Below are 114,300 nucleotides of genomic sequence, written 5' to 3' on the forward strand. Positions count from 1 at the left end.
GCCGTGGTGCATTTTCTCTTTGTTGGCGGCGCTGTGAAACGCGTCGCCGTCGGTGAATGCGCAGTGCAGGCGTTCGGCCAGCATTTCGCCAATCCTCGTTTTGCCGGCGCCCGACACGCCCATTGCGATCAGAATCATCAAATACTCCTTACACGACCGTCGCGAGCGCGAAGGTCAACAGCAAACCCATCAGCGAGATGATGGTCTCGAGGAGCGACCATGTCTTGAATGTCTGCCCCACCGTCATACCGAAATATTCCTTGATCAGCCAGAAACCGCCGTCGTTGACGTGCGAGAAAATCAGCGAGCCCGAACCCGTGGCAAGCACCAGCAATTCCGGCGTAACCTGCACGCCGCTGGCGGCTGTGATCGGCGCGACGATGCCGCACGCGGTGGTCATTGCGACCGTCGCCGAACCCGTGGCCAGACGAATCAGCGCGGCCACCAGCCAGCCGAACAGCAGCGGCGACAGATGCATGGCCGTCGCGACGGCGACGATTTCCTTCGAAATGCCGCTATCCATCAGCACGCGCCCGAAACCACCGCCCGCGCCGACGATCAGCGTGATGCCCGCGATCGGCGCAAGACATTCGCCGCAGAACTTCTGGATCTGCTCGCGATTGAAGCCGCGGCTCGCGCCGAAGGTCCAGAAGCTGACCAGCACGGCGAACAACAGCGCGACATCCGAATTGCCGACAAAATGCAGCAGATCGTTCGGCAAGGTCTTCGGCGTGAAGACGAGGTCGGCCCAGCTGCCGACCAGCATCAGGATCACCGGCAGCAGGATCGTGAACAGCGTCACGCCGAAGCTCGGCAGTTCGCGCTTCGGCGCCGCGCTCGTCGCACTCGTCGCACTCGCGACGCTCGTCGCGTTATTTTGCGCGTCGTCAGGGTGGCCGAGGAATTGCGCGGCGAGCGGGTTGTTGTTCGGCAGCTTGATATAGCGGCTGATGAGCAACGCGAACAGCGGACCGGCGACGATCGCCGTCGGCACGCCCACGATCAGACCGTAGGCAATCGTCTTGCCGATATCGGCGTGATATTGCTGCACCGCGAGCATCGCAGCCGGGTGCGGCGGAATCAGGCCGTGCACGACCGAAAGGCCCGCGACCATCGGCAAGCCGACCAGCAGCAGTGATTTATTGGTGCGTTTGGCGACGTTGAATGCGATCGGAATCAGCAGCACGAAACCGACTTCGAAGAACACCGGCAAGCCGACGATGATCGCCACGACCATCATCGCCCAATGAATGTTCTTCTCACCGAACCACTCGATCAGCGTAGTGGCAATGCGCTCCGCGCCGCCGGATTCGGCCATCAATTTGCCGAGCATCGTGCCGAGGCCGACCACGACCGCGATGTGGCCGAGCGTATTGCCGTTGCCGGTTTCGAAAGATTTGACGATCGTGCCGATCGGCATGCCGGATACGAGACCCAGCAGCAGCGATACGATGATCAGGACGAGAAACGGATAGACCTTGAAGCGCGTGATCATCAAGATCAGCAGTGCGATGGCGATCACCGCGAAGACCAGCAGCATGCTGCCGTGGACAGCTTCCATGAAGCTCCTCCTTGTGCGTTATTGATTCTGAGTGCGGAACGCGGCTGACACCTTGTCTCGCAGCGGCCTGAGGCGGCGCCCGAAAACCCGGCTTGCCGCGCGGACGCTGAATTTTACTTGCTGTCGAGTCTTAAGGCGCGCAAAAGTGGCGCGCATATCGAAAGAAGCCTCGCCGCAACAGCCTGAGAGGCCGTATCGACGAGGCTTCTTTGCGTCAACCTTGATCGCGGACTAAAGCACGTGCCGTTTCGTTCTAGTGATGGGCAGGCGCGGCCAGCTGGCTGGCGGCGCGCGCGAGGCGCGTGACTTCGTCCCAGTTTTGCGCGGCGAGCGCCGCTTTCGGCGTCAGCCATGAACCGCCGACGCACACCACGTTCGGCTGCGACAGGAAATGCGTGGCGGTTTCAGCCGTAATGCCGCCGGTCGGGCAGAACTTCAGCGTCGGGAACGGGCCGTAGAAAGCTTGCAGCATCGGCAAGCCGCCGGCCTGCTGCGCCGGGAAAAACTTGACGATTTCGTAGCCGAGTTCCAGCGCCGCGATGATGTCGGTCGGCGTCATCACGCCCGGCAGCAGCGGCAAGCCCGCATCTTGCGCGGCCTTGTGCATGTCTTTTGTCAGGCCCGGCGACACGCCGAACTGCGCGCCCGCTTTCTTCGCCTGAGCGCAATGCTCGGGCTTCGTGATCGTGCCGACGCCGACCACGATGTCCTCCGCCAACTGGCTCGCGCGCTCGATCGCTTCCAGACCGGCCGCGGTGCGCAGCGTGATTTCGAGCACCTTCACGCCACCCGCGTGCAGCGCGCGCGACACATGTTCACCCTGTTCGACCGAATCGAACGCGAGCACCGGAATCACCGGGCCGAGGCGCACGATATCGCTAACTGTTTTCGCCGTCATAGTCAGACTCCTTATTTCTGCAGCACGTGGCTGGCTTGAGTGGTGCTCGAGTGTTCGCTGGCTTGTCCGCCGTGGTGCGCGTGGCGTTCGCCGACCATCGGACCGAACACCGAGGCGCCCTGCTCCGCGGGCGCCGCCGCCGCACGGAACACACCGAACAATTCGCGGCCGAAGCCGACTTCGTTTTCCGCCTGATGCTGCGGCATCGCCTCCGGCCGCGCCGCCCATTTGGCTGCATCGATTTCGATGTCGAGCACACCGGCTTCCGCGTCGATCACCAGCATGTCGCCGGTGCGGACCTTGCCGATCGGGCCTTGCAGCAACGCTTCCGGCGACAGGTGGATCACCGCCGGCACCTTGCCCGAAGCGCCCGACATGCGGCCGTCCGTGACCAATGCGACGTGGAAACCTTGATCCTGCAACACACCGAGCAGCGGCGTCAAACGGTGCAACTCGGGCATGCCGTTTGCGCGCGCGCCCTGGAAGCGCACCACTGCGATGAAATCGCGCTTCAGCTCGCCGTTGTCGAAAGCTTCCTGCACGGCTTCCTGCGAATCGAACACGATGGCCGGCGCCTTCACCTTGCGATGCTGCGCCGCGACCGCCGAGATCTTGATCACGCCGCGGCCGAGCTTGCCCTGCATCAGACGCAAGCCGCCGTCGGGCTGGAACGGCTCCTTGATGCCGCGCAGCACCGCGGTGTCTTCGCTGGCCTGCGCGCCCGGCACCCATTGCAGCTTGCCGTCGAGCAGCTTCGGCTCTTCCGTATAGTGCTTGAGGCCCTTGCCCGCGACGGTGTTCACGTCTTCATGCAGCAAGCCGCCTTCCAGCAGATTGCGGACCAGGAACGCGACGCCGCCGGCCGCGTGGAAGTGATTCACGTCGGCCTTGCCGTTCGGGTAAATCTTCGCGAGCAGCGGCACGGCTTGCGACAACGTGTCGAAGTCGTCCCAGTCGATCACGATGCCGGCCGCCCGTGCGATTGCGACCAGGTGCAGCGTATGGTTGGTCGAACCGCCCGTCGCCAGCAACGCGACGATGCCGTTGACGATCGCTTTCTCGTCGATCACGCGGCCGATCGGCATGTAGTTGCCGCGCTCCACCGTCAGATCGAGCACGCGGCGCGCGGCCTGCGCGGTCAGCGCGTCGCGCAGCGGCGTATGCGGATGCACGAAGGCGGAACCCGGCAGATGCAGGCCCATCACTTCCATCAGCATCTGATTGCTGTTCGCGGTGCCGTAGAAGGTGCAGGTGCCATGGCTGTGATACGCGGCGGCTTCCGCTTCGAGCAGCGCGTCACGGCCGCACTGGCCGGTGGCGAAGAGCTGGCGGGTCTTGGCTTTGTCGTCGTTCGAGAGGCCGCTGCCCATCGGGCCGGCCGGCACGAAAATCGTCGGCAGATGGCCGAATTGCAGCGCGCCGATCAGCAGACCCGGCACGATCTTGTCGCAGATGCCGAGGCACAGCGCCGCGTCGAACATGTTGTGCGTGAGGGCGACGGCCGTGCTCATCGCGATCACTTCGCGCGAGAACAACGACAGTTCCATGCCCGCATTGCCTTGCGTGACGCCGTCGCACATCGCCGGCACGCCGCCCGCGAATTGCGCGACGCCGCCGTTTTCACGCGCGGCGTCCTTGATGATGTCCGGGTAGTTTTTGTACGGCGCGTGCGCGGACAGCATTTCGTTATACGCCGACACGATGCCGATGTTCGGCTGGCGAATCTGCTTGATGACGAGCTTGTCGTTACCCTCGAGGCCGGCAAAACCGTGGGCCAGATTGGCGCACGAGAGCGCGCCGCGCGCCGGGAATTTGCCTTGAGCGTGTTCGATGCGGGCCAGATACGCCTCGCGAGTGGGCTTGCTGCGCTCAATCACGCGTTGCGTGACCTTCAACAATTGCGAATGCGGGGAAACCATCGGAGCTCCTTCGTCGCTGGCCTCGGGTGCGCGCGCACTATGCCAGGCAGGTGTCGCGGGGATGTCGGATCAACCGACGACGCAATCTTAGTAGAAAAACTACACGATCGCAATGACGACCCCTGCTGCACTGCCGCATCTTCGAATTGCCTGCATCGCCTTACTGGCGGCCAATCAGCGATGAGCACGCAAAACCCAGGGATTACACCTAGAGCGTTAAATGTAGTTTTTGTACCTTCCTGGGCAATCAGATATAGTCCACGCATTCTTCAGCATAGTGCGAGTTTTCCAATGATGCTGTCTCAGGTGGAAGAGATGCGCGAGCAGCTGCGCCCGTCCGAGCGCAAGCTGGCCGATTACGTGATCGAAGCGCCACGCGAGGTGCTGGATCTGTCAATGACCGAGGTGGCCGCGCGTGCCGGCGTCAGCCAGCCGACCATTGCGCGGTTCTGTCATGCGCTCGGTTTTTCGGGCTTCCGCGAGTTCAAGATCCGGCTGGCGCAAGGCATCGCGGCGGAAGTGCCCGCCGTCTACCGCGACGTGCGACCCGACGAGCCGACGCCGGGCGTCGCCGCGAAGGTGCTCGACCGGACCATCGGCGCGCTGATCCAGGTGCGCAACAACCTGTCGTCGGACAGCGTGGCGGCGGCGATCGCGCTGCTGGCGCAGGCGCGGCGCATCGAGTTCTACGGCGCGGGCGGCTCGGGCATTGCCGCGCTCGACGTGCAGCACAAGTTCTTTCGCCTCGGCATGCCGAGCGTCGCGTATTCGGACCCGCATACGTTTCTGATGTCGGCGGCGCTGCTGGGCGTTGGCGACGTAGTGGTGGCAATCTCGAATACGGGCCGCACGCGCGATATCGTCGACGCGGCAAAGTTGGCGCTCGCCGCGGGCGCCAAAGTGATCGCGATCACGCACGGCAACTCGCCGCTCGCGCGGCTCGCGACGGTCGGCTTGTTCGCCAACGTCGATGAAGATACGGACATCTTTTCGCCGATGACCTCGCGCGTCTCGCATCTGGCGATTGGCGACATTCTGGCGGTGGGCGTGGCGTTGAGCCGTGGACCGGAACTGGTCGGCAAGCTGGCTCAGGCGAAGGAAGTGATTAATCGACGCCGGATTGACCCTGGCGGCTGACGCGCCGCACGCAAGTCCGGCGCGTGCTGCCTCAAAACGGCTTCAAAACAACCAAAGCCACCGCCGCCAGCATCCCCAGCACCGGCAGTTCATTGAACATCCGATACCACTTATGCGAGCGCGTATTCTCACCGCGCTCGAAGGTCCGCAGCAACACGCCGCAGTACGCGTGATAGACGATCAGCAGCACGACCACGCCCACCTTCGCGTGAATCCAGCCTTGCCCGCGGCCGATCCCCACCACGAGCCACAGCCACACGCCGCACAACAGCGCCGGCACCGCGATGAACGACATAAAGCGGAACAGCTTGCGCGCCATGAGCAGCAAGCGCCGCACCGCGGCGGGTTCCGTTTCCATCGCCAGATTGACGAAGATGCGCGGCAGATAGAACAGGCCGGCGAACCAGGAAGCAATCAGAACGATGTGAAACGTCTTTACCCAGAGCATCTGGCGGTCCTTGTACCTTGTACCTTGTACCTTGTACCTTGTACCTTGTACCTTGTACCTTGTACCTGTGCGATTGTTTGGCGTGTTTCGAGCGAGTTGGCGCGGCTGCGTTGCACAGCCGCGCTATTGCCGCGGTCCTGGTGGTGCTGGCCGCCCTGCGTGGTTACTGCCGGCCTTCGCCGTGCCCCAGCACCACGTATTTCAGCGACGTCAGCCCTTCCAGCCCTACCGGTCCGCGCGCGTGCAGCTTGTCGTTCGAGATGCCGATTTCCGCGCCCAAGCCGAATTCAAAGCCGTCCGCGAAACGCGTCGACGCGTTGACCATCACGCTCGCCGAATCGACTTCACGCAGGAAACGCATCGCGCGGTCGTGGTCTTCGGTGACGATCGCGTCGGTGTGCCGCGAACTGTACGTGTTGATGTGTTCGATCGCCGCGTCGAGACCGTCGACCACCTTGATCGCCAGCACCGGCGCGAGATACTCGGTGCGCCAGTCTTCTTCGGTGGCATCGACGAGCGGACCCACGCCCGCCTCCGACAATACCGCCCGCGCCGCGGCATCCACCCGCAGTTCGACTTCCTTGCTGCGGTACAGCTTGCCCAAAGGCGGCAGCACTTCAGCCGCGATACCGCGCGCGACCAGCAGCGTTTCCATTGTGTTGCAGGTGCCGTAGCGGTGCGTCTTGGCGTTGTCGCAGACGGTCAGCGCCTTGGCCAGATCGGCGCGATCGTCGACATACACGTGGCAGATGCCGTCGAGGTGCTTGATCATCGGCACACGCGCTTCGTTCATCAGGCGCTCGATCAGGCTCTTGCCGCCGCGCGGCACGATCACGTCGACGTATTCGGTCATCGTGATCAGCTTGCCCACCGCGGCGCGATCCGACGTGGCCACCACTTGCACGGCGTCCTGCGGCAAACCGGCAGCTTCCAGCCCTTCGCCGATCAGCTTCGCGAGCGCCGTGTTGCATTCGAGCGCTTCGGAGCCGCCGCGCAGAATCGTCGCGTTGCCGGACTTCAGGCACAGCGCGGCGGCATCGATCGTCACGTTCGGACGCGATTCGTAGATGATGCCGATCACGCCGAGCGGCACGCGCATCTGACCGACCTGAATGCCGCTCGGCCGGTACTTCAGATTGCTGATTTCGCCTATCGGATCGGCCAGCGCGGCGACTTGCCGCAAACCTTCGACCATCGTCTTCAGCGCCTTGTCCGACAGCGTCAGACGGTCGATGAACGCAGCGTCCAGACCTTTGTCGCGGGCCCGCGCGACGTCGCGCGCGTTGGCTTCCTTGAGCAACTCGGACTCGCGTTCGATCGCCTTGGCAACGGCCGCGAGCGCGGCATTCTTCGCCGCCGTCGACGCCCGCGCCATCGCACGCGAAGCGTGGCGGGCGCGGCGGCCGAGGTCGGTCATGTACTGGTCGATATCCATGGTGATTCTCGTGATGCCGCGCACGTTCACGTGCAGCGGACAGGCAGAATGAGCGAAAGATGAAACGATTGTAAGTCGGGCGGCGGCGCTTTGCTCGGCGCGGCGGCGGTGATTCCAAGGGCTAGACTCTCTGCATCCTGGACGTCGGCGTTAAGAGACGCCTTCGAAACCACCGGCGGTGCAACTCACGCCTTACCGCTCTTGCGCATCGAGCCGCGCCAAACCGCCGCGGCAGTCCAGGCAGATCAGACTGGCCTTCGTGCCGGAGCCGACGCAGTTGCCGCCGGGCGAGGTCGCGGGGGCGGCACTGACGCCGCTTTTTTCGGCGAAGCCACAGTCATGGCCAGTTCGAACAGGCCGTCCCAAGGGTCGGGCGGCGGATCGTTACGATGATTGCCCGGCGTGCTGCCGGAAAGACCCTTCACCTGGCGATCCAGCCGCGCGGCCAAAGCAAGCGCCTTCTCCAGCGCGCCCTCAGTGACGCGCGACAGCGCCGGTCCGATCAGCCGCTCGCGCGGACCCCACACGCGGTTCTCGCGCACCAGCATCGCAAGCGGCTTGCCCGCCGCGACGCCGCGCTTGATCCGCAACAGCGTGCGCACTTCTTCGACAACCGCCCACAGCACCAGCACGGCAGCCTCGCCTTCGCCGCGCAAACCGTCGAGCATGCGCGACAAACGGCCGACGTCGCCCGCCAGCATCGCTTCGTTCAGCTTGAAGACGTCGTAACGGGCGACATTCAGCACGGCGTCCTGAATCTGTTCGAAGCTCAACGTACCGGCCGGATAGAGCAGCCCGAGTTTCTGAATTTCCTGATGCGCGGCGAGCAGATTGCCTTCCACGCGCTCGGCGATGAACGCCAACGCGCGCCGCCCTTCTTCGCCGGCGGCGACTCGCTGGCCTTGGGCTGCGAGACGCTGGCCGACCCAGTTCGGCAACTGCGCGCGCTCGACCGGATCGATTTTCAGCGCGACGCCCGCATCGGCCAGCGCGGTAAACCATGCGGACTTTTGCGTGGCCGCATCGAGCCGCGGCAGCGTGATCATGGTCAGCACGTCGTCATTGACAGCGCCGGCGAGCGCCTTCAGCGCATCCGCGCCTTCCTTGCCGGGCTTGCCCGACGGAATGCGCAATTCGACCAGTTGGCGGTCGCCGAACAGCGACATCGACTGACTCGCGCCAAGCAGCGAACTCCAGTCGAAGCCGCGCTCGACAGTAAACACCGAGCGGTCGGTGAAACCGGCCGCCCGCGCCGTCGCGCGAATCCGGTCGCATGCTTCCTGCGCGAGCAGGTGCTCGTCGCCGTACACGACGTACAGTCCGGCGAGTCCCCTGGCGAGATGCGCTTCAAGCGCGTCAAGTCGCAATTGCATGGCTACCGATCGGCGAGATTGAACAAATAAGACAACGAAGACAAAGCGGCGACGCTCACAGCGGCGGCGGCGGCAGCGGCGCACGCGGCGCGACCCCCGGCACTTCCTGGCCCGGCGCCGGATGCAGCGACTTCACGATCGCCAGACGGCGCGTGAGCTGGTCGATCGCGTCGTTTTCCATGTCGGCGAACAGAATGTCCGATTCCGCGGCCTTGGCCTGCGAGTACTGGTCGCTATAGGTCATCGCGCGGTTCAACGCGATCACGCTCGGCGGAATCAGCACGGTGCCGTCCTTGCCGACCAGCGTGTAGTTCATCGAAAGATTCATCTGATACTCCTCGACCACGCCGAGCGAGTTCAAGGTCAGCGTACTGGTGCCGCGGCCTTCGGTAATCTGCAGCGTCGCGTCGGCATTCGAGACCGAATTGACCACCACCGTATCGCTGCCGCCCTGCACGATGCGCGTGAGCCGCGCGCCGGCCGCGGCCGAACCGCCGGAGACATAGAGGCGTTTGAATGCGTAGTCCTGCTGGCCGCGCAGCTGGAAGCCGCAAGCGGTCAACATCAGCACGCTGCAAGCCAGCGTCAAAAACGATCTGCGAGTCACATTGGCTCCTGGTTCGCAGTAGATTCCGCAGCGCAGACAAGCGCCGCCGCGCGCGGCGGCGTCCTGTCCGAAGTCATGTTTGCGTGCGCCGTCAAACGACCACGTTCACGAGGCGGCCCGGCACCACGACGATCTTCTTCGGCGCCTTGCCTTCGCTGAACTTCGCGACCATTTCGTGCGCGGCCGCGATCTGTTCAATCGCGTCACGCGAGGCGTCCTTTGCCACCGTCAGCGCGCCACGCACCTTGCCGTTCACCTGCAGCACGAGTTCGATCTCGGCCTGCTCCAGCGCCTGTTCGTCGACCTTCGGCCACGGCGCGTCGAGCAGCGAGCCGAATTCGTCGGCATAACCGAGTTCCTGCCACAGCTGGAACGTCTGATGCGGCACGACCGGGTACAGCACGCGCAGCATCACGCTATACGTTTCACGCAGCACGGCCGGTTGTGCGCCCTTCGCGCTGTCGAGCGCGTTGAGCATCTTCATTGCCGCCGACACCACCGTGTTGTACTGCAACCGCTGATAGTCGAAGTCGGCCTGCTTCAGCACGCTGTAGATCTCGCGGCGCAGCGCCTTGTCGGCCTCGCCGAACGTCGCGGCCTCCAGCTTGCCGTCCGCGCGCAGCGCGGCTTCGTTCGCGTGGCCGAAGCTCCACACGCGGCGCAGGAAGCGGCTCGCGCCTTCCACGCCCGAACCGGACCATTCGAGCTGTTGCTCGGGCGGTGCGGCGAACATCACGAACAGACGCGCGGTATCCGCACCGTACTGGTCGATCAGCAATTGCGGATCGACACCGTTGTTCTTCGACTTCGACATCTTCTCGACGCCGCCGAGCACCACCGGCTGGCCGTCCGCATTCAGCACGGCGCCGACCGGGCGGCCCTTGTCGTCGAACGTGACGGTGACCTCGGCCGGGTTGTACCAGGTCTTCTTGCCCGCTTCGTTTTCGCGGTAGTAGGTTTCGTTGAGCACCATGCCCTGCGTGAGCAGGTTCCTGGCCGGCTCGCCGAACTTGACGAGACCCAGGTCGCGCATCACCTTCGCCCAGAAGCGCGAGTACAACAGGTGCAGGATCGCGTGCTCGATGCCGCCGATGTACTGGTCCATCGGCGCCCAATACTCGGTGCGCTCGTCGACCATGGTCTTCGCATCCGGCGCCGCGTAGCGGTAGAAGTACCACGACGAATCGACGAACGTGTCCATCGTGTCGGTTTCGCGCCTGGCCGCGCCGCCGCACGTCGGGCAGGTGCAGTTCACGAACGCTTCGGACTTCGCGAGCGGGTTGCCCGTGCCGTCCGGCACGAGGTCTTCCGGCAGCACGACCGGCAGATCCTTTTCCGGCACCGGCACGTCGCCGCACTTCGGACAGTGGATGATCGGAATCGGCGTGCCCCAGTAACGCTGGCGCGACACGCCCCAGTCACGCAGACGCCACGTGACCTGCTTGTCGCCAAGGCCGAGTTCTTTCAGATCGGCGGCGATCGCGTCGACCGCCTGCTCGTAGTTAAGGCCGTCGTACTTGCCGCTGTTGACGCAAACGCCGCCCTCCTTGTCGCCGTACCATTCTGCCCAAGCTTCGGTCGAGAATTCCTTGCCCTCGACGGCGACCACCTGCCTGATCGGCAGACCGTATTTCTTCACGAACGCGAAGTCGCGCTCGTCGTGCGCCGGCACGCCCATCACCGCGCCTTCGCCGTAGCTCATCAGCACGTAGTTGCCGATCCACACTTCGACCTGTTCCTGCGTCAGCGGATGCGTGACGTAGAAGCCGGTGCCCATGCCCTTCTTTTCCATCGTCGCGACGTCGGCTTCGGCGACGCCGCCGCGCTTGCATTCTTCGATGAAGGCTTGCAATTCCGGCTTGTCTTGCGCGAGACGCGTGGCGAGCGGATGCTCTGCGGCGATTGCGCAGAAGGTCACGCCCATGATCGTGTCGGCGCGCGTGGTGAACACGCGCAGCAGCTTCTGCTCGCCGTCGATCTCATACGGGAAACCGAAGTTCACGCCGAAGCTCTTGCCGATCCAGTTCTGCTGCATGATCTTGACGCGCTCGGGCCAGCCGAGGCCTTCGAGATCGTTCAGCAGTTCGTCCGCGTACTGCGTGATGCGCATGTAGTACATCGGGATTTCGCGCTTTTCGACCAGCGCGCCCGAGCGCCAGCCGCGGCCGTCGATCACCTGCTCGTTGGCGAGCACGGTCTGGTCGACCGGGTCCCAGTTGACGGTGCCGGTTTTCTTGTACGCGATGCCCTTTTCGAGCATCTTCAGGAACAGCCACTGGTTCCACTTGTAGTAATCGGGGCTGCAGGTCGCGACTTCACGCGACCAGTCGATCGCGAGGCCCATCGACTGCATCTGCTTCTTCATGTACGCGATGTTGTCGTAGGTCCACTTGGCCGGCGGCACGTTGTTGGCCATCGCGGCGTTTTCCGCCGGCATGCCGAACGCGTCCCAACCCATCGGCATCAGCACGTTGTAGCCGTTCATCCGCAGATAGCGGTACATCACGTCGTTGATCGTGTAGTTGCGCACGTGCCCCATGTGCAGCTTGCCCGACGGGTACGGCAGCATCGAGACGCAATAGAATTTGGGCTTGTCGGTGGTTTCCGTCGTCTTGTACGCGTCGATGGCGCGCCATTGCCCTTGCGCGGCGGATTCGACGTCGGAGGGAACGTATTTTTCGTGCATGGTGTGATGGGATCGCTGGGTTCGGTGCTTTCGCACCGGCCGCTTTGGTGCTCTGCTGGATGAAATGGCGTCGTTTCCCCTTCTGCGGGGGAAAGGGCTGATTATACCGTCCGCGGACGGGTGCGCCGCGTGGCATGGTGCGCGGGCCCGACACGGCTCGGCCGGAGCAAAGCCGGATTGGCGCTACTTCTGGCTCGCCCCCGGCGGCGGCGGGTCGGTCACGAAGCCGATCCGCTCGAGCCCCGCCTGCTGCGCCGCGCCCATCACCTGTGCGATCACCTCGTAGCGCGTCGAGCGCTCGGCGCGCAGGTGAATCTCGGGCTGGTCGGCCTCTTTGCCCGCTTGCACGAACCGCGCGCGCATCTGCTCAAGCGTGATGACGTTGCCGTTCCAGTACAGCTTGCCGAAGGCATCGATTGAAAGGGAAATGGTTTGCGGTGTTTGCCGCGCGGACGCAGCGGCGACTTTGGGCAGATCGAGCCGGATCGCGTGCGTGAATAAAGGCGCGGTAATGATAAAAATCACCAGCAGCACCAGCATCACGTCGATCAGCGGCGTCATATTGATCTCGGCCATCGGCGCGGCCGTCTGCCTTTTTTCGAGTCCGCCGAATGCCATGTCGACTCCTCCTGCCTGAGCGGGCGCGCCTAGCGGGCCGGAGCCCGGGCCGGGACTTGCTGGGGTTGGGACTGGGGCTGGATCTGATCCGCCGGCGCGCACACGTAGGCGTGCAGATCGTGCGCGAAGCCGTCGAGTTCCTCCGACAACTGCCGCACCAGACGCCCGAGCACGTTATAGGCGAGCACCGCCGGAATCGCGACCACGAGGCCGAAGGCCGTCATGATGAGCGACTCGCCGACCGGGCCTGCGACGTTCTCGATCATGGCCTGACCGCTCGCCGCGATGCTGCCGAGTGCATGATAGATGCCCCAGACGGTGCCGAGCAAGCCGACGAACGGCGCCGTGCTGCCCACCGAGGCCAGCAGCACCTGACCGAACTCGAGCCGCCGCTGCGACGCGCTGAGCGCCTGACGCAACGCCCGCAGCACCCGCTCGCTGCGCTCCACGCGGGCGAGCAGCGCGCCCGGAATGTCCACTTCGACCGCATGCAGCGCGGCTTCGGCAAGCGGCGTGAAAACGCGCTCGCGGTCCACGCGCCTGAGCGCCGCGACGCCCTCGGAAAGCGTGGGCGCCTTCCAGAACTGCGTGATCGCGCGCGTCGCCTGACGTTTCGCGCGCCCCAAAATCCAGCTTTTGACGATCAGAAAGCACCAGCTCGCAATCGACATAGCCAGCAGCACATACGCGACGGCATGCGTGATCGCGTCGCTGGTTTGCAGGTAATGAGTAATGCCGCTGCCTGCCATCTGACCTCGCCTTCGGAAAGTGATTACCGGGGCACAAACGGGGCCGCAACGGCCCCGTGAGATGCTCAACGCAGGCCGAGCACGTCCTGCATGTCGAACAGGCCGTTTGCGTGCCCTTCGAGGAAACGTACTGCGCGCAGCGCGCCTTGCGCGTACGACAGGCGGCTCGCCGATTTGTGCGTGATTTCGATACGCTCGCCGATGCCCGCGAACAGCACCGTATGGTCGCCGACGATATCGCCGCCGCGAATCGCCGAGAAACCGATGGTGGACGGATCGCGTTCGCCGGTCACACCTTCGCGGCTGTAGACGGCGCAGTCGTCGAGATTACGGCCGAGCGCGTGGGCGATCACTTCGCCCATAGTCAGCGCGGTGCCGGACGGCGCGTCGACCTTGTGACGGTGATGCGCCTCGATGATTTCGATGTCATAGCCGGTCGCGAAATGCTTCGCGGCGTATTCGAGCAGCTTCAGCGTCACGTTGACGCCGACGCTCATGTTCGACGCGAACATGATGGCGATCTTGTCCGCGGCCGCGCGCAGCAGCGCTTTCTGCTCGTTGTCGAAACCGGTCGTGCCGATCACCATTTTCACGTTGTGACGCCGCGCGGCTTCCAGATGCATCAGCGTGCCCTCGGGGCGCGTGAAGTCGATCAGGTAGTCCGATTCGGCGAACACGCGCTCGATGTCGTCGGTAAGCGCGACGCCCGTCTGCTTGCCGAGAAATGCACCGGCGTCCTGACCGAGTTGCGGGGAGCCTGCACGGCCGAGCGCGCCGGACAGCGTGGCGCCGGAATCGTTAAGGACGGTTTCGATCAGCATCCGGCCCATACGGCCCGATGCGCCGGCAATGGCAATTTTCATGGCTACGACGCTTGGAAATGACAAAAAACGGACAGCTCGATCAGCCGCCCGTTCCCGAGGTTGCGGGCGAAGAGGTCAGCGGCGCGTTATACGTCGTGCCGCCAGTGCTGCTTTGCGGGCCCGTCGGTCCCACCGGATTGTCCTGCGAGCCCGGCACCTGCGGCGGCGGCGGACGATGGAACTGGAACTGCGGCTGGCCTGCGGCCGTGGGGCCCTGCGGCGGCACACCGCCGCCGTTGGCGGTCGGCGCGCTCGAGCGCACTGATGACTGTGTTCTGCCCGACGGCGCCGGCACCGCATTGGTCGCACGATTGGCGGCCTGTGCGGCTTCGGCGTTGGCGTCCGTGGACGGCGCACCCGCTGCGGCGGCCTCGGCGGACGGCGAGCGCGTGGTGTCCACCGTCATCGGCGCTGCGGCCACCGGCGCGCTGGCGGCGCTTGCGGCACTGGCGCCGCTCGCTGCGGCCGGCACGGCGGCAGCCTTCTTGCCGCGCTTGTCGCCGTCGATTTCGGCGAGCAGTTCGAGGTTGGACGGCAGATCTTCGCCGCCCGACCAGCTGGCGACACGGTCGCCCGCGAAGGTAATCACGAAGTCGCGCTGTTGCACGACATTAGCCGAGCCGCGCTTGAAATAGAACACGTAGTCCCAGCGATCCGCGTGGAACATGTCGGTGAGCAGCGGCGTGCCGAGCAACTGGCGCACCTGCGCGCGCGACATGCCGACCTGCATCTGCGAAGCCGCTTCTTTCGAGACGAAATTGCCTTGCACGACCGTAATCCGATACGGCGTGATGCTTTGTGCAACGCGCTGCGTCAGGCTGTCGTAGGTGGAACATCCGGCAAGAACCGCGACAGTCACAGCAGCGATCAAGGTACCCCGCATGCGGCTCCCCCGGTAGATCAATTGAGATTTTGAAATCATTTCACTCACCGTGCGGGCCCAAGGACGAGCCGCGCGAGTTTCATTCCATCGAAGATGACCAGAACGGCAAAAACACATTACTATGAGAGCCCAGCATTGTACTCTAGGGATCCCTTGTCATGACCAATCCAACCGATCTCAAGAATATCGGGCTCAAGGCGACCCTACCGCGCCTCAAAATCCTTGAGATTTTCCAGCATAGCCCGGTACGCCACCTGACCGCAGAAGACGTCTACCGCAACCTGCTGCATGAAGAACTCGATATCGGCCTGGCAACCGTGTATCGCGTGCTGACGCAGTTCGAGCAGGCCGGCCTTCTGTCGCGCAGCAACTTCGAATCAGGCAAGGCGGTATTCGAGCTGAACGAAGGGTCGCATCACGATCACCTCGTGTGCCTCGATTGCGGACTCGTCGAAGAGTTTTTCGACTCCGAAATCGAAAGCCGCCAACAGTCCATCGCGAAGGAACGTGGCTTCAAGCTGCAGGAACACGCGTTGGCGCTGTACGGCGCCTGCACGAAGGAGAATTGCCCGCATCGCAAGCATTGACGCGATGTTGCAGGCCGCGTCGGGGTACGCGGTCCAGCAGGCAAACGCACAAAGACCCGGCCGATGAAAATCGGCCGGGTCTTTTTTTACCTACGATTACGACGTGCGCGGCGTCGCAGCCGTGCTGCGCATTCGGCCTCGAATCCGGCCTCGAATCCGGCTTTACTGCCGACCCCGCTTCAGGCCCTATTCCGCCATTTCGAGGCTGGCTTCGAACACGAGCCGGCGCGGCTCGGCCAACGGCAATTCGTCGCAGTTGGGTTGTTCGCCGCCACGATCCATCACAACGAAGTCGCACACCTGCCCGAGCGCGAGCAGCGGATGGTGCCAGACGCCTTTCGCATAGTTCACGCCCTGCCAGCCGTCGGTCCAGAAAGCCCGCATCTGCGCCGGATCGAACTCGCCCGCCGGCGCGACGACCACCAGATATCGGCGCGCCGTTAAGGGAATGAAAGCCTGGCTGCCCAGCGGGTGCCGCTCCATCATCGCGATTTCGACCGGCAGAGCGCGGGGTTGCGCGCGAAACACGCTGATCAGCGGCCGCCCGCCGTTTTCCGTGACGTCGACCTTGGCAAGGTCGTGATAGCGCTCCGTCGTACCGCCGTTGATCGGGAAATGGCGCGCGCCGTCCAGCTCGATGACGTCGCCGAACGGCGCGAAAGCCGCGCGCGTCAGACGCTCCGTCTGCAATGTCTTCATCGACACGACTCCTGTCAGGCGATCTCGCCCCACAACCGCAGGCGCGACACGCCGCCGTCCGGAAAGATATTGAAACGCACATGGGTCACCGGCCCGAGCGACGCGAGTTCCGCGGCGAACGTGTGCACGTGGTCCATTTGCAGCTTCTGTTCGTCGAGCAGCACCGGCCAGAACATCGCCTGGGTGACGAGCGAATCGTCAGTGCCGCCCGTGACCGACGCCGCCTGCAGCGAACAGCGGTCGGGGAAATTGCCCTTGAAGTGCGCCGTATCGACTTCGATCTTACGAATCACGCCCGGTCGCGCGAGCGCGACGATCGCCCAATCATTGCCTGGCTCGCGACGGCGCCGGGTCTCCCAGCCGTCGCCCATGTCGACGCCGCGCCCCGGCATCAGCATCTGCGAGGCCGGGCCGAAATGCTGGTTGTTCGCGGCGACGAGGTACGCACCGTTTTCGATCGCGGCGAGATCCAGCAGCGTGCCGCGTTCGACCCGAGCCCAGTCGCGCTGCGGCTGACCGTACACGCGCAGGCGCGCAAGACCGCCGTCCGGATACAGATTCACGCGCAGATGCGTGAAGGCGCGCGCGTCGTTCACTTCGACGTAATGGTGCTGGTTGCCCTGCAGCGTGGTTGCCGGCACGAGCGTTTGCCAATCGGCGTTGTCCGGCGGGACCTCGCCGTCCACCTGACACGCGTCGATCGACGCGGCCGGCGGGAAGTTGCCGGTGAAGTGGCTCGTGTCCAGATCGACGCCGTGCACGACGCCCGGCCGCGCAAGCCTGATCACGCAATAGTCGTGGCCGGTGGTGCGCTTGCGGCGGGTTTCCCAGCCGTCCATCCACTTGCCGTGGTCGTCGTACTTGCCCGGAATGAACACCGCCGGCTGCGGCTCGAGCATGCGTTCTTTCGGCGCGAAGAATTCATCGCTGGCGTAAAGCGCCTTCGCTCCCAGACGCGGGTCGGCGAGGTTCATATAGCGACGGGTGAAAGCAGGAGCGTTGAGGTCGAGGATCGGATTAGCCATAGTCTCGGTCAGGCGACAGTGAGTGATGGAGGTAACAACCAGGCAACAACCAGGCAACAACCGGCAGATTCACCGCATCCGCCGGCCGGCAAGCGCGCAGCATCGGCTCGCGCGAAATCGGATGAATCAGACCGCGGGGGCGTGATCGCCGGCGGCAGACTCGACGCCCGGGTCTTCACCGGCGGACACAAAGCGCAGCGCGGCGTCGCGGTTCAGCACGCGATGGGCGCGGCTCCGGTCGATATCGTTTTCCCACACGGCGACGACCACCGTGGCGACGCAGTTGCCGATCAGGTTAGTGAGCGCGCGGGCGATGCCGACGAACCAGTCGACCGGGAGGATCAGCACGAGACCGAGCACGGGAATCGCCGGAATCGCGGACAGGGTGGCGGCCAGAATCACGATCGCCGAGCCGGGAATGCCGTGCGCGCCCTTCGACGTCACCAGCGAAACCAGCACCACCACGATCAGATCGTGCATCGACAGCGGCGTGTTGGTGGCTTGCGCGATGAAGATCACCGCGAGCGTCAGATAGATCGAGAAGCCGTCGAGATTGAAGGAGTAGCCGGTCGGAATCACCAGCCCGACTGTCGAATCCTTGACGCCCATCCATTCGAGCTTGCGCATGATCTGCGGCAGCACCGCATCCGACGAAGCCGTGCCGAGCACGATCGACAGCTCTTCGCGCAGATAGCGGATCAGCTTGAAGATGCTGAAGCCGGCCAGACGCATCACGATGCCGAGCACGACCACCACGAACACGATGCAGCTCGCGTAGAACACCAGCACCAGCATGCCGAGTTGCTTGAGCGATTCGACGCCATAGGCGCCGGTGGTGAAAGCGATCGCGCCGAGCACCCCGAGCGGCGCGAGCTTGATGATGAAACTCATCACGCGGAAGAACACCTGCGCCAGCTCGTCGATCAGGCTGCTGACACGCTGCGCCTTAGTGCCGAGCAAGGACAGCGCCGAGCCGAACAGCACCGAAAACACGAGAATCTGCAGGATGTCGCCGGTCGCGAACGCGTTGATCGCCGTGTCGGGAATGATCTTCAGAAGAAAACCGGCCGTGTCCTTCAGGCTCTTCGCGTGCTCGGTGTAGGTGGACAGCGAAGCGGGATCGAGCGAATGCAGGTCGATATTCATGCCGACGCCCGGCCGCGTCACGTAGGCCAGCACCGCGCCGATCACGAGCGCAATCGTCGTCATGATTTCGAAGTAGACCACCGCCTTCAGGCCGACCCGCCCCACTTTGCGCAGATCGCCGGCATGCGCCATGCCGCTCACGACGACGCAAAAGACGATCGGGCCGATCACCATCTTGATCAGCTTGAGAAAGCCGTCGCCGAGCGGGCGCAGCGATTGGGCGAAATGCGGGAACGCGGCGCCGAGCACAATGCCCGCCACCAGCGCTATGACGACCCGGCCAAACAGTGAATTGAAAAATTTCAACACGGCTTCCTCCTGGTTACGATTCTCATCTGTTCAGACTGGTCCGACCAGTGCTGTTATTTCGAATAGTAGGAAGCCGATATACTGGCGTCAAGGATTCAAAGCACGGTGTTTACCCGTTCATTTTGCCGGATTTCGGGGCCGGGTTGCTCAGTACGGGCGGCTGTCCGTACGCGCGTTCAGAACGCGTATTACAATACTGGTCAGACCGCACCACAAGTGAGCCAGGATGAAAAACGTTCCGCATACCGTTACTGATGCCGCCATCGCGACCATCCGCGACCGGATCGAAGCGGGCGCCTATCCGGTGGGCAGTTTGCTGCCGGCGCAGCGCCAGCTCTCCGAAGAACTGGCGATCAGCCGCGCGTCGCTGCGTGAAGCGCTGTCCACCCTCGAAGCGCTCGGTTTGCTGGTGATACGCCCCGGTAAGGGCGTGTATGTGGAAAGCGCGCAGGCTACGGCTGCGCGATCGTGGCGCTTCGCGGAGCAATCGTCGCTGCCGGATACTTACCAGATGCGTTTCGCGCTTGAAGGCTTTGCCGCGCGAATGGCGGCGCTGGCCGTCAGCGACGCCGATCTCGCATGGTTCGAAGACAATATCGCGGCGATGCACGAAGCGCTCACCTGCGAAGAACTCGACGAAGCCGCCCAGCTCGACTACGACTTCCACATGCGAATCGTGAGCATTGCCGGCAATGCGGCCATCGAATCGATTTTGCGCAGCAGCGCTGACGTCATGAAGGAGAGCCAACGGCTGCCGTTCTATCGGCGCGAGCTTGTGCTGTCCACTTACCACGAGCATCGCGCGATTCTCGACGCGCTCAAGGCGCGCGATTCCGCGGCGGCCGGCAAAGCGATCGAAACCCATATCGCCAACGCCGCGCAGCGCGCCGGCGTTTACTTCCCGACCCCGCAGGCGCGGGCGTAAAAAAGCCGCTCCGAAGAGCGGCTCTTTTGTCCCTGCGGCCAGAGCTGCAGGGCATACGAAACAGACTCGCCTTATTTCGCGTTGGCGAGCGCCACAGCCGTGTCCAGCATGCGGTTCGAGAAGCCCCACTCGTTGTCGTACCAGCTCGACACCTTCACCAGACGGCCCGACACCTTGGTCAGCGTTGCGTCGAACGTCGACGAAGCTGGGTTGTGGTTGAAGTCGATCGAGACCAGCGGTGCGTCGTTGTAGCCGAGGATGCCCTTCAACGCGCCTTGCGATGCTTCCTTCATGATCGCGTTGACTTCTTCGACCGTCGTGTCGCGCGCGGCGATGAACGACAGGTCGACGACCGACACGTTGATCGTCGGGACGCGAATCGCGTAGCCGTCCAGCTTGCCATTCAGTTCCGGCAACACCAGCCCGACAGCCGATGCGGCGCCGGTCTTGGTCGGGATCTGGCTGTGCGTGGCCGAACGCGCGCGGCGCAGGTCTTCGTGGTACACGTCCGTCAGAACCTGGTCGTTCGTGTACGCGTGAATCGTCGTCATCAGACCGTTCACGAGGCCGATCTTGTCGTTCAGCGGCTTGACGAGGGGTGCCAGGCAGTTGGTCGTGCACGATGCGTTCGAGATCACCGTGTCCGATGCCTTCAGCACGTTGTGGTTCACGCCGTAGACGATCGTTGCGTCGACGTCCTTACCGCCCGGCGCCGAAATGATGACCTTCTTCGCGCCGCCCTTGATGTGCGCGCTGGCCTTTTCCTTGGTCGTGAAAAAGCCCGTGCATTCCATCACGACGTCGACGTTCAGCTCGCCCCACGGCAGTTCCGCCGGGTTGCGATTGGCCAGCACGCGGATCCTGTCGCCGTTGACAACGAGGTAGTCGCCGTCCACCGACACTTCGCCCGGGAACTTGCCGTGCGCCGTGTCGTATTGCGTCAGGTGAGCGTTCGTCCTGGCATCGCCTAGATCGTTGATGGCGACGATTTCGATATCGTGCTTCTTGCCGTTTTCATAGAAGGCGCGCAGCGTGTTGCGGCCGATCCGGCCGTAGCCGTTGATTGCGACGCGAATCGTCATGGTCTATCTCCTGATGGCTGAAAAAAATACGTCCATTCCGTCTGACTGGCTGCGTTGCCGCACGTTCGCACGCGTGCGGCAACGCTTGCCGAAGATCAGCCGAGTGCGGCTTTAGCCGTCTCTACGACGTGCTCGACGGTGAAGCCGAAATGCTTGAACAGCACGCCCGCCGGGGCCGATTCGCCGAACGTGTCGATCCCGACCACGCCGCCTTCCAGACCCACATACTTGCGCCAGAAATCCGTGACGCCCGCTTCGATCGCGACGCGGCGCACACCGTGCGGCAAGACGCGTTCCCGGTAGGCGGCGTCCTGCTTGTCGAACACGGTGGTCGACGGCATCGACACAACACGTGCCGCAATGCCTTCGCGCGCCAGCGGCTCGACGGCCTTCAACGCCAGTTCGATTTCCGAACCCGTTGCGATCAGGATGATCTTGCGCGCGACGATCTCGTCGTTCCAGTCGCGCAACACGTAGCCGCCCTTTTCGATGTTGGCGATCTGCGCGTCCGTGCGCTCCGAGAACGGCAGGTTCTGACGGCTGAAGATCAGGCACGACGGGCCTTGATGCTCGACCGCGTGGGTCCAGGCCACCGCCGTTTCGACCGTATCGGCCGGGCGCCACACTTGCAGATTCGGAATCAGACGCAGGCTCGCGACATGTTCGATCGACTGGTGAGTCGGACCGTCTTCGCCGAGGCCGATCGAGTCGTGCGTGAACACGAAGATCGACGGCGCTTTCATCAGCGCGGCCACGCGCAGCGCGTTGCGGCTGTAGTCGGAGAAGGTCAGGAACGTGCCGCCGAACGCCTTGAAGCCGCCATGCAGCGCGACGCCGTTGATCGCGGCGCTCATGCCGAACTCGCGCACGCCGTAGTTCACGTAGTTGCCGGCGGCCTTGCCTTCCGCGTTCACGCGCACGGGCTTGGCGGCCTTCCAGTTGGTCAGGTTCGAGCCGGTCAGGTCGGCGGAACCGCCGAGCAGTTCCGGCAGCACCGCCGACAACCCTTCGATTGCTTGCTGCGATGCCTTGCGCGTCGCGACGGTTTCCGCGCGTTCGTTCGCACCGGCGATGATTGCCTGCGCCTTTTCCTTCCAGTCGGCGGGCAGTTGCTTCGCGTTGCGGCGCGTGAATTCAGCCGCCTCCTGCGGGTATTTCGCCGCGTATTGCGCGAATGCCTTGTCCCAGTCGGACTCGAGGCGCGCGCCGGCTTCCTTCGCGTCCCACGCTGCGTAGACTTCCTGCGGAATCACGAACGGCTCCCACTTCCAGCCGATGGCCGCGCGGGTCGCCGCGATTTCCTTTTCGCCGAGCGGCGCGCCGTGCGAATCGTGGCTGCCGGCCTTGGTCGGCGCGCCTTCGCCGATCACGGTCTTGCAGCAGATCAGCGTGGGCTTGTCCGATTGCCTGGCTTGCTTGATCGCGGCGTCGACTGCGTCGACGTCATGGCCGACCACGTTCGGAATCACGTTCCAGCCGTACGCTTCGAAGCGCTTGGGCGTGTCGTCGTGGAACCAGTGGACCACTTCGCCGTCGATCGAGATGCCGTTGTCGTCGTAGAACGCGATCAGCTTGTTCAGCTTCAGCACGCCGGCGAGCGAGCAGGCTTCATGCGAGATGCCTTCCATCAGGCAGCCGTCGCCGACGAACACGTACGTGTGGTGGTCGACGATCTTCGCGTCAGGCTTGTTGAATTCGGTGGCGAGCAGCGATTCGGCGAGCGCCATACCGACTGCATTGGCCAGACCCTGGCCGAGCGGGCCCGTGGTGGTTTCGACGCCCGGCGTGATGCCGTATTCCGGGTGACCCGGCGTCCTGGAATGCATCTGGCGGAAGTTCTTCAACTCTTCGATCGGCAGGTCGTAGCCGGTCAGATGCAGCAGCGAATACAGCAGCATCGAGCCGTGGCCGTTCGACAGAATGAAGCGGTCGCGGTCGGCCCAATGCGGATTCTTCGGGTTGTGGCGCAGATGGCGCGACCACAAAGCCACGCCGATTTCGGCCATGCCCATCGGCATGCCGGGGTGGCCGGAATTCGCTTGTTGAACGGCATCCATGGACAACGCGCGGATTGCGTTCGCCATCAGGGAGGTGTGTGCGGGAGACGGGGTCGTCATGTCGAGTCCGGAGACAGAGTCCAAAAAGCGGTGCGCGCTTGAGGCCCGGAAGCTCGGAGGCCAGTCCGCCTCGGCGCACGGTGCGGCGCCGGGAGACGCGAAACGGGCAGAGCAAACGGACAAGGCTGAAAGCGTGACATTCTAACAGAACGTTGACTCGCCCCTCGCGCGTAACCCCCGCTCGTTGCACCGCTGACGATCTGCGCGTCGAACTGGTGATCGGCGATGCTGCGCATTACGTCGCGTCCAATCGACGCGCCGAAGCATGACGACGCGGCCATGCACGCCGGACTGTTCTCGGCTTCTCGGTCCGTGCACGATAAACTAAGTCAATTCTTAAAGCCATCGCGGTAACGCAGGAGCAAAATGCACGGTCCAGTCGGCGCGCTATCGGTTATCGATACGGCGGCCGCCCGCCTGGCTTCGCAGCACGCGCCCCGCAAACTCAATAGATCCGGAGAAATCCATGACCGCCCCCCGCCCAGCCGGTGTGCCCTGGTTGACCCCCTATCTGACGGTACGCGACGCACGTGCCACGACCGCGTTCTTCGAAGCGGCATTCAGTTTCGAAGTACGCGACAGTGTCCAGGACGACGGTGTTGTCATGCATGTCGAGATGACCTATCAAGGCCAATTGATCGTGATGTTCGCGCCGGAAGGCGCGTTCGGCTCGGCTGCCAGGACACCCAAAAGCGCAGGCGCGATTGCGCCGCAATCGTTCTATCTCTATGTCGACGATGTCGACGCGGTTTACGCGCGGGCACTGGCCGCCGGCGCAAAATCGCTGAGCGAGCCACAGGATCAGTTCTGGGGCGACCGGTTTGCCCAGGTCGAAGATCTGGACGGCTACCGTTGGGCGCTCGCTCGCCACCTTTCCTGAACCAATGAGTATTTTTTTGATGCCTCGCTTCTTCGTCGGTACACCTCTTCAGCCCGGCGACATCATGCAGCTTCCCGATGACGTCACGCGCCACATTCTCGTGCTGCGTTTGCAGCCCGGCGATTCGATCGTGCTTTTCAACGGCGAAGGCGGCGAGTATAGCGCCGAACTCGTCGAAGTCGAACGCCGCTCAGCCAAGGTAAGGATCCACGAATTCCGCAATATCGAAGTTGAAGCGCCGTATCGCCTGACGCTCGCTCAAGGCATCGCCGGCGGCGATAAGATGGACTGGCTGGTCGAAAAGGCAGTCGAACTGGGCGCATCCAGTTTCGTGCCGCTCACCACCACGCGCAGCGTCGTGCGTCTTGCCGGCGACCGCGCGCAGCGGCGGCATGCGCACTGGCAAGGCATCGTGCGCGCCTCGTGCGAACAGTGCGGGCGCAACCGCCTGCCGGAAATCATGCCGGTGCGCGAGATCGCCACCTGGCTCGGCGCGCTGCCGCGCGAGCCTGAAGAGGGCGAACTGCGAATCCTGCTCTCGCCACGCGCGAGCATCAGCTTTTCGGCGCTGCCGGCCAATCCGCCGTACGGCCGTGTGACCGTGCTGGTCGGACCGGAAGGCGGTTTTTCGGCCACTGAGGAAGCGGCGGCGACCGATCACGGTTTCACGGCCGTCGGTCTCGGTCCACGCGTGCTGCGTACCGAAACCGCCGGTATCGCGGTGCTCTCGGCACTGGCGGCTCGCTGGGGCGGCTGGTAAGCAGCCCTGACGCGCGGCGCCTTGCAGACCGCGGCAGTCCGGCAGCCGAACTGAGAACCAGAGATTCGAACACCAAAGCAAAAGGCCCGCGATTCGGCGGGCCTTTTGCTTTCTTTTACTGCGGCAAGCGGCGTTCAGGCAAACGAATAAAACACCCGGAACGCGACCTTGCGCTCGGCCCAGAACTCGGCCGCTTCGCGGAACACGTCCAATAGCGTCTCGCGCCCTTCCTTGTCGAATTTCTGTGCGAGCGGCAGTTGCTCGAGCACGATCACGAAGCCGGGCTGCGCGCCCGCTTTGTGAACCAGATCGGTCAGACAATCGTAGAGCGCATCGTAATTCTTGCCAAAATGCTTCGGAAACAGGAACGACGTAGCAATGGTCTCGAGCACTTCCTGCTTGGTCTGCGCGTTTGCGCAGTACGCATACAGAAAATGCTGTCCGAGCTGATTGGCTTCATCAGCTAGATCCTGCACGCGAAACGCGCGGATCGACTGTACGATGTTCGGTCGCACGGTCTGGAAAAGACTCATGGGCTCCTCGTTCGATGAAAGCACCGTGCTGGCTTCGCTCTGGTTATTCTCCCGGCCTTGACCGCCGGCGCGCATCTTCATGACGCGCTGGAACAAATTGCCGTCGCCGGCCGCGAAAAGATCCGTCGCGACTCCGGAGTCGTGCGCGTAGACGTTGTCGCTCATGCCGTTCATCCCGATGTCATTCAACAATACGATTAAAACTGGTGTAGTGGTCGTCGGAGTAGTAACAGTTATCGGTTCGCTTTAGCGGACCTCCGCAGACGATGCGACGCGCGCCGCGATTATGTGCGCGAGGCGTAGGAACGGTGTATTCGTGGTAATAGCCGCGCCGATGCGGCGGCAGCAACCGTTCGTGATTGCCGAATACAATGCCGTCCTTCTCATACCGGTAAGGCCCGCCTGCGGCAATCAAGTTCAATGTATTGACCGCTTCGCGCGGCAACTGCGCCGCCGAGATGGTGCCCTGTACTTGCGTGTCTGCACTGGCGGGCGCCGCGTAGTCGCGCGCAAACGCGCCAGGCACGGAGCCGGATAAGCCGCAGAACGTCAAAGCACCGATCAGCACGCCATTGCGTAGCCAGTTGCGTGCCATGAATCAGGGTTCCCCGCTGTTAGATCACGAGTTTGACGACCATGAAAGACGTAAGGGTATCGCTAAAGCCCCCCGGAATCAACGTTCGCTCGGCAGGCAAAAGGTTCCAATCGCGCGGCAAAGCGCCTCGGCGCGGGCTTTGACGACTTTTGACAGAAATTTTAGCCTGTACAGGCTAAAATTAGCTTAATAGTGCACTTGAGGATGCAGTTGGGGATCAAGTTGCCGTAGCTCCGCCCCTGTGGGCCGGTCGTATGGTCCCTCAAGGCGAAATGGCTTTGTTCAGCCTTTTTTGGGTGGCTATCCCCTGTTCACCCTAAGGCGTGCCCATTGCGGGCACGCCTTTTTTTTCGTCTGAGGCCCGATGCGCTCGGGTTCCCAGCTTCAGTCCCGGATTAACGGGCGGCGATCACGTCCGCAACCAGCAGCGCCGTCATGTTGACGATGCGGCGAACCGTGGCCGATGCGGTCAGCACGTGCACCGGCTTGGCCGCGCCCAGCAGCATCGGACCGATCGCGATGTTGTTGCCCGCGGCGGTCTTCAGCAGGTTGTACGAGATGTTGGCCGCGTCGATATTCGGCAGCACCAGCAGGTTCGCGTCGCCTTCGAGCGTCGAGTCAGGCAGCACTTCGCGGCGCAGATTCGCGTCGAGCGCGACGTCGCCGTGCATTTCGCCGTCCACTTGCAGGTCCGGCGCGCGCTCGCGCAGGATTTCCAGCGTGTCGCGCATTTTCTGCGCGGTCGGCGCGTTGCTCGAACCGAAGTTCGAATGCGACACCAGCGCGATCTTCGGTTCGATACCGAAACGGCGCACTTCTTCGGCGGCCATGATCGTGATTTCGGCGAGCTGTTCCGGCGTCGGATCGACGTTCACGTGCGTATCGACCAGGAAAATCTGCCGGTTCGGCAACACCAGCGCGTTCATTGCCGCGTAGACAGCGCAACCTTCGCGCTTGCCGATCACCTGATCGATGAAGTGCAAATGACGATGCGTGGTGCTGATCGTGCCGCAGATCATGCCGTCCGCCTCGCCCTTCTTCACCAGCATCGCGCCGATCAGCGTGGTGCGGCGGCGCATTTCGAGCTTGGCCATCTGCGCGGTGATGCCCTTGCGCGACATCATCTTGTGATATTCCTGCCAGAAGTCGCGGTAGCGCTCATCGTGGTCGGTATTGACGACCGTGTAGTCCTGCCCCGCCACCAGACGCAGACCGTAGCGCGCGATGCGCTGCTCGATCACCGCCGGACGGCCGATCAGAATCGGCTTGGCGAGCTTTTCGTCGACGATGATCTGCATCGCGCGCAGCACGCGCTCTTCTTCGCCTTCCGCGAACACGATGCGCTTCTTCGCCGGCTCGACGCTGCGCGCCAGCTGGAAGACCGGCTTCATCGTCGTGCCGCTGTGATAGACGAATTGCTGCAGATGCTGTTCATACGCGTCCATGTCCTCGATCGGACGCTGGGCGACGCCCGAATCCATCGCGGCCTTCGCCACCGCCGGCGCGACCTTGACGATCAGGCGCGGGTCGAACGGCTTCGGAATCAGGTATGCCGGACCAAACGAGAGATCCTGGATGCCGTACGCTGCTGCGACGATGTCGCTCTGCTCCTGGCGCGCCAGTTCGGCGATCGCATTGACCGCCGCGATTTCCATTTCACGCGTGACCGTCGTCGCGCCCGCATCCAGCGCGCCGCGAAACAGGAACGGGAACACCAGAACGTTGTTCACCTGGTTCGGATAGTCCGTACGGCCCGTGCAGAGCACCGCGTCCGGGCGCACTTCGAGCGCCAGCTCCGGCAGGATTTCCGGCGTCGGGTTGGCGAGCGCCAGAATCAGCGGCTTATCCGCCATCTGCTTGACCATGTCCTGCTTGAGCACGCCGCCGGCTGAGAGACCCAGGAAAATGTCCGCGCCGCCAATTGCTTCGGCGAGCGTGCGGGCTTCGGTTTCGCGTGCGAAGCGTTCCTTGTCCGGGTCCATCAGTTCGGCGCGGCCCTTATAGACCACACCGGCCAGATCGGTGACGGTGATGTTTTCGAGCGGCAAGCCGAGATCGACCAGCAAATCCAGACAGGCCAGCGCCGCCGCGCCCGCACCGGACGACACCAGCTTGACCTTCTTGATGTCCTTGCCGACCACCTTCAGACCGTTGGTGATCGCCGCGGCAACGACGATCGCGGTGCCGTGCTGGTCGTCGTGGAAGACCGGAATCTTCATGCGCTTGCGGCATTCGCGTTCGACGATGAAGCAGTCCGGCGCCTTGATGTCTTCGAGATTGATGCCGCCAAAGGTCGGCTCAAGCGCCGCGATCACGTCGACCAGCTTGTGCGGATCGGACTCGTTCAGCTCGATATCGAACACGTCGATGCCGGCGAACTTCTTGAACAGGACGGCTTTGCCTTCCATGACCGGCTTCGACGCGAGCGGCCCGATGTTGCCGAGACCCAGCACCGCGGTGCCGTTGGTAACGACGCCCACCAGATTGCTGCGCGCAGTGAAGCGGGCAGCGTTCAGCGGGTTTTCGACGATTTCCTCGCACGCGAACGCGACGCCCGGCGAGTACGCCAGCGCGAGGTCGCGCTGGTTGATCATCTGCTTGGTCGGGGCGATCGCGATCTTCCCGGGCGTGGGGAACTCGTGATAATCGAGAGCGGCTTCGCGGAGTTTGCTATTGACGGGAGTCGACATAAGGCGGGCTTCGAAGGGCGGATTAGAATAGATGTTCGACGGCATTGTAGCCCCAATCGCCGCCCCAATTCCTTCAATACGGGTACAACTGCCGCGACTGAAATACAGCGAAAGGTGCGCGAAGCGCGCTTCGGGCGGAGCGCGAGTCGAATGTGGATTGAGTGCGGATCGGGTGCGGATCGGGTGTATAGCCGCCGCCTTCTCCCTACAATGCGCGCCGTTAGCGGCTTTTCACCGCCTTTACCCGTTCACTCATCGCCACTATGCTCTCCGAGTTTTCACTGATCGATCGTTTTTTCGCGCGCCGCGCCGCCGCTTTGCCGCCCAACGCCGTCGACGGCACGCTCGGCATCGGTGACGACTGCGCGCTCCTCGCGCCGCGCGCCGGCGAGATGCTGGCGATATCGACGGACATGCTGGTCGAAGGCCGCCACTTCTTTGCCGACATCGATCCCGAAGCGCTCGGTCACAAGACGCTCGCAGTCAATCTGTCGGACCTCGCCGCGATGGGCGCAAAGCCGCAGGCGTTCACGCTGGCGTTCTCCTTGCCGCAAGCCGATGAGGCATGGCTCGCCGCATTCAGCGAGGGGCTCTTCGCGATGGCTGAACGCTATGGTTGCGAGCTGATCGGCGGCGATACGACGGGCGGTCCGTTGAATCTGTGCATCACCGTATTCGGCAGCGTGCCGCCGCACCTGGCGCTGCGCCGCGACGCCGCACAACCCGGCGACGACGTCTGGATCTCCGGCACGCTCGGCGACGCGCGCGCCGGCTTGGGCGTTCAGCGCGGCGAGTGGTCGGCGGATCTCGCGGACACTGCGACGTTTCGCCGCGCCCTCGAGCGCCCGGAGCCCCGCATCGCGCTGGGTCTTGCGCTGCGCGGCATCGCGCACGCGGCGCTCGATCTGTCCGATGGGCTCGCCGGCGACCTCCTGCACATCCTCGAACGCTCGAAAATGCACGCCACCGTCGATGTCGACGCCGTGCCGCGCTCTGCCGCATTACGGCGCTTGTCGCCCGAAATCCAGCGGCGCTGCACGTTGGCCGGCGGCGACGATTACGAGCTGTGTTTCACCGCGCCTGTCGCCGCACGCGCATCGATCGAAGCGGCCGGCCGCAAGGTGGATGTGCCGGTCACGCGCATCGGTACAATAAGCGCTCTTCAAACGGCGGCCGACCGCCCGGCGATCGGCTGGCGCGACGCCGCCGGCACGCCGCTCACCCTGACGTTGCAAGGCTTCGATCATTTCCATGCAGACTGATCCCTCGCTCGGCCCCGCCGACGATCTCATCGGCAGCACGCCGCCCAAAGCGCCCGATCCGCGCCCGCCTCGCCCGGGGCCGCGCCGCGCCACCGCGCGCTTCATGCTGTCGCACCCGCTGCATATTCTGTCGCTGGGTTTCGGCAGCGGCTTGTCGCCGGTTGCGCCGGGCACCGTCGGCACGCTGTTCGCGTGGGCCTCGTTCGCCGTGTTGAGCCGCTATCTGACTGTGATCGAGTGGGGTCTGCTGATCGCCGTCGGGTTTGTCGGCGGCATTGCGATCTGCGGCTTTACCGCGAAGAAGCTCGGCGTCGACGATCCGTCGCCGGTCGTGTGGGATGAAATCATCGCGTTCTGGCTGGTGCTGCTGATGGTCACACCGGTCACGCTGGCCGGGCAGTTCGCTGCATTCATCGTGTTCCGCTTCTTCGACATGGTGAAGCCGCCGCCGATCGGTTATTTCGACCGCCGGCTGAAAGGTGGCTTTGGCATCATGTTCGATGACCTGGTCGCCGCGTTTTTCACGCTGCTCGTGATCGCGCTCTGGCGTATGTCGGTTTAACCGCCGCCGGCCGCCGGTTGCCGGCCGCCCGTCGCCCGTTGCCGGTCGCCGGCTTCCCGTTTTCCGGATTGACGCCATGCCTACCGATTCCGTGGTTCACCAGCTCGCCATTCGCGTGAGCAACCGTTTGCGCGACGAACGCCTGATGCTCGTGACCGCCGAATCCTGCACGGGCGGCATGGTGGCGACCGCGATCACCGATATTTCCGGCAGCAGCGGCTGGTTCGAGCGCGGCTTCGTCACGTATTCGAACCAGGCGAAGTGCGAAATGATCGGCGTGCCGGCCGAGCTGATCGACAGGCACGGCGCGGTCAGCGAGCAGGTGGCGCGCGCAATGGCCGAAGGCGCGCTGCGCAACAGCCGCGCGCAGGTGTCGCTGTCGATCACCGGCGTCGCCGGCCCGGGCGGCGGCACTGAAACGAAGCCGGTCGGCATGGTGTCGTTCGGCTGGAGCAACCGGCTGCATACGTCGGTGGAAACGAAGGTGTTCAAGGGCGACCGCGAGAGGATCCGCGTGCAGGCCGCCGCGCACGCATTGCGCGGCATGCTGGCGTTGCTCGACGAGCGCGAACATTGACTTCCGGTCGGATGCCCAGGATGCCCGAATTGCCCAGGATGCCCGAATCGTACGCAGCCAAAGACGAGTTGATCCGGCGCTTCGATCTGAAGCCGCATCCGGAGGGCGGATTTTTTAGCGAGACGTACCGGTCGGCCGGGCGGGTAAGCCGCCATGACGGGTCAGCTGAGACGCGCTCCGCTTCCACCGCGATCTATTACCTGCTCTGCGACGGCGCGCATTCGGCGTGGCATCGGATCAAGTCCGACGAGGTCTGGCATTTTTATGCCGGCGAGCCGTTGAATGTGCACGTGCTCGATGAGAAAGGCCAATGGGTCACGCACCGGCTGGGCAATACGCTGACGCAGCCTGACACCGTGTTTCAGGCTGTGGTGCCAGCGGGTTTGTGGTTCGCCGCCGAATGCGCCGATCCTGCCACCTTCGCGTTGGTCGGCTGCACGGTGGCGCCGGGGTTTGAATTCAGCGAATTCGAGCTGGCGGATGTCGGCGCGTTGAAGGCACAACATCCGCAGCATGCGGCGTTGATCGAGCGGCTGGGGCCGGCTGCTTAACCGGCCTGTACCGAAGCGGATCAAGAAACTGTCTTTAACAACGACAGCCGTCCATCATCGAAACGAATTGATCCGGTCGCGCGTTTCCATTGCGGCCTTCGCGGCGGCTTCGGCGAAATCGTCGCCTTGACCGGCGTAGATAATCGCCCTCGACGAGTTGATCAGCATGCCCGTGCCCTTTGCCGTACGGCCGGCGTTGACCGTCGCTTGCACGTCACCGCCTTGCGCGCCGATACCAGGAATCAGCAACGGCATTTCGCCGACGATCCCACGCACCACTTCGATTTCCTTCGGGAAGGTCGCGCCGACCACGAGACCCAGTTGCCCGCTCGCGTTCCATTTGTCCGCCGCGAGTTGCGCGACCACCTGATACAGCGGACGCCCGCCCGTTTCCAGAAACTGCAGATCCGAGCCGCCGGGATTCGAAGTCCGGCACAGCACGATCACGCCTTTGCCGTGGTGCTCCAGATACGGCTCGATCGAATCGAAACCCATATACGGATTGACCGTCACCGCGTCCGCCTGATAGCGCTCGAACGCCTCGCGCGCGTATTGTTCGGCGGTGCTGCCGATATCGCCGCGCTTCGCGTCCAGAATCACCGGCAGGCCCGGATGATTCGCATGAATGTGCGCGATCAGCTGCTCGAGCTGGTCTTCCGCGCGATGTGCGGCAAAGTACGCGATCTGCGGCTTGAACGACGATGCATACGGCGCCGCGGCGTCGACGATCGTCCGGCAGAAATCGAAAATCGCTTCGGGACGGCCGGCGAGCGCACCCGGGAATTTGCTGGGCTCGGGGTCGAGGCCGACGCACAGCAGCGAGTTCGTGCGCTGCCAGGCGTCGTTGAGTGTCTGGGTGAAATTGGACATGGTGAGTCTCGCGGCGAGCCGATAACGGAAGAGGCGCGTATTTTACCCGTCCGGCACGGCGGGTCGCGCTCGCGTCATTCCGCGCCCGCATCGCACCGTGCCGCCCCGCCCGCCTACCGCCGCCTACTGCCGCCGACGCGAGCCGCGCACGCCCGGCATCGAGCGCAAACCGGTGCGTTCGACGGTAAAGCGGAACGAGCGCGTCAGCCGCTCGCCGCGTCCCAGCATCGTCATGCCGTTCTCGCACGCGCCGCCGGCCAGATTCATCGCGTTGATCGGATGATCGACCGGCTCGAAGCAGAAGAAGTCTTCGCCGGACGGCGTGTACAGCACGTAATAGTCGGTGTCGGCTGCGATCGTCAGCGACAGGCGGCGCTTCGGCCACACCACCGCCGCCTGCCCGCTCCAGCCAGTGAACGCGTGATTGACGATGGTTTCCGGCAACGGATACGCGACGCCGAATTGCCACGCGGGCGGCGCCGGCACATGGCGCACCGGCAGCCAGTCGTCGCCGGAAAGCCACAGGCCGCCGGCCGCCGCCGACAGTTCGGTATCCGCATCGCGCACGAAAAATGGATGGATGCCCAGCCCGAAAGGCAACGACTCACGGCCGGCGTTCTCGATCTCCAGCGTCACAACGAGCGTCGGGCCGTCCAGCGTATAGGTTTGCGTGGCGCGAAACGCGTACGGCTTGCCGTCGTGGCGATCGAGCGTCAGGCGCACATTTTCGCGGTCCGCCTCGACGACCTGCCACGCCGACTGCCAGCCGTCGCCGTGAATCGGCAAAGGCTCGTCGGCGCGGTTGCGCGGCACGTCGACACGCCGTCCCGCGACATTGAAACGGCCGCCGCCGATCCGGTTCGAATACGGCAGCAGCGGATAGCAGGCAAGCTGGTTCGGATGCGTATCGGCGCCGACGTGGCGGCAGCGTCGAAAGATCGGCGTGAGCGCGCCGTCGTTGCGCCAGTCGAAACGGGTGACGCCGCCGCCGAGCGTCGGCGCGACATCGAGGCGCAGATGCGCGTTGGCAAGCGTAATGCAGGCGACATCGCCGCCGCTCGTTTCGCCCACCGCGACCGCCGACGTACTGGGACCGGGAAGCACCGGAGTGGCCGCCGCGGCAAGCCGCGCGCGCCGGCTTTGGCTTTGGCTCTGGCTCGGAGAAGAAGCGGAAACTAGATTCGCAACAGTCATATCTGGCTCCATCGAGAGGCGTGGGACGTTGTCGTCATCGCTGACGGATACTGTTGGGCGATTTTTGAACCGGTCGCCTCTGGGTCCGAACTGCATGCTGCCGACTTGCTGCCGCCGAGTTTGCGGCATCAACGCTGGATTCACCGTCAAATTCACTGCTATCTGCCATAACCGCCGCCTCGACAACCGGGGCAGCGTCATTCTGCGCTATGCAGGCGCGCCCTGGAACACAGGTTCGGGCAAACCCCGCCGCCCGGGTGTTGCGATAAACACACTGCCCGCCTGCGAATCGCCTGCGAGCGCGGCGGCATCGAGTCCAATGCGCGCGCTCGTGATGTACAGCGTGCCCAACTGCGGACGCCCCGAAGGAAGTCCCCTTGGGGGGCCACCTAGCGCGACGCAGCTCGGCTGGGCGGTCGGCACGTCGACGCGCTCGGTTTCAGCGCCGTCGGCGCCATAACGCACGACCCGCCTGCCGCCCCATTGCGCGTTCCACAAGCCGCCGTCGCAATCGACCGTTGAGCCGTCGGGTTCACCGGTAGCGTCCGTCAGCGTGACGAAAACGCGGTCGTTGGCGACGCTGCCGTCCGCGCGATAGTCGCAGGCGCGGATTTCGCGCGTCGGCGAATCGCAGTAGTACATCGTTGCGCCGTCCGGGCTGAACGCAATGCTGTTCGAGATGGCCGGCGCGGGCAGCAGCAAGCGCTCCAGCGATAAATCCCGGTTCAGGCGGTAAAACCCGCCAATTGCTTGCAGCGGCGAGCCTTCGTCTTTCGTACCGAATACAAAACGCCCCTGACGATCGCAGCGGCCATCGTTCACGCGCGTGTTCAGCTCCGGCTCGACGTCGACGATACGCCGCGTCTCGCCGGTCGCGAGATCGAAAAACGCCAGATGCGTGGCCAAACCGAGCAACAGGTAATGCGGATCGGCGCACAGCGCGAAAGTCGCGAGGCGCTCGGGCATGCGCCAGAACGTGCTGCGGCCGTCGCTCGGATCGTAGCGCCACAGCCGCGCGCCTTCGATATCGGTCCAGTAGAAGCGGCCGGTTTTGGCGCACCACGTCGCGCCCTCGCCGAGCGTGCATTTCGCATCGATCAGCAACGTCGCGCGGTGCGAGTGCGCCGCCGCACTCACGCCCAGCCTCCGTCCACGACGATGTCCTGCGCGGTGATCATCCTGCTATCGTCGGCGGCGAGGAAGAGCGCCATACGCGCGAGGTCGGCGGGCAGCAATTCGGCGTCGATGCACTGGCCTTCCTTGATCGAGCGCCGGCCCGCGTCGTCGAGCCACAGACGCCTCTGCTTCTCCGTCATCACCCAGCCCGGCACCAGCGTGTTGACGCGGATATTGAACGGGCCGAGGTCGCGCGCCAACCCACGCGTCAAACCCTGCACCGCCGATTTCGACATCACGTACACCGGATAACCGCCGTTCTTCAGCATCCAGCTGATCGAGCCGAGGTTGATGATCGAGCCCGCGTTGGCCGCCTTCATGTCCTCCGTCACCGCTTGCGCCGCGAAGAACTGATGGCGGAGATTCACCGCGATGCCCGCGTCGAAGAACTCGGGCGTCACTTCGCCAATCGTGTGACGCCGATCGTTCGCCGCGTTGTTCACCAACACCTGGATCGGGCCAAGCGCGGCTTTCACATCGGCGATCGCTTTGCGCAGCGCGTCGATATCGGTCAGATCGCACGGCAGGAACAGCGGCTTGTGTTTCGAATCGCCGAGCTCATCGGCGAGCGCTGCGCCCGCTGTCGCATCGATATCGAAGAACGCGACGCGCGCGCCTTGCGCCGCGAAATGCTCGACGAACGATGCGCCGATGCCGGTCGCGCCGCCCGTGATCAACACCGTGCGGTCGACGAGGCTCGGATAGCGCGCGAACGCGTGGTCCGCGAGACGGGCGTTTGCATTGGCCAGAGACGACATCGTTCGATTCCTTTATCAACAAAGTGGATGGAGTCCCGGGTTTAGTCCCGGGTTTAATCCCGCGCTTAGTCCCGGGTTCAGTCCCGCGGGTTTAGTCGCGTGATCCGCGGTTCTTCAACTGATCGAGCAGCACGGCGGCCAGCAGGATCGCGCCACGCACGAGGTACTGATAGAACGCATCAATGTTCATCAGGTTCATCACGTTCTCGACCGTGCCCATGATCAGCACGCCGATCACGACACCCGAGATCGTCGCGCGGCCGCCGAGCAGCGACACGCCGCCGAGCACGCAAGCCGAAATCACGTTCAGCTCGAAGCCTTCGGCGGCGTTCGGCTGACCCGACGTAATCCGCGACGCGAGAATCACACCGGCGAGCGCCGTCACCGCGCCTTGAATCAGGAAGATATAGACACGCGTGCGCTCGACGTTGATACCGGCCAGACGCGAGGCTTCCGGATTACCGCCGATCGCCAGCGTATTGCGGCCGTACACGGTCTGATTGAGCATCACGCCGAACACGACGAAGCACAGCAGCGTGACCCAGATCGGCAGCGATACGCCGAAAAAGCTCAAGCCGCCCAACGCAATGAACGTATCCGACGACACGCCGACGGCCTGCCCGTGCGACACGATGAAGCCGAGGCCGCGGACGATTTCCATGGTCGCCAGCGTCGTAATCAGCGCGTTGATGCGCAGATACGCGATCACCGCGCCGTTGACGAAGCCGATCACCGCGCCCGCGAACACCGCCGCGACGATCGCGATAAACGTATTGCCGGTCGCGTTCAGCACCATCGCGCACAGCACGCCGGCAAACGCGACCGTCGAACCTACCGACAGGTCGAAATCGCGCGACGCGAGGCAGAACATCATCGTGCACGCGACCATGCCGATCTGCGAGATCGACAGCGCGAGGCCGAGCATGTTCTCGATCGAGAAGAAGTGATCGACGGTCAGCGACATCGTGATGAACATCACCACGAAGATCACGATCAGGCTGTACTCGGTGATCTGCTGCCACCATTTCGCCTTGTCGTTGGCTTGCGGAATCAGCGCATCGGCGGCGCTTTTGGCGGCCTGTCGCGCGAGGTTTTCTCTGGCTTGCATGTTAAAGACTCCTCCCGTTCCCCACGGGTTGCGGACTTGCGTCCAAATAATATTCAGGCCGCCTGGCTGGTAGCGGTGGCGGGCAGCGCGGTCGAGCTTTGCGGCAACGCGAGGCTCAACACCGTTTGTTCAGTGGCATCCTTGCGCGACAATTCGCCGGAAATACGACCCTGGCGCATCACGACGATCCGGTCGGATACGCCAAGCACTTCCGGCAACTCCGAAGAAATCATCACGATTGCGCAGCCGCGTTCGGCGAGCTGATAGATCACGTTGTAGATTTCATGCTTCGCACCGACGTCGATGCCGCGCGTCGGTTCGTCGAGAATCACCACTTTCAGATCCGGCTCGGCCAGCCAGCGCGACAGAATCGCCTTCTGCTGGTTGCCGCCCGACAGAAAGCGGATCTTCTGGCGGCGGCTCGGCGTCTTGATCTTCAGCAGCTTGATGAAACGGTCCGCGGTTTCCGCTTCCTTCTTGCGATCGAGGAACATGCCTGCGCGCAGATAGTGACGGCGGCAACTGATATTGATGTTCTCCGACACGGTCGCCATCGCGACGATGCCTTCTTCCTTGCGGTCTTCCGGGCACAGCACGATGCCGTGCCTGATCGCTTCGCCGGCACTGCGGACCTTGATCGGCTTGCCGTCGAGGACCAGTTCGCCGGCCTTCTTGTGATCGGCGCCGTACACGAGGTGCATCAGTTCGCTGCGTCCCGCGCCCACCAGACCGAAGAAGCCGACGATCTCGCCGCGCCGCACCTCGAAGCTGGCCGGTTGCGTCAGCGCATGTCCTTCGATCGCTTTCGCCGCGAAACGGACTTCACCGAGCGGCCGCGCGGAATAGTTGTAGATATCGGCGATTTCACGTCCGACCATCTCGCTCACGATCGTCTCGCGCTTCACACCTTCGAGCGTCGGATGCGAGGCGATCTTGCGGCCGTCGCGGAAAATCGTGCAGGCGTCGCACAGCTCGTAAATCTCGTCCATCCGGTGCGAGATGTAGATCATCGCGCGGTTGTCCGCGCGCAGATCGCGCACCAGCTTGAACAGCACCTCGGTCTCGCGGTGCGACAGCGAGCTGGTCGGTTCGTCCAATGCGATCACGCGCGCGTTGCGCAGCAGCGCCTTGCAGATTTCGACCATCTGCCGTTGCGCGATCGAGAGCTTCCTCAGCTTCGCGTTCGGGTCGAGCGCCACACCCATTGCTTCAAGGCGTTCGCGCACGAAGCGTTTTGCTTCGCGCTTGTTGACCCAGCCGAGCGAGTTCGGCAATTGGCCGAGCAGCAGGTTTTCCGCGACCGTCAGATCGGGCACGTATTGCAGTTCCTGGTGAATCACCGCGATTCCTGCCGCAATCGACGACGCCGCGCTCGTGAAGCGCACCTCGTTGCCGTCAATCATCACGCGGCCCGAATCCGGCTGGTATTCACCGCCGAGAATCTTCAGCAGGGTCGATTTCCCTGCACCGTTTTCACCCATCAGGCCGTGCACCTGGCCGACGTTGACCTCGAAGGACACACCGTCGAGCGCGCGCACGCCTGGAAAAACCTTGCCGATATTGTCAAAACGTAGCGTCGCTGACACTTCGCCTCCTGTTGCTTCGTGTGGACCGTGCTCGACGTGCCTTATGGACCTCGTGGACCTCATGGGACCTCGCGGACCCCGTGGACACAAGCACGGTCTGTCTCAACTGCTTCTTCTATTGCTGCTGCCGGTGCGTGCCTTCTTGCGTGAACAAGACACACGCACCGGCAGTTCATTTCACTGCAATATTGCTTACTTCGATGCGAGGCCCATCTTCTCGCGCACTTCGCCCACGTTGTCACGCGTGGCCAGCATGCCGGTGGTGAGCGTGAGCAGCGGCGGTTCCTTGCCTTGGGTGATCCAGTCGTACATCAGCGTCGAGGTTTCTTCGCCGTGACGCTTCGGGCTGATGATCACGGTGCCGAAAAAGCCCGTGGGCGACGGCTTCTTGAACTCGTTGAGTGCCGACTCCGAACCGCCGATGCCGATACCGATCATGTTGTCCGCCTTGAAGCCGCGGCCTTCCGCTGCGCGCACCGCGCCGAGCACGCCTTCGTCGTTCAGCGCGTAAGCAATCCAGTGCTTGAACTGCGGGTTCTTGGTCAGCGCGATGTTGGCGGCGTTGAACGCGTTTTCCGTGTCGGTCTTCGCTTGCGGCGCCGCAATCACGTTGGCCTTCGGGAAGCCGGCGGCGAGGAGCGCGTCGGTCGCGCCGGTGGTGCGGTCATGCGCGGTCGGCAGTTGCTCGTAGGTCACGTCGATCGCGCCGACTTCCTTCGTGTCCCAGCCGCGTTTCTTGATTTCCGCAGCCAGACCGTCGCCGACCTGCTTGCCAATGTTGTACGCCGAGATGCCCATGTGCGGCACCGAGGCGATCGGCTTGCCGGCGCCGTCCACCAGACGGTCGTCGACCGTCATCATCTTCAGGCCGTCGGCCTTCGCCTTGGCGACGATGCCCGGGCCGAGCTTGACGTCGGGCGTGCAGATCACGAAGCCTTGCGCTTTCTGAGCCGACAGGTTGTCGATGGCGCTCATCACCTTCTCGCCCGACGGCGCGCCGATCTTCACCAGCGTGAAGCCCTTCTCCTTGGCGGCGATTTCGGCGAACTTCCACTCGTCCTGGAACCACGGTTCTTCCGGCTGCTTCACAAGGAAGCCGATCTTGACCGGATCGGCGGCTTGCGCGACCGGTGCGTTGAAGAGCACACCCGCCGCCGCTGCTGCCAGCGTGAGGAAAATTCTTCGTTTCATGATGCGTGTCTCCTGACTAATTGATAACGAGAAGGTATCGGCCGCGTTTTCTTGTACCGGTTGTGACACACGCGGCCAGCGCGTCGTCCGGTGAACTCTTCCTGTTGCGTGCTGCGTTGCTGCGTTGCTGCGTTGCTGCGTTCAATCGTGATACAGCGCCGAGCGGCCGCCATCCACGGTAATGCAGGTGGCGTTGATAAACGGCGCTTCGTCCGAGGCGAGGAACACCGCCGTCATCGCCACTTCTTCAGGGCGGCCGATGCGCTTCATCGGCTGCAAGTCGAGCGTCGCCTGTTTGGCGGCGGCGGGATCGGCCTGTTCGTTCCACCAGTCGTGCGTCAACTGCGTTTCGATGTAACCCGGCGCGATCGCGTTGACCCGCACGTTGCGCGGCGCATATTCGATACCGAGCGCTCGCGTCAAACCGAGCACGCCGTGCTTCGCGACCGGGTATGGAAAGCAACCCGGAATGATCTTGAACGCATGCGTCGACGCAATATTCACGATGCTGCCCGCGCCGCGTTCCACCATCCCCGGCAACACCGCGCGGCAACCGTTCCACACACCGTCGAGATCGACTGCGAAACAGCGGCGCCAGTCGTCGTCGGTCATCGTCAGCGGATCGCAGAACACGTTGATGCCGGCGTTGTTCACCAGCACGTCGAGCGCGCCGAACGCGCGTTCGGCTTCGCTCACCGCGTGCTGCACCGAGGCTGATTGCGTGACGTCGGTACGCACCGCCAACACGCGCGCGCCGGTTTGCGCCTCGATTTGCTCCGCCGTCCGCCGCGCGGTTTCGATGTCCAGTTCGGCCAGCACGACCGCCGCGCCTTCGCGCGCAAACGCGAGCGCAATCGCCGCGCCGATGCCGCGCCCGGCGCCCGTGATCAACGCGACCTTGTCGGCGAGCCGTTTCATTTCTTCGCGCCAGCCTTGGCGATGCGCAAACCGTTGATGAACGCCTTCGCGTGCGAGGCCGTCACCGCGGCGCTCTGACCCGGCTTGTACAAAGCCGAGCCGAGCCCGAAACCGTTCGCGCCGGCGCTGAGAAACGGCCCCATGTTGTCCGGCGTGATCCCGCCGACCGGCACCAGCGGCACCTGCGCCGCGATCACCGCGCGCCACGCCTTCACGACCTGGCAGCCGAGCTGTTCGGCGGGGAACATCTTCAGCACGTCGGCGCCGTTTTTCAGCGCGATGAAGGCTTCGGTCGGCGTCGCGACGCCCGGCGCGCACGCCAGACCTTGCGCCTTCGCGGCGCTCACCACTTCCGGGTCGCTATGCGGCATCACGATCAGCTCGCCGCCCGCCGACTTCACGTCGCTGACGAAGCTCGGATGCAGCACCGTGCCCGCACCGACGATCGCATCGGCCGGCAGCGCCTTGCGGATTGCCGCGATGCTGTCGAACGGCTGCGGCGAATTCAACGGCACTTCGACGATCCGGAAACCCGCTTCGTACAGCGCCTGACCGTGATCGGCCGCATCGGCGGGCGTGACGCCGCGCATGATCGCAATCAGCGGACACACCTCGAACGCCGCGATCAAACCCGCGTGCGGCATGTACGGAGCGGGCAGATTGATGTGAGGTTGCATGTCGGTTCCTTGTTTCATGTGCGGCTTGATATTCGGCTTCGTGGGCGGCGGCGCTGCCGGTCAGCCGGCCCGCGCCGCCTGGGCGGCCGGGTTGACGAGCCCCGCCTGGGTGGCGACGCGCCACAGGCCGCGCTCGGTCGCGTGCTTCACCAGCTCCGCCTGAGTGCAGCCGAATTGCGCCAGCGCGAGGCGATAACGCTCGCAGAGCGCCTCGTTGCCGATCAGCCGCAACGCCTGCCCGGCAAGCGAGTCTTGCTGTTGCGCGAGCACGGCGTCGAGGCCGGCCAGTTCGTGACCGATCAGCAATCCCGACAGATAGTCCGGCTGCTGTTCGCGCGAAAGCTGTCCGGTGAGGCCGAGCGCGCGGGCGCTGAATACGGTCGCGAGCGGACCCGCCTGGCCTTTCTCACGAGCGATGTTCACGCCGTGCAGGAATGCATCGGTATCCGGACGATCCGGCGTGGTCATCGTGCGGCCGAGGATCGTGTGTTCGCGCAATGCAGCGAACACCTCGCCCGTCATGAAGGTATGAAAGCGTTCGATGCGGCCCGCTTGTACAACGACCCATTTCGCGTGCGTGCCCGGCAAGCCGATCAGCGCGCGGTTGCCGCTATCCGCGGAGCCGGCGTCCTCGCCGAGCGCGCCGAAAACCTGCGTTTCCTCGCCGCGCATCACGTTGGGCAGTTCGCCGCGTTGCAGGACGCCCGGCACGATATGCAGCGCCGCGCCGCACGCCGCCTTCACGCGGACGATGCCGGCGACCAGCGTATCGGCATTCACCGGCGCGTCGACGTATGGCGCTTCGACCCAGCCTTGCGCGCTGCCGACCATGCCTGCCGCGACCACCGGCAGACCGGGAGCGTGTTCGAGCCAGGCGCCGCATGCTTCATCGAAAGCCGCGTCGAAGCCGCCTTGCTCGGCGCTGCGCGGCAGATTCATGATGCCGGCCGTCGAGGCATGCGACGCCAGCAGCTTGCCTGCGGCGTCGAACAGATACGCGCGCAGCGACGTCGTGCCCCAATCGAGCCCGATCAGCGCGGCGTGCTCGAAGCCGGCGTTGGCTGCGCCCGCGGCAACGGCGTGATCGACTGCCGCTGCAGGAGAGTCCGCTTGCTTCATCGTTTGATCCTGCGAGTCGCGGGTTGGGGTGCGCGCCAACCGAGTTCTTCCGAGATCGCGCGTGCTTCGCGCTGCACGACCGGAATCAGCTCGTCCATGCGTTCGAGCGACATGTAGGGAATCGTGCTCGCCACCGACAGCGCCGCCACCACCGCGCCCGACGCATCGCGCACGGGCGCGGCGACGCAACGGATCGACGCTTCGTTTTCTTCGAGGTCGAAGGTGTAGCCGCCGGCGGCGTAATTGGTCATGCGCTGCATGAAGGTCTGCGCGTCGGGGCGGTTATCCGGCTTGAAGCTGACGCCGGCGAGCGCGCGCCGCGAGGCTTCGAACAGCGACTGCCAGGCGTCCGGCGCGAGGTCGAGCATCATGGCCTTACCGATGCCGGTCGACGCGAGCGGCATCCGGTGACCGACGCGCGAGCGCATTTCCAGACCGCGGGTGCCGGGGATCTTGTCGATGTACAGCACGTCGTCGCCGTCGCGCACACCGAGGTGGATCGTATCGAGCGTCTGTTCCGCGAGCGATTCGAGATGCCGACGCGCGACGGCGGTGAGCGGCATCTGTTCGAGTGCGATGGTGCCGAGTTCGATCAGCTTCGGGCCGAGCAGATAGCCGCCTTGCACCTGACGCAGGTAGCGCGCCTGCACGAGGCTGCTCACCAGCCGATGCGTGGTGCTGCGGGTGGTGCCGAGCGCGGCGCCGAAGGTACGCAGATCGCGGACACCGGCGGCGGCGGCTTCAAGAATCGCCAGGCCGCGCAGGAGCGTTTGCGTGCCGGCTTGTTGCGGGGTGATGTCCAGCAGCGTGCTGGGTAGAGCGATTTCGTCGGCCGCAGGCGGTTGAGCGTCGGCGCGCGGGGTCTGGGCGCTGGCGCGCGAGGCTTTTGCCGCGCTGGCCGGCTGTAGTGCGGCGCTGGGCGTGTGATCCGCGGTCGACGACAGGTCGGGCTCAGGCGCGCTGGCTGCGTGAGTAGGCATCGCTTTGTTCATGGCGATTCGCTAATGGGATTGGTTTTTTGCGCTTGCAGCGCAGGGCCGGAGAGGTGGCCTTGGGGTTTTGCCGCTGCTCACGGCACGGCAGGCGTGGCGGTGCTGCCTTCTTTCGGTCTTAGGCATGGTTTGGCTTTGTCTCCGGTTTCTTTTGCTTCGCTCTCGCGGGCAGGGGTTTGGGGCTTTCTGCCCTTCCTGCTATTCCTGCTCTTTCTGCTCGCGGCGCGTGTTGGGTTGGATTGTAGGGCGGTTTTCTGGAAAGCTCCAATATGTGAGTGTTGGATTCATATAATGGGATTTCGCCTTGTCGTTTGGCCTTGCCGGGGGCTGGGGTTGGTGTCCACTTGCGATCGTCGTCTTTGCTGGCTTTTTTTGCCCTCGCGGCGCTTCTTATGTCTGTTTGCCTACGGCGTTGGCCTTCCTTGATTTTTTGCCTTCGTGGCACTTATGGTGGTGCTGCCTGCGGCGTTGGCCTTTCCTTGATTATTTGCCTGCGCGGCGCTTATGTTCGTACTGCCTGCGGCGTTGGCCTTGGCTTTTTTGCCTGTGCGGCGCTTCCTATGTCTGTGTGCCTGCGGCGGTGCCTTTTCTCGTTCTGATTGCCTGCGCGGCGCTTATGTTCGTACTGCCTGCGGCGTTGGCCTTTCCTTGATTTGGTATTGGTCTATTAGCTTTCCCCCTGTGCGGGGGAGCACCTACTTTTCTTTGCCGCCGCAAAGAAAAGTAGGCAAAAGAAAGCGGCTCAAACCGCTAATTCTGAAGCGGGCACCCCGGTCAGCCACCGGTAGTGGAAACCTGCCGGACCACACCGTGGTCCATGAGTGCCAGTGACCAGGCAGTCATCCACCCCTTCTCGCGCTGCGCGCTCGCCGGCAAGGTCCATCCCAAACCTCCCGCTTCGTTTGCGCGAGCAGGAGCCATCGGCTTCGCCTCGGCGAGGTGCAGATCAGGATTGCTGTGTTGAGCAGAACTTGAGCGTAATGGCGCAGCGCCTACGCGTGAAATGGCGAGCTACGCCCTGCGCAAAACGCAGGCGCCAAACGTAGTGGGTGGTTGGATGAAGTACCTTTCCGGCGAGCGCGTAGCGCGAGAAGGGGTGGATGACTGCCTTGTCACCGGGGCGTGAAGGTGCACTGGCACAGATCAGGCGGCCTCCACTCCCCGTTGATCACAGGGGTGCCCGCTTAGTACCTGCGGTGTGAAGCCGCTTTCTTTTGCCTACTTTTCTTTGCGGCCGGCGCCCCGAAGGAAGTCCCCTTGGGGGACAAAGAAAAGTAGGTGCTCCCCCGCACAGGGGGAAAGCTAATAGACCAATAACAAATCAAGGAAAGGCCAAAGAAGTCAGAACAGGGAAAGACACCGCCGCAGGCAGCACGAACATAAGCGCCGCGAAGGCAAATAATCAAGTAAAGACCACCACCGCATGCAAACCACAAATTGCCGCCGCCAAAAGGCAAAAAGCAAAAAGCAAAAAGCAAAAAGCAAAAAGCAAAAAGCAAAAAGCAAAAAGCAAAAAGCAAAATTTATTCCGGCAACTCAGCGGCCCCCATACGCCGCGCAATCACACGTGATCGCTGGGCCAGATACCCCGAGCCCCTGTGCTCGTCAAAATACTTAGGCCGCGGCAACATCACGGCCAGCCGGGCCGACTGCGCAGCAGTCAACTTATCAGCCGAAGTCTTATAGTAATAACGCGCCGCCGCCTCGGCGCCATACACTCCATTCCCCCACTCAACGGAGTTGAGATAAATCTCAAAAATCCGTTCCTTGTCCATCAAGGACTCGATCATCCAGGTAATGATCAGTTCCTGCCCCTTGCGGATATAACTCTTCTCCCGCGACAAAAACAGATTCCGCGCCAGTTGCTGAGTGATCGTCGAGCCGCCTCGCACAATCCGACCCTTGGCCTTATTCCGCTCCCACGCCTGCAAAATGGCGTCAGTCTCGTACCCGTTGTTATTAACGAAATTGGCGTCTTCGGAAGCGATAATCGCCCGCTTCAGATTGCGCGAAATCTGCTCATACGGCACCCACGTATGCTGCACCGACAAATCAGGCCGATCCTCGGACAACTTCCACGCATCCGAACGCATGAACGCAGTCGATTGAGGATTGACGTAATTCCACGCCGCGATCTGCGCGAAGTAAAAGAGCTGCGTCGCGAACCACGCAATCGCCACCACCGCACCCAGATAAAAAATCCATCGCGCCGGACCTGGCCGGCTCGCGCGCCGCGTTGCTGTCATCGTGGTCACAGTCCTCGAATCGGTGAGTTCCGAAGTGTCGAGCGCGCGCCTAGGCGCGCGGCGGCGCCGTCAGCAATGCACGCAACTCGGCCAGCACAGGCGCGCCGTCAGGCCGCACGCCGCGCCACACAAAAAACGATTCGGCGGCCTGTTCGACCAGCATGCCGAGACCATCAGCGCCGCGTGCTCCCAGTTTGTGCGCGTGCTCCATGAACACCGTCGGCTGAGCGCCGTACATCATGTCGTAAGCCAGCGTGCCCGCGCCGAACGCACGGTCGTCGCACTCCGGCAGCGACGCATCGAGACTGCCGGCGGTCGCGTTGACGATGACGTCGTACTCGCCCGCTTCGATCGCTCGCGTGCTGCCGCCCGTCAGGCGGCACGCTGCGTCGCGCGCGGCTTGCGCGAACTGGTCGACCAGCGCTTCGGCCTTCGCGGCCGTGCGGTTGACGATCGTCAGCGTATGCGGCGCGCGCTCGAGCATCGGCAGCACCACGCCGCGCGCCGCGCCGCCCGCGCCCAGCAGCAGGATGCGCGCGCCCTTCAGCGGCACGCCGAGATTCACCTCGATGTCGCGCACGAGACCGAAGCCATCCGTGTTATCGCCGTATATGCCGGCCGAATCGATGCGCAGCGTGTTCACCGCGCCCGCGGCTGCCGCGCGCGGCGACAAGGTGTCGGCAAACGCGTGCGCGTCGAGTTTGAACGGCACAGTCACGTTCAGGCCGCGTCCGCCGGCTTCGATAAAAGCGCGCACGTACGGCACGAAAGCATCCACCGGTGCGAGCAGATGGCCGTATTCGATGGGCTCGCCGGTCTGCGCGGCGAAACGCCCGTGAATGAACGGCGACTTGCTATGGCCGACCGGATTGCCGATCACCGCATAGCGGTCACGCACGACGTCGTTAGCGCTCATCGTCCCGGCTCCGCGACATGTTGATCGGCCGCCGCAGCGCTCGCGCCCGCGTCGTTTTCGGCGTCGCCCTGCGCCGCCGCAGCGCCGTCGAGGTCCGCTTCCGCCTGCGCCTCGGCTTCGCCCTCGGCGCTTTCGTCGGCGGCGTCGATGATTTCCTCTTCGCCCTCGTCGGCTTCCTCAGCCTCCGCACCGCTCGTCACGGTCGGCGCGTCGAGCACGTGCAGCAAGCGCACGGAGGCTTCGACGGTCAATTCATCGATCGACATCACTTCCATCTGCAAGCGCGTACCGCGTGCATGCACGCCGAGACCCGGCACGTGCAGCAGCAACGGAATCTCTTCGAGGCGCACGAGATCGCCCTTCACCACCGACGCCACCACCTGCTTCCTGTTCTCCTGCTTCAGCCAGCGCAGGCACCAGAAGTACTCCATGCGGCGCTGGTGATCGGCATACGCGCTGTAGGTATCGTCGAAACCTTGCACGACGGCGAACAGATCGGCGTCTTTCGGCTTGAACGGGGCGGCCAGTTTCGCGGTCACGCCATGCTGCACACACGCGATCAGCTGCCACTGGTTCACTAGATCGACGTAGCGGCGCAGCGGCGACGTGCTCCACGCATATTGCGTGACGCCCAGGCCTTCGTGCGGCGCGGCCGTGGTCTGCATGCGGGTGCGCTTCGGACCGCTCGGCGCGCCGAACGCGCGCTGCGTACGGTAGATGCCCGGCACGCCGTGGTCGTGCAGGAACGCGCCCCACGACGAGTTGGCCAGAATCGCCAGCTCCGCCACGATCGTATCGAGCGGCGAACCGCGCCGGCGCGGCGTGATCGTGATGTGCTCGCCGTCCACATAGAAATTGAAATCGCTGTTGCGCTGCACTTCGCGGCGCAGACCGTAACCGGCGCGCGCGGTCTGACGCTTTTCGAACAGCGCCTGCGCGAACGGCCACAGCACCGCGATGTCGTCCTTGTGCGGATAGTCGCCGCTGCCGGCGACGAGCGCCTCTTCGGTCACCACTTCGTCGAGCGTGTTGTGGCGCAGATTGTTCTTCACGAACACGCGCTCGGCGCGCGTTTCGCTCGCCACGATCTCCTGCGTCTCGCGATTGACGATCACGTACAGCGAGAGCGCCGGCCGCAAGCCGCCTTCGGCCAGCGTGAACGCGTCGACAACGCTATCCGGCAGCATCGTGATCTTGTCGCCCGGCATATAAACGGTCGACAAACGCGTGCGCGCAATCGCATCGATATCGTCGCCGCGCCCGATGCCGAGCGCCGGCGCGGCGATGTGCACGCCGATCCGCACGCGGCCGTCGGCCAGATGCTCGACGGAGAACGCATCGTCGATTTCAGTGGTGGTGACGTCGTCGATCGAGAACGCTTCGACTTCGGCTTCCGGCAGATCTTCAGGCAAGCTGCCGACAGTGACCAGCGGAAAACCGGTGCCGTGCGGGAAAAACTCTGACAGGAATTTCGCTTCGTGCAGCGCGCGCGCTGACGGAATGCCGCCGCATTCGAGCATCAGGCGCGCCTGCGAAATGCCTCGCGCCGCCGCCGCGCCTTCGAGCGCCTTGTATTCGATCGTGTTCTTGTCGGGTTTGGTGAGCAAAGCCAGCGCCTTGCTGCCCGTGAACGCCTCCGGCAGACGGCCCACCTTCAGCTCATCTTCATAGCCGGCCTGCACCAGCGCCTGCTGACGCTTGCGCTCGAGTCCGGCAAGCGCCATTTTCAGTTGCTCCTGCGGCGCGCGTTGATACATGCCGCGGCCCTTGCGGCGGAAGTACACCGGCGCGCCGTGCATGCGCAGCACCAGCGCCGCGCGCTCGATCGGGCCGAACTGCTCGCCGAAGTACTCGGCGCCCAGGGTGGCAAACGGAAATTCGTCGTCAGGCGCGCATTCCCACAGGAAGTCCAGATCGATGTCCTGGGCGGCGGTATCGGCCTGCTGCATCAACTCGGCCGCGGTCGGCTTCTCGAATTCGATCAGCACGTCTTTCGCGCGCACCTTGGCGCGCCGGCCACCCGGCAACTCGACCTGAAACGCATCGCCTTGGCGCGACAGCACGCTGCCCGCCTTGAAACTGCCCGATTCCTCAAAGAAAACGTTCACTCAATACTCTCGTTCTGACTTGCATCTGCCGGCGCGTCCGACTCTGTTCGGCTGTCGGTCACTGCGTGCGCGGCACGGCAACGTGTTCGTGGTAGTGGGTCCGCGACGCGATACTCGCGCGCCGGCGGCATGAATCTCGTGAAAGACAAGTCTTGGCTTTGGCCGTCAGGCCGCCTCGCACGGCGCTGGCGGCTCGACATCTTGCGCATCGCAAAAGGCCAGCACCTCGTCGGCGTATTGCGCGAACTCGCTGATCGCGTGGTCGCTGCCTTCGATCAGCGTCGTGCGGGCGCCGGGATAGTGCGCGAGCATTTCGCGGTAATCGAGCACTTCGTCGCCGGTGGCCGCCATCAAATAATAGCGTTCGGGCCGTGTAATCGACGCGACACCGAGCGCGCGCAACTCGTCCAGATGGCGCGGCTCGACGACGATGCTACCGCCGCCGTGCCACAACGGCTGCTCGCCGAGATACGCGCTCAGGTCGCGCTGCGGTACGACCGCCGGGTTCAGCAGCACCGCCGGCCAGCCATGCTTCTCGGCCAGCCACGTGGCGAAATAGCCGCCGAGCGAACTGCCGATCAGCGTCACGCGCTCGGCGCCCGCCGCGGCCACCAGCGATTCGGCGAGCGCCACCGTCTCGAACGGCGAAACCGGCAGCATCGGACAGCACCATTCGTCGCCGCGGCCGAGTTCGGCGAGACGCGCCGCCAGCACGCGCGCCTTGAACGAATTCGGCGACGAGCGGAAACCGTGCAGATAAAGGATCACGAAGCGCCTCGCGTGGAGAGTGCGTCGAGCAGCTTCTGATGCACGCCGCCAAAGCCGCCGTTGCTCATCACCAGAATCTGGTCGCCGGGGCGCGCGGCGTGGACCACCGCTTTGACCAGCGCATCGAGATTGTCGAACGCCTGGGCCTTGCCGCCGAGCGGCGCGAGCGCTTCGCCGAGATTCCAGCCGAGCGCGTCGCGCCCGCTCGGCGCGCCGTAGCCGAACACGAGATCGGCTTCGGCGAGACTCGCCGGCAGTTGCGCTTTCATCACGCCGAGCTTCATCGTGTTCGAGCGCGGCTCGAGCACGGCGAGAATGCGCGTGTTGTCGCGGCCGACACGTGCGCGCAATCCGGCCACCGTGGTGTTGATCGCGGTCGGATGATGGGCGAAGTCGTCGTAGACGGTCACGCCGTCGACGCTGCCGCGCACTTCCATGCGGCGCTTGACGTTGCGAAAACTTGCCAGCGACTTCGCGGCCTGCGCCGGCGGCACGCCCACGTGACGCGCGGCGGCGATCGCGGCGATCGCGTTCATCCGGTTGTGCTCCCCCTGCACCTGCCACTCGACCACGCCGACGCGCTCACTGTTGTGATACACCGCGAAACGTTCGTCGACCGGCACGCCGTCTTCCGCCGGCAAGGTTTCCCAGCCGCCTTGCACGCCGAACCGCTCCACTTCGCTCCAGCAACCGCGCGTCAGCACGCGTTCCAGTGCGTCTTCACGGCCATTCGTCACGATGCGGCCAATGCGCGGCACCGTGCGGATCAGGTGGTGGAATTGCGTTTCGATCGCGGCGAGATCCGGGAAAATGTCGGCGTGATCGTATTCGAGATTGTTCAGGACCGCAGTCTTGGGACGGTAGTGAACGAACTTCGAGCGCTTGTCGAAGAAGGCCGTGTCGTACTCATCGGCCTCAATCACGAAGAAGCTGGAATCGGTCAGCCGCGCCGACACGCCGAAATTCAGCGGCACGCCGCCGATCAGAAAGCCCGGATTCAGGCCCGCGTCTTCGAGCAGCCAGGTCAGCATCGAACTGGTGGTGGTCTTGCCGTGCGTGCCCGCCACCGCCAGCACCCATTTGCCGTTCAGCACATGCTCGCCGAGCCATTGCGGGCCGGACACATACGGCAGGCCGCGGTCGAGAATCGCTTCCATCAGCGGATTGCCGCGCGAAACCACATTGCCGATCACGAACAGATCCGCGTTCAAGCCGTTCAGCTGCTCGGCGTCGTACCCTTCGATCAGACGAATGCCTTGCGCCTCGAGCTGCGTGCTCATGGGCGGATAGACGCCGGCGTCGCAGCCCGTCACGGTGTGGCCCGCACCGCGCGCGAGTACCGCGAGACCGCCCATGAACGTGCCGCAGATGCCGAGGATGTGGATGTGCATAAGCCTGTCGTGCCGCGCGGGCGTTTTTTTGCGTGGGATGGGAGAGCGCAGGAGCGGCCGGAAAGACCGTCTGCAAAGGACGCTATTGTAACCGACGCCTTCACATCGCCCTAAGCCGGGCCGCCCGCCTTGGCCTGCGCGGAACGGACGCTGGGAGCCACCCGGAAAGGCGTGTCATCAATCTCTAGTATGATTGAGAGATGGTTCGCAAATCACATTTCGATCCGCAGCGCGTGCGCGAGGAAATCGCCATTGCGGCTGCGCGGCTGATCGCCGAAGACGGTCTGGACTACGCAACGGCCAAGCGTAAAGCGGCGCGGCAAGTGGTCGGCGAGAGCCGTGTTGCCGGCGAATGGCTGCCGGATAACGACCAGATCGAAGAAGAAATCCGCGAATATCAATCGCTGTTCCAGGGCGACAGCCAGCCGGCCCTGTTGCGCCGGCTCAGGCGCGTCGCGATCGACTGGATGCAGCGCCTCGCGCCGTTCAATCCGTATCTGACGGGCGCGGTGCTCGGCGGCACGGCCGGCGAACATTCGGATATTCATCTTCAGGCGTTCTGCGACAACCCGAAAGAAGTCGCGATCTACTTTCTGAACGCCAACATCCAGTATGACGTCTCGGAAACGCGGCATTTCTCCGGACGCGGTTATGTCGAGACGCTGAGTTTCCTGTGGCGCCCGGCGAACGAAGGGCGCGATGCGGAGCCGGTCGGCATCCACGTCGCGCTGTACGAGACGGACGACTTGCGCGGCGCGGTACGTGCCGACGCGCGCGGCCGCACCGCCCGCGCGAATCTGCAGGCGGTTCAGGCGCTGCTCGACGACAGCGACGTCGCTCCTTCAACTAATTAGACAGACCCACGATGAACATGAGACGGATTCTGGCAGGGGCGCTGGTCGCGATCGTCGCGGCGGGCGGCGGGATGCTGGCTAATCATTGGCTGAACGGCGGCAATTCGGAACTCGCGCACGCCGCGCAGCCGGCATCCGCTGAAAGCGCCGTCAATCAATTGTGGAGCGCGCCCGTTACGAACGTCGACGGCAAACCACAATCGCTAAGTTTGCTTAAAGGCCACCCAATCGTCGTCAACTTCTGGGCGTCCTGGTGCGGTCCGTGTGTCGAAGAAATGCCGGCTCTGTCGCGACTTCAGCGCGAATACGCAAAAAAAGGGATCCAGTTCGTCGGACTTGGCGTCGATTCGGATAAGAACATCCAGGCGTTCCTGCAAAAGGTGAAGGTGGCGTACCCGATCTATGTGACCGGCTTCGGCGGCGCCGACCTTGCCCGCGCGTTCGGCAATACCGCGGGCGGCCTGCCTTTTACCGTCGTGATCGACGCAAAAGGCAACATTCGCTCGACAAAATTAGGCCAAATTGACCAGAAAGAGCTGAAACAGACGCTCGACGCGCTGTAAATTTCACATTCTTTTGACGCTCAGATACCAGCGGAACGCATGACATTGTGCGCAAATCGCATAAATTTGAGAGAAGATGGGCGCCCGGAGCAGCGGCGAAAAGTCGCTGAAATTGATCCGAACGCGCGGGAAACTAGACAAGTTTCTCTAATCAGCGCTAAAGTGCGCCCAATTCCACGGAAAAAGAAGCGACCATGACGCGACTGCTGGTTCTGCACGGCCCCAACCTCAACCTTCTCGGCACCCGGGAACCTGAGGTCTACGGCCGCGTGACGTTGCCGCAGATCGATCAGGCGCTGGCGGACCGTGCAGCGGACGCCGGCGTCGAACTCGCGTCGTTCCAGAGCAATCACGAAGGCGCCCTGGTCGATCGCATCCAATCCGCCCGGACTGAAAAAACCGATTTCATTCTGATCAATCCCGCCGCGTACACGCATACCAGCGTGGCCATTCGGGACGCACTGGCGGGGGTCGGCATTCCGTTCGTCGAGATTCATCTGTCGAACGTGCATCGCCGCGAACCGTTCCGGCACCACTCGTATTTCTCCGACCAGGCTGAGGGCGTGATTTGCGGCCTCGGCTGGAAGGGCTATCTGTACGCGCTCGAATTCGCGCTCGACCGGCTGTCCGCCGGTTCGTCGCGCGGCTGATTCCAAACACGACTAATTTGAGCCGGCTGCGCACGCGCCGGCACTTCATGCATTGAAAGGGGCTGCCTGATGGATCTACGTAAACTGAAAACTCTGATCGACCTCGTCTCGGAGTCCGGTATTTCCGAACTCGAAGTGACCGAGGGCGAAGGCAAGGTCCGCATCGTCAAGAATGCGCCGCCGGTTTACGTGCAACCGTCCGCTTCGTACGCGCCGCAATACGCACAGCCGATGCCGGCACTGAGCGGCGAAGCGCCTGCCGCCGCGGCAGCAGGCGCACCGGCTGCGCCGGTCGCAGCCGAGCCGCAAGGCCACGTGGTGACCTCGCCAATGGTCGGCACCTTCTACCGCGCGCCGTCCCCGGGCGCCGATCCGTTCGTCCAGGTGGGCGACACGGTCAAGGAAGGCCAGACCATCTGCATCATCGAAGCGATGAAGCTGCTCAACGAAATCGAGTCGGACAAGTCCGGCGTGGTCAAGGAAATCCTCGTCGAAAACGGCCAGGCGGTCGAGTACGGCCAACCGCTGTTCGTGGTCGGCTGACGCGGCACGCTTTGCGTTCGCCGCCCGCGCGCCTGCCCTCCCGAGGCGCGCGACCGATCCTCTGAGGCAGCCCGCGTCGTCATCGACCGGGCGCCCATCGATGAGTCGAAAACCCGCTATGTTTGAAAAAATCCTCATTGCCAATCGCGGCGAGATCGCGCTTCGTATCCAGCGCGCCTGCCGTGAACTCGGCGTCAAGACGGTCGTCGTCTATTCGGAAGCCGACAAGGAAGCCAAGTATGTGAAGCTCGCCGACGAGGCGGTCTGCATCGGCCCGGCGCCTTCGAATCTGAGCTATCTGAACATGCCGGCGCTGATCAGCGCGGCCGAAGTCACCGACGCCGAAGCGATTCACCCCGGCTATGGCTTCCTGTCGGAGAACGCCGACTTTGCCGAGCGCGTCGAGCAGTCCGGCTTCACCTTCATCGGCCCGCGCCCGGAAACCATCCGGATGATGGGCGACAAGGTCACGGCCAAGCAGACCATGATCAAGACCGGCGTGCCCTGCGTGCCGGGTTCTGAAGGCGCGTTGCCGGAAGATCCGAAAGAGATCGTGAAAATTGCCCGCGCAGTCGGCTATCCGGTGATTATCAAGGCCGCCGGCGGCGGCGGTGGCCGCGGCATGCGGGTGGTGCACACGGAAGCGGCGCTGGTCAACGCGGTCAACATGACGCGCGAAGAAGCCGGCCGAGCCTTCGGCAACCCGCAGGTCTACATGGAGAAATTCCTGGAGAACCCGCGGCACATTGAAATCCAGGTGCTGTCCGATTCGTTCAAGAACGCGGTCTGGCTGGGCGAGCGCGATTGCTCGATGCAGCGCCGCCACCAGAAAGTGATCGAAGAAGCGCCGGCGCCGGGTATCGCGCGCCGCCTGATCGACCGCATCGGCGATCGTTGCGCTGACGCTTGCAAGAAGATGGGCTATCTTGGCGCGGGTACGTTCGAGTTCCTGTACGAAAACGGCGAGTTCTATTTCATCGAAATGAACACGCGCGTGCAGGTCGAGCACCCGGTGACCGAACTGATCACCGGCATCGACATCGTGCAGGAGCAGATCCGCATCGCGGCCGGCGAGAAGCTCGCTTACCGTCAGCGCGACATCGTCTTCAAGGGTCACGCGATCGAATGCCGGATCAACGCGGAAGATCCGTTCAAGTTCATTCCGTCGCCGGGACGCCTGACGTCGTGGCACATGCCGGGCGGCCCCGGCATCCGCGTCGATTCGCACGCCTACAATGGCTATTTCGTACCGCCGAACTATGATTCGATGATCGGCAAGCTGATCGCTTACGGCGCCACGCGCGAACAGGCGATCAAGCGGATGCGCATTGCGTTGTCGGAGATGGTGGTCGAAGGCATCCACACCAACATTCCGCTGCACCGCGAATTGATGCTGGACGCGAAGTTCGTCGAGGGCGGCACCAGCATTCACTACCTCGAAAACCGGTTGGCCGCGAAGCAGCAGGCCGCGCCGGAAGAAGCGTAAGTCATGAGCTACCGGGAACTGATCGCCGAGCTGGCACGCGAGCACGCGGAGGAATTCTCCGACGCGCTGCTCGAGTTGGGTGCGCTGTCCGTATCGGTCGAAGATGCTGACGCCGACACGCCTGACGAGCAGCCGCTGTTCGGCGAGCCCGGTCTCACGCCGGATCGCAAGGCGTGGCAGCATTCGCGCGTGATCGCGCTGCTGGCTCCCGAACACGAGCCGGCGGTGCTGCTCACCGCAGCGGCCAATGAGGTGGGTCTGGAAACCGCGCCCTCTTTCACCGTACGTGAAGTCGAGGAACAGGATTGGGTGCGGCTCACGCAATCGCAATTCGATCCGATTCCGATCGGCGAGCGCATCTGGGTCGTGCCGTCGTGGCACGACGCACCGGACCCCGAAGCACTCGTGCTGGAACTCGATCCGGGCCTCGCATTCGGCACCGGCAGCCATCCGACTACCCGCCTGTGTATGGAATGGCTCGAGCAATCGGTCAAGCCGGAGCAATCGGTGCTCGACTATGGCTGCGGCTCCGGCATCCTCGCGATTCTCGCGAAGAAGTGCGGCGCCAACCCGGTGTACGGTATCGACATCGATCCGCAAGCGGTCGAATCGGCGCGCCACAACAGCGAGCGCAATCGTGCGGAGATCACGTACGGTTTGCCTGACGAATGCCCCACCGGCGAGTTCGACATCGTGGTCGCCAATATTCTGTCGAATCCGCTCAAGCTGATGGCCTCGATGCTATCGTCGAAGGTCAAGCCGGGCGGGCGGATCGCGCTGTCGGGCATTCTCGCGCGGCAAGCGGACGAAGTGGCGCAGGTCTATGCGCACTGGATCGACATCGGCGTATGGCGCGAACACGAAGGTTGGGTATGCCTGACGGGAACGCGCCGCGAAAGCCATTAGAATAAGGCGTATTGTCCAACCAACAGCCTTTCGGCTTACCGGCTCAATATGCTCCTGGCGACGCGTTGCCCTTTCTGCGAAACCGTCTTTCGCCTGCAGCCGGCGCAGCTCGCTCTGCGCCGCGGCCTCGTGCGCTGCGGGCATTGCAATGAAGTGTTCGACGCGTCGAGCAGCCTGTTCGAACTGACCGAAGGCGGTGATTTCTCCACCGCCAAGCCGGTCGCTGCGGCAGCGGCGATCGAGGCGCTGTCGGGCGTACGCTCCGGCGGTCCCGATTTCAGCGCCGAAGCATGGGACCCGTGGGCGCCGGCGCCCGATGCCGTCATCGACAACCGTCTGCGTCACAACGCGAGCAATGTGCCGCTCAATCCGGTGTCGACCGGCGCGGGCGTCGCGGTCACGCCGCGCCACGCTACGGAGCCAGAATTGCCTTCCAGCGCCTTCACGGCGCCGATCCCGCCCGACCATGAACCGGTGTTCGCCAGCCCACCGCCCGAACCCGCCGCTGACGAGATCGAGCCGCCGGCAGAGGATGCGCCGCGGGTCTGGCACAAGACCGAACGCTCTTCCGAACATCTCGTCGACGAACCGGTTCTCAACGAATCCGCGACGTTGCACGGCATCCCCGACAGCGAGCCGTATTTCGGCGCGGCCGGCTCAGGCGCGGCCGGCTCAGGTGCGGCCGGCTCCGGCGCGGCCGGCTTAGGCGCGGCCGGCTCAGGCGCGGCCGGCTCAGGTGCGGCCGGCTCCGGCGCGAGCGGATCGAACACGGCGGGCGGCGCCGCGGCTGCGTCCAGTGGCGAGCCCTTCACGGTCCACCCGGTGCATGACGGCATCGATCCGTTCCCCGTGGTACGCGAAACGCGCCCGGCCGAACCGCGCCGGCTCGGCTGGATCATTCTCGGATCCGTGGTGGCGGGGTTGCTGGCCGTCGCGCTGCTCGCGCAACTCGCCTGGTGGCAGCGCGAGACGGTGATGGTCAACTTCCCGCGCTCGCAAGCGCTCTATGTGAAGGCCTGTGCGCAGCTCGGCTGCCAGGTCGCGCCGCCGCACGACATCGACGGCTTGCAGGTCGAGCCGTCCGATCTGCGGCAGATCGACGGTCCGCACAAGCTCGAACTGAAGATGCCGCTGCGCAACCGCTTCAATATTGCGCTGGCCTACCCCGCCATCGAACTCACTTTGCTCGACGACCAGAACAATGTCGCCGTGCGCCGCATACTGTGGCCGCAAGACTACGTCGCACCCGGCACGCCGATCGCGGCCGGTCTGCCGCCGCACACGACTCAAACCATGATCGTGCACCTCGACACGGGCAATGCAGTCGCCTCCAATTTCCGCGTTCAGATTTTTTATCCGTAGCGCTTACTCGTGCGCCCGGCACTGGCCGGGCGCGTTCACCGTCATTTCTGACGAATTTTCGGAGCACAGCAACATGAGTCAAGTCACGCTGGGTGGTAACCCGATCGAAGTAGCCGGCACGTTCCCGTCGGCGGGCGACAAAGCGCCCGCCTTCTCGCTGGTCGGCAAGGATCTGAAGCCGGTCTCGCTCGCCGATTTCGCCGGCAAGCGCAAGGTGCTGAACATCGTCCCGAGCCTCGACACGCCGACCTGCGCGACGTCGACCCGCAAGTTCAACGAAGCCGCCGCCAAGCTGACCAACACGGCCGTGATCGTCGTGTCGGGCGACCTGCCGTTCGCCGCTTCGCGCTTCTGCACGACCGAAGGCATCGAGAACGTCGTGACGGCGTCCACGTTCCGCAGCCATGACTTCGCGCAAGCCTACGGCGTCGACGTGACGAGCGGCCCGCTGACGGGCCTGACGGCACGCGCCGTGGTGGTGCTCGACGAGAACGACAAGGTCGTGCACGCCGAGCTGGTCGGCGAAATCAAGAACGAGCCGAACTACGACGCAGCGCTCGCCGCGCTGAAGTAAAACCTTCGCGCACGAGCCCCCGGCGCCGCGCTTCATGCGCGGCGCTGTCACATCGTCGCGCCCTTTCTCTTTACCGATTTTTACAGGAACGCTCGCCTTGGCTACGCTGATTTGCGGCTCGCTCGCCTACGACAACATCATGACCTTCGAAGGCCGCTTCCGGGAGCACATCCTGCCGGAGCAGGTCCACATCCTGAACGTGAGCTTCCTCGTGCCGACGATGCGCCGCGAGTTCGGCGGCTGCGCGGGCAACATCGCCTACTCGCTGCATCTGCTGGGCGGCGACGCGCGCATCATGGGCACGCTCGGCGCGACCGATTCGCAGCTGTATATGGACCGCTTCGAGCAACTCGGCCTGTCGACGGAAAACGTGCTCGTGGTGCCGGACACCTACTCGGCCCAGGCGATGATCACCACCGATCTGGAAAACAATCAGATCACGGCGTTCCACCCCGGCGCGATGCTGCAATCGCATCTGAACCGCGCCGATGAGGCCCGGGACATTACGCTCGGCATTGTCGCGCCGGATGGCTACGACGGCATGGTCCAGCATTCGGAACATCTGGCAGCGGCGGGCGTGCCGTTCATCTTCGATCCGGGCCAAGGTTTGCCGCTCTTCGACGGCGCGTCGCTGCGGCGCATGATTGAACTTGCTACTTATGTAGCTGTCAACGATTACGAAGCTAAACTGGTGAGCAATAAAACGGGTTGGTCGATCGAAGAAATCGCCAGCAAGGTCGATGCGCTAATCGTCACGCTAGGCGAACACGGTGCACAGATCCATCACACCGGCGGCGTCGAAGAGATTCCAGCGGTCAAGGCACAGCAAGTGCTCGACCCAACAGGCTGCGGCGACGCGTTTCGCGGCGGTTTGCTGTACGGCATCGAAAACAAGCTCGGCTGGGCCACCACCGGCCGTCTCGCGAGCCTGATGGGCGCACTGAAGATCGAACACCAGGGCCCGCAAAACTACGCGCCCACCCGGGCGGAGATCAACGAACGGTTCAAGCAGGCGTTTGGTTATGACCTGCCGTAATACCGAGAGCTATTGGAGTTAGGGAATGAAAGCAATGAGTCGCCTGGTAGTGGCCGCCTTGATCGCCGGTTCGCTGGCTATGTCGGGGTGTGCATACAACAGTAGTTCTGCTGACGTCTATACGGCGTCGCAGGCACAGCGCGAAGAAACGGTCCGCATGGGCACGGTCGACAGCGTTCGCGCAGTGAAGATCAGCTCGAACAACGGCCAGCCGAGCGGCCTGGGCGCCATCGGCGGCGGCGCGCTGGGCGCGGTGGCCGGCAGCTCGATCGGCGGCGGCCGCGGCTCGATCGTGACGGGCATCATCGGCGGTCTGGCCGGCGCAGTGGCTGGTAATTCGATCGAGAACGGCGTCGCGGTGCGCGACGGTCTCGAGGTCACGGTGCGACTCGACGACGGCGATATGCGTGCGATCACGCAAAGCGCCACCGGTGAAATCTTCCGCGCCGGCGACCGCGTGCGGCTGCTGTCCAGCGGCGGCGTGACGCGCGTCACCCACTAAGTTTTCCCCTCTCGCGCGGCAACGCTTCACGCGCCGCCGCGGCGACCTCACACGCATGCGCTCCCCTGTGCATGCGTTTTTTTCGTCCAAACGTTTTGAAGCCGTGAAGCACACGCTTCTACGAGACGAAAAAAATCCCGCCGCCGGAAACCCGGCGACGGGACGCTGACCGAGTAGCGCTCGTCACACTGCTACTTAAGCGCTACTCGATCATCGGACACATCGTGCGACGTGTCGAAGTACTTCCACCGCTTACGGACGGCTGCCCGTCGGGAACGGCCATGCCGCTGCCGGGTTCAGCGCGGTCTTCACCGTCGCCGCCGGTGCGCTCGAGACAGAAGTCGCAGCGGGTGCAGGGGCAGCCTTCTTGGCGACGGCCTTCTTCGCAGGGGCAGCCTTCTTCGCAGGCGCAGCGGCCTTCTTCGCGGCAGCCTTCTTGGCAGGCGCAGCCTTTTTAGCAGCAGCCTTTTTCGCAGGTGCAGCTTTCTTGGCAGCAGCCTTCTTGGCAGGCGCAGCCTTCTTAGCCGGTGCTGCCTTCTTTGCTGCGACCTTCTTGGCCGGCGCTGCCTTCTTTGCTGCAACCTTCTTCACAGCGGCTTTCTTAGCCGGTGCTGCCTTCTTCGCTGCAACCTTCTTCACAGCGACTTTCTTGGCTGCAACCTTCTTGGCCGGTGCAGCTTTCTTCGCTGCAACCTTCTTTGCCGGTGCTGCCTTCTTCGCTGCAACCTTCTTGGCCGGTGCTGCCTTCTTCGCTGCAACCTTCTTCACTGCCACTTTCTTTGCAGCGACTTTCTTTGCCGGAGCGGCCTTCTTAGCCGGCGCAGCCTTCTTTGCTGCAACCTTCTTGGCTGCGGGTTTCTTCGCGGCGGCTTTCTTTGCAGTTGCCATCATTTTCTCCTTCAGGTTTTCAGATGAGAGTCAGTTCAAACTACACCCTTCGTCAAAACCCGCTTCCCGCGGACGCTTCTCAGGGCGCGCGCTACGAAGCGGGCTATTCATCGGCGTACGCAGGTGCTGCGCGCTTACGCTAATGAATGCGGTAAGGCGCGCCGTGCCCTTGGGCACCGCGCGCCAGATCTGGTCAGCGCTGAAACTCAGCGCCGGCAATTGCTTGATCGAGCCGCCGGCGGTCGCGCCAGCGGCTTTTTCCGGGGGGAAGTTTGCCCATCCCACTGAAGGGTTCGCAAAGTGCCTGTCATGTTTGTGGGCCACGAAGGCACGCGGCGCACCGGGCAAGCTTTGCATCAGGCGGTTCTGCTCCTAGCCAAAATTGCCGCGGCCACGGCCGACGGCATCCCCATCGATGAATGCATCTGCGACACGAACCCGGATCACTCCCAGGTCAGCGCGCCGCCAGTTTGATATTCGATCACTCGCGTCTCGAAGAAGTTGCGTTCCTTCTTCAGGTCGATCATCTCGCTCATCCACGGGAACGGGTTTTCCTCGTTCGGGTACAGCGGATCGAGACCGATCTGCTGGCAACGGCGGTTGCAGATGAAGCGCAGATAGCTCTTGAACATCGACGCGTTGAGGCCGAGCACCCCGCGCGGCATCGTATCTTCTGCGTAACGATATTCAAGCTCGACCGCTTGCTGGAAGATCTCGCGGATTTCCGCGCGGAACTCAGCCGTCCAGAGTTGCGGGTTTTCGAGTTTGATCTGGTTGATCAGGTCGATGCCGAAGTTGCAGTGCATCGACTCGTCGCGCAGGATGTATTGGTACTGTTCCGCCGCGCCGGTCATCTTGTTCTGACGGCCGAGCGCCAGGATTTGTGTAAAGCCGACGTAGAAGAACAGCCCTTCCATCACACAGGCGAACACGATCAGCGAGCGCAGCAGGGTCTGGTCTGCCTCGAGCGTGCCGGTCTTGAAGGCCGGGTCGGTCAGCGTGTGGATGAACGGAATCAGGAATTCGTCTTTCGCGCGGATCGAGGAGACCTCGTGATACGCGTTGAAGATTTCGCCTTCGTCGAGGCCCAGCGATTCGACGATGTACTGGTAAGCGTGCGTGTGGATCGCCTCTTCGAACGCCTGGCGCAGCAGGAACTGGCGGCATTCGGGCGCCGTGATGTGGCGGTAGGTGCCCAGCACGATGTTGTTGGCGGCCAGCGAGTCAGCCGTCACGAAGAAGCCCAGGTTGCGCTTGACGATGCGTCGCTCGTCTTCGGTCAGACCGTTCGGGTCTTTCCAGAGGGCGATGTCGCGCGACATGTTCACTTCCTGCGGCATCCAGTGGTTGGCGCAACCAGCCAGATACTTTTCCCAGGCCCACTTGTACTTGAACGGCACCAACTGATTGACGTCGGTCTGGCCGTTGATGATGCGCTTGTCGGCGACATTGACCCGAGCTTCCGAAACGGCAGCCGTTCCTGCAGCGTGAGCGACGGGAGCGACAGCGATGTCGTTCGCGAAGATGTCTTGAGCCGAGGGAGCATGAGGAGCGGAACGCGTTCCGACTTGCGAACCAACAGCCGATCCCGCAGCGTTGCGCAACACATTCTGTTGCGTAGCGCTCGACGGAGTTACGGCAGTGATCTCGTCATCCCAGTTGAGCATAAATGTCACCATCAATTTAGAACGGTTTGTACCATCTTTTCACGAGCGATAAAAGAGTTCGCTGATGAAAAATCCTGTTTTCGATTCGCGTTGCTACGTTCATACAACACTTTGTTCAACAGACTGTGGGTGTCGCCTCATGTGAGGTGTGTTGAACGCGTGTCGTCGAGGTGCTTCGCGAGCTCGAAGAGCAACGTGTCGAAGCGACGTTTCGCTGCTCTATCTATCTGTATTGCGGAGCGTGCTTGCAGCGTCTTGTGGTTGCTTCCTGCTGCCTCGCGCTTGCGTCGCCATTGCCTGGCGTTGGCCGCTTCGTCAGCGCTAGCGAGGTGAAGTTCAACGCAATGTCGAGCGATGCATATGGCCGGCTGTGTCGCGATCGATCCGTCGATCGAGCCGTTTGCTGAGCGCCCGGCGTCGAGCGCTTCGTCTGTGCTGCCGACTGCTGACTGCTGATCTACCGCTTTGCTACTTCCTTCTGCTTCCTTCAGCTACTTCAATCTGCTGCCGCGGTTTCGATGAACAGCGCGGCTCCCATCTTCATCGCCGCGCCGCTCATCCGCTTCGCTACTGCTTCACTCACGCGAAGCTCGCTGCTCGCCGCATGCGGGTCATTACCTACGACCCGTCAGCAAGCAGCGATTCTGCTGCTTGCTTCCTGCTTACTGGCAAGCCTCGCACTCTTCAAAGCCAGGGTCGCCCGGACGCATCATGCACACCGGACCATCCGCTTCCGGCGCTGCTTCAACCGCGACTGCCGCCGCTGCCTGGACGCCGCCTGCTGCGCCACCCGCAGCACCGCCGCTCACGCCGAAACCACCAGCCGCGCCACCGCCGACATCACCCGCACCGCCCGAGCCTTCGCCGCCACCCGACGACACCGCGTTCAGCGCGCCGTGCGCCACCGTCGACTTCTCGACGTGGGTCGCCGCCATCGTGCGGAGGTAGTAAGTCGTCTTCAGGCCGCGCACCCATGCGAGCTTGTAGATCTCGTCGAGCTTCTTACCCGACGCGCCGCCCATGTAGATGTTCAGCGACTGCGCCTGGTCGATCCACTTCTGACGGCGCGATGCCGCTTCGACCAGCCACTTCGGGTCGACTTCGAACGCCGTAGCGTAGATCGCGCGCAGGTCGGCCGGGATGCGGTCGATGCGCGAGAGCGTGCCGTCGAAGTACTTCAGGTCGGCGACCATCACTTCGTCCCACAGGCCGCGCGCCTTCAGGTCGCGCACCAGGTAGTCGTTGACCACCGTGAATTCGCCTGACAGATTCGACTTCACGTACAGGTTCTGGAAAGTCGGTTCGATGCAAGCCGACACGCCGATGATGTTCGAGATCGTCGCCGTCGGCGCGATCGCGACGCAGTTCGAGTTGCGCATGCCGTAGGTGGCGATGCGCGAACGCAGTTCGGTCCAGTCCATCGACTCGCTCGAGTCGACTTCCACATAGCCGCCGCGCGCTTCGGCCAGCAGCTTCACCGAGTCTTGCGGGAGGATGCCGCGATCCCACAGCGAGCCGCGGTAGCTGGAGTAGCGACCGCGCTCCTGCGCCAGTTCGGTCGACGCGTAGTACGCGTAGTAGCAGACCGCTTCCATCGACGTGTCGGCGAACTTGACCGCCTCTTCCGACGCGTACGGCGTGCGCAGCAGGTGCAGGCAGTCCTGGAAGCCCATGATGCCCATGCCGACCGGACGATGCTTCAGGTTCGAGTTACGTGCCTTGGCGACCGCGTAGTAGTTGATGTCGATGACGTTGTCGAGCATGCGCATCGCCACGCTGACAGTGCGCTTCAGCTTGTCGTGGTCGAGCACCAGGGTGCCGTCGGCCTGTTCTTTCAAATGTGCAACAAGATTCACCGAGCCCAGGTTGCAGACGGCGATTTCGGCGTCGCTGGTGTTCAGCGTGATTTCCGTGCACAGGTTCGACGAGTGGACGACGCCGACGTGCTGTTGCGGCGAGCGCACATTGCACGGATCCTTGAACGTGATCCACGGGTGGCCGGTTTCGAAGAGCATGCCCAGCATCTTGCGCCACAGCTGCGCCGCCGGAATCTTCTTGAACAGCTTGATCTCGCCGCGCGCGACCTTGTCTTCGTAAGCCGTGTAAGCCGCTTCGAACTCGGCGCCGAACTTGTCGTGCAGGTCCGGGCAGGTGGACGGCGAGAACAGCGTCCAGTCGCCGCCTTCGTGCACGCGCTTCATGAACAGGTCGGGAATCCAGTTCGCCGTGTTCATGTCGTGGGTGCGGCGACGGTCGTCGCCGGTGTTCTTACGCAGCTCGAGGAATTCCTCGATGTCCAGGTGCCACGTTTCCAGGTATGCGCACACCGCGCCTTTGCGCTTGCCGCCCTGGTTCACGGCCACCGCCGTGTCGTTGACGACCTTCAGGAACGGCACCACGCCTTGCGACTTGCCGTTGGTGCCCTTGATGTGCGAGCCGAGAGCACGCACGCGCGTCCAGTCGTTGCCCAGACCGCCGGCGAACTTCGACAGCAGCGCGTTTTCCTTCAGCGCTTCGTAGATGCCGTCGAGGTCGTCGTCGACCGTCGTCAGGTAGCACGACGACAGTTGCGAGCGGCGGGTGCCCGAGTTGAACAAAGTGGGCGTGGACGACATGAAGTCGAAGCTCGACAGCACGTTGTAAAACTCGATCGCGCGCGCTTCGCGGTCGATCTCGTTCAGCGACAGACCCATCGCAACACGCATAAAGAATGCCTGGGGCATTTCGATACGCACGCCGTCGTGATGCAGGAAGTAACGGTCATACAGCGTTTGCAGGCCAAGGTAGCCGAATTGCAGATCGCGGTTGTTGTCGAGCGCGGCGCTGAGGCGCTTCAGGTCGAACTGCAGCAGCTTGTCGTCGAGCAGTTCGGCTTGCACGCCGCGCTTGATGAACTGCGGGAAGTACTCGGCATAGCGCTCGCCCATTTCCGCTTGCGTGACTTCCTCTTCGAGGATCTCGCGGCGGATCGTGTGCAGCAGGATGCGTGCGGTGACCTGGCTGTAGGCCGGGTCTTTTTCGATCATCGTGCGGGCGGCCAGGATCGCCGAGTCGTAGACCTGGGTCATCGGCACGCCGTCGTACAGGTTCTTCACCGTTTCCGCGACGATCGGCTCGGCGCTCACGGCGTCGCCCAGGTTCGCGCAAGCGGATTCGATGATGCCGCGCAGCGCTGCCATATCCAGCGGACGGGTGACGCCGTTATCCGTCACGTTCAGGCCCGGCGCGCCGCTGGCTGCCTGCTCGTCATGACCGCGCGCCTGACTGCGCTTCTCGCGGTACAGCACGTACGCACGCGCGACGTTGTGCTCGCCGCCGCGCATCAGCGCGAGTTCGACCTGATCCTGGATGTCTTCGATATGGAACGTGCCGCCGTTCGGGCGGCTGCGCAGCAATGCGCGCACCACGTTCAGCGTGAGTTGCTCGACCAGCTCACGCACCCGTGCCGACGCCGCGCCTTGACCACCGTTGACGGCCAGAAATGCCTTCGTCACGGCGATGGCGATTTTCGACGGTTCGAACGACACCACGCTGCCGTTGCGGCGGATCACCTTGTAGTCGGCATACGTCGCTTGCGGCGCGAGCGCTTGTGCGCCTTGTGCCTGGCCGAAGGCCTGGCCAGTCGGTGAGCCCTCGTACCGGGTCGTCACGTTGTCGGTGGTTTGCATGTGCAAGCTCCTGGTCCTGGAAATGTTGCGGTGAAAGCCGCGGATTAAAACGAACGCTGCGCCGCCGCGTGCGCAAGCGATGGGGTGCAGGAAAAAGGCCGGCTGAGCCAGGTGGCGGGATGCGACGGCGATGAAGCTGAATTTGATTTGAAAACGGTCTTCATCGTGTGTGTCGCGATCACTTGCTGTGCCCTTTTCCTGAATGCTTCTGGACGCTGCCGGTTCCCGCTACCGGCCGTGCCGCAGGAATTGTTTTTCGCTGCCTGGAATGCTTGCGGCGCCATGCTCTGGGAGCGGGGCGCCGCACGGCAACACAAGATATAGTGCAAAACTGGATTTCTGGCACCAAGTATAGTGGAGTTTCAAGACAGATCAAATCGATTTATTTGCGCCTTCGGGGTTGACTTTTGGATCGCACGACGCGAAGCCGACTCTCCTGAGAGCAAGGCTGCGCCTCGCTCTCCTCGCATCACGCGAACTCACGCGAAGGGTCGTTACCGCGTTTTGGAAAACTTGAGATAGGGGAAATACCGATCCGCGAGCGCGGTGTCGCGCTGCAGACGCTGCCACTCGAAATGCGGCCCTGGATCGGTCTTGCGACCGGGGGCGATGTCCGAGTGACCGACGAGCGCTTCGACCGGATAGCGGGCCTTGAGCGCCCTCACGAGCGCGCCGAGCGTGTGGTATTGCGCTGCTTCGAAGGCCGTCGTGTCGCTGCCTTCCAGCTCGATGCCGATGGAGAAATCATTGCAGCGCTCGCGGCCGAAAAAATTCGACGGCCCGGCGTGCCAGGCGCGCTCGTCGCACGACACATATTGTTCGAGCACGCCGTCGCGGTGAATCACGAAATGCGCCGACACCCGCACGCCTCGCAGGTGCGTGTCGTAGTACGGGTGGGCATCGCAGTCGAGACGATTCTGGAACAGTTCGGCGATCGCCGTGCCGCCGAACTCGTTGGGCGGCAGGCTGATGTTGTGGACGACGATTAGCGTCGGCACGGCGCCGGCGGGCCGCGCCTCGAAATTCGGCGATGGCAATTTGCGTGCGGCGGCGACCCAACCGTCGGCATCGACGGTGAACTCGACGCTCATCGAGCGTCGCGGCCCGTCGGCCGCGCGCTGTGACGCTGCGCGTGCGCGGCGCTGCAGAACGGCTGCCCGTCCACCACTACCGAATCGCTCTTCGGCGCATGCACGCCGCACTCGACGCAACGGATCATCGGCTCGGCGAGCTGCGGCTGCGCTCCAGCGGACGCAGGCGCGCCACCATTCGGGCCTTTTGCACCCGCGGCGCCATTCGCGCCAGCGCCGGTGCGCTGCGCCGATTGCGCTTCATGACGACGCAGCGCCTTCACCAGCCACTGGCCGACGATGAACAACAGGATCAGCAAAAAAATTTGTCGCATAGGACGCTCACACTACGGCACGGTGCAACAGCACCTCGAAAACGAAACGGCTGCCGACATACGCCAGCAACAGTGCGACGAACGACGCCAGCACCCAGCGCAACGCTGCACGGCCGCGCCAGCCGGACACCTTGCGCGCGGTCAGCAGCGCGCCGAACATCACCCAGGAAAGAATCGCGAAGACGGTCTTGTGATCGAGCCGCAATGCACGGTCGACCAGTTGCTCGCTGAACAGGATGCCCGAGACCAAGGTGAGCGTAAGCAGCACGAAGCCCGCGCCGATCAGACGGAACAGCAGCTTCTCCAGCGTCAGCAGCGGCGGCAAGGTATCGAGCCAACTGGACAGCCAGCCGTTCCCCGCTGCGGCCGCATGCCGCTGCGCAAGGCCGCCGCGCATTGCGTGCAGCCGGCGCTCGACCATCAGCATCAGAATCGCGTGCAGCGCCGCGATCGCGAACAAACCGTACGCGATGTTGGCGATCAGGAAGTGCAGCTTGAACATCGGCGCGGCCGAGTACGGCAGCACGCGCACGCCGTTGAACGCGAGCGGCAATAAAGACGCCACGCAGGCGAGCGGCAGCACCAGCAGGCGCAGCCCGTCGAGCGGAAAGAAAAAGCTCTCGATCCAGTAGATGCCGGCGCCGAGCCAGAACATCGCCGACAGCGCGAACGCGAAGCCGAACACCATCGCGTTCTGGGGAAAGATGGTGGTATGCAGCAGCACGCCGTGCGCGAGCAGCGCGACGAACAGCAGCGCGCGGCCCGACGTGCTCATGCCTGAGGCGGCCGATGAGGCCGCCGTAGCCGGCATGCCCGCGCCGGCCGGCACCGGCGGCACGCTCCCGAGCATGGGGCGCACGGTGGCGTGCCGGTGCGAGCGCCAGCCGGCGACGGCGAGACCGCCGTACAGGAGTGCGGTGAGGGCATACAGTACAATATCCATATTCGAAGTTTACACTAGGCCCCTACTCCGCGACGTCTTCCACTTCGCGCGCTGCCCGGGCCGCACTGTTCATCGCTCCCCATGCTCGACAATCTGACTCAACGGATGGCGCGCGTCGTCAAGACGCTGCGCGGCGAAGCCCGGCTCACCGAGGCGAACACCCAGGAAATGCTGCGCGAAGTGCGCTTGGCGCTGCTCGAGGCGGACGTGGCGCTGCCCGTCGTGCGCGAGTTCATCGCCAAGGTGAAGGAAAAGGCGCTCGGCGAGGAAGTCATCAGCAGTCTGTCGCCGGGTCAGGCGCTGGTCGGCGTGGTGCAGCGCGAGCTGACCGCGGTGATCGGCGGCGACTACGAAGGCAAGGCCGCCGAACTCAATCTCGCCGTCACGCCGCCGGCCGTCATCCTGATGGCGGGTCTGCAAGGGGCCGGCAAAACCACCACGGTCGGCAAACTCGCCAAGTTGCTGCGCGAGAAGTACAAGAAGAAAGTGCTGACCGTTTCGTGCGACGTCTACCGCCCTGCCGCTATCGCGCAGTTGAAGACGGTGACCGAGCAGGTCGGCGCGGACTTCTTCCCGTCGGAACCGGATCAGAAGCCGGTCGATATCGCGCGCGCCGCGGTCGACTGGGCCAAGCGCCACTACCATGACGTGCTGCTGGTCGACACGGCCGGCCGTCTCGGTATCGACGAAGCGATGATGCAGGAGATCGCGGCGCTGCACAGCACGCTGAAACCGGCGGAAACGCTGTTCGTGGTCGACGCGATGCTGGGTCAGGATGCGGTGAACACCGCCAAGGCCTTCAGCGACGCGCTGCCGCTCACCGGCGTTGTGCTCACCAAGCTCGACGGCGATTCGCGCGGCGGCGCAGCGCTCTCCGTGCGTCATGTGACAGGCAAGCCGATCAAGTTCGTCGGCGTCGCCGAAAAGCTCGACGGCCTCGAAGTCTTCTATCCGGACCGTATGGCGAACCGGATTCTCGGCATGGGCGACATTCTCGCCCTTGTCGAAGAAGCGCAGCGCGGTGTGGACGTGCAAGCCGCGCAGAAGCTCGCGGATAAGGTCAAGAAAGGCGGCGACTTCGACCTCAACGACTTCCGCGCGCAACTCTCGCAGATGAAAAACATGGGCGGCCTGTCCACGCTGATGGACAAGCTGCCCGCGCAGTTCCAGCAGGCCGCCGCGGGCGCCGACATGGGCCAGGCCGAGAAACAGATGCGCCGCATGGAAGGCATCATCAATTCGATGACGCCGCAGGAGCGCGCCAAACCCGAACTCATCAAGGCCACCCGCAAGCGCCGTATCGCCGCGGGTGCGGGCGTGCAGGTGCAGGAAGTCAACCGCATGCTGAATCAATACGACCAGATGCGCACGATGATGAAGAAGCTCAAGGGCGGCAATCTGCAGAAGATGATGCGCGGCATGAAGGGCATGTTGCCCGGCATGCGCTAAGCTTTACCAAGACGGCGGCGCCCGCGATGCCGTGCATGAACGGCTCGCGCGGCTGACTCCGAGTTTGTGCGGGTTTATTCTGTACCGCACACCGCCGTTCTCACCCACACTATGTATACAGTTACCGCCCGTCAGACGTCATGAACCGCGAAGAAGCTCTCCACATTTTTAGCCACTCCGAAGAAATCGTTTCGGCCGACGACGTCAACGCGTCGATCCGCGGCATGGCGGCCGCCATCCGCGACGAAATGAGCGAGGACTTCCCGCTCGTGCTGTCGGTAATGGGCGGCGCGGCGGTGTTCACCGGCATGCTGCTGCCGCACCTCGATTTCCCGCTCGAGTTCGACTACATCCACCTGACCCGCTACCGCAACACCACCAAGGGCGGCAACGAGATGCAGTGGCGCGTGGCGCCGGCCGAGTCGGTGAAGGATCGCGTGGTGCTGGTGCTGGACGACATTCTCGACGAAGGCGAGACGATGGCCGCGATTCGCGACCGCATCCTCGCTATGGGCGCGAAGCGCTTCCTGAGCGCGGTGCTGTGCGAGAAGATCATTCCGAAGGCCAAGCCGCTGCGCCCGGATTACTGCGGCTTCGAAGTGCCGGACCGCTATGTGTTCGGCTGCGGAATGGATGCCAAGGGCTATTGGCGCAACCTGCCGACCATCCGCGCGTTGGCCGAAGGGGCGTGAGTTTCCAGTTTGTACATGCCTGCGGCTGAAGTCGCGGCAAACGAAAAAGCGGCCTTTGCAGGCCGCTTTTTTTTCGTTTGCCGTGTGACACCCGCTTCATAGTTGATGCACGAAGGTTCGAATCCCGCCCAGCATCATCTCGACTGAGATGGCCACCAGCACGAGCCCCATCAGCCGCTCGAACGCCATCATCGCGCGCTCGCCCAGCCAGCTCTGAATCCGCTCGGCCAGCATCAGCACGATCGCGCAGACAATCATCGTGACGGTCAATGCACCGATCCACTCGAACATCTTGCCAGGCGCCTGCGACGTCAGCAGCATCACCGTCGCCAGCGCCGACGGACCCGCCAGAGCCGGAATGGCGAGCGGGACGATCAGCGGCTCGCCGCCGCGCGCGTCGCCACCGAACGGACCGTCCGGATGCGGAAACACCATCCGGAGCGCGATCAGAAACAGCACGATCCCGCCGCCGATGCGCAACGACTGATCCGTCAGGCTCATCATGCGCAGGAACCGGTCGCCGACCACCATGAAGACCAGCAGGATCGCGAAGGCGATCGCCACCTCACGGAGAATGACGGCCGTGCGCCGCTTGGGCACCACGCCGCGCAGACAACTGATGAAGAGCGGAATATTGCCGAGCGGGTCGGTGATCAGTAGCAGCAGGACGGTGGCGGACAGGAAGGTGTACTCCACCGTCCGCTCCGCTTAGTGCGCCAACGCAGCGCGGATCTTCCCGATCACCGTTTGGGCGGCGTCTTCGACCGGCAGCAGCGTCGCTTCAGCGTCGCGGCGCCCCTGGTATTCGAGCTTGCCTTCCTTCAGGCCACGATCGCCGATCACCAGACGATGCGGCACGCCAATCAGCTCCCAGTCGGCGAACATCACGCCCGGGCGCTCGCCGCGATCATCGAGGATCACGTCGACGCCCGCTTCGACCAAGGCCGCGTATAGCTTGTCGGCCTGCTCGCGCACGGCTTCGCTGCGGTCATATCCCATCGGGCACAACACGACTTCGAACGGGGCGATCGATTCCGGCCAGATGATGCCCTTGTCGTCGAAATTCTGTTCGATCGCCGCGCCGAGAATACGCGTGACGCCGACGCCGTAGCAGCCCATTTCCATCGGCTGCGGCTTGCCGGTTTCGTCGAGGCACGTGGCGTTCAATGCTTCCGAATACTTCGTGCCGAGCTGGAACACGTGGCCGACTTCGATGCCACGGCAGATGTCGATTACGCCCTTGCCGTCCGGCGACGGATCGCCTTTCTGCACGTTGCGGATATCGGCGACGAGCGGTTCCGGCAGATCGCGGCCCCAGTTCACGCCGGTTGTGTGGTAATCGACCTCGTTCGCGCCGACCACGAAGTCGCTCATGTTCGCGACCGTGCGATCCGCGACCACCTTGACCGGCTTCTTCGTGTTGATCGGGCCGAGGTAACCCGGCGGCGTGCCGAAGGTCTCGACGATCTCGGCTTCAGTGGCCATGCGGAATTCGGCCAGACCCGGCAGCTTGCTCGCCTTGATCTCGTTCAGATCGTGATCGCCGCGCAGCATCAGCAGCCAGATAGTCGGCTCGGCGCCTTCGTTTTCCGTGGCGAGAACGATCGACTTGATGGTGCGCTCGAGCGGAATGTTCAGCAGTTCAGCCACGGCTTCGCACTTGGCCTTGCCGGGCGTTGCGGTCTTCTTCATTTCCTCGGCGGGCGCTGCGCGCTCCTTGTAGAGCGGCAGCGCTTCAGCGGCTTCGACGTTCGCCGCGAAGTCGGATGTCGGGCAGTAGGCGATCGCGTCTTCGCCGGTCTCGGCGATCACGTGGAATTCATGCGAACCGCTGCCGCCGATCGAACCGTTGTCCGCCGCCACCGCGCGAAAGTCCAGGCCGAGGCGCGTGAAGATGCGCACGTAGGCGTTGTACATCTTGCGATAGGACTCGCGCAGACCTTCTGCGTCCTTGTCGAACGAATACGCGTCTTTCATGATGAACTCGCGGCCGCGCATCACGCCGAAACGCGGACGGATTTCGTCGCGGAACTTCGTCTGGATCTGATAGAAGTTCACCGGCAACTGGCGGTAGCTCTTGATCTGGTTGCGCGCAATGTCCGTCACCACTTCTTCGTGGGTCGGTCCGATCACGAAATCGGATTGCTTGCGGTCCTTGAAGCGCAGCAGCTCGGGGCCGTACTTTTCCCAGCGGCCCGACTCCTGCCACAGCTCGGCCGGCTGCACCGCCGGCATCAACAACTCGATCGCGCCTGCCCGGTTCATTTCTTCGCGCACGATGGCTTCCACCTTGCGGATCGAGCGCAGGCCGATCGGCAGGTAGTTATAGATGCCGCCGGCGACGCGGCGGATCATGCCGGCACGCACCATGAGCTTGTGACTGACGATCTCGGCGTCGGCGGGAGCTTCTTTCAGGGTGCCGATAAAGAAACGGGAAGCTTTCATTCAGATTTTCCAAAAGCGGCGGCTCCGGAGGGACCGCCCGAAAGGTGAAAACGGTGGGGAATCAACGCAGACCCGGCGCAGGCCCGCCAGACCACGGCGCCGACGCTGCCGCGCAAAGCCTTTGCAGCAAAGGGTAAGGCGCGGGAAGACTGACAGGCTACCGCAAACGCGGTCCTTTTGCGGCGAATCGTTCCATTCTGGTGCGAATCGGTGCGTCGGGACCGTTATCTGTTTATAATCAAAGCAATTTTAAAGGATTCGAAGGTGGTTGTATGCTGGATCGTGAAGGCTTTCGCCCGAACGTCGGCATCATCCTCTTGAACGCGCACAACGAGGTGTTTTGGGGCAAACGGCTCCGTGAACATTCCTGGCAGTTTCCGCAAGGGGGCATCAAGTACGGTGAGACCCCCGTGCAAGCGATGTATCGGGAGTTACACGAAGAAACCGGCCTGCTTCCTGAGCACGTCAAGGTGATTGGTCGCACGCGCGACTGGTTGCGTTATGAGGTGCCTGACAAGTTCATCAAGCGCGAAGTACGCGGTCATTACCGCGGCCAGAAACAAATCTGGTTTTTGCTCCGGATGGTTGGACGCGATTGCGACATCTGCTTGCGCGCCACCGACCACCCTGAGTTCGATGCGTGGCGCTGGAACGAGTACTGGGTGCCGCTCGACTGTGTGATCGAGTTCAAGCGGGATGTGTATCAGTTGGCGCTGACGGAGCTATCCCGTTTCATGCGCCGGGCTGCGCCGCGTGCGGAAAAACCTGGCGGGCACCATGGGCCGCGTTATCCCCGGATAGCGTCGTCGATGGAAGGTCCGCCAGATTCGACGATGATGACGGTGACCTCCGTTAGCATCGAAACATCGATTCACACGACGTCGATTGTGTCCGATTGCGGGCCGGGTTCCGGGTCGGAAACCGAAGTGGGCGCCGCGTCGGGACAAGAAGACGAACCAGAGCGCGAAACCGCCGGCTCGCTCTTTCGAAGAGGCGTGCGCAGTTGATAATCTGTGCGGCTGTCCATGCCGCCTCTGCTGGCGCGGCTCGATAGCCGCGCCAGTGTTTCGAGGAAATCATATTGAAAGCACTTGCTCTCGTCGTGGCGTGCGTCGCCACCGGCGCCCTGCTGGCTGGCTGTTCGAGCGCCGGCAAACCAACCAATAAAGACGACAGCGCGTTCACCTATCTGCTGGACCGGAAGGGTACCTGGGTTGAAAACAAGGTGGACACCTTGCCGCCGCTGCCGCAAGACTCGAATCTGCTGCCCTTCGAGGTTTCCGGCAACACGCCGCTGCAGTTCTCGATCGACAAAAACTCGCTTAGCGTCGGCACCGACGGCGTGGTGCGCTATACCGTGGTCGTGACGAGCCCCAGCGGCGCGCGCAATGTGAATTACGAGGGGATTCGCTGCGACACCTACGAATGGCGTCTATATGCGGGCCTGAACGCGGATCACGACGGCTGGGACAGAACGGTCGCGAACGACTTCACCCGCATCGAGAACGGCGCACTGAACGCCTATCAGGCGGCGCTATACCAAGATTATATGTGCGCGAACAAGATACCCACGGGCAGCGCGAAGCAGATTGTCGAGAATATCCGCTACAAGCGCACGGCGACCTCAATGATCCGCTGAGGCGTTTTATTGGGCGTTCTTCACATCTGAGCGACGCATCGCGGAAGTAAAAAAGCCGTTCCAGCTCACGCTGGAACGGCTTTTTTGTATGCCGCGCAGGCCCTGCTGTGGCGGCGGATCAGACCAGCACGAGGTTGTCGCGGTGAATCAACTCCGGTTCCAGCATGTAGCCGAGTACCGATTCGATATCGCCGCTCGGACGCCGCTGGATCAGCTTGGTTTCCGCGCTGCTGTAGTTCGTCAGACCACGCGCGACTTCCCGCCCGGCGACGCTCAGACACGCAATTACTTCGCCGCGCGCAAACGCGCCCTGCACGCCGACGATGCCGATCGGCAGCAAGCTCTTGCCGCCCTCTGTCAGCTTCTCGACCGCGCCGTCGTCGATCACGACGTGGCCGCGCACCTGCAGGTGATCCGCCATCCATTGCTTGCGCGCCGCCATCCGCGCGGTGCGCGCAATCAGCTGCGTGCCGATCGCTTCGCCCGAGGCGAGTCGCGACAACACATCCGCTTCGCGACCGCTCGCGATCACCGTGTCGGCGCCGCTGTGCGCCGCGCGCTTGGCCGCAAGAATCTTGGTCAACATGCCGCCGCGGCCGAGGCTCGAGCCCGCGCCGCCCGCCATCGCTTCGAGTTCCGGCGCGCCGGCATCGGCTTGCTGGACAAGCGTTGCGCTCGGATCCTTGCGCGGGTCGGCGGTAAAAAGACCTTGCTGATCGGTGAGGATGACGAGCGCATCCCCTTCGATCAGGTTCGCGACGAGCGCACCCAGCGTGTCGTTGTCGCCAAACTTGATTTCGTCGGTCACGACCGTGTCGTTCTCGTTGATGATCGGCACGACGCCCAGGCGCAGCAGAGTCAGCAACGTGGAGCGCGCGTTCAGATAGCGTTCGCGGTCGGCCAGATCGGCATGCGTCAGTAGAATCTGTGCGGTCTGGATCGAATGCGCGGCAAAGCGGCTCTCGTAGACCTGCGCCAAGCCCATTTGGCCGACGGCCGCGGCCGCCTGCAATTCATCGATTTCGCGTGGCCGCCTGGTCCAGCCGAGCCGCTGCATCCCTTCAGCGATGGCGCCCGAGCTGACCAGCACGACTTCCTTGCCCTGCGCGCGCAGCGCCGCAATCTGCGCGGCCCAGCGGCCGATCGCAGCATGATCGAGGCCACGCCCGTCGTTGGTGACGAGGCTCGAGCCGACTTTCACTACCAATCGCCGTGAATCTGCGATGACGGAACGCATTGTGCGCGGTCTCCCAAGATGACGCGTGATGTCTGCCGGCAGCCTCATTTAAGCAGCCGGCGCTCAGGCTTGTTATTCCTGCGGGTCGACGCTGTCCGATGCCGCAGCGGCCGGCGCTTCCGGCTTGTCGCGGAAACGCACGTCGGCAGCGAGGTCTTCGGCTTCGGCCGCGCGCTGCGCGTCCGAATGCGCGGCGATGTGGTCAAACACCGCATAGCAAAGATTCTCGCAACCCTGGCCAGTCAACGCCGAAATCTCGAACACTGGACCGTCCCAGCCGAAGCCTTCGAGGAATGCCGCGACGCGCGCTTCGCGCTCGTCTTCAGGCACCATGTCGAGCTTGTTCAGCACCAGCCAGCGCGGCTTCTCATACAGCAGCTCGTCATACTTGCGCAGCTCGTTGACGATTGCCTTGGCTTCCGCGACCGGATCGACCGCTTCGTCGAACGGTGCGAGGTCGACGATGTGCAGCAGCAGACCGGTGCGCTGCAAATGGCGCAGGAACTGATGACCGAGGCCTGCGCCTTCCGCCGCGCCTTCGATCAGCCCAGGAATATCGGCGATCACGAAGCTGCGGCTCGGTCCCACGCGCACCACGCCGAGATTCGGCGCGAGCGTGGTGAACGGGTAATCGGCGATTTTCGGCTTCGCGTTCGACACCGACGAAATGAAGGTCGACTTGCCGGCGTTCGGCATGCCGAGCAGACCGACGTCGGCCAGCACCTTCAGTTCGAGGCGCACCATGCGGCGCTCGCCGGGCTTGCCGTCAGTCTTCTGGCGCGGCGCGCGGTTTGTACTGGATTTGAAATGCAGATTGCCGAGGCCGCCTGCGCCGCCTTGCGCGATCTGCACGCTCTGATTGTGCTCGGTCAGGTCGGCGATCAGCTCGCCGGTTTCCATGTCCGTGATGGTAGTGCCGACCGGCATGCGCAACGTGATGTCGTCGCCGCCCTTGCCGTAGCAGTCCGCGCCGCGGCCGTTTTCGCCGTTGCGCGCCATATGTTTTTTCGCGTAGCGGTAATCGATCAGCGTGTTGATGTTGCGGTCTGCCACCGCGATCACGCTGCCGCCCCGGCCGCCGTCGCCGCCATCCGGGCCGCCGAACGGAACGAACTTCTCGCGGCGCATCGACGCGCTGCCATCCCCTCCGTCGCCGGCGATGACTTCAATCCTCGCTTCGTCAATGAACTTCATGCGTAACTCCGTCCCGTGGTGTGCTGCTAGATAGTGCTGCCAGGTTTGATACTGTCGGATACTGCTATTTTGCCGTGCCCGCCGCGCGCTGATCAATCAGCCGTTCGGCTAGCCGCACCGGCATGGCCGGCTCAATCTTGCGGACTCGTCCGGCAAATTCATCCGGCAAAAAGCGCTGCAATAAAAAAAGCCCCGCTAACTTCGCGGGGCCCTTTTCCGGTCCTGAAGCCCGTGCCTGATTAAACTCAGACTGCTGCCGGGACGACGTTGACCATGTGCTTCTTCGCTGCGCCTTTCGTCGAGAACTGGACGTGGCCGTCCGTCAGCGCGAACAAGGTGTGATCCTTGCCGATACCGACGTTTTCGCCAGCGTGCATACGCGTGCCACGTTGACGCACGATGATGCCGCCAGCGTTGATGGCCTGACCGCCGTAAACCTTCACGCCGAGACGCTTCGATTCAGAGTCGCGGCCGTTCCGGGACGATCCGCCTGCCTTTTTGTGTGCCATTTGATTTGCTCCTTAACCGGTGCGCTTACGCGTTGATCGCGTCGATGCGCAGTTCGGTATAGTTCTGGCGGTGGCCGCCATGCTTCTGGTAGTGCTTCCGGCGACGCATCTTGAAGATGGTCACTTTGGCGTGACGACCTTGCGACACGACGGTAGCCTTGACGGAAGCCCCACTGACCAGCGGCGTACCGAACTTAATCGATTCGCCTTCGCCCACTGCGAGAACCTGGTCGAGCGTGATTTCAGCGTCAATGTCTGCCGGTATCTGTTCTACTTTAAGTTTTTCGCCGACGGCAACTTTATACTGCTTGCCACCGGTTTTTATGACCGCGTACATTGAGAACCTCACTCTGTGTTCATTTTTCCCACGCACCGCGCGCGGAAACCCGTGATTATACATAGAGTTAGCTGCGCGGTCAAAACTCGTTGAAAGGCGCCGAACCCGCCGCCCAACGCCCGCCGTACGGCACCGGCGCACGCCCTTGCTGTGGCCCGCATTACGCCGCGCCACAGCCTGCGACCCGGAACTGTCGCGATTCGCCTTATAATTCGCGGCACTACCCAATTCAGCCATCATGTCGTCGACTGCCACCCCCTCCTCCAACGCCGCCAGCCTGCTCGCTCCGATAGCCGAAGACATGCAGCAGGTCAATCGCGTCATACGGCACCGTCTGGCGTCCGACGTGATGCTGATCAATCAGATATCCGAGTACATCATCAGCGCCGGCGGCAAGCGGCTGCGGCCCGCGCTGCTGCTGCTGGTGGCGGGCGCGCTGGGCGAAACCACCGGGCATCGGCATGAACTGGCCGCGGTGGTCGAATTCATCCATACGGCCACGCTGCTGCACGACGACGTAGTCGACGAATCCGATCTGCGGCGCGGCCGGCAGACCGCCAACGCGCTGTTCGGCAACGCGGCGAGCGTGCTGGTTGGCGATTTTCTGTACTCACGCTCGTTCCAGATGATGGTCGGCGTGGGCAAGATGCGTGTGATGGAAATCCTGTCGGAGGCGACCAACATCATCTCCGAAGGCGAAGTGCTGCAACTGCTAAACATGCACGACGCCGACGTGGACGAAGCGCGCTACATGCAGGTGATCCGCTACAAAACCGCCAAACTGTTCGAAGCCGCCGCCCAGCTCGGCGCGGTGCTGGCCGGCTCGGACGCGAAAACCGAAGCCGCGGCGGCGGAATTCGGCCGGCGCATCGGCACAGCGTTCCAGATCATGGACGACTGGCTCGACTACACGGGTACGGCGGAATCGATGGGCAAGAACGCCGGCGACGACCTGCGCGAAGGCAAACCCACGCTCCCGCTGATCTATCTGATCGAACGCGGCACGCCGGAGCAGTCGGCGCTCGCACGCGAGGCGATCGAACAGGGCGGAACCGACCGTTTCGACACGATTTTCGAAGCCATCACGCGTTCCGGCGCGCTGGATCACACGCTCGAATGCGCGAAACAGGAAGCCCAGGCAGCCGCCGCCGCAATTTCTTCGTTTCCCGATTCCATTTACAAAGAAAGCCTGCTAAAATTATGTTCTTACTCGACGGCAAGACAGTCTTGAACGGGACTGAAACGCCGGAATAGTCTGAATCGAGTCCGCAGTACAAATCGGGGTGTAGCTTAGCCTGGTAGAGCGCTACGTTCGGGACGTAGAGGCCGGAGGTTCGAATCCTCTCACCCCGACCAGATTTGCCTTGTTAGCTCAAGGCTCGAAAAACCGCCCAGCTTGCTCGGCGGTTTTTTGTTTTGGGTCGCGATTTTTTGCGCCTCTTTTCGCTTCATCATGCGAGATCCGCGCGGGAGTGTCATGTGCCTTAAGCCATCCGGCCAGGCGGCTCGCATGGCCCCCTCTGCTATATTCTCTCCATCCTGTCCCCTATCCTTCACGACGCGTGGAACAACTTCCCTTATGGGCGCAGATTGGCGCCGTCTTTCTGCTGCTCGTCTGCTCCAGTTTCTTTTCGATTTCCGAAACGGCGATGATGGCGATCAACCGCCATCGCCTGAAACATCTTGCCAATCAGAACGTGCTCGGCGCAAAGACCACGCAAGGTCTGCTCGCACGCACCGACCAGCTGTTGAGCGTCGTCCTGATCGGCAACAATCTGTTCAACACGATCATCCCGGTGCTCACCACCTCGATCGCGCTGCACACATTCGGCCGTAACAACGTGGTGCTGTCGATCGCGACCGGCATCGTTGCGTTTCTGATCATCGTGTTCGCGGAGATCACGCCGAAAATCGTCGGCGCGACGTTCCCGGAAAAGATAGCGCTGCCGGCCAGCCTGCTGATCGCGCCGATGATGCGCGTCGCCAAGCCGCTCGTCTGGTTCGTCAATCTGTTCGCGAACAGCATCCTGCGGGTGCTGCATATCAATACCAAGGGCGCGCGCGATCAGCGTCTTTCCACCGAAGAGCTCCGCACCATCGTGCTCGAATCGGGCAGCTTCATGCCCACCAAGCACCGCAGCATTCTGCTGAACCTGTTCGACCTCGAAAACATTTCCGTCGACGACGTGATGATCCCGCGCCGCCGGATCGAAGCGCTCGACTTCGACGCGCCATTCGAGCAGATCCTTCATCAGCTCGAAACCTGCTATCACAACAAGCTGATCGTCTATCAGGGCGATATCGACCGGGTACTCGGCGTGCTGCATGTGCGCAAGACGCTGGCGGCGCTGCACAACCAGGAACTGGAGCGCGAGACGCTGCGCGAACTGCTGGCCGAGCCGTATTTCGTGCCGACCGGCACACCGGTGTTCCAGCAGCTGCAGTACTTCCAGGAAAGCCGCCATCGCACGGCGCTGGTCGTCAACGAGTACGGCGAGCTGCAAGGGCTGGTCACGCCGGAAGACATCATCGAAGAACTGATCGGCGAATTCACCACGTCGATTCCACGCGGCGCCAATTCGCGCGGCGGCTGGAACGAGAACGGCGAATGCATCGTCGCGGGCAGCATGCCGCTGCGCGAACTGAACCGCTGGCTGCATCTCACGCTGCCCACCGACGGACCGAAAACGCTCAACGGCCTGATCCTCGAAATTCTCGAAGACATCCCCGACGGCGACATGTGCGTGCAGATCGGCGACGTGAAACTCGAAGTGATGCGCAGCGACGATCAGGCGATCCGCACCGTCAAGCTGTTCAAGCCACCCACGCGCGCCGGCGCGAAAGCCACGAAAGCGGCGCGCCGCTAAGTCCTGCACGCTGCAGCATCGCACACGGGCACAACGCGCGCCATTAGCCGATCGACTGAATGGTGGCGAGCGCCGCCTTACCGGATGATGAAGTCGTCGTGTTCTACAGGCGGCTCATCACCGGTCCCTCATGCAAGTTTCTTTTCAACCGGCGGCGCCGGCGTTGCGGTCCATCGCTTTCGATAGCGAAATCGCCGCCAAACCGCAACCCAACGCGTTCGCGGCGCAAGCCGGCACAAACCTCCCCGATCCCGGCGACGCTCCTGCCGTTCGGCTGCTGACCGACACGTTGCAGGAAGCGACCCGCCGCAACGCGTCGGACCTGCACATCGAACCGGCGGAGCGCGGCTGGCGCGTGCGTTTGCGGATCGACGGCGTGCTGCATGAGATCCCCGCGCCCCCGGCACATTTGCGCGACGCGTTCATCACGCGCGTGAAGGTGCTGGCGCGCATGGACATCGCCGAGCGGCGGGTGCCGCAGGACGGCCGGCTGCGTATCGCCACGTCGCCCGGCCGGACCGAAGACTATCGCGTCAACTCGCTGCCTACCCTGTTCGGCGAAAAGCTGGTGTTACGCAGGCTCGACGCGCTGCCCGCCGACCTTTCGCTCGACTCGCTCGGCCTCGATCCGCAACAGCGCAAAGCGGTGGACGCCGCAATCCGCGCGCCGCACGGCCTCGTGCTCGTCACCGGCCCGACTGGCAGCGGCAAGACGCTGTCGCTGTACTGCTTTCTGCAACTGCTCAATGACGAGGCGCGCAATCTATGTTCGGTCGAAGATCCGGCTGAGATTCAACTGGCGGGAATCAATCAGGTCAGCGTGCGCGAAAAGGCCGGGCTGACCTTCGCAGTGGCGTTGCGCGCGTTTCTGCGTCAGGACCCGGACGTGATCATGGTCGGCGAAATCCGCGACGACGAAACCGCCGACGTCGCCGTAAAAGCCGCGCAAACCGGCCACCTGGTGCTGTCCACCCTGCATACGAACGACGCCCCTGCTGCCGTTGCGCGCCTGATCGACATCGGCGTCGAGCCGTACAACCTCGCCGCCGCGCTGCGGATGGTGACGGCGCAGCGGCTGGTGCGGCGGCTTTGTACGGCCTGCCGCGCACCGGCGCCGCAATCGGCGGCGGCGCTGCGAGCAGCGGGCTTTGCCGGCCACCAACTCGACGGCTGGCAGCCGTATGCCGCGAGCGGATGCGCGGCCTGCCACGGCATCGGCTACCGGGGCCGCGTCGGGGTTCACCAGGTGATGCCCATCTCCGACGCGATGCGCGAGCTGATCGTAACGAGCGCAAGCACGCACGAGCTTGCCCGCCTCGCGCAAACCGAACGGGTGGCCACGTTGCGCGACGCGGCGTTGGCCCGCGTCCGCGACGGCACCACGAGTCTCGCCGAAGCGCTTGCCGCTACCGAGGTCGCATGATCGCCGCCACACCTCCTCAGCCCGCATCTGCCGATCTGCGTTTCCGATGGCGCGGCGTCGACGCCGACGGCGTCCACAAAAACGGCGCACTCATTGCGCCGGACGCCGGCGCCGCGCGAGCGATGCTCAAGCGAGACAACTTGTTCATCGTCGAACTGACAGCCCGCGGGCCGGCGCCGCGCCCCAAAACGCGCGCCGCCGACGTCACGATATTCACCCGCCAGCTTGCCAGTCTGTTGCGCGCCGGTTTGCCGCTCGCGCCCGCGCTCGACCTTCTCGCCCAGGCGCAAAGTTCGCGCCGGCCCGGCATGCCGCGGATCGTCGGTGCGCTGGCGCGTGATATCACCGCCGGCCTGCGTTTTTCGGCGGCGTTGCAGCGGCATCCGGCGCAATTCAATGCGTTGTACTGCCAGCTCGTCGAGGTCGGCGAAGCGGCCGGCGCATTGGCAACGGTCCTCGCCCGGCTCGCCGACGACCGCGAACGCGCCGCCGCGCAGCGTGCCAAGGTGCGAGCGGCGCTGACCTATCCGGTGGCGATTCTGCTGCTCGCGATTGCGATTACCGCAGCGTTGCTGATATGGGTCGTCCCCACCTTCAAGCAGATCTTCGACGGCTTCGGCGCGAAGCTGCCCGCACCGACGCAGTTCGTGCTGGCGCTCTCATCCGCTGCAGCGCGCTGGAGCATACCCGTGGTCGTCATGTGTTTCGCCGCAGCCTGGGCCGTGACGTTTCTGCTACGGCGTTCCGAAGCGGCACGCATCTCCTTCGCCCGCCTGTCGCTGACAATACCGGTCGCCGGTCCGTTGCTGGGCACGTTATGCGCGGCCCGCTGGAGCCGCGCGCTCGGCACGCTGCTGTCAGCCGGCACGCCACTCGCCGACGCATTCGATTCATTGACGCACGCCACCGGCAACGCATTCTTCGACCGCGCCACCGCGGAAATTGCCGCGCGGCTGCGGCGCGGCGAACGGCTCGCCGCGGCGATGCGCGCGGCGCTCTGTTTTCCGCCGGAGGTCGTCCAGCCGGTGGCGGTCGCCGAAGAATCCGGCGCGCTCGATACGATGCTGATCGACATAGCGTCTCTGAGCGATCGTCAGGTAGACGAAAAGATCGGCACGCTGTCGAGCCTGTGCGAGCCGCTCGTCATCGTCGTGCTCGGTACGCTGGTCGGCGGCCTTGTAATCGCGATGTATCTTCCCATTATTCAACTCGGCAACGTGGTGTAGCATCGCAGCCGAATCCAACTCTTTCGCCATGCAGGCTACCGCCCAACTCGTGTCAGAAACCTCTTCCAGCGTGCTTTCGGGCTTGCTACCCGTTCACTTCGCAGCCGGGCTCTGCCTCGCGTTCGGCAGCTTGCCCGCCGGACTGCAGATTGCATTCGCGATCGTGTTCGGCCTCGTGATCGGCAGTTTCCTCAACGTGGTCGTGCATCGCGTGCCGATCATGCTCGAGCGCGCATGGCGCGAGGAAGTCAGCGAGGCGACCGACAAACCGCTCGAAGAAGACGGCCTGCCCGCGCGCTACAACTTGTGGGTGCCGCGCAGCGCCTGCCCGCACTGCGGCCACGTGCTGAGCGCCTGGGAAAACCTGCCCGTGCTGAGCTATCTGCTGCTGCGCGGGCGCTGCTCCGCATGCAAAAGGCGCGTGAGCCTGCGCTACCCGTTGCTCGAAATCGCCAGCGCCGCCTGCGCGGCAGGCGCGCTCGCGCTGTATGGCCCGACCGGCATGGCGCTCGCCGCTTTCGGCCTGTGCGCCGCGTTGCTGGCGATGAGCGCGATCGACATCGACACCCATCTGCTGCCGGACTCGATGACGCTGCCGCTTTTGTGGGCAGGTCTGATCGTCAACTTCAACGGCATGTTCGCGAGCCTGCACGATGCAGTGCTGGGCGCGATCTTCGGCTACCTGGTGTTGTGGGTCGTGCACTGGCTGTTCCGGTTGGTGCGCGGCGTCGAAGGCATGGGTTATGGCGATTTCAAACTGCTGGCCGCGCTCGGTGCGTGGCTCGGCTGGGCCGCGCTGCCGCAAATCGTGCTGATCGCGGCGGTCGCCGGCGCGGTGGTCGGTCTCGCGGCAACGTGGCGCGGACGCATGCGCTTCGAGGAACCGCTGCCGTTCGGACCGTTTCTGGCCGCGGGCGGTGCTGTTACGCTGTTTCTCGGCACACCGCTTTATCTGGCTCTGGGGGGCTGAAGCATGTTTGCTGTGGGATTGACCGGCGGCATCGGCAGCGGCAAATCGACCGTGGCGGATCTGTTCGCCGCGCGCGGCGTGCCGCTCGTCGATACGGACCTGATCGCGCACCGCATCACCGCGGCGCAAGGTATTGCGATGCCGCAGATCGCCGCCGAGTTCGGCGACTCGTTCGTCGTGGCGGACGGCTCGCTCGACCGCGCCCGCATGCGCACCCTGGTGTTCAGCGACGACGGCGCGCGCAAGCGCCTCGAAGGCATCACACACCCGTTGATTCGCGCGGAGACCGAGCGCGAGCAGCGCGAGGCGCGCGGACCGTATGTAATCGTGGTCGTCCCGCTGCTGGTCGAGTCGGGTAGCTGGAAGAGCCGTGTGAATCGCGTGCTGACCGTCGATTGCAGCGTCGAAACGCAAATCTCGCGCGTGATGCGCCGCAACGCGTTCAGCCGCGAACAGGTGCTGGCGATCATCGCCCGGCAGGCCACGCGCGAAGCGCGCCTCGCCGCAGCCGACGACGTGATCGACAACGACAACGCGCCGCTCGATGCGCTCGTGGCGCAGGTCGACGCGCAGCATCGCGTGTATTTGGCGCTCGCAGGCGCGTGAGCAACGAGGCGCGCATGAGCGGCACGTAACATGCGTACTTCGGTGCGCACTCCGCATTGAACCATTGAACTTTGCAGCACGGCGATAGCCGAAGCACGCAGAAACCGCCCGAAACACGCGAAAAAAGTTGCGAACGCGCGCTGAAAAAGTGCGTGATTGCTAGGGTAGTCTCGCGGCATTAGAATGTTCTGCATTCCCGTCACCGACCACGCCCGAGGCGAGCCCGCTTGATCCTTTACGAGTATCCCTTCAACGAGCGAATCCGGACGCTATTGCGCCTCGAAGATCTGTTCGAGCGCTTCACATTCTTTCTGACTCAGGAAGATGCCAGGGAACATCACGTCGCACTGACCACGTTGTTCGAAATCTCTGAAGTCGCGGGTCGCGCGGATCTGAAGTCGGATCTGATGAAGGAACTCGAACGGCAACGGCAAACGCTGGCGCCGTTCCGCGGCAATCCGGGCATCGAACAGAATGCGCTCGAAGCCGTGCTCGGCGAAATCGAACAGACCCTGGCGGGGCTTGCGCAGATGCAGGGCAAAACCGGCCAGCATCTTGCAGACAACGAATGGCTTGCCAGCATCCGCAGCCGCGCGATCATCCCGGGCGGCACCTGCAAGTTCGATTTGCCTTCGTATTACGCGTGGCAGCAAACGCATCCCGATCAGCGCCGCCAGGACATCGCCAAGTGGGTCACACCGCTGCTGCCGCTGCGCGACGCAGCCACGATCGTCTTGCGCCTCGCGCGCGAATCCGGCCAAGCGTCCAAGGTGATGGCCATGCAGGGCAGCTATCAGCAAATGCTGTCAGGCCGTTCTTATCAATTGATGCAGGTGCGGGTGGCACCCGAATTGCGTGTGATTCCGGAGGCGAGCGCCAACAAGTACATGCTGTGGGTACGCTTCACTGTTCAGGACGGCGATTTGCGCCCGCGCGCAGTGGATGTCGACGTGCCATTTCAGCTCACCTTGTGCAGCCTGTAACGTCCGCTTTGTAAAACCGAAGCGCGGGGCGCGCCTTTAAAGCGGCGCGAAATCCCCTATATTCGAGCCATGTTCCGTTTGCGATTAACTGCCTGACCGTATGCCTACTGTCGTCAAATGCCCCACTTGCGGAAAGGATGTCCGCTGGACCCCTGAGAACCGCTTCCGCCCGTTCTGCTCGGATCGTTGCAAGCAGATCGACCTCGGTGCCTGGGCCGCCGAGAAGTACAAGATCGGCGGCACGGACAAAGAAGCATCGTCCGATGAATCGCCTGGCGGGGACTACAACCCGCACTGAACGCAACCGCTACGTTGGGTCACGCGGGCCGACGCTGCGCTAATGCAGCGCCCGCAACCGCGCGCCATTCTTTCTACTTTTTCTCAGCCGCGAGCCATTCCAGCACCGGAATCGTCGCCGGCAACAGCGGCGCAACATCTGCGGGCAGCGCCTGCCAGACGAACGCCTGGCCCTCACGCCCGTGCGGCTCGCCGGTCCAGTCCGTCACCTTGCAGAAAAACAGCCGCACATAGGCGTGCGGGTAATCGTGCTCGAGCGTGTGCCAAAGGTGGCTCGCTTTGACGTCGATCCCCAACTCCTCGTGCAACTCGCGAGCGAGCGCTGCCTCGACCGACTCGCCCGCTTCCAGCTTGCCGCCCGGAAACTCCCAGTAGCCCTCGTACGGCTTGCCAGCCGGGCGCTGCGCCAGCAAATAGCGTCCGTCCTGCTGAATCAGCACGCCGACGGCGACTTCCGTCACCGGCCGCCCGTTAGCATTCTTCTGCGCGTCGCTCATACCGGGGTCTTCCGGCCCGACCAGTCGCGAGCGAACTGCCACGCGACGCGCCCCGAGCGCGAACCGCGCTCCAGCGCCCACACCAGCGCGTCGCCGCGCGCCGCTTCGACTTCCGCGTCGTCACAGCCGAAATGGCGCAGCCAGTGGCCGATGATCGACAGGTAGTCGTCCTGCTTGAACGGATAAAAGCTGACCCACAGCCCGAAACGCTCGGACAGTGAGATCTTTTCTTCGACCAGTTCGCCCGGATGGATCTCGCCGTCGGCCATGTGCTTGTACGTCTCGTTGTCGCTCATGTACTCGGGCAGCAGATGGCGGCGGTTCGACGTCGCATAGATCAGCACGTTGTCCGACTGCGCGGCGATCGAGCCGTCGAGCGCGACCTTCAGCGCCTTGTAGCCCGATTCGCCGTCTTCGAAAGACAGGTCATCGCAGAACACCACGAAGCGCTCCGGCCGCTGCGCGATCAGATCGACGATATCGCCGAGATCGTGAAGATCGTCTTTATCCACCTCGATCAGACGCAGGCCGTCTTTCGCGTACGCATTCAGGCAAGCCTTGATCAGCGACGACTTGCCGGTGCCGCGTGCGCCCGTCAGCAACACGTTGTTGGCCGGCTGCTTGTGCACAAATTGACGCGTGTTCTGCTCGATCAGCCCTTTCTGGCGATCGATGTTTTGCAGGTCGTCGAGCGTGATCGCCGAGATGGCGGGCACCGGCTGCAGATAGCCGCGCCCCTGGCGCTTGCGCCAGCGAAAGGCGAGCGCGGCCGACCAGTCGATATCCGGTGCGGCAGGCGGAAGCATCGCTTCGAGACGGCCGAGCACGGCTTCGGCCCGGGTCAGAAACTGTTCGAGTTTGTCCATGGCGGTGAAATAAGCGGTTGGAAGCCGCGTAATGAACCTGGTTATGAACGATAGTCGGCGTTGATGCTCACGTAGTCGTGCGACAGATCGCAAGTCCAGATCGTGGCTTGCGCATTGCCGCGACCGAGCACGACACGAATACCGATCTCGCTCTTTTTCATGACGCGCTGGCCATCTTCTTCACGGTAGGCCGGATTGCGGCCGCCGGCCGTCGCGACCAGCACGTCATCCAGATACAGATCGATCTTGCCGACGTCGAGATCGTCCACGCCGGCATAGCCGATGGCCGCGAGAATGCGGCCGAGATTCGGGTCCGATGCATAGAAGGCCGTTTTCACGAGCGGCGAATGGCCGATCGCGTACGCGATCTGGCGGCATTCGGCGACGCTCGAACCACCTTCCACGTGCACCGTCATGAATTTCGTCGCGCCTTCGCCGTCGCGCACGATCAGTTGCGCGAGGGTCTGGGCGACTTCGGTCACCGCGTCGCGCAGCGCTGCATAAGCGGGCGAATCGGTGGACGTGACCGCTGGCAGGCTCGATTTGCCCGACGCGATCAGGATGAAAGAATCATTGGTCGACGTGTCGCCGTCGATCGTGATGCAGTTGAACGAGCGGTCCGCGACGTGCTTGACCAGCGCGTCGAGCACCGGTTGCGCGACAGCGGCGTCGAACGCGAGGAAGCCGAGCATGGTCGCCATGTTCGGCTTGATCATGCCCGCGCCCTTGCTGATGCCCGTGAGCGTGACCGTATGGCCGTCGATCGTCACCTGGCGCGAGGTGGCTTTGGGCAGCGTGTCCGTGGTCATGATCGCCTGCGCGGCCTCGTACCAGTTGGCTTCCTTGCGGTTCGCCAGCGCGGCCGGCAGGCCTGCCTTAAGACGATCGACCGGCAGCGGTTCCAGAATCACGCCCGTCGAAAACGGCAGCACCTGCTCCGGCGCGATATCGGCCAGACGTGCGAGTTCAGTGCAGGTTTCGCGCGCATGCGTGAGCCCCGGTTCGCCCGTACCCGCGTTCGCGTTGCCGGTGTTGATCACCAGCGCGCGAATCGGCTTCCCGCCTGCGCGCACGCGCTCCAGATTCTCGCGGCACACCGTCACGGGCGCGGCGCAAAAGCGGTTCTGCGTGAACGCGCCGCCCACCGTCGCGCCTTCAGCGACGGAAATGACCAGCACGTCCTTGCGGTTCGGCTTGCGGATATTCGCCTCCGCCCAGCCCAGCGTAACGCCGGCGACGGGATGGAGTTGAGCGGGATCGATCGAGGGGAAATTGACAGCCATGGTCGCGACCTGTCGAAGAAAATGCCGGCAGGCGCCGGCATCGAGGGATCGGAAACTGATGGCCCGGGGGTGTTGCCGGGTCACCGCGGAATCACCAGCAAAGCAGCGCAAAAAACGACGCGGCGCGCATGAAGCGCGCCGCCTTCGCCTTTACGCGATCTTGCCGTGGCACTGCTTGTACTTCTTGCCGCTGCCGCATGGGCACGGGTCGTTGCGGCCGACCTTCGGCACATTCTCCGTGCTGACGTCCGATGCTGCGGCGTGCAACGAGCCGTGGCTCATCGCATCGCCGATCATTGCGGCGGTGGCCGCTTCCGCCGCGGCAGGCGTTGCTGCCGCCGCTTCGGCAAATTCTGCGTGACGAAACTCGACGTTTTCGAGGTGGCTGCCCTGCTCTTCGTACTGCTCGGCAGCCTGCTCCAGCTGTTCCGGCGACTGGATCTGCACGTTCATCACCACGCGGGTGACTTCGAGCTTCACAGAGTCGAGCATCGCCGCGAACAATTCGAACGCCTCACGCTTGTACTCCTGCTTCGGATTCTTCTGCGCATAGCCGCGCAGATGGATACCCTGACGCAGGTGATCGAGCGCCGCCAGATGTTCGCGCCAGCTGCGGTCCAGCGTTTGCAGCATGATCGATCGCTCGAACGCGCTGAACGATTCACGGCCGACCAGCTCGACCTTCGATTCGTACGCTTCGTCCGCGGCGGCCTGCACCGCTTCGCGAATCTCGTCCGCGCTGATCGAGTTCGACTCGTTGATCATTTCCTGAATCGCGAGGTCGAGCTGCCATTCGTTACGCAGCACTTCCTCCAGCTCGGGCACGTCCCACTGCTCTTCAATGCTGCCGGCCGGGACGAACTGGTGGACGATATCGCTGATCACGCCATGACGCATTGCGCCGATGGTTTCCGTGATGTCGTTCGCTTCGAGCAATTCATTGCGCTGCTGATAGATCACCTTGCGCTGATCGTTCGACACATCGTCGTATTCGAGCAATTGCTTGCGAATATCGAAGTTGCGCGCTTCGACCTTGCGCTGCGCCGATTCAATCGAGCGCGAAACGATGCCTGCTTCGATCGCTTCGCCTTCCGGCATCTTCAGGCGATCCATGATCGCGCGCACGCGGTCGCCCGCAAAAATGCGCAGCAGCGGATCTTCCAGCGACAGATAGAAGCGCGACGAGCCCGGGTCGCCCTGACGGCCCGCACGGCCGCGCAACTGGTTGTCGATCCGGCGCGATTCGTGACGCTCAGTGCCGATGATGTGCAGACCGCCTGCGGCCTTCACCTGATCGTGCAGCGCTTGCCATTCGTCGTGCAGCTTCTGGATGCGGCGCTGTTTCTCGTCCGCAGGGATCGCTTCGTCCCGTTCGATGAAGGACGCCTGCTTTTCCGCATTGCCGCCCAGCACGATGTCGGTACCGCGACCGGCCATGTTGGTGGCGATCGTGATGCGCTTCGGACGGCCCGCTTCGGCGACGATCTCCGCTTCACGCGCGTGCTGCTTGGCGTTCAGCACTTCGTGCGGCAAACCGGTCTGCTTCAGCAGATGCGACAGCAGCTCAGAGTTTTCGATCGACGTGGTGCCGACCAGCACCGGCTGGCCGATCTCGTAACAATCGCGGATATCGCGAATCACCGCGTCGTAGCGTTCCTTCGCGGTTTTGTAGATCTGATCCTGCTTGTCGATCCGCTTCGGCGGACGGTTGGTCGGGATAACGACCGTCTCGAGACCGTAGATCTCGTTGAATTCATACGCTTCGGTGTCGGCCGTGCCGGTCATGCCGGCCAGCTTCGCGTACATGCGGAAATAGTTCTGGAACGTGATCGACGCGAGCGTCTGGTTCTCGCTCTGAATCTTGACGTGTTCCTTCGCCTCGACAGCCTGGTGCAGACCGTCCGACCAGCGGCGGCCCGACATCAGACGCCCGGTGAATTCGTCGACGATGATCACTTCACCGTTCTGCACGACATAGTGCTGGTCTTTGAAGAACAGCGTATGCGCGCGCAACGCGGCGTATACGTGGTGCATCAGCGTGATGTTCTGCGGCGCATACAGGCTCTCGCCGTCGCCGATCAGGCCCCACTCGGCGAGCAGGCGCTCGGCCTTTTCGTGGCCCGATTCCGTCAGGAACACCTGGCGGCCCTTCTCGTCCAGCGTGTAGTCGCCTGGCTTTTCGACGCCAGTGCCGTCCGCCTTCTCTTCGCCGATCTGGCGTTCGAGCAGCGGCGGCAGCGCGTTCATGCGCACGTAGAGTTCGGTGTGGTCTTCGGCCTGGCCGGAGATGATCAGCGGCGTACGGGCTTCGTCGATCAGGATCGAGTCGACTTCGTCGACCACCGCGAAATTCAGGGCCCGCTGCACGCGCGCGTCGGTCTCGTAGACCATGTTGTCGCGCAGGTAATCGAAGCCGAATTCGTTGTTGGTGCCGTAGGTGATATCCGCGGCGTACGCTTGCTGCTTCGCGGCATGGTCCATCTGCGACAGATTGATGCCGACCGACAGACCGAGGAAGTTGTACAGACCCGCCATCCATTCGGCGTCGCGCTGTGCGAGGTAATCGTTGACCGTGACGACGTGCACGCCGCGCCCAGACAGCGCATTCAGGTAGACCGGCAGCGTGGCGACCAGCGTCTTGCCTTCGCCGGTACGCATTTCGCCGATCTTGCCGTAGTGCAGGACCATGCCGCCAATCAGCTGCACGTCGAAGTGGCGCATTTTCAGCGTCCGCTTGCTGGCCTCGCGGCAGACCGCAAAGGCTTCCGGCAGGAGCTTGTCGAGCGACTCGCCGCTCGCGATGCGCTGACGGAATTCACCCGTTTTGGCGCGCAGTTGATCGTCCGTCAATTGCTCGATCTGCGGCTCGAGCGCATTGATCGCCGCGACGGTCTTTTGATATTGCTTGACTAGCCGCTGGTTGCGGCTGCCAAAAATCTTCTGTAGAAAACCGGTGGTCATCGGATCGGTGTCTGCGTCGCGGCTTCGGCTGGTTCGCGGCGTGCAGTTCATGCACGTGCGCTCCGGGGTCGGAAATGCCTCGGCGGCTTAGTCCAAGAGTGAATTCGAATCGGGCATTTTAGCACGCGCCCCCGCCCGCGCCTGTGTCAGCCGTGCGACGGCAGCATGGCATCCGAAGCCCGCCGCAGCGTCCTCTGACGGCACGCATCGGGGTGGGTCCGCGTGCATCCTGCGCGGTACAATCGCGGCGTGAACGCGCATTGGGCGCGAACATGCCGTCACGATCAAACATGAGCCGTTTTCCGTCCTTTTCAAGGCCGCCGCCCAAGCAGTTCAAGGCGCGCCGCCCGCAGCCCGTCGCCGAAGTGCTCAATCGCACCGACGCATTCGCGGCCCTGCGCGCGGGCGTCGAGCAGATTGCTGCGCTCGAAAGGGATCTGCGCGAATTGCTGCCCGACTATCTGGCAACCAGCGTCGAGCCGGGCTTCATTAAGGAAGGCGTACTGGCCCTGTTTGCCGGACACAACGCGCTGGCGGCACGCCTGCGGCATCTCGAGCCACGGCTGTTGTCCGATCTGCAGCAGCGCGGCTGGCCGGTCAATGCGTTGCGGATTCGCGTGCGGCCGCAACCCGCCAAGGAACCGCCGCCGGTCAAGCAGGCACGCATGACGCCTGCTGGCGCGGACGCCTTGCACGCGCTCTCCGAATCGCTCGCACCGTCGCCATTGCAGGAGGCGTTGGCGAAAATGGCCGCGCGGCATCGGAGAAATCGCTGAACAAAAAATAAGCGGCCCAGAAGGGCCGCTTATTTTTCATCCGTTCGCTTCGGAAAATCTGCGCCGAAGACCCAAGACGTTAGGCAAACGCTGTCTGCGTCTCGTACGCAAAGCCGCGCGGAGCCTTCTGGGTGTCGTCGAAGGTGACAATTTCGTACGCGTCTTCATGCGCCAGCAGTTCGCGCAGCAGCGCATTGTTCAGGCCGTGGCCCGACTTGTACGCCGTATACGAAGCCAGCAGCGGATGGCCGACCACGTACAGATCGCCGATTGCGTCGAGCATCTTGTGCTTCACGAATTCGTCGTCGTAACGCAGGCCGTCGTTGTTCAGAATGCGGTATTCGTCCAGCACGATCGCGTTATCCATGCTGCCGCCGCGTGCCAAACCGAGCTCACGCATCGTTTCCACTTCATGCGCAAAGCCAAACGTGCGCGCCCGGGCAATTTCACGCACGTACGACGTATTGGCGAAATCCACTTCCAGCGCCTGGCCGGTCTTATCGACAGCCGGGTGACGGAAATCGATCGTGAATTTGAGCTTGAAACCGAAATACGGGTCGAGGCGCGCGAACTTGTCGCCGTCGCGAATTTCGACCGGCTTGGTAACCTTGATGAATTTCTTCGCCGCGTTCTGTTCTTCGATGCCGGCCGATTGAATCAGAAACACGAAGGACCCTGCACTGCCGTCCATGATCGGGATTTCTTCGGCTGTGACATCGACATACAGGTTGTCGATGCCGAGACCCGCGCATGCGGACATCAAATGCTCGACCGTCGACACGCGCGCGCCGTCTTTCTGCAAAACGGAAGCGAGGCGGGTGTCGCCAATCGCCATCGCCGACGCGGGAATGTCCACCGGCGTGGGCAAATCCACGCGCGAAAACACGATGCCGGTGTCCGGCGCCGCCGGGCGAAGCGTCAGGTCGACTTTACGGCCAGAGTGCAGGCCGATGCCGACTGTCTTGACGATCGATTTGATAGTGCGCTGCTTCAACATGGTGATCTTCTATTCGATTGAAAATCCCAATCGGGACTTTTTATTCCATAGCGCGAATTATACTCCAATACCCTAAGGAGCGTCTTAACGCGGAACGTATCAATCTGTTTCGTTGCATTACTCGACGGGCGCCCGTCAGGGAAAGCGTGACGGGCCGATGGCCGGAACGGAGGCGTTCCCGGTCATCGGCCCGCGTAACGGCCTGTCACAAAAGCGTCTTATTCTCCGTTGCCCTGCTACAACGCACTTACAGCGCAGGTCCAAAGCGAAGGCATCGACGCACAGCAACTAGCTCAACGCAGCGAGGATACTCCCTGCATCGCTGACTTCGAATTTGCCGGCAGCCTCGACGTTCAACGTCTTGACCACGCCGTCGTCGACCACCATCGCGTAGCGCTGGGAACGGATTCCCATGCCGCGCGCCGACAAATCCTGCTCGAGACCGAGCGCTCGTGTAAAAGCCGCACTGCCGTCCGCCATCATGCGCACCTTGCCCGAGGCGTGCAGATCGCGTCCCCACGCGCCCATTACGAACGCGTCGTTGACGGACACGCACCAGATTTCGTCGATGCCAAGAGCGCGCAACTGCTCGGCGTGCTCGACGTAACCCGGTACATGTTTGGCCGAACAGGTCGGCGTGAACGCGCCCGGCAACCCGAAGATCACCACACGCTTGCCCGCCGTCTGCTCGCGCACGTCGAAGCTGTTAGGTCCGATCGTGCAACCCGCCCGCGCGTCTTCGACAAACTCGAAGAGCGTCGCGTCGGGCAGCTTTTCACCCACTTGAATCATGCTCAGTCCTTTGCATCGATGCGAAGCACGCTCGCACGTTGTCGTGTCGCAGTGAAATGCAGCAGATGCCCGATTGAAGGCTCCACCGTCCGGCGACAGCCGCCCAATCCGCTTCGCGAATCCGAAGAGGGCACTTGTCCTTGCCGCGAATCTGACGATACGCGGCCTGTTTGCCGTTCACCCGCCACGCTCGTGCATTCGTCTGCAGGCGCTGGAAGACCGCGCCGCAGCGAAAGCCTGCTCGCGCGCTCAGTCCGCCTGCTTGCGCAGGAACGCCGGAATGTCGTACGTATCGACGCCCTTTTCCTGCAGCGCCTGCACGTGCGAAGCCGCCGTATCGCGCGACGTGCGCCACACTGCCGGCGTATCCAGCGCGCCGTAATCGGCGGTGCTGGCGTGCGACGGTGCGTAGGCAGCGTGTTGCATCGTGCTGATCGGCTGGTTGTCCGTGCCGGTGCGCAGCAGCGTCATCGGTGCCGATTGCTGCTTCTTCGCCGCACGGCCCAGACCCGTTGCCACGACCGTCACGCGCAGCGCGTCGCCCATTGCATCGTCGTACACCGCGCCGAAGATCACGGTTGCGTCTTCTGCAGCGTAGCTCTTGATGGTGTTCATCACTTCGCGCGTTTCCGACAGACGCAGCGAACGGCTCGACGTGATGTTGACCAGCACGCCACGCGCGCCCGACAGATCCACACCTTCCAGCAGCGGGCTGGCGACAGCCTGCTCGGCGGCCAGACGCGCGCGATCGACGCCGGCAACCGTCGCCGTGCCCATCATCGCCTTGCCCTGCTCGCCCATCACCGTCTTCACGTCTTCGAAGTCGACGTTCACCAGACCGTCGACGTTGATGATTTCAGCGATACCCGCTACTGCGTTGTTCAGAACGTCGTCGGCGCATTGGAAGCACTTGTCCATCTCGGCGTCATCGCCCATCACCTCGAACAGCTTGTCGTTCAGAACGACGATCAGCGAGTCGACGTGATCCTCCAGTTGCTGCGAACCCGCTTCTGCCACACGCATGCGCTTGCCGCCTTCGAATTCGAACGGCTTGCTGACCACACCAACAGTCAAGATACCCATTTCCTTGGCGATCTGCGCGACCACCGGCGCGGCTCCCGTACCCGTGCCGCCACCCATGCCCGCGGTGATGAACACCATGTGCGCGCCACGCAGTGCGTCGGCGATGCGCTCACGTGCTTCTTCTGCTGCCGCGCGGCCCATTTCCGGCTTGGCGCCAGCGCCAAGCCCCGTATTGCCGAGCTGGATCACCGCAGTTGCACGCGAACGCGACAATGCCTGGGCGTCCGTATTCATCACGATGAAGTCGACGCCTTGTACGCCCTTGTTGATCATGTGCTGAACGGCATTGCCGCCAGCGCCACCTACTCCGACCACCTTGATGATGGTGCCGTTCGTTTCGGTTTCCAGCATCTGGAATTCCATGTTGCCTCCGTCAAGATAAAAAATTGCAGCCACTCGGCCGTTATTCGGCAGGAGATCGGGCAACCCCCTGTCGCGCGCCAGCCGCCGGCACCAGCGCGTATTTCGTAAACTGAGTCGTAATCTTTAGAAGTTGCCGAGGAACCAGTCCTTCATTCGCGAGAAGACTTGTCCCATCGACCCCGACTGCACCGCGACCTTGCGGCCGCGCATCCGTTGCGAGCGTCCTTCGAAGAGCAGACCCATCGCCGTCGAATACCGCGGGTTACGCACCACGTCCGCAAGACCGCCCGCGTATTCCGGCACGCCGATGCGCACCGGCTTCAGGAAAATGTCCTCGCCGAGCTCGACCATGCCGAGCATCATCGACGCGCCGCCGGTCAGCACCACGCCGGAGCTCAGCAGTTCCTCGTAACCCGACTCGCGCACCACCTGCTGCACGAGCGAAAACAGTTCTTCGACGCGCGGCTCGATCACCGCTGCGAGCGCCTGGCGCGACAGCGTGCGCGGACCGCGCTCACCCAGACCCGGCACTTCGATCATCTCGTCCGGATCAGCCAGCGCCTGCTTGGCGATGCCGTAATCGACCTTGATGTCTTCCGCGTCCGGCGTCGGCGTGCGCAAGGCCATCGCGATGTCGCTCGTGATCTGGTCGCCGGCGATCGGAATCACCGCCGTGTGGCGAATCGCGCCTTCGCTGAAAATCGCGATGTCCGTCGTGCCGCCGCCGATATCGACCAGCACCACGCCGAGTTCTTTTTCGTCTTCCGTCAGCACCGCCAGCGACGACGCCAGCGGCTGCAAGATCAGATCGTTCACTTCGAGCCCGCAGCGGCGCACGCACTTCACGATGTTCTGCGCCGCGCTCACCGCGCCGGTCACGATGTGCACCTTCACTTCGAGACGAATACCGCTCATGCCGATCGGCTCGCGCACGTCTTCCTGGCCGTCGATGATGAATTCCTGCGTCAGGATGTGCAGCACCTGCTGATCGGTCGGGATGTTGATCGCCTTGGCCGTCTCGATCACGCGCGCCACGTCGGTCTGCGTGACTTCCTTCTCCTTGATCGCCACCATGCCGCTCGAATTGAAGCTGCGGATATGGCTGCCGGCGATCCCGGTAAATACGTTGGTGATCTTGCAGTCGGCCATCAGCTCGGCCTCTTCGAGTGCGCGCTGAATAGACTGCACGGTGGCCTCGATGTTCACCACGACGCCTTTCTTGAGCCCCTTCGATTCGCTCTGGCCGAGTCCGATCACCTCGTAGTGACCTTCGCCTTTCAGTTCGGCGACGATGGCCACCACCTTCGCCGTCCCAATGTCGAGGGCGACCAGCAGATCTTTATAGTCTTTACTCATAGCGTGCTCATTGCGTGTGATGTCCGTTTACTTCTTGCCCTTGTCGGGTTCGCTGATAAAGCGCATGCCAGCGGCACGAATCGCGAAACCGTTCGGATAGCGCAAGTCCGCATACTCGATATCCTTTCCCCAACGTTGCGTCACCGCGTTCCACGCCGCAGTCAGGCGCCGGCTGCGATCGAGCAGCGTGTCCTGATTGCGTTCGCGCCCCAGTTCCACCTGCGTGCCGTTCGACAGTTTCACCGTCCACGCGTAGCGCGGCGACAGCGTCACTTCATCTGGCGTCGCGCCCAAAGGCGCAAACCACTTCTTGAAGTCGCGATACCGCGCGACGACTTCCTTTGCCGTGCCGTCCGGGCCGTCGAATGCGGGCAGCGCTTCGTCGAGCTCGCCCTGGTTCGCGGTGAACAGCTCGCCGTCGACGCTCACCAGCTGATCGCTGCCCCACGTCCCCAGCGGTTTGTACTCCTCGAGCGTGACAGCCAGCGCATTCGGCCAGACGCGCCGCACGCTCGCGTGACGCACCCACGGCATCTGTTCGAACGCCTGACGCGCGACGTCGAGATCCACCGTGAAAAAGTTGCCCTTCAAGCGTCCGACTACGCCGGCGCGCACCGTCGGCGAATTGATGTGCTCGGTGTCGCCGTCGATCTGGATTTCGCGCAGCGCGAAATTCGGACGCTGGATCAGCCAGTAACCGCCTGCCGCCAGCAGCACGAGCACCAGCAACGCGTGCAATGCGTTGGCGGCGAGATTGAGCTGGCGAACGTTGTTCCACATGGTGTTGCTTTCGGGTCGCCCCGGTTAGTCCTTAAGCGTCAGCGCCAACACGCCGACAACCAGTTCCTGATAGCTGATGCCCACCGCACGCGCCGCCTTCGGCGGCAGCGAGTGATCGGTCATGCCGGGCGCCGTGTTCACTTCGAGGAAATACGGATTGCCCTCCGCGTCCAGCATGAAATCGGCGCGGCCCCAATCGGTGCAGCCGAGCACGTCGAAAGCGCGGCGCGCCAGTGCCTTCAAACGCTGCTCCTCGTCCGACGCGAGACCGCACGGAATCAGGTACTGCGTGTCGTTGGCGATGTACTTCGCGTGGTAGTCGTAGAACTCGCCGGCCGGCACGATACGGATCACCGGCAGATCGAGATCGCCGGCGATGCACGCGGTGTACTCGCCGCCGCCTTCGATGCTCTTCTCGACCACGACGATCCTGTCGTACTTGACCGCTTCGATCAGCGCTGCGGGCAGTGCATCGGCGCTCTTCACCTTGATGACCGCGACGCTCGAACCTTCACTCGCCGGCTTCACGAAGAGCGGCAAGCCGAGCTTCGCGACGATGTCTTTCGCGCGCGCTTCGTAGTCGTCGCCACGCAGCACGGCTTCGAACGGCGGCGTCGGAATGCCGAGTTGCTGCCACACGAGCTTGGTGCGGAATTTGTCCAAGCCGAGCGCCGAACCGAGCACGCCGCTACCCGTGTAGCGGATGCCGTAAAAATCGAGCGCGCCCTGGATCTGGCCGTTCTCGCCATAGCCGCCATGCAGCGCATTGAACGCCCGCACGAAGCCTTCATCCTTCAACGCGGCGAGCGGACGCTCGGCCGGGTCGAACGGATGCGCGTCGATACCGGCGTCGCGCAAACCTTGCAGCACGAGGCGGCCGGAATTGAGCGACACCTCGCGCTCGGCGGAATCGCCACCGAGCAGCACTGCCACTTTGCCGAATTGTTTGGGGTCGATACCGCTCATCTCACACCTTCGTTTCTTGCGCGAGGCGGCCCGGCACACTGCCGATCGAACCCGCGCCCATCGTGATCACCACATCGCCGTCGCGCACCACTGCTGAAAGCGCGTCCGGCACTTCATCCACCGTATCGACAAACACCGGCTCGACCTTGCCCGCCACTCGCAACGCCCGCGCCAACGCGCGGCCGTCCGCGGCGACGATCGGCGCTTCGCCGGCCGAATAGACTTCGGTCAGCACGAGTGCATCGACCGTCGACAGCACCTTCACAAAATCTTCGAAGCAATCGCGCGTGCGCGTAAAGCGGTGCGGCTGGAACGCCAGTACCAGACGCCGCCCCGGAAACGCGCCGCGCGCCGCCGCCACCGTGGCCGCCATTTCGACCGGGTGGTGGCCGTAGTCGTCGACCAGCGTGTACGCGCCGGCAGCCTTGCCTTCCGACACGACCGGCACTTCGCCGTAGCGCTGGAAGCGCCGGCCCACGCCGTTGAAATCCGCCAGCGCTCGCTGGATATCGGCATCTTTCACTTCAAGTTCAGTCGCAATGGCAATGGCGGCCAAAGCGTTCTGCACGTTGTGCTCGCCCGGCAGGTTCAGCACGATGTCGATCGGCGGAGCGTCTTCGCGCATTGCCGTGAAATGCATCCTGGCGTCGCGCGCTTCGACGTTGACCGCGCGCACTTGCGCATCCGGCGCGAAGCCGTAGCGGATGATCGGCTTCGACACGAACGGCAGGATTTCCTTCACGTTCGGATCGTCGACGCACAGCACCGCGATTCCGTAGAACGGCAGGCGATGCGTGAATTCGATGAACGCCTGCTTGAGCCGCGCGAAGTCATGGCCGTAGGTGTCCATGTGATCGGCGTCGATGTTCGTGATGACTTCGATCACCGGAAACAAGTTCAGGAACGATGCATCCGACTCGTCCGCTTCGGCGACGATGAAGTCGCCCGTACCGAGCCGCGCATTCGCGCCCGCGCTGATCAGGCGGCCGCCGATCACGAAAGTCGGATCGAGGCCGCCGGCCGCCAGCACGCTCGCCACCAGAGAGGTGGTCGTGGTCTTGCCGTGCGTGCCGGCAATCGCGATGCCTTGCTTCAGGCGCATCAGTTCCGCGAGCATCACGGCACGCGGCACGATCGGAATCCGGCGATGGCGCGCGGCCAGCACTTCCGGGTTGTCGCTGCGCACCGCGGTCGAGACGACCACCGCGTTCGCGCCTTCGATGTTCTCGGCCGCGTGGCCAATCGCGATCCGCGCGCCGAGCGCGGCGAGACGATCGGTAACCGGGTTGCTCGTGAGATCCGAGCCGCTCACCTGATAGCCGAGATTGACCAGCACCTCTGCGATGCCGCTCATGCCGACACCGCCGATGCCGACAAAGTGAATGTGTTTGACGATGTGTTTCATTGCTTTCCTTCCAGGCTCGGGCTCGGGGTCCAACCCGCCACGGTCGCGCAAATCTGCGCAACCTGTTCGGTGGCGTCGGGTTTCGCGAGCGAGCGCGAACGCTCCGCCATCTCCGCGAGGGTCTCTCGCGTCTGGCTGCGCAACCAGTCGGCGAGCTTTTCCGCCGACAGATCGCGTTGCTGCACGAGCAGCGCCGCGCCGTGGTCGGCGAGGAACGCTGCATTAGTTGTTTGGTGATTGTCTACTGCAAACGGGAATGGCACGAAGAATGCCGCCACGCCCACCGCTGAAATCTCGGACACCGTCATCGCGCCCGAACGGCAGATCACCAGATCAGCGTTCGCGTAAGCGCTCGCCATGTCGTCGATGAACGGCATGAGCTGCACGTCGGTTTGCAAACCGGCTGCCGCATAGTTGTCACGCAGCGCGTCGATATGCTTCGCGCCCGCCTGATGCACGATGCGCGGACGCTCGTTCGGCGTGAGCCGCGCAACCGCTCGCGGCACCACTTCGTTCAATGCCGCAGCGCCCAGACTGCCGCCTACCACCAGCACATTCAGCGGACCGCTGCGCTGCGCGTAGCGTGCTTTGGGTGCAATTGCGTGCGCAAGTTCCGCACGAATCGGGTTTCCGGTCCACTCGCCGTGCGGCAGCGTGTTCGGGAACGCAACCAGCACGCGTTTGGCGAGTTTCGCGAGCACCTTGTTCGCGAGACCCGCAATCGAATTCTGTTCATGCAGCACGAGTGGACGGCCGCTCAACGCGGTCATCAGACCCGCCGGAAACGTGATGTAACCGCCCATGCCGAGCACGACGTCCGGCTTCACGCGACGCAGCACGCTCAGGCTTTGCATGCAGGCGCGCAGCAGATTCAGCGGGAGCATCAGCCTGGTCTTTATGCCCTTGCCGCGCAGGCCGCCGAAGCGCACGTATTCCATCGGGATGCCATGTTTCGGCACCAGCGTCGCTTCCATGCCTGCGGGATTGCCGAGCCAGACCACCTTCCAGCCCCACGCCTGCATCAGGTGCGCGACCGCGAGCCCCGGGAACACGTGTCCCCCGGTGCCGCCGGCCATCACCATCAGTGTGCGTTGCGGCAGAGCGGTCATACCTTCCCCCCACGCATCAACACGAATGACAACGCGTTTTGGCTCCGGCCGCTGCGCTTAACTTCGCGCGCGTTGCGCTCGAAGTTAGCCTTCGCCGAAATCGTGTGTTGCTGCATGGCGGTCATACCTTCCCCCCACGCATCAACACACGATTTTCATAATCCACCCGCATCAGCACCGCCACCGCGACGCAGTTCAGCACGATGCCCGAGCCGCCGTAGCTGACGAGCGGCAACGTGAGACCCTTGGTCGGCAGCAAGCCGAGGTTCACACCCATGTTGATGAAGGTCTGCGCGCCGAACCAGATGCCGACGCCCTTCGCCGCCAGCCCCGCAAACGTGCGGTCGAGCGCGAGCGCCTGACGACCGATCTCGAACGAGCGGCGCACGATCCAATAGAACATCAGGATCACCACCAGCACGCCGACGAAACCCAGCTCTTCGCCGATCACCGCGAGGATGAAGTCGGTGTGCGCCTCCGGCAGGTAGTTGAGCTTCTCGACGCTGCCGCCGAGACCCACGCCGAACCACTCGCCGCGGCCGAACGCGATCAGCGAGTGCGTCAATTGATAAGCCTTGCCTTGCGCGTAACGGTCGTCCCACGGATCGAGGTAGGCGAAGATCCGCTCTCGACGCCACGGCGATGCCCACACCAGCAAGCTGAACGTGCCCACCGCCGTCGCTACGAGGCCGCCGAACAGCTTGCCGTTCACGCCGCCCAGAAACAGCAGGCCCATCGCGATCGCGGCGATCACCATGAACGCGCCCATGTCCGGCTCGAGCAGCAGCAACGCGCCGACGAGCCCCACCGCCACCGCCATCGGCAAAAAGCCCTTGGCGAAGCTGTGCATGTACTCCTGTTTGCGCACCGTGTAGTTCGCCGCGTAGATCGTCACGGCGAGCTTCATGATTTCCGACGGCTGCATGTTCGTGATGCCTAGCGGAATCCAGCGGCGCGCGCCGTTCACGCCCTTGCCGATGTGCGGAATCAGCACGATCACCAGCGCGACCAGCGAAATCAGGAAGAGCTTCGGCGCGTACTTGTCCCACGTCGAGATCGGGATGCGGAACGATACGACGCCGATCACCGAGCCCATCACCACGAAAATGATCTGCCGCACGAGGAACGCGTAATCGCGATACGACGCGTACTTCGGCGAATCGGGCATCGCGATCGACGCCGAATACACCATCACGACACCGAGGCCGAGCAACGCGACGACCACCCACAGCAACGAGTGATCGTAGTCGAGCATCCGCGAGCGCAGCGGACGCACGCCGTTGACGGCGCTCGCGAGACCGCTGCTGCCGGTGCGGCCGGACGTGCGGCCCATGTGGCCTGAGCTGCCTGCATCGCCTTGACCGGCACGTGACCCGGCGAGGCGCGACCCGAAGCGTTCCGACCAGCTCATATCATCGTCCCCCGTTCGGCAGCGATGTCTTCCACCGTGCTGCGGAACACCGCCGCACGATGCGCGTAACCCTTGAACATGTCGAAACTCGCGCAAGCCGGCGACAGCAGCACGGCGTCGCCCGGTTGCGCCAATGCCGTCGCGGCGCGCGTGGCTTCTTCGAGCGTGGCGTGATCGCTCAGCGCGATGCCGGTATGTTCGAGCGCGGTGCGAATCTGCGGCGCGTCGCGGCCGATCAGCATCACGGCTCGGCACCAGCGCATCACCGGCTCGGCGAGCGGCTCGAAATCCTGGCCCTTGCCGTCTCCGCCGGCAATCAGCACCGCGCGTTGCGCGAGGCCATCGAGCGCGGCAACCGTCGCGCCGACATTCGTCCCCTTGCTGTCGTCGACGTAATCGATGCCTTCGATCGATGCGATCAATTCCACCCGATGCGGCTCGCCGCGGTATTCACGCAGGCCGTGCAGCAGCGGCGCGCCCGGCAGACCGATCGCACGCGCCAACGCATACGCGGCGAGCGCGTTCGCGGCATTGTGCAGACCGCGAATACGCAAGGCGTCGGCAGGCATCAGACGCTTGAGCGCGATGCTCGGCGGCGCGACCGTTTCGTTCTTGCGACGGCGCTTCGGCTGCGGCTCGTCGCTCGCGTCGCGATCGTGCGCTTCGACCAGCCACACGATGCCGTTGTCGCGCAGCAGACCGTAGTCGCCGTCGTTCTTCGGCTCGGTGACGCCGAAGGTGATCACTTCAGCGTCGCCGTCCACGGAAGGCGCGAGCGCCATCACGCGCGCGTCGTCGCGATTCAGCACGCGCACGGTTTGTGTACCAAAGATGCGGCCCTTCGCAGCGGCATATGCATCGAGGCCGCCGTGCCAGTCCAGGTGATCCTGGGTGATGTTCAGAATGACCGCAGCGTCGGGTCTAAACGTGTGCGCGGTTTCCAGCTGGAAGCTGGACAACTCGAGCACCCACACGTCGGGCAACGCGGTGTTGTCGATCGCTTCGGTCAGCTTGTCCAGCGCGGCCGGGCTGATGTTGCCCGCCACGGCGACCTTCTTGCCGGCGCGTTCGCACAGCAGGCCAGTCAGGCTCGTCGTGGTGGTCTTGCCATTGGTGCCGGTGATCGCGATCACCTTCGGCGCGTAACCGCTCTCGCCGAGCGTCTTCAGCGCTTGCGAGAAGAACTCGAGTTCGCCCCACACAGGAATGTCCCGCTCACGCGCCGCCGAGATCAGCGGCAGCAGATCGGCGGCGAGCGGCGACAAACCCGGGCTGATCGCAAGCAGTTCAACGCCTTCGAGCAGCACCGGCGAAAACGGGCCGCCGACGAAATCGGCGTCGACACCGTGCGCTTCGAGCGCGGACAGGTTCGGCGGCACCTCGCGCGTATCGGCCACACGCAGCCGACAGCCGTGCCGCGCGCACCAGCGCGCCATCGCGAGACCGGATTCACCCAGTCCCAGCACGAGCACCATCGGCTTTTGCCGATCCCGAAACTTCTCGCCAAACATCGCCTGCTTCCCCTAAATACCGCTTAACGCAACTTGAGCGTGGACAAACCGAACAGACACAGCATCAGCGTGATGATCCAGAAACGCACGACCACCTGCGTTTCCTTCCAACCCGACAATTCAAAATGGTGATGCAGCGGCGCCATCTTGAAGAGCCGCCGCCCTTCACCGAAACGGCGCTTGGTGAACTTGAACCACGCAACCTGCAACATCACGGAGAGCGTCTCCGCAACGAAAATGCCACCCATGATGAACAGCACGATTTCCTGACGCACGATCACCGCGACCGTGCCAAGCGCGCCGCCGAGCGCCAGCGCGCCGACGTCGCCCATGAACATCTGCGCCGGGTGCGTGTTGAACCATAGAAATGCGAGTCCCGCTCCGCCCATCGCCGAGCAGAAAATCAGCAGTTCGCCGGCGCCGGCGATATGCGGAAACAGCAGGTATTTCGAGTAGACCGAGCTGCCCATCACATACGCGAATACGCCGAGCGACGCGCCGACCAGCACGACCGGCATGATCACGAGGCCGTCGAGACCGTCGGTGAGATTCACCGCATTGCTCGCGCCGACGATCACCAGATAGGTCAGCACGATGAAGCCCCATACGCCGAGCGGATAGCTGATCGATTTGACGAACGGCAGCATCAGGTCGGCGCGCGCCGGCAAGCCCATCGACAAGCCGCTGCGCACCCACGCCATGAACAGGTCGAACACGCGCACATTGCTGGCTTCGGACACGCTGAAAGCCAGATAAACGGCAGCGAACAAACCGATCACCGACTGCCAGAAATACTTTTCACGCGACGACATGCCGCGCGGATCCTTGTAGACCACCTTGCGGTAATCGTCGACCCAGCCGATCACGCCGAAACCGAACGTGACGAGCATCACGATCCAGATGAAGCGGTTGGTCAGATCGGCCCACAACAGCGTCGCCACGGCGATACCGAGCAGAATCAGCACGCCGCCCATGGTCGGCGTACCGGATTTGACGAGGTGCGTTTGCGGGCCGTCCTTGCGCACGGCCTGGCCGACCTTCATCGCGGTCAGCTTGCGAATCACCCACGGGCCACAGACGAGCCCGATCAGCAGCGCGGTGATGGTTGCCATCACCGCGCGGAAAGTCAGATAACTGAACACGCGCAAGAAGCTTGCGTCATTCTGCAGCCATTGCGCCAGCGCCAGTAGCATGCTTCGGTCCTTCTATTTCAATGTGCGGCGGGCGCATTGCCCGCTGCGTTGGGTTGTGGACTCGTTACGGCGTCCACCACGCGCTCCATTTGCATGAAGCGCGAGCCTTTCACGAGAAGCGTTGCAGCAGGACCGAAACCGGCCTGCTGCAATTGCGCGATCAGCGTGCCGACATCGGCGACGTGATGCGCGTTGGCGCCGTACGCGGTGCAGGCGTCGCGCGAGGCGTCGCCCAGTGCGTACAGCGCGTCGATCCCGCGTTCTTTCGCGTATGCACCGATCTCGCGATGAAACGCCGGACCGTTGTCGCCGACTTCGCCCATGTCGCCCATCACCAGCACGCGCGGCAAGGCTTGCGACGCGAGCACGTCGATTGCGGCGCGCATCGAGTCGGGGTTCGCGTTATAGGTGTCGTCGATCACGGTTGCACCGGCGAGCGTGCCGAGCGCGGCGCGCTTCACCTGCAAACGACCCTTCACGGCGCCGAACGATTCGAGACCGCGCTTGATCGCGTCGAGCGAAACGCCTGCGGCGAGCGCCGCTGCGGTCGCGGCCAGCGCGTTGTGTGCGTTGTGGTTGCCTAGCACCTGCAACGTGACGTCGATATGGCCTTCCGGCGTGTCGATGCTCAGAAGATTGCCGACGAACGTACCCGTTACCGCGGCTTCGGTCGCGCGGTCATCTGAGTTCAACGCGAAATCGACGATCCGGTTGCCGGTTGCGGCGACGCGCCAGATGCTCGCGTAGGCATCGTCAGCCGGGAACACGGCGACGCCTTCCGGGGACAGCGCGTGAATCACGCTTGCGTGTTCGAGCGCGACTGCTTCGACCGTCGCCATGAATTCCTGATGCTCGCGCTGCGCGTTGTTCACGACCGCGACGGTCGGCTCGGCGATCTTTGCAAGCACGGAGGTTTCGCCCGGATGGTTCATGCCTAGCTCGACCACCGCCAGTTGATGCGCGGCGTTCAGGCGGAACAGCGTCAGCGGCAGGCCGACGTCGTTATTGAAATTGCCCGCGGTCGCGAGGCGAGCATCCGCGCCAACCGCAGCGGCGAAAATCGACGCGATCATTTCCTTGACCGTCGTCTTGCCGTTGCTGCCCGTCACCGCGACGAGCGGCGCGCTGAACTTGCGGCGCCAGCCGCGTGCAAGCGCGCCCAACGCAACGCGGGTATCGGCCACGCGCAAGGCGGGGAGACGCCAGTCGCTGGGACTGCGCGCGACCAATGCGGCCGTGACGTTGCGCGACGCAACGTCCGGCAGGAAGTCGTGCGCATCGAAACGCTCACCCTTCAACGCGACGAACAGATCGCCCGGACCGGCACTGCGGCTATCGGTCGACACGCGCTCGAACGCGACGCTCCCGTCTCCAAGTACGGTGGCGCCGGGAATCAGCGCGGCGGCTTCGCGCAGCGAGAACATCGTCATTCGCCACCTCCGCGTGTGTGCGTCGCACGCGACGCGAGCGCGAGGCGAGCGTGGTCCTGATCGGAGAAAGCGCGTTTCTTACCCATGATTTCCTGTGTTGCTTCGTGCCCTTTGCCCGCCAGCAGGATGACGTCTTCGCGCGCGGCGCCGCGGACCGCTTGCAGGATCGCGCTCGCGCGGTCCTCGATACAGCGTGCCTTCGACGCGTCTTTCATGCCGGCGGCAATCTGTTCGATGATCGCTTGCGGATCTTCGCTGCGCGGGTTGTCGCTGGTCACGACGACGCCGTCGGCGAGCCTCTCGGCAATCGTGCCCATCAACGGACGCTTGGTCGCGTCGCGGTCGCCGCCGCAGCCGAACATGCAAATCAGTTCGCCGCCACGTGCAGCCGCCATCGGGCGCAGTGCTTCCAGAGTCTTTTCCAGCGCGTCCGGCGTGTGCGCGTAATCGATCACGACAAGCGGTTCGTCGTTCTGCAAGCGGCCGCCCAGACGCTGCATGCGGCCGTTTACCGGCTCGAGCTTCGCCAGTTCGGCGAGCGCGGCGTCGAACGGGACGTCCGCGGCGAGCAACGCGCCGAGCACGCCGAGCAGATTGCTGACGTTGAACGCGCCGAGCGTTTGGACTTCGACTTCGGCGCTGCCCCAATCCGACGTGGTCAGATGGAATGCAGTGCCGGTGGCGGTGGCGCGCACGTTCGAGGCCGTGAGCAACGCATCGGCCTGCGGCGCGTCTTCGAGCGCTTCGTCGAGACCGTAGGCGATCGTGCGTGCATGGCCTTTCGCGCTGGCGAGCAGGCGGCGGCCGGCCGCGTCGTCACGGTTGATCACCGCGGCACGCAGCTCCGGCCACACAAACAGACGCGCCTTCGCGGTTTCGTAGGCTTCGAGCGTGCCGTGATAGTCGAGGTGATCTTGCGTGAGATTCGTGAACACGGCGATATCGAAGGCGGTGCCGTTCACGCGGCCTTGATGCAGCGCGTGCGACGACACCTCCATCGCCACGGCTTGAGCGCCCGCGGCGCGCAGTTGCGCGAGACTGCGCTGAAGCTGCGGCGCGTCGGGCGTCGTAAAGCCAGTGTGCACGAGTTGACCCGGCAAACCGGTGCCGAGCGTGCCGATGATCGCGCAGCGCGTGCCGAGCGCGGTCAGCGCCGCCGAGATCCATTGGCTGCACGAGGTCTTGCCGTTGGTGCCGGTGACGCCGATGGCCAGCATCGCGTCGCTCGGATTCTTGTACCAGGCGCTCGCGATCTGGCCCGCCAGTTCGTTCAGCGCCGGTACGGCCAGCGTCGTAACCGGATCGATCACGCCGCTGAAACCTTCCGGCTGAACCAGCACCGCCGCCGCGCCGCGCTCGATCGCGCCCCCGATGAACGGGCGGTTGTCCGCGCCGTCGACCGCGTAGGCGAAATACGCATCGCCCGCGGCGAGCGAGCGCGTGTCGGCGTGCAGATGCGCGTCTGGCCGCACGCGGGCGTGCAGCCAGGTCAAGGCGTCGACGATCTGCCGGTGCGCCGGATGCGTCTGACGCAGCGCGCTCATCGCTCCACTCCGGGATGGCTTTTCGCGTTGGCGGCGATCGTCATTTTCTTCGCGCCGCCGCTGGTGGAAAGTTTCTTCGCCGTTGCGGCTGTCGGCGCTGCGGTTTGCGCAGCCGGCGCCGAATCGTCCGACACCACCATCTGCTTGACCGGCATGTCCGGCGGCACATTCAACGAGCGCAGCGTATCGCCGACGATCGCCGAAAACACCGGACCCGACACCTGACCGCCGAAGTGGCTGCCCGCAGTCGGTTCGTCGACCGAAACGGCCACGACGATGCGCGGATTCGGCATCGGCGCCATGCCGACGAACGATGCGCGGTACTTCGAATGGTCGTAGCCGTGAGCGCCGTGCTTGTACGCGGTACCGCTCTTGCCGCCTACGCGGTAGCCCGGCACGGCCGCATCCGGCGATGTGCCGCCCGGCGCCGTCACGGTTTCGAGCATCGCTCGCACTTCGCGCGCGGTGGTCGGCGCGAAGATTTGCGGCCCAGTCGCCGGCAGATCGCCAGGCGTGCGGAAAATCGACACCGGCATGATCTCGCCGTCATGCGCGATCGCGGTATACGCGCGGCCCAGCTGGAACAGCGACACCGACAAGCCGTAGCCGTACGACATGGTGGCCTGCTCGATCCGGCGCCAGCTCTTCCACGGACGCAGACGGCCCGCCGCCGCGCCTGGAAAGCCGACCTTCGGCGCCTGGCCGAGACCGATGCTGGTGTACATGTTCCACATCTCTTCGGGCTTGAGCTGCATCGCGATCTTCGTCGCGCCGATGTTGCTCGACTTCTGGATCACACCGCCCACCGTCAGCACGCCGAACGCGCTGTCGTCGGTGATCGGCGCGCCGTCGAGCACAAAGCGGCCCGGCCCCGTATCTACCAGTGTAGTCGGCGACACGCGGTGCAGATCGAGCGCGAGCGACACCGTGAACGGCTTCATGATCGAGCCCGGCTCGAAGGTGTCGGTCAGGATACGGTTGCGCAACTGATCGCCGGTCAGGTGCGAACGGTCGTTCGGGTTGTACGTCGGGTAATTGACGAGCGCCAGCACTTCGCCGGTACGCACGTCGATCACCATCGCGGCGCCGGCTTTCGCCTTGAATTTCTCGACGGCCGCTTTCAGGTTCGTATAGGCGATGTACTGGATCTTGCTGTCGATCGACAGGTCGACGTCCTTGCCGTTGTGCGGCACGACCTGTTCGTCCACATCTTCGATGATGTGGCCCATCCGGTCCTTGATCACCCGGCGGCTGCCCGACATGCCGGCCAGCAGCTTCTGGTCGCCGAGTTCGACGCCTTCCTGGCCCTCGTCTTCGACGTTCGTAAAGCCGATCAGGTGAGCCGTGATCTCGCCTTCCGGATAGAAGCGCTTGTACTCGTCGCGCGCATAAATGCCGGGGATGTCGAGCGCGGTGACCTGCGCGGCGACGTCGACCGGCACCTGGCGCTTCACGTAGACGAAGGTCTTGTCTTCCGACAGCTTGGCGCGCAGTTCCTTATTGGTCATGCCGAGCAGCTTGCCGAGCGCGGTCAGCTTGTCCGCGCCGAGATCGTCCGGCACCGATTCGGGAATCGCCCAGATAGCGCGCACCGGCAGACTCGTGGCGAGCACAAGACCGTTGCGGTCGAGAATCTTGCCGCGCGTGGCCGGCAGCTCGAGCCGGCGCTGATAGCGGATCTCACCCTGCTTCAGATAGAACGCGTTGCCCGGCCCCTGAATCCAGAAGGCGCGCGCGGTCAGCGCGACGAACGCCATGAACAGCAGGAACACGACAAGTTTCGAGCGCCACATCGGCAGTCGCACCGACAGGATGGGATTCGCCGAGAAGGCCACGCTCTTGCGAGCCGACGATTTTTTCATCGCGCGCCTCCGCGACGGGTCGTGAGCGGCGCCGACGCCGGATCGGAAGTCGGGATCGGTGCGTCAGCAGCCTTGGCAGCGCCCGGATCGAGCGTCAGGTATTGGGTGCGGCCGGTGCTCACCGACTGCATTTTCAGCGAGGCCGTGGCGATCTGCTCGATGCGCGAGGTCTTCGACAGCGCGCTCTGCTGATATTGAAGCTGCGAATAGTCCTGCTGCAACTGACGCTCCTGCGATTGAGCACGCTGCAACTGGATAAAGATCTGACGCTGCTGATTGGTGGCGTTGACGACAGACAAGGCGCAGCCCATCACGATGATCAGCAGGAAGATATTGAGGCGATTCATGGCGCAATCCGCTCCGCCACACGCATCACGGCAGAACGGGCGCGCGGATTCGCGGCGACTTCAGCGTCGCTCGCGAACACGCGGCCGATGATTTTGAGCGGAGGGCTCGGCAGATCGACTGCTCGAATCGGCAGACGGCGATCGACCGCAGGCGTACTGGCGTGCGCCTGCATGAATCGTTTGACGATCCGGTCCTCGAGCGAATGAAAGCTGATGACCACCAGCCGCCCCCCTTGCTCCAACAGCGACAACGCTGCTTCTAAAACGACTTGCAGCTCCGCAAGCTCTTGATTGATGTGAATCCGTATAGCTTGAAAGGTGCGGGTTGCCGGATCCTTGCCCTTCTCACGGGTTTTGACGACGTTAGCCACGATTTGGGCAAGCTCGCCCGTGCTGACGAGAGGCCCAAGACGGTCGGACTCTGCCCGGCGAGCAACAAGCGCCTTTGCAATCTGAAAAGCAAACCGTTCTTCCCCATAATCTCGTATTACCTCCGTCAGTTCCTGCACCGTGGCCCGCGCCAGCCAGTCAGCGGCAGACTCGCCGCGCGTCGGGTCCATCCGCATGTCGAGCGGGCCGTCGGCGCGGAAGCTGAAACCCCGCTCCGGATCGTCGACTTGCGGCGACGACACGCCCAGATCCAGTAAAACGCCCGACAACCGCCCTACCCCGCGCTCCGCGATTGCGTCTCGCAGTGAAGCAAAACTCTCGTGCACGATGCCAAAGCGCGGATCCGCAATCTGCTGCGCCGTGGCGATGGCGAGCGGGTCTTTGTCGAACGCGATCAGACGCCCCGACTCGCTCAGCCGCTCCAACACCAGACGGCTATGACCGCCGCGCCCGAAGGTGCCGTCCACATAAACGCCGTCCGCGCGCGTCACCAGCGCATTGACCGCTTCTTCCAGCAGCACCGTGCGATGCTGCAATTCGTTTCCCATCGCAGGTGCCATATATGTATGCCGCGATCAGAACGTGAAATTCTTTAACGCTTCGGGCATGCCCTCGGCGATCGCCGCCTGTTCCTTCGCGGCGTAAGTTTGTGCGTCCCACAACTCGAAGTGACGTCCCATGCCGAGCAGGGTCACTTCTTTTTCCAGCGAACCGGCCATGCGCAACTCTGGCGACACGAGCACGCGACCCGCGCCGTCCATGTCGACGTCCATTGCGTTGCCAAGGAAAATGCGGCGCCACCAGGTTGCGTTCATGGGCAGATTGCCGACCTTCTCGCGGAAGATCTCCCATTCAGGACGTGGAAAGAGCAACAGGCAGCCGTCCGGGTGCTTGGTGATCGTCACCCGGCCTTCTGCCTGTGTCTGCAGCGCATCCCGATAACGAGAGGGAATCGACATCCGCCCTTTCGCATCGAGCGTCAGCGCCGACGCCCCTTGGAACACTTCGCTCTCCCCTCATACGACGCTTTAGCGCCGGCTGCCCGATCTATCAAAATCTACCCGAAACCGCCCGTGAGATCACACAAAAATACACTTTCTCACACTGTCTCCCACTTTAGAGGAACGCTAAACAGGGGTCAAGGGAGAAGCGCGCTTTTCGAGCGAAATTTGTTTGTTAGAACAAGGACTTAGCGCGACTCCTTCACATCAGACATAAAACGGAAAACCGTTATAAATGAATGAGCTAGTGCAACTTGTGAAGGTGATACGTGAAAAGTGCGGGGGAAAGGCGCGGAATGTAAGAGACTGTCAGGCGGGATTGGACGATGTTTGCTGCCGTTTTCGGCGATTCTGGCAGACGGCGCGTAGTGCGCCGTCCCACGTCGAAATGATGGTGTGAGTTGAGGCGCCCAACCTATATGTAATAGGCCGTGCGGGTCATCACCTTCGACACTGCGCGCATCAGCGCGCGCGCCGGCAACGGCAACTCGACGCCGCCTGCGTCCATCGCTGATTTACCGTGCTCCGCTTCGTCCACGCGCATCTGTTCGACGATCGCGCGCGACTCGAGATCGGCTGCGGGCAATTCATCCAGATGGCTATCCAGATGCTGTTCCACCTGGCGCTCGGTTTCCGCCATAAAGCCAAGACTGACGCGATCACCCATACGACCTGCTGCCAGGCCGATTGCCAACGCGCCGGTGTACCAAAGCGGGTTCAACAGGCTAGGACGCGAATCGAGCGCCTGAAGGCGCTTTGCGGTCCACGCCAGATGGTCCTCTTCTTCGATCGCCGCGTGATTGAAGACCGCGCGCAAAGACGGCGACTTCGTAGCCAGTTTCTGAGCCTGATAAAGCGCCTGGGCACACACCTCGCCGACATGGTTCACCCGCATCAAGCCGGCCGCGTGCGCGCGTTCCGCCGGCGAGAGTTCCACGGCCTCGGCCGCCGATTCTTGCGGAACCGGCAACGGACGGCTCATCCGCGATACGCCCGTCATTGAGCGTAAACCCCGATCAAATTCGCTAATCAATTCGTCCAGAAACATGCAGCACTCCCGTGATTCAACAACCGCCCCACCGCACTGACAGGTCCACTCGACAAGGCTTTGCGGCACAAAACCGGACTCGCGAAGACTTCGTACCCGAACGAATTTAGCGGCCAATTTGGGATTTTAGACCATGTTGCGTAAACGAAACAGGAGCGCTCGTCGCCGTCTCCTTTTTCTTTGTGCCATGTATGCCTTTTGTTACATTACGTGCAACTTCTCGCGAAGTTGCACAGCAAGGCCTCAACGCAACATAAATATTCGCCTTGTACAAAAGATTCGTAATTCTTGGAGATCATTCGATGAAAAAGTCGCTTCTCGCTCTCGCAGCACTGGGCGCATTTGCAGGCGTCGCTCATGCGCAGAGCAGCGTGACCCTGTACGGTATCATTGACGAAGGCTTCAACATCAACACCAACGCTAAGGGCCAGCACCTTTACAACCTGTCCAGCGGCGTTCTGCAAGGCTCGCGTTTCGGCCTGCGCGGCGCGGAAGATCTGGGCGGCGGTCTGAAGGCGATCTTCGTGTTGGAAAACGGCTTTGACGTGAACAACGGCAAGCTGGGTCAAGGCGGCCTGATGTTCGGCCGTCAAGCTTATGTCGGTCTGTCGAGCCAGTTCGGCACGGTCACGCTGGGTCGTCAGTACGACTCCGTCGTCGACTACGTCGGTCCGCTGGAAGCCGGTGACCAATGGGGCGGCTACATCGCTGCTCACCCGGGCGACATCGACAACTTCAACAACGCGTACCGCACCAACAACACGGTCAAGTACACGAGCGCTGACTACAACGGCCTCAAGTTTGGCGGCACGTACAGCTTCGGCGGCCAGGCAGGCAACTTCAGCGGCAACCAGATCTGGTCGTTGGGCGTTGGCTACAACAACGGTCCTCTCGTCCTCGGCGCCGGTTACTTGAACGCGCGCACCCCGGCAGCTTCGGGTGGCCTGTTCAACAACGGCGGCACGATCGCGTCGAACACGGTGAAGGCTACGGGACCGGACTTCGCCGTGTCGTCGCCGGTCTACGCTGGCTTCGCTTCGGCTAACACGTACCAGGTGATCGGTGCGGGTGGTGCGTACACGTTCGGCGCCGCAACGGTCGGTTTGACGTACTCGAACATCCGCTTCGCAAACCTGGGTGCTTCGTTCGCATCGCCGTACAAGGGTCAATCGGCTACGTTCAACAACGCGGAAGTCAACTTCAAGTATCAGTTGACCCCGGCATTGCTGGTCGGCGCTGCATACGACTACACCCGCGGTGCGGACATCGCTGGTGCATCGCGTGCTCAATACCACCAAGGCTCGGTCGGCGTGGACTACTTCCTGTCCAAGCGCACCGACGTCTACGTTATTGGCGTGTACCAACACGCTCTGGGCTCGACGTTGAATACGAGCGGTACTGTGGTGGACGCTCATGCAGGCATCAACGGCCTGTCGGGTTCGTCGAACCAGAACCAGCTCGCGGCTCGCGTCGGTATCCGCCACAAGTTCTAATAAGTCGTAATAAAGCAGTTTGCCTCAAAGGCGCCTTCGGGCGCCTTTTTTTATGGCAAGCGCACCGGCTGGCTTGCTTGTGTCGAGGCGGCGGCTCAAAGGGAAAGGCCCGGCAGACTGTCGTCTGCCGGGCCTTTTTTCTGAGTTGCGCTGTGTTGCTTTGCTTTAGCTGCCTTACTTCGCGCCGGTGTTGTTAGGCACGGCCGTCGCGCAACTCCCTGCGCAGAATCTTGCCGACGTTGCTCTTCGGCAGTTCCGCGCGGAATTCGATGATCTTCGGCCGCTTGTAGCCGGTCAGTTGTTGCTTGCAGTACGCGAAAATGTCCGCATCAGTAAGCGCCTGGTCCTTCTTCACGACGAACAGCTTCACCGCTTCGCCCGAGTGCTGATCCGGCACACCGACCGCAGCGACTTCGAACA

107 protein-coding genes and 1 tRNA gene (2 of these 108 only partly in view) are annotated in these 114,300 nt (G+C 63.4%); 35 read left to right on the forward strand and 73 right to left on the reverse strand.

Annotation, left to right across the window (positions count from 1 at the left end):
- The 4 genes from AC07WT_RS18215 to edd all read right to left on the reverse strand — a co-directional run.
- Positions 1–138, reverse strand: partial view of a gluconokinase gene (locus AC07WT_RS18215; protein ID WP_494948000.1) — the 5' end (the start) only. It extends 366 nt beyond the left edge of the window; the window shows 138 of its 504 coding nt (coding positions 1–138); it begins with the start codon at positions 136–138; its stop codon lies beyond the left edge, outside the window.
- A 10-nt stretch (positions 139–148) separates the two neighbouring features.
- Entirely contained in the window at positions 149–1,561 is a 1,413-nt protein-coding gene (locus tag AC07WT_RS18220; RefSeq protein WP_494948001.1) for a GntP family permease, read from the reverse strand.
- A 253-nt stretch (positions 1,562–1,814) separates the two neighbouring features.
- The gene (gene eda, locus AC07WT_RS18225) at positions 1,815–2,459 is read right to left on the reverse strand and encodes a bifunctional 4-hydroxy-2-oxoglutarate aldolase/2-dehydro-3-deoxy-phosphogluconate aldolase (protein WP_492595382.1); all 645 of its coding nucleotides are present in this window, start codon (positions 2,457–2,459) and stop codon (positions 1,815–1,817) included.
- A gap of 11 nt (positions 2,460–2,470) precedes the next feature.
- Positions 2,471–4,378, reverse strand: a complete 1,908-nt coding sequence (gene edd, locus AC07WT_RS18230) for a phosphogluconate dehydratase (protein ID WP_494948002.1) — start codon at positions 4,376–4,378, stop codon at positions 2,471–2,473.
- Between the two features lie 291 nt (positions 4,379–4,669).
- Between edd and AC07WT_RS18235 the strand changes: the two genes are divergently transcribed.
- A complete protein-coding gene (locus AC07WT_RS18235; protein WP_492595384.1) occupies positions 4,670–5,515 on the forward strand; it encodes a MurR/RpiR family transcriptional regulator in 846 nt (281 codons plus the stop codon).
- 31 nt (positions 5,516–5,546) lie between these two features.
- On the opposite strand, the gene AC07WT_RS18240 is transcribed toward AC07WT_RS18235, so the two are convergent.
- The 9 genes from AC07WT_RS18240 to AC07WT_RS18280 form a co-directional block, all read right to left on the reverse strand.
- The gene (locus AC07WT_RS18240) at positions 5,547–5,963 is read right to left on the reverse strand and encodes a CopD family protein (protein ID WP_494948003.1); all 417 of its coding nucleotides are present in this window, start codon (positions 5,961–5,963) and stop codon (positions 5,547–5,549) included.
- Positions 5,964–6,126: 163 nt separating this feature from the next.
- Complete coding sequence (locus tag AC07WT_RS18245; RefSeq protein ID WP_494948004.1) at positions 6,127–7,398, reverse strand: glutamate-5-semialdehyde dehydrogenase; 1,272 nt, start codon at positions 7,396–7,398, stop codon at positions 6,127–6,129.
- A 245-nt stretch (positions 7,399–7,643) separates the two neighbouring features.
- The gene (gene holA / locus AC07WT_RS18250; protein ID WP_494948005.1) at positions 7,644–8,771 is read right to left on the reverse strand and encodes a DNA polymerase III subunit delta; all 1,128 of its coding nucleotides are present in this window, start codon (positions 8,769–8,771) and stop codon (positions 7,644–7,646) included.
- 55 nt (positions 8,772–8,826) lie between these two features.
- Complete coding sequence (locus AC07WT_RS18255; RefSeq protein WP_494948006.1) at positions 8,827–9,378, reverse strand: LPS-assembly lipoprotein LptE; 552 nt, start codon at positions 9,376–9,378, stop codon at positions 8,827–8,829.
- 91 nt (positions 9,379–9,469) lie between these two features.
- The gene (gene leuS / locus AC07WT_RS18260; RefSeq protein ID WP_494948007.1) at positions 9,470–12,064 is read right to left on the reverse strand and encodes a leucine--tRNA ligase; all 2,595 of its coding nucleotides are present in this window, start codon (positions 12,062–12,064) and stop codon (positions 9,470–9,472) included.
- A 183-nt stretch (positions 12,065–12,247) separates the two neighbouring features.
- Positions 12,248–12,682, reverse strand: coding sequence for an ExbD/TolR family protein (locus AC07WT_RS18265; RefSeq protein WP_494948008.1), 435 nt, complete (start codon positions 12,680–12,682; stop codon positions 12,248–12,250).
- 29 nt (positions 12,683–12,711) lie between these two features.
- Positions 12,712–13,431 (reverse strand): MotA/TolQ/ExbB proton channel family protein, encoded by a 720-nt coding sequence (locus AC07WT_RS18270; protein WP_494948009.1) that lies wholly within the window; start codon positions 13,429–13,431, stop codon positions 12,712–12,714.
- 65 nt (positions 13,432–13,496) lie between these two features.
- A complete protein-coding gene (dapB, locus tag AC07WT_RS18275; protein ID WP_494948010.1) occupies positions 13,497–14,294 on the reverse strand; it encodes a 4-hydroxy-tetrahydrodipicolinate reductase in 798 nt (265 codons plus the stop codon).
- A 40-nt stretch (positions 14,295–14,334) separates the two neighbouring features.
- The gene (locus AC07WT_RS18280; RefSeq protein ID WP_494948011.1) at positions 14,335–15,177 is read right to left on the reverse strand and encodes an outer membrane protein assembly factor BamE; all 843 of its coding nucleotides are present in this window, start codon (positions 15,175–15,177) and stop codon (positions 14,335–14,337) included.
- Between the two features lie 158 nt (positions 15,178–15,335).
- Between AC07WT_RS18280 and fur the strand changes: the two genes are divergently transcribed.
- Positions 15,336–15,764 carry a ferric iron uptake transcriptional regulator gene (fur, locus tag AC07WT_RS18285; protein ID WP_012434340.1) on the forward strand — a complete coding sequence of 143 codons (429 nt, stop codon included), beginning with the start codon at positions 15,336–15,338 and terminating at the stop codon, positions 15,762–15,764.
- A gap of 186 nt (positions 15,765–15,950) precedes the next feature.
- Here fur and AC07WT_RS18290 read toward each other — a convergent pair whose 3' ends face one another.
- From AC07WT_RS18290 to AC07WT_RS18300, 3 genes are all read right to left on the reverse strand, one after another.
- Entirely contained in the window at positions 15,951–16,463 is a 513-nt protein-coding gene (locus tag AC07WT_RS18290; RefSeq protein WP_494948012.1) for an ureidoglycolate lyase, read from the reverse strand.
- A 14-nt stretch (positions 16,464–16,477) separates the two neighbouring features.
- Positions 16,478–17,488 carry an allantoicase gene (alc, locus tag AC07WT_RS18295; protein WP_494948013.1) on the reverse strand — a complete coding sequence of 337 codons (1,011 nt, stop codon included), beginning with the start codon at positions 17,486–17,488 and terminating at the stop codon, positions 16,478–16,480.
- Between the two features lie 126 nt (positions 17,489–17,614).
- Positions 17,615–18,943, reverse strand: a complete 1,329-nt coding sequence (locus AC07WT_RS18300; RefSeq protein ID WP_494948014.1) for a C4-dicarboxylate transporter DctA — start codon at positions 18,941–18,943, stop codon at positions 17,615–17,617.
- A gap of 226 nt (positions 18,944–19,169) precedes the next feature.
- Here AC07WT_RS18300 and AC07WT_RS18305 point away from each other — a divergent pair, with 226 nt between their 5' ends.
- Entirely contained in the window at positions 19,170–19,868 is a 699-nt protein-coding gene (locus tag AC07WT_RS18305; RefSeq protein ID WP_494948015.1) for a FadR/GntR family transcriptional regulator, read from the forward strand.
- Positions 19,869–19,939: 71 nt separating this feature from the next.
- Here the strand turns inward: AC07WT_RS18305 and gap are convergent, their stop codons facing one another.
- Entirely contained in the window at positions 19,940–20,950 is a 1,011-nt protein-coding gene (gap, locus tag AC07WT_RS18310; protein WP_494948016.1) for a type I glyceraldehyde-3-phosphate dehydrogenase, read from the reverse strand.
- Between the two features lie 95 nt (positions 20,951–21,045).
- The gene (gene tkt / locus AC07WT_RS18315; protein WP_494948017.1) at positions 21,046–23,067 is read right to left on the reverse strand and encodes a transketolase; all 2,022 of its coding nucleotides are present in this window, start codon (positions 23,065–23,067) and stop codon (positions 21,046–21,048) included.
- A 466-nt stretch (positions 23,068–23,533) separates the two neighbouring features.
- On the opposite strand from tkt, the gene AC07WT_RS18320 reads away from it, so the two are divergent.
- Together AC07WT_RS18320 and AC07WT_RS18325 are read left to right on the forward strand one after the other, a co-directional pair.
- The gene (locus tag AC07WT_RS18320) at positions 23,534–23,947 is read left to right on the forward strand and encodes a VOC family protein (protein ID WP_494948018.1); all 414 of its coding nucleotides are present in this window, start codon (positions 23,534–23,536) and stop codon (positions 23,945–23,947) included.
- 19 nt (positions 23,948–23,966) lie between these two features.
- A complete protein-coding gene (locus tag AC07WT_RS18325) occupies positions 23,967–24,707 on the forward strand; it encodes a 16S rRNA (uracil(1498)-N(3))-methyltransferase (protein ID WP_494948019.1) in 741 nt (246 codons plus the stop codon).
- Between the two features lie 134 nt (positions 24,708–24,841).
- Here AC07WT_RS18325 and AC07WT_RS18330 read toward each other — a convergent pair whose 3' ends face one another.
- From AC07WT_RS18330 to AC07WT_RS18340, 3 genes are all read right to left on the reverse strand, one after another.
- Entirely contained in the window at positions 24,842–25,405 is a 564-nt protein-coding gene (locus AC07WT_RS18330; RefSeq protein ID WP_494948020.1) for a barstar family protein, read from the reverse strand.
- Between the two features lie 16 nt (positions 25,406–25,421).
- Positions 25,422–25,835, reverse strand: a complete 414-nt coding sequence (locus AC07WT_RS18335; protein ID WP_494948021.1) for a ribonuclease — start codon at positions 25,833–25,835, stop codon at positions 25,422–25,424.
- 395 nt (positions 25,836–26,230) lie between these two features.
- On the reverse strand, positions 26,231–28,570 hold the full coding sequence (locus AC07WT_RS18340; RefSeq protein WP_494948022.1) for an NADP-dependent malic enzyme: 2,340 nt from the start codon (positions 28,568–28,570) through the stop codon (positions 26,231–26,233).
- A 218-nt stretch (positions 28,571–28,788) separates the two neighbouring features.
- On the opposite strand from AC07WT_RS18340, the gene thiL reads away from it, so the two are divergent.
- From thiL to AC07WT_RS18360, 4 genes are all read left to right on the forward strand, one after another.
- A complete protein-coding gene (thiL, locus tag AC07WT_RS18345) occupies positions 28,789–29,787 on the forward strand; it encodes a thiamine-phosphate kinase (RefSeq protein ID WP_494948023.1) in 999 nt (332 codons plus the stop codon).
- Complete coding sequence (locus AC07WT_RS18350; protein WP_494948024.1) at positions 29,777–30,349, forward strand: phosphatidylglycerophosphatase A family protein; 573 nt, start codon at positions 29,777–29,779, stop codon at positions 30,347–30,349. Before thiL ends, AC07WT_RS18350 begins: the two co-directional genes overlap by 11 nt.
- Before the next feature lie 76 nt (positions 30,350–30,425).
- Positions 30,426–30,926, forward strand: coding sequence for a CinA family protein (locus tag AC07WT_RS18355; RefSeq protein WP_492595405.1), 501 nt, complete (start codon positions 30,426–30,428; stop codon positions 30,924–30,926).
- Between the two features lie 38 nt (positions 30,927–30,964).
- Positions 30,965–31,477 (forward strand): cupin domain-containing protein, encoded by a 513-nt coding sequence (locus AC07WT_RS18360; protein ID WP_492595406.1) that lies wholly within the window; start codon positions 30,965–30,967, stop codon positions 31,475–31,477.
- A gap of 54 nt (positions 31,478–31,531) precedes the next feature.
- On the opposite strand, the gene pyrF is transcribed toward AC07WT_RS18360, so the two are convergent.
- From pyrF to AC07WT_RS18415, 11 genes are all read right to left on the reverse strand, one after another.
- A complete protein-coding gene (gene pyrF / locus AC07WT_RS18365; RefSeq protein WP_492595407.1) occupies positions 31,532–32,347 on the reverse strand; it encodes an orotidine-5'-phosphate decarboxylase in 816 nt (271 codons plus the stop codon).
- A gap of 123 nt (positions 32,348–32,470) precedes the next feature.
- Entirely contained in the window at positions 32,471–33,541 is a 1,071-nt protein-coding gene (locus AC07WT_RS18370; protein ID WP_494948025.1) for an aldose 1-epimerase, read from the reverse strand.
- Positions 33,542–33,748: 207 nt separating this feature from the next.
- Positions 33,749–34,678 carry an SMP-30/gluconolactonase/LRE family protein gene (locus tag AC07WT_RS18375; RefSeq protein WP_494948026.1) on the reverse strand — a complete coding sequence of 310 codons (930 nt, stop codon included), beginning with the start codon at positions 34,676–34,678 and terminating at the stop codon, positions 33,749–33,751.
- Positions 34,675–35,475, reverse strand: a complete 801-nt coding sequence (locus AC07WT_RS18380) for an SDR family NAD(P)-dependent oxidoreductase (protein WP_494948027.1) — start codon at positions 35,473–35,475, stop codon at positions 34,675–34,677. Before AC07WT_RS18380 ends, AC07WT_RS18375 begins: the two co-directional genes overlap by 4 nt.
- A 91-nt stretch (positions 35,476–35,566) precedes the next feature.
- Positions 35,567–36,583 (reverse strand): L-arabinose ABC transporter permease AraH, encoded by a 1,017-nt coding sequence (gene araH / locus AC07WT_RS18385; protein WP_492595411.1) that lies wholly within the window; start codon positions 36,581–36,583, stop codon positions 35,567–35,569.
- A 53-nt stretch (positions 36,584–36,636) separates the two neighbouring features.
- Positions 36,637–38,169 (reverse strand): L-arabinose ABC transporter ATP-binding protein AraG, encoded by a 1,533-nt coding sequence (gene araG / locus AC07WT_RS18390; RefSeq protein ID WP_494948028.1) that lies wholly within the window; start codon positions 38,167–38,169, stop codon positions 36,637–36,639.
- A 192-nt stretch (positions 38,170–38,361) separates the two neighbouring features.
- Complete coding sequence (locus AC07WT_RS18395) at positions 38,362–39,360, reverse strand: arabinose ABC transporter substrate-binding protein (RefSeq protein WP_492595413.1); 999 nt, start codon at positions 39,358–39,360, stop codon at positions 38,362–38,364.
- 141 nt (positions 39,361–39,501) lie between these two features.
- Complete coding sequence (locus AC07WT_RS18400) at positions 39,502–40,278, reverse strand: SDR family oxidoreductase (RefSeq protein WP_494948029.1); 777 nt, start codon at positions 40,276–40,278, stop codon at positions 39,502–39,504.
- Complete coding sequence (locus AC07WT_RS18405) at positions 40,275–40,955, reverse strand: 2-dehydro-3-deoxy-6-phosphogalactonate aldolase (protein ID WP_492595415.1); 681 nt, start codon at positions 40,953–40,955, stop codon at positions 40,275–40,277. The genes AC07WT_RS18400 and AC07WT_RS18405 overlap by 4 nt, the downstream gene beginning before the upstream one ends.
- A 60-nt stretch (positions 40,956–41,015) precedes the next feature.
- Positions 41,016–42,074 carry a 2-dehydro-3-deoxygalactonokinase gene (locus AC07WT_RS18410; RefSeq protein WP_494948030.1) on the reverse strand — a complete coding sequence of 353 codons (1,059 nt, stop codon included), beginning with the start codon at positions 42,072–42,074 and terminating at the stop codon, positions 41,016–41,018.
- Positions 42,071–43,066, reverse strand: coding sequence for an IclR family transcriptional regulator (locus tag AC07WT_RS18415; RefSeq protein ID WP_494948031.1), 996 nt, complete (start codon positions 43,064–43,066; stop codon positions 42,071–42,073). The genes AC07WT_RS18410 and AC07WT_RS18415 overlap by 4 nt, the downstream gene beginning before the upstream one ends.
- Before the next feature lie 1,214 nt (positions 43,067–44,280).
- Between AC07WT_RS18415 and AC07WT_RS18420 the strand changes: the two genes are divergently transcribed.
- A complete protein-coding gene (locus tag AC07WT_RS18420) occupies positions 44,281–44,637 on the forward strand; it encodes a hypothetical protein (RefSeq protein ID WP_494948032.1) in 357 nt (118 codons plus the stop codon).
- On the opposite strand, the gene mtgA is transcribed toward AC07WT_RS18420, so the two are convergent.
- The 5 genes from mtgA to mpl form a co-directional block, all read right to left on the reverse strand.
- Complete coding sequence (gene mtgA / locus AC07WT_RS18425) at positions 44,590–45,312, reverse strand: monofunctional biosynthetic peptidoglycan transglycosylase (protein WP_494948449.1); 723 nt, start codon at positions 45,310–45,312, stop codon at positions 44,590–44,592. The genes AC07WT_RS18420 and mtgA overlap by 48 nt on opposite strands.
- A 49-nt stretch (positions 45,313–45,361) precedes the next feature.
- Positions 45,362–46,228, reverse strand: a complete 867-nt coding sequence (gene aroE, locus AC07WT_RS18430) for a shikimate dehydrogenase (RefSeq protein WP_494948033.1) — start codon at positions 46,226–46,228, stop codon at positions 45,362–45,364.
- Positions 46,225–48,336 (reverse strand): ribonuclease catalytic domain-containing protein, encoded by a 2,112-nt coding sequence (locus AC07WT_RS18435; RefSeq protein WP_494948034.1) that lies wholly within the window; start codon positions 48,334–48,336, stop codon positions 46,225–46,227. Before AC07WT_RS18435 ends, aroE begins: the two co-directional genes overlap by 4 nt.
- A 165-nt stretch (positions 48,337–48,501) precedes the next feature.
- Positions 48,502–49,104 carry a YqiA/YcfP family alpha/beta fold hydrolase gene (locus tag AC07WT_RS18440; protein WP_494948035.1) on the reverse strand — a complete coding sequence of 201 codons (603 nt, stop codon included), beginning with the start codon at positions 49,102–49,104 and terminating at the stop codon, positions 48,502–48,504.
- A complete protein-coding gene (mpl, locus tag AC07WT_RS18445; RefSeq protein ID WP_494948036.1) occupies positions 49,101–50,495 on the reverse strand; it encodes a UDP-N-acetylmuramate:L-alanyl-gamma-D-glutamyl-meso-diaminopimelate ligase in 1,395 nt (464 codons plus the stop codon). Before mpl ends, AC07WT_RS18440 begins: the two co-directional genes overlap by 4 nt.
- Before the next feature lie 200 nt (positions 50,496–50,695).
- Between mpl and AC07WT_RS18450 the strand changes: the two genes are divergently transcribed.
- The 10 genes from AC07WT_RS18450 to AC07WT_RS18495 all read left to right on the forward strand — a co-directional run bounded on the left by AC07WT_RS18450 (position 50,696) and on the right by AC07WT_RS18495 (position 58,971).
- Positions 50,696–51,349 (forward strand): UDP-N-acetylmuramate--alanine ligase, encoded by a 654-nt coding sequence (locus tag AC07WT_RS18450; RefSeq protein ID WP_494948037.1) that lies wholly within the window; start codon positions 50,696–50,698, stop codon positions 51,347–51,349.
- An 11-nt stretch (positions 51,350–51,360) separates the two neighbouring features.
- Entirely contained in the window at positions 51,361–51,912 is a 552-nt protein-coding gene (locus AC07WT_RS18455; RefSeq protein WP_494948038.1) for a TlpA family protein disulfide reductase, read from the forward strand.
- Between the two features lie 194 nt (positions 51,913–52,106).
- Complete coding sequence (gene aroQ, locus AC07WT_RS18460) at positions 52,107–52,562, forward strand: type II 3-dehydroquinate dehydratase (protein ID WP_063497372.1); 456 nt, start codon at positions 52,107–52,109, stop codon at positions 52,560–52,562.
- Positions 52,563–52,631: 69 nt separating this feature from the next.
- A complete protein-coding gene (gene accB, locus AC07WT_RS18465; protein ID WP_492594432.1) occupies positions 52,632–53,105 on the forward strand; it encodes an acetyl-CoA carboxylase biotin carboxyl carrier protein in 474 nt (157 codons plus the stop codon).
- A gap of 118 nt (positions 53,106–53,223) precedes the next feature.
- Positions 53,224–54,591 carry an acetyl-CoA carboxylase biotin carboxylase subunit gene (gene accC / locus AC07WT_RS18470; RefSeq protein WP_492594433.1) on the forward strand — a complete coding sequence of 456 codons (1,368 nt, stop codon included), beginning with the start codon at positions 53,224–53,226 and terminating at the stop codon, positions 54,589–54,591.
- A 3-nt stretch (positions 54,592–54,594) separates the two neighbouring features.
- A complete protein-coding gene (gene prmA, locus AC07WT_RS18475; protein ID WP_492594434.1) occupies positions 54,595–55,497 on the forward strand; it encodes a 50S ribosomal protein L11 methyltransferase in 903 nt (300 codons plus the stop codon).
- A gap of 48 nt (positions 55,498–55,545) precedes the next feature.
- Positions 55,546–56,859 carry a zinc-ribbon and DUF3426 domain-containing protein gene (locus tag AC07WT_RS18480; RefSeq protein ID WP_494948039.1) on the forward strand — a complete coding sequence of 438 codons (1,314 nt, stop codon included), beginning with the start codon at positions 55,546–55,548 and terminating at the stop codon, positions 56,857–56,859.
- Positions 56,860–56,932: 73 nt separating this feature from the next.
- Positions 56,933–57,433, forward strand: a complete 501-nt coding sequence (gene tpx / locus AC07WT_RS18485) for a thiol peroxidase (protein WP_494948040.1) — start codon at positions 56,933–56,935, stop codon at positions 57,431–57,433.
- A 97-nt stretch (positions 57,434–57,530) separates the two neighbouring features.
- Complete coding sequence (locus AC07WT_RS18490; protein ID WP_494948041.1) at positions 57,531–58,469, forward strand: carbohydrate kinase family protein; 939 nt, start codon at positions 57,531–57,533, stop codon at positions 58,467–58,469.
- A 25-nt stretch (positions 58,470–58,494) separates the two neighbouring features.
- Entirely contained in the window at positions 58,495–58,971 is a 477-nt protein-coding gene (locus AC07WT_RS18495; protein ID WP_494948042.1) for an outer membrane lipoprotein, read from the forward strand.
- A gap of 252 nt (positions 58,972–59,223) precedes the next feature.
- Here the strand turns inward: AC07WT_RS18495 and AC07WT_RS18500 are convergent, their stop codons facing one another.
- From AC07WT_RS18500 to AC07WT_RS18530, 7 genes are all read right to left on the reverse strand, one after another.
- The gene (locus AC07WT_RS18500) at positions 59,224–59,859 is read right to left on the reverse strand and encodes a histone H1-like DNA-binding protein (protein WP_494948043.1); all 636 of its coding nucleotides are present in this window, start codon (positions 59,857–59,859) and stop codon (positions 59,224–59,226) included.
- A gap of 30 nt (positions 59,860–59,889) precedes the next feature.
- A complete protein-coding gene (locus AC07WT_RS18505; protein WP_492594440.1) occupies positions 59,890–60,216 on the reverse strand; it encodes a hypothetical protein in 327 nt (108 codons plus the stop codon).
- A gap of 86 nt (positions 60,217–60,302) precedes the next feature.
- Positions 60,303–61,526: a ribonucleotide-diphosphate reductase subunit beta gene (locus AC07WT_RS18510; RefSeq protein WP_492594441.1), complete on the reverse strand. Its 1,224-nt coding sequence runs from the start codon at positions 61,524–61,526 to the stop codon at positions 60,303–60,305.
- 662 nt (positions 61,527–62,188) lie between these two features.
- Complete coding sequence (locus AC07WT_RS18515; protein WP_494948044.1) at positions 62,189–65,194, reverse strand: ribonucleoside-diphosphate reductase subunit alpha; 3,006 nt, start codon at positions 65,192–65,194, stop codon at positions 62,189–62,191.
- 494 nt (positions 65,195–65,688) lie between these two features.
- Positions 65,689–66,285 (reverse strand): 1,6-anhydro-N-acetylmuramyl-L-alanine amidase AmpD, encoded by a 597-nt coding sequence (gene ampD / locus AC07WT_RS18520; RefSeq protein WP_494948045.1) that lies wholly within the window; start codon positions 66,283–66,285, stop codon positions 65,689–65,691.
- A complete protein-coding gene (locus AC07WT_RS18525) occupies positions 66,282–66,599 on the reverse strand; it encodes a PP0621 family protein (RefSeq protein WP_494948046.1) in 318 nt (105 codons plus the stop codon). The genes ampD and AC07WT_RS18525 overlap by 4 nt, the downstream gene beginning before the upstream one ends.
- A gap of 7 nt (positions 66,600–66,606) precedes the next feature.
- Positions 66,607–67,542, reverse strand: a complete 936-nt coding sequence (locus tag AC07WT_RS18530; protein ID WP_494948047.1) for a cytochrome C assembly family protein — start codon at positions 67,540–67,542, stop codon at positions 66,607–66,609.
- 81 nt (positions 67,543–67,623) lie between these two features.
- Here AC07WT_RS18530 and ffh point away from each other — a divergent pair, with 81 nt between their 5' ends.
- Positions 67,624–68,991, forward strand: a complete 1,368-nt coding sequence (gene ffh, locus AC07WT_RS18535; RefSeq protein ID WP_494948048.1) for a signal recognition particle protein — start codon at positions 67,624–67,626, stop codon at positions 68,989–68,991.
- 140 nt (positions 68,992–69,131) lie between these two features.
- A complete protein-coding gene (locus AC07WT_RS18540) occupies positions 69,132–69,683 on the forward strand; it encodes a hypoxanthine-guanine phosphoribosyltransferase (protein ID WP_492594447.1) in 552 nt (183 codons plus the stop codon).
- A 96-nt stretch (positions 69,684–69,779) separates the two neighbouring features.
- Here AC07WT_RS18540 and AC07WT_RS18545 read toward each other — a convergent pair whose 3' ends face one another.
- Both AC07WT_RS18545 and AC07WT_RS18550 read right to left on the reverse strand, forming a co-directional pair.
- Complete coding sequence (locus AC07WT_RS18545) at positions 69,780–70,379, reverse strand: MarC family protein (protein WP_494948049.1); 600 nt, start codon at positions 70,377–70,379, stop codon at positions 69,780–69,782.
- Between the two features lie 12 nt (positions 70,380–70,391).
- The gene (locus AC07WT_RS18550; RefSeq protein ID WP_492594449.1) at positions 70,392–72,128 is read right to left on the reverse strand and encodes a proline--tRNA ligase; all 1,737 of its coding nucleotides are present in this window, start codon (positions 72,126–72,128) and stop codon (positions 70,392–70,394) included.
- A gap of 272 nt (positions 72,129–72,400) precedes the next feature.
- On the opposite strand from AC07WT_RS18550, the gene AC07WT_RS18555 reads away from it, so the two are divergent.
- The gene (locus AC07WT_RS18555; protein WP_492594450.1) at positions 72,401–73,135 is read left to right on the forward strand and encodes an RNA pyrophosphohydrolase; all 735 of its coding nucleotides are present in this window, start codon (positions 72,401–72,403) and stop codon (positions 73,133–73,135) included.
- Between the two features lie 74 nt (positions 73,136–73,209).
- Positions 73,210–73,767, forward strand: coding sequence for a CNP1-like family protein (locus tag AC07WT_RS18560; protein WP_494948050.1), 558 nt, complete (start codon positions 73,210–73,212; stop codon positions 73,765–73,767).
- 118 nt (positions 73,768–73,885) lie between these two features.
- Here the strand turns inward: AC07WT_RS18560 and proB are convergent, their stop codons facing one another.
- From proB to rplU, 4 genes are all read right to left on the reverse strand, one after another.
- Entirely contained in the window at positions 73,886–75,004 is a 1,119-nt protein-coding gene (gene proB, locus AC07WT_RS18565) for a glutamate 5-kinase (RefSeq protein WP_492594452.1), read from the reverse strand.
- 72 nt (positions 75,005–75,076) lie between these two features.
- Complete coding sequence (gene cgtA / locus AC07WT_RS18570) at positions 75,077–76,198, reverse strand: Obg family GTPase CgtA (RefSeq protein WP_492594453.1); 1,122 nt, start codon at positions 76,196–76,198, stop codon at positions 75,077–75,079.
- Between the two features lie 245 nt (positions 76,199–76,443).
- Positions 76,444–76,707, reverse strand: coding sequence for a 50S ribosomal protein L27 (gene rpmA / locus AC07WT_RS18575; protein ID WP_020071242.1), 264 nt, complete (start codon positions 76,705–76,707; stop codon positions 76,444–76,446).
- A 25-nt stretch (positions 76,708–76,732) separates the two neighbouring features.
- On the reverse strand, positions 76,733–77,044 hold the full coding sequence (gene rplU, locus AC07WT_RS18580) for a 50S ribosomal protein L21 (RefSeq protein WP_007180329.1): 312 nt from the start codon (positions 77,042–77,044) through the stop codon (positions 76,733–76,735).
- Between the two features lie 238 nt (positions 77,045–77,282).
- Here rplU and AC07WT_RS18585 point away from each other — a divergent pair, with 238 nt between their 5' ends.
- From AC07WT_RS18585 to yacG, 9 genes are all read left to right on the forward strand, one after another.
- Positions 77,283–78,275, forward strand: coding sequence for a polyprenyl synthetase family protein (locus AC07WT_RS18585; RefSeq protein WP_494948051.1), 993 nt, complete (start codon positions 77,283–77,285; stop codon positions 78,273–78,275).
- A gap of 48 nt (positions 78,276–78,323) precedes the next feature.
- Positions 78,324–78,400: transfer RNA gene (locus tag AC07WT_RS18590), tRNA-Pro, on the forward strand.
- 206 nt (positions 78,401–78,606) lie between these two features.
- Positions 78,607–79,911 (forward strand): HlyC/CorC family transporter, encoded by a 1,305-nt coding sequence (locus AC07WT_RS18595; RefSeq protein WP_494948052.1) that lies wholly within the window; start codon positions 78,607–78,609, stop codon positions 79,909–79,911.
- 130 nt (positions 79,912–80,041) lie between these two features.
- Positions 80,042–81,334, forward strand: a complete 1,293-nt coding sequence (locus AC07WT_RS18600) for a GspE/PulE family protein (RefSeq protein WP_494948053.1) — start codon at positions 80,042–80,044, stop codon at positions 81,332–81,334.
- Positions 81,331–82,560 carry a type II secretion system F family protein gene (locus AC07WT_RS18605; protein WP_494948054.1) on the forward strand — a complete coding sequence of 410 codons (1,230 nt, stop codon included), beginning with the start codon at positions 81,331–81,333 and terminating at the stop codon, positions 82,558–82,560. The genes AC07WT_RS18600 and AC07WT_RS18605 overlap by 4 nt, the downstream gene beginning before the upstream one ends.
- A 28-nt stretch (positions 82,561–82,588) precedes the next feature.
- A complete protein-coding gene (locus tag AC07WT_RS18610; RefSeq protein WP_494948055.1) occupies positions 82,589–83,530 on the forward strand; it encodes a prepilin peptidase in 942 nt (313 codons plus the stop codon).
- 3 nt (positions 83,531–83,533) lie between these two features.
- Positions 83,534–84,136 (forward strand): dephospho-CoA kinase, encoded by a 603-nt coding sequence (gene coaE, locus AC07WT_RS18615; RefSeq protein WP_494948056.1) that lies wholly within the window; start codon positions 83,534–83,536, stop codon positions 84,134–84,136.
- A gap of 227 nt (positions 84,137–84,363) precedes the next feature.
- Complete coding sequence (gene zapD / locus AC07WT_RS18620; RefSeq protein WP_115099173.1) at positions 84,364–85,119, forward strand: cell division protein ZapD; 756 nt, start codon at positions 84,364–84,366, stop codon at positions 85,117–85,119.
- Between the two features lie 100 nt (positions 85,120–85,219).
- Positions 85,220–85,417 (forward strand): DNA gyrase inhibitor YacG, encoded by a 198-nt coding sequence (gene yacG, locus AC07WT_RS18625; RefSeq protein ID WP_492594460.1) that lies wholly within the window; start codon positions 85,220–85,222, stop codon positions 85,415–85,417.
- A 73-nt stretch (positions 85,418–85,490) separates the two neighbouring features.
- Here yacG and AC07WT_RS18630 read toward each other — a convergent pair whose 3' ends face one another.
- From AC07WT_RS18630 to secA, 4 genes are all read right to left on the reverse strand, one after another.
- Positions 85,491–85,913, reverse strand: a complete 423-nt coding sequence (locus tag AC07WT_RS18630) for an NUDIX domain-containing protein (protein WP_492594461.1) — start codon at positions 85,911–85,913, stop codon at positions 85,491–85,493.
- A complete protein-coding gene (locus AC07WT_RS18635; RefSeq protein WP_492594462.1) occupies positions 85,910–86,779 on the reverse strand; it encodes an ATP-binding protein in 870 nt (289 codons plus the stop codon). The genes AC07WT_RS18630 and AC07WT_RS18635 overlap by 4 nt, the downstream gene beginning before the upstream one ends.
- A gap of 41 nt (positions 86,780–86,820) precedes the next feature.
- Positions 86,821–88,062: a bifunctional glutamate N-acetyltransferase/amino-acid acetyltransferase ArgJ gene (argJ, locus tag AC07WT_RS18640; protein WP_494948057.1), complete on the reverse strand. Its 1,242-nt coding sequence runs from the start codon at positions 88,060–88,062 to the stop codon at positions 86,821–86,823.
- Positions 88,063–88,212: 150 nt separating this feature from the next.
- Positions 88,213–91,023 carry a preprotein translocase subunit SecA gene (gene secA / locus AC07WT_RS18645; RefSeq protein WP_492594464.1) on the reverse strand — a complete coding sequence of 937 codons (2,811 nt, stop codon included), beginning with the start codon at positions 91,021–91,023 and terminating at the stop codon, positions 88,213–88,215.
- 290 nt (positions 91,024–91,313) lie between these two features.
- On the opposite strand from secA, the gene AC07WT_RS18650 reads away from it, so the two are divergent.
- Complete coding sequence (locus tag AC07WT_RS18650; RefSeq protein WP_492594465.1) at positions 91,314–91,799, forward strand: DciA family protein; 486 nt, start codon at positions 91,314–91,316, stop codon at positions 91,797–91,799.
- Between the two features lie 79 nt (positions 91,800–91,878).
- Here AC07WT_RS18650 and lpxC read toward each other — a convergent pair whose 3' ends face one another.
- The 18 genes from lpxC to coq7 form a co-directional block, all read right to left on the reverse strand.
- Positions 91,879–92,796, reverse strand: coding sequence for a UDP-3-O-acyl-N-acetylglucosamine deacetylase (gene lpxC, locus AC07WT_RS18655; protein ID WP_492594466.1), 918 nt, complete (start codon positions 92,794–92,796; stop codon positions 91,879–91,881).
- 288 nt (positions 92,797–93,084) lie between these two features.
- A complete protein-coding gene (locus tag AC07WT_RS18660) occupies positions 93,085–93,588 on the reverse strand; it encodes a peroxiredoxin (protein ID WP_494948058.1) in 504 nt (167 codons plus the stop codon).
- Between the two features lie 249 nt (positions 93,589–93,837).
- Positions 93,838–95,034, reverse strand: coding sequence for a cell division protein FtsZ (ftsZ, locus tag AC07WT_RS18665; RefSeq protein ID WP_408524967.1), 1,197 nt, complete (start codon positions 95,032–95,034; stop codon positions 93,838–93,840).
- A 123-nt stretch (positions 95,035–95,157) separates the two neighbouring features.
- Positions 95,158–96,390 carry a cell division protein FtsA gene (gene ftsA, locus AC07WT_RS18670; protein WP_494948059.1) on the reverse strand — a complete coding sequence of 411 codons (1,233 nt, stop codon included), beginning with the start codon at positions 96,388–96,390 and terminating at the stop codon, positions 95,158–95,160.
- 27 nt (positions 96,391–96,417) lie between these two features.
- Complete coding sequence (locus tag AC07WT_RS18675) at positions 96,418–97,170, reverse strand: cell division protein FtsQ/DivIB (protein ID WP_492594469.1); 753 nt, start codon at positions 97,168–97,170, stop codon at positions 96,418–96,420.
- Positions 97,171–97,194: 24 nt separating this feature from the next.
- Positions 97,195–98,136 carry a D-alanine--D-alanine ligase gene (locus AC07WT_RS18680; RefSeq protein WP_494948060.1) on the reverse strand — a complete coding sequence of 314 codons (942 nt, stop codon included), beginning with the start codon at positions 98,134–98,136 and terminating at the stop codon, positions 97,195–97,197.
- Between the two features lies 1 nt (position 98,137).
- Positions 98,138–99,541: a UDP-N-acetylmuramate--L-alanine ligase gene (gene murC / locus AC07WT_RS18685; RefSeq protein WP_494948061.1), complete on the reverse strand. Its 1,404-nt coding sequence runs from the start codon at positions 99,539–99,541 to the stop codon at positions 98,138–98,140.
- Positions 99,538–100,650, reverse strand: coding sequence for an undecaprenyldiphospho-muramoylpentapeptide beta-N-acetylglucosaminyltransferase (gene murG, locus AC07WT_RS18690; RefSeq protein ID WP_494948062.1), 1,113 nt, complete (start codon positions 100,648–100,650; stop codon positions 99,538–99,540). Before murG ends, murC begins: the two co-directional genes overlap by 4 nt.
- Before the next feature lie 121 nt (positions 100,651–100,771).
- Entirely contained in the window at positions 100,772–102,061 is a 1,290-nt protein-coding gene (gene ftsW / locus AC07WT_RS18695) for a putative lipid II flippase FtsW (protein ID WP_494948063.1), read from the reverse strand.
- Entirely contained in the window at positions 102,058–103,572 is a 1,515-nt protein-coding gene (gene murD / locus AC07WT_RS18700) for a UDP-N-acetylmuramoyl-L-alanine--D-glutamate ligase (protein WP_492594474.1), read from the reverse strand. The genes ftsW and murD overlap by 4 nt, the downstream gene beginning before the upstream one ends.
- Positions 103,573–103,595: 23 nt before the next feature.
- Positions 103,596–104,765 (reverse strand): phospho-N-acetylmuramoyl-pentapeptide-transferase, encoded by a 1,170-nt coding sequence (mraY, locus tag AC07WT_RS18705; protein WP_115099203.1) that lies wholly within the window; start codon positions 104,763–104,765, stop codon positions 103,596–103,598.
- Between the two features lie 17 nt (positions 104,766–104,782).
- The gene (locus tag AC07WT_RS18710) at positions 104,783–106,195 is read right to left on the reverse strand and encodes a UDP-N-acetylmuramoyl-tripeptide--D-alanyl-D-alanine ligase (protein WP_494948064.1); all 1,413 of its coding nucleotides are present in this window, start codon (positions 106,193–106,195) and stop codon (positions 104,783–104,785) included.
- Entirely contained in the window at positions 106,192–107,739 is a 1,548-nt protein-coding gene (locus AC07WT_RS18715; protein WP_494948065.1) for a UDP-N-acetylmuramoyl-L-alanyl-D-glutamate--2,6-diaminopimelate ligase, read from the reverse strand. Before AC07WT_RS18715 ends, AC07WT_RS18710 begins: the two co-directional genes overlap by 4 nt.
- On the reverse strand, positions 107,736–109,601 hold the full coding sequence (locus tag AC07WT_RS18720) for a peptidoglycan D,D-transpeptidase FtsI family protein (protein ID WP_494948066.1): 1,866 nt from the start codon (positions 109,599–109,601) through the stop codon (positions 107,736–107,738). The genes AC07WT_RS18715 and AC07WT_RS18720 overlap by 4 nt, the downstream gene beginning before the upstream one ends.
- A complete protein-coding gene (ftsL, locus tag AC07WT_RS18725) occupies positions 109,598–109,948 on the reverse strand; it encodes a cell division protein FtsL (RefSeq protein ID WP_492594478.1) in 351 nt (116 codons plus the stop codon). The genes AC07WT_RS18720 and ftsL overlap by 4 nt, the downstream gene beginning before the upstream one ends.
- Positions 109,945–110,898, reverse strand: coding sequence for a 16S rRNA (cytosine(1402)-N(4))-methyltransferase RsmH (rsmH, locus tag AC07WT_RS18730; protein ID WP_494948067.1), 954 nt, complete (start codon positions 110,896–110,898; stop codon positions 109,945–109,947). Before rsmH ends, ftsL begins: the two co-directional genes overlap by 4 nt.
- Positions 110,899–110,913: 15 nt before the next feature.
- On the reverse strand, positions 110,914–111,342 hold the full coding sequence (gene mraZ / locus AC07WT_RS18735) for a division/cell wall cluster transcriptional repressor MraZ (protein WP_073431291.1): 429 nt from the start codon (positions 111,340–111,342) through the stop codon (positions 110,914–110,916).
- 412 nt (positions 111,343–111,754) lie between these two features.
- A complete protein-coding gene (gene coq7, locus AC07WT_RS18740; RefSeq protein WP_492594480.1) occupies positions 111,755–112,387 on the reverse strand; it encodes a 2-polyprenyl-3-methyl-6-methoxy-1,4-benzoquinone monooxygenase in 633 nt (210 codons plus the stop codon).
- Positions 112,388–112,689: 302 nt separating this feature from the next.
- On the opposite strand from coq7, the gene AC07WT_RS18745 reads away from it, so the two are divergent.
- A complete protein-coding gene (locus AC07WT_RS18745) occupies positions 112,690–113,880 on the forward strand; it encodes a porin (protein WP_494948068.1) in 1,191 nt (396 codons plus the stop codon).
- A gap of 193 nt (positions 113,881–114,073) precedes the next feature.
- On the opposite strand, the gene AC07WT_RS18750 is transcribed toward AC07WT_RS18745, so the two are convergent.
- Positions 114,074–114,300: the 3' end of a long-chain fatty acid--CoA ligase gene (locus AC07WT_RS18750; RefSeq protein ID WP_494948069.1), read on the reverse strand. The gene runs 1,447 nt beyond the window's last position; only the last 227 of its 1,674 coding nucleotides appear in the window; the start codon falls outside the window, past its right edge; it ends in the stop codon at positions 114,074–114,076.

Source organism: Paraburkholderia sp. GW821-FHT02A12, from assembly GCF_059422005.1.

Excerpts from the sequence above, each read along its gene's own strand:
- AC07WT_RS18220 (WP_494948001.1), bottom strand. The coding sequence starts at position 1,561 with ATGGAAGCTGTCCACGGCAGCATGCTGCTGGTCTTCGCGGTGATCGCC.
- eda (WP_492595382.1), bottom strand. The coding sequence starts at position 2,459 with ATGACGGCGAAAACAGTTAGCGATATCGTGCGCCTCGGCCCGGTGATT.
- edd (WP_494948002.1), bottom strand. The coding sequence starts at position 4,378 with ATGGTTTCCCCGCATTCGCAATTGTTGAAGGTCACGCAACGCGTGATT.
- AC07WT_RS18235 (WP_492595384.1), top strand. The coding sequence starts at position 4,670 with ATGATGCTGTCTCAGGTGGAAGAGATGCGCGAGCAGCTGCGCCCGTCC.
- AC07WT_RS18240 (WP_494948003.1), bottom strand. The coding sequence starts at position 5,963 with ATGCTCTGGGTAAAGACGTTTCACATCGTTCTGATTGCTTCCTGGTTC.
- AC07WT_RS18245 (WP_494948004.1), bottom strand. The coding sequence starts at position 7,398 with ATGGATATCGACCAGTACATGACCGACCTCGGCCGCCGCGCCCGCCAC.
- holA (WP_494948005.1), bottom strand. The coding sequence starts at position 8,771 with ATGCAATTGCGACTTGACGCGCTTGAAGCGCATCTCGCCAGGGGACTC.
- leuS (WP_494948007.1), bottom strand. The coding sequence starts at position 12,064 with ATGCACGAAAAATACGTTCCCTCCGACGTCGAATCCGCCGCGCAAGGG.
- AC07WT_RS18265 (WP_494948008.1), bottom strand. The coding sequence starts at position 12,682 with ATGGCATTCGGCGGACTCGAAAAAAGGCAGACGGCCGCGCCGATGGCC.
- AC07WT_RS18270 (WP_494948009.1), bottom strand. The coding sequence starts at position 13,431 with ATGGCAGGCAGCGGCATTACTCATTACCTGCAAACCAGCGACGCGATC.
- dapB (WP_494948010.1), bottom strand. The coding sequence starts at position 14,294 with ATGAAAATTGCCATTGCCGGCGCATCGGGCCGTATGGGCCGGATGCTG.
- AC07WT_RS18280 (WP_494948011.1), bottom strand. The coding sequence starts at position 15,177 with ATGCGGGGTACCTTGATCGCTGCTGTGACTGTCGCGGTTCTTGCCGGA.
- fur (WP_012434340.1), top strand. The coding sequence starts at position 15,336 with ATGACCAATCCAACCGATCTCAAGAATATCGGGCTCAAGGCGACCCTA.
- AC07WT_RS18290 (WP_494948012.1), bottom strand. The coding sequence starts at position 16,463 with ATGAAGACATTGCAGACGGAGCGTCTGACGCGCGCGGCTTTCGCGCCG.
- alc (WP_494948013.1), bottom strand. The coding sequence starts at position 17,488 with ATGGCTAATCCGATCCTCGACCTCAACGCTCCTGCTTTCACCCGTCGC.
- AC07WT_RS18305 (WP_494948015.1), top strand. The coding sequence starts at position 19,170 with ATGAAAAACGTTCCGCATACCGTTACTGATGCCGCCATCGCGACCATC.
- gap (WP_494948016.1), bottom strand. The coding sequence starts at position 20,950 with ATGACGATTCGCGTCGCAATCAACGGCTACGGCCGGATCGGCCGCAAC.
- tkt (WP_494948017.1), bottom strand. The coding sequence starts at position 23,067 with ATGACGACCCCGTCTCCCGCACACACCTCCCTGATGGCGAACGCAATC.
- AC07WT_RS18320 (WP_494948018.1), top strand. The coding sequence starts at position 23,534 with ATGACCGCCCCCCGCCCAGCCGGTGTGCCCTGGTTGACCCCCTATCTG.
- AC07WT_RS18325 (WP_494948019.1), top strand. The coding sequence starts at position 23,967 with ATGCCTCGCTTCTTCGTCGGTACACCTCTTCAGCCCGGCGACATCATG.
- AC07WT_RS18330 (WP_494948020.1), bottom strand. The coding sequence starts at position 25,405 with ATGAGCGACAACGTCTACGCGCACGACTCCGGAGTCGCGACGGATCTT.
- AC07WT_RS18335 (WP_494948021.1), bottom strand. The coding sequence starts at position 25,835 with ATGGCACGCAACTGGCTACGCAATGGCGTGCTGATCGGTGCTTTGACG.
- AC07WT_RS18340 (WP_494948022.1), bottom strand. The coding sequence starts at position 28,570 with ATGCCGTCGAACATCTATTCTAATCCGCCCTTCGAAGCCCGCCTTATG.
- thiL (WP_494948023.1), top strand. The coding sequence starts at position 28,789 with ATGCTCTCCGAGTTTTCACTGATCGATCGTTTTTTCGCGCGCCGCGCC.
- AC07WT_RS18350 (WP_494948024.1), top strand. The coding sequence starts at position 29,777 with ATGCAGACTGATCCCTCGCTCGGCCCCGCCGACGATCTCATCGGCAGC.
- AC07WT_RS18355 (WP_492595405.1), top strand. The coding sequence starts at position 30,426 with ATGCCTACCGATTCCGTGGTTCACCAGCTCGCCATTCGCGTGAGCAAC.
- AC07WT_RS18360 (WP_492595406.1), top strand. The coding sequence starts at position 30,965 with ATGCCCGAATCGTACGCAGCCAAAGACGAGTTGATCCGGCGCTTCGAT.
- pyrF (WP_492595407.1), bottom strand. The coding sequence starts at position 32,347 with ATGTCCAATTTCACCCAGACACTCAACGACGCCTGGCAGCGCACGAAC.
- AC07WT_RS18370 (WP_494948025.1), bottom strand. The coding sequence starts at position 33,541 with ATGACTGTTGCGAATCTAGTTTCCGCTTCTTCTCCGAGCCAGAGCCAA.
- AC07WT_RS18380 (WP_494948027.1), bottom strand. The coding sequence starts at position 35,475 with ATGTCGTCTCTGGCCAATGCAAACGCCCGTCTCGCGGACCACGCGTTC.
- araH (WP_492595411.1), bottom strand. The coding sequence starts at position 36,583 with ATGCAAGCCAGAGAAAACCTCGCGCGACAGGCCGCCAAAAGCGCCGCC.
- AC07WT_RS18395 (WP_492595413.1), bottom strand. The coding sequence starts at position 39,360 with ATGAAACGAAGAATTTTCCTCACGCTGGCAGCAGCGGCGGCGGGTGTG.
- AC07WT_RS18400 (WP_494948029.1), bottom strand. The coding sequence starts at position 40,278 with ATGAAACGGCTCGCCGACAAGGTCGCGTTGATCACGGGCGCCGGGCGC.
- AC07WT_RS18405 (WP_492595415.1), bottom strand. The coding sequence starts at position 40,955 with ATGCAACCTCACATCAATCTGCCCGCTCCGTACATGCCGCACGCGGGT.
- AC07WT_RS18410 (WP_494948030.1), bottom strand. The coding sequence starts at position 42,074 with ATGAAGCAAGCGGACTCTCCTGCAGCGGCAGTCGATCACGCCGTTGCC.
- AC07WT_RS18415 (WP_494948031.1), bottom strand. The coding sequence starts at position 43,066 with ATGAACAAAGCGATGCCTACTCACGCAGCCAGCGCGCCTGAGCCCGAC.
- mtgA (WP_494948449.1), bottom strand. The coding sequence starts at position 45,312 with ATGACAGCAACGCGGCGCGCGAGCCGGCCAGGTCCGGCGCGATGGATT.
- aroE (WP_494948033.1), bottom strand. The coding sequence starts at position 46,228 with ATGAGCGCTAACGACGTCGTGCGTGACCGCTATGCGGTGATCGGCAAT.
- mpl (WP_494948036.1), bottom strand. The coding sequence starts at position 50,495 with ATGCACATCCACATCCTCGGCATCTGCGGCACGTTCATGGGCGGTCTC.
- AC07WT_RS18450 (WP_494948037.1), top strand. The coding sequence starts at position 50,696 with ATGGTTCGCAAATCACATTTCGATCCGCAGCGCGTGCGCGAGGAAATC.
- AC07WT_RS18455 (WP_494948038.1), top strand. The coding sequence starts at position 51,361 with ATGAACATGAGACGGATTCTGGCAGGGGCGCTGGTCGCGATCGTCGCG.
- aroQ (WP_063497372.1), top strand. The coding sequence starts at position 52,107 with ATGACGCGACTGCTGGTTCTGCACGGCCCCAACCTCAACCTTCTCGGC.
- accB (WP_492594432.1), top strand. The coding sequence starts at position 52,632 with ATGGATCTACGTAAACTGAAAACTCTGATCGACCTCGTCTCGGAGTCC.
- accC (WP_492594433.1), top strand. The coding sequence starts at position 53,224 with ATGTTTGAAAAAATCCTCATTGCCAATCGCGGCGAGATCGCGCTTCGT.
- prmA (WP_492594434.1), top strand. The coding sequence starts at position 54,595 with ATGAGCTACCGGGAACTGATCGCCGAGCTGGCACGCGAGCACGCGGAG.
- AC07WT_RS18480 (WP_494948039.1), top strand. The coding sequence starts at position 55,546 with ATGCTCCTGGCGACGCGTTGCCCTTTCTGCGAAACCGTCTTTCGCCTG.
- tpx (WP_494948040.1), top strand. The coding sequence starts at position 56,933 with ATGAGTCAAGTCACGCTGGGTGGTAACCCGATCGAAGTAGCCGGCACG.
- AC07WT_RS18495 (WP_494948042.1), top strand. The coding sequence starts at position 58,495 with ATGAAAGCAATGAGTCGCCTGGTAGTGGCCGCCTTGATCGCCGGTTCG.
- AC07WT_RS18500 (WP_494948043.1), bottom strand. The coding sequence starts at position 59,859 with ATGGCAACTGCAAAGAAAGCCGCCGCGAAGAAACCCGCAGCCAAGAAG.
- AC07WT_RS18505 (WP_492594440.1), bottom strand. The coding sequence starts at position 60,216 with ATGCAAAGCTTGCCCGGTGCGCCGCGTGCCTTCGTGGCCCACAAACAT.
- AC07WT_RS18510 (WP_492594441.1), bottom strand. The coding sequence starts at position 61,526 with ATGCTCAACTGGGATGACGAGATCACTGCCGTAACTCCGTCGAGCGCT.
- AC07WT_RS18515 (WP_494948044.1), bottom strand. The coding sequence starts at position 65,194 with ATGCAAACCACCGACAACGTGACGACCCGGTACGAGGGCTCACCGACT.
- ampD (WP_494948045.1), bottom strand. The coding sequence starts at position 66,285 with ATGAGCGTCGAGTTCACCGTCGATGCCGACGGTTGGGTCGCCGCCGCA.
- AC07WT_RS18525 (WP_494948046.1), bottom strand. The coding sequence starts at position 66,599 with ATGCGACAAATTTTTTTGCTGATCCTGTTGTTCATCGTCGGCCAGTGG.
- AC07WT_RS18530 (WP_494948047.1), bottom strand. The coding sequence starts at position 67,542 with ATGGATATTGTACTGTATGCCCTCACCGCACTCCTGTACGGCGGTCTC.
- ffh (WP_494948048.1), top strand. The coding sequence starts at position 67,624 with ATGCTCGACAATCTGACTCAACGGATGGCGCGCGTCGTCAAGACGCTG.
- AC07WT_RS18540 (WP_492594447.1), top strand. The coding sequence starts at position 69,132 with ATGAACCGCGAAGAAGCTCTCCACATTTTTAGCCACTCCGAAGAAATC.
- AC07WT_RS18550 (WP_492594449.1), bottom strand. The coding sequence starts at position 72,128 with ATGAAAGCTTCCCGTTTCTTTATCGGCACCCTGAAAGAAGCTCCCGCC.
- AC07WT_RS18555 (WP_492594450.1), top strand. The coding sequence starts at position 72,401 with ATGCTGGATCGTGAAGGCTTTCGCCCGAACGTCGGCATCATCCTCTTG.
- proB (WP_492594452.1), bottom strand. The coding sequence starts at position 75,004 with ATGCGTTCCGTCATCGCAGATTCACGGCGATTGGTAGTGAAAGTCGGC.
- cgtA (WP_492594453.1), bottom strand. The coding sequence starts at position 76,198 with ATGAAGTTCATTGACGAAGCGAGGATTGAAGTCATCGCCGGCGACGGA.
- rpmA (WP_020071242.1), bottom strand. The coding sequence starts at position 76,707 with ATGGCACACAAAAAGGCAGGCGGATCGTCCCGGAACGGCCGCGACTCT.
- rplU (WP_007180329.1), bottom strand. The coding sequence starts at position 77,044 with ATGTACGCGGTCATAAAAACCGGTGGCAAGCAGTATAAAGTTGCCGTC.
- AC07WT_RS18585 (WP_494948051.1), top strand. The coding sequence starts at position 77,283 with ATGTCGTCGACTGCCACCCCCTCCTCCAACGCCGCCAGCCTGCTCGCT.
- AC07WT_RS18600 (WP_494948053.1), top strand. The coding sequence starts at position 80,042 with ATGCAAGTTTCTTTTCAACCGGCGGCGCCGGCGTTGCGGTCCATCGCT.
- AC07WT_RS18605 (WP_494948054.1), top strand. The coding sequence starts at position 81,331 with ATGATCGCCGCCACACCTCCTCAGCCCGCATCTGCCGATCTGCGTTTC.
- AC07WT_RS18610 (WP_494948055.1), top strand. The coding sequence starts at position 82,589 with ATGCAGGCTACCGCCCAACTCGTGTCAGAAACCTCTTCCAGCGTGCTT.
- coaE (WP_494948056.1), top strand. The coding sequence starts at position 83,534 with ATGTTTGCTGTGGGATTGACCGGCGGCATCGGCAGCGGCAAATCGACC.
- yacG (WP_492594460.1), top strand. The coding sequence starts at position 85,220 with ATGCCTACTGTCGTCAAATGCCCCACTTGCGGAAAGGATGTCCGCTGG.
- AC07WT_RS18630 (WP_492594461.1), bottom strand. The coding sequence starts at position 85,913 with ATGAGCGACGCGCAGAAGAATGCTAACGGGCGGCCGGTGACGGAAGTC.
- AC07WT_RS18635 (WP_492594462.1), bottom strand. The coding sequence starts at position 86,779 with ATGGACAAACTCGAACAGTTTCTGACCCGGGCCGAAGCCGTGCTCGGC.
- argJ (WP_494948057.1), bottom strand. The coding sequence starts at position 88,062 with ATGGCTGTCAATTTCCCCTCGATCGATCCCGCTCAACTCCATCCCGTC.
- secA (WP_492594464.1), bottom strand. The coding sequence starts at position 91,023 with ATGACCACCGGTTTTCTACAGAAGATTTTTGGCAGCCGCAACCAGCGG.
- AC07WT_RS18650 (WP_492594465.1), top strand. The coding sequence starts at position 91,314 with ATGAGCCGTTTTCCGTCCTTTTCAAGGCCGCCGCCCAAGCAGTTCAAG.
- lpxC (WP_492594466.1), bottom strand. The coding sequence starts at position 92,796 with ATGTTGAAGCAGCGCACTATCAAATCGATCGTCAAGACAGTCGGCATC.
- AC07WT_RS18660 (WP_494948058.1), bottom strand. The coding sequence starts at position 93,588 with ATGATTCAAGTGGGTGAAAAGCTGCCCGACGCGACGCTCTTCGAGTTT.
- ftsZ (WP_408524967.1), bottom strand. The coding sequence starts at position 95,034 with ATGGAATTCCAGATGCTGGAAACCGAAACGAACGGCACCATCATCAAG.
- ftsA (WP_494948059.1), bottom strand. The coding sequence starts at position 96,390 with ATGAGTAAAGACTATAAAGATCTGCTGGTCGCCCTCGACATTGGGACG.
- AC07WT_RS18675 (WP_492594469.1), bottom strand. The coding sequence starts at position 97,170 with ATGTGGAACAACGTTCGCCAGCTCAATCTCGCCGCCAACGCATTGCAC.
- AC07WT_RS18680 (WP_494948060.1), bottom strand. The coding sequence starts at position 98,136 with ATGAGCGGTATCGACCCCAAACAATTCGGCAAAGTGGCAGTGCTGCTC.
- murC (WP_494948061.1), bottom strand. The coding sequence starts at position 99,541 with ATGAAACACATCGTCAAACACATTCACTTTGTCGGCATCGGCGGTGTC.
- murG (WP_494948062.1), bottom strand. The coding sequence starts at position 100,650 with ATGACCGCTCTGCCGCAACGCACACTGATGGTGATGGCCGGCGGCACC.
- ftsW (WP_494948063.1), bottom strand. The coding sequence starts at position 102,061 with ATGAGCTGGTCGGAACGCTTCGGGTCGCGCCTCGCCGGGTCACGTGCC.
- murD (WP_492594474.1), bottom strand. The coding sequence starts at position 103,572 with ATGTTTGGCGAGAAGTTTCGGGATCGGCAAAAGCCGATGGTGCTCGTG.
- mraY (WP_115099203.1), bottom strand. The coding sequence starts at position 104,765 with ATGCTACTGGCGCTGGCGCAATGGCTGCAGAATGACGCAAGCTTCTTG.
- AC07WT_RS18710 (WP_494948064.1), bottom strand. The coding sequence starts at position 106,195 with ATGACGATGTTCTCGCTGCGCGAAGCCGCCGCGCTGATTCCCGGCGCC.
- AC07WT_RS18715 (WP_494948065.1), bottom strand. The coding sequence starts at position 107,739 with ATGAGCGCGCTGCGTCAGACGCATCCGGCGCACCGGCAGATCGTCGAC.
- AC07WT_RS18720 (WP_494948066.1), bottom strand. The coding sequence starts at position 109,601 with ATGAAAAAATCGTCGGCTCGCAAGAGCGTGGCCTTCTCGGCGAATCCC.
- ftsL (WP_492594478.1), bottom strand. The coding sequence starts at position 109,948 with ATGAATCGCCTCAATATCTTCCTGCTGATCATCGTGATGGGCTGCGCC.
- rsmH (WP_494948067.1), bottom strand. The coding sequence starts at position 110,898 with ATGGCACCTGCGATGGGAAACGAATTGCAGCATCGCACGGTGCTGCTG.
- coq7 (WP_492594480.1), bottom strand. The coding sequence starts at position 112,387 with ATGTTTCTGGACGAATTGATTAGCGAATTTGATCGGGGTTTACGCTCA.
- AC07WT_RS18745 (WP_494948068.1), top strand. The coding sequence starts at position 112,690 with ATGAAAAAGTCGCTTCTCGCTCTCGCAGCACTGGGCGCATTTGCAGGC.